Here is a 115,343-nt window from a genome sequence, read left to right as displayed (position 1 = left end):
TTGGATGGCCGGAGGTACGGTCTCTTATTCTGAGCATAATGAGAGTAACTTAAATTTTCTCGTATTGAAAGATATCGAAGGGAAGGGGTATGATTTTAGTGTCAGCCCTTATTTCGGTTATTTTTTCCGGGATAATATTTCTATGGGTGCCCGCTTCTCTTACAAACGGAATTATTTGGATCTGGGTAATTTCGATTTGAATTTGGGAGAAGATTTTAAAATCAGCTTGAAGGATCTTTATTATCTGGAGCATAAGTATGAGGCTTCTTGTTTTATACGGACATATATGCCGATCGGAAAAAGTAAGATTTTTGGGTTGTTTAATGAGGCTCGGTTGACTTATGGATATGGAACAGGTAAAAACTCTACCGGATCGGGTACGGAATATGATGGCTCTTATCAAACCGTGCAGAATATGCAGATTGGTTTCGCACCGGGAATGACTGCCTTTATTACGGATTGGTCTGCTGTAGAGGTTTCGGTTGGCGTGATGGGTTTTGACTTTAAGTGGATTGATCAAGAGACAAACCAAGTGGAGGAAGGACGGCAACGGGTTTCTTCGGGTAATTTTAAGATAAATCTATTCTCTATAAATATAGGTATGACGTTTTATCTGTAAATATTAGGAGATGATGATAAAATTAGGTTGTTATATAAGCTTATTCTTCACGTTGGCCAGTTGTGTTATAGAGGATGATATTCCTTATCCTGTAGTGGATGGAGCGATCCTTTCCATGGAGGTAGAGGGGCAACGGGCTGGAGAGGACGGACAAAGTGCCGAGGCTACGATCAATAATACGGATCGTACGGTAACTTTATTTGTGAATGATTCCGTGGATATCTCTAACTTAAAGATTAAGCGCTTGAAAATAACGGATGGAGCGGTGTTAGTGGGTGATTCTACGGCTTGTGTGGATATTAAGAATTTCCCTACGACAGGCTTTGCCTCGTTGGATAGCATCTCTTCTACCGCTAATACACGAGTAGATTTCACGTCACCGGTTTCTTTTACGATAAGTACGTATCAAGATTATAAATGGAAGGTGACTGTAAAACAAATCATCAATCGGGAAATTGATGTGACCAATCAAGTGGGAAACGCAGTCATCGATGCGTACAACCGGAACGTGATTATTTATGTATCTCCGGAACAATCTTTAAGGGATTTACAAGTGAATAAGATGAATCTTGGTGGTGAATATGGTACGGTAGAGCCGGATCCAACCGCTTCTACCGAGAAAGATTATTCAAGTGGTTCCCGACAATTCTTTGTTGGAAACGCATGGGAAGACGTGATGCAGAAATGGACGGTTTATGTGTATCATAAATCAGGGGAATCGTCAGCTTCCTCGGAGGCTTTCGCTATGGTGACCAAGGCTTCGTTAAGTGGAAAGATACAGAGTGGAAAGACCCCGGTCATTGAGTATAAAAAACAAGGTGACGCCGCTTGGAATACGTTGGCGGCTTCGGCTGTAAAGGTATCCGGAACTTCTTTTACCGCTACGGTGACCGGCTTGAAGGCGCAAACTACGTATCAATACCGCATATCGGTTGATGGAACAGTCGGTGAGGAGAATTCTTTTACGACAGCGGAAGAGATTGCCTTGACCAACGGAAGCTTCGATAACTGGTCGCAAAGTGAGAAAAACGCAAAGCTGTGGCAGCCTTGGGGTAGTGGTGAAAACTCTTTTTGGGATACGGGAAACCAAGGAGCGACAACGGTTGGCGATAGTAACTCGACTCCGGTTACGGAAACGAGCAATGGCTCCGGTATGGCAGCTTCATTGGAATCTAAATATATCGTGATAAAATTCGCCGCGGGTAATATTTTTACGGGTACGTATAAGAAGACAGATGGAACAAATGGGGTCTTGGATTTTGGCCGTCCTTTTACTTCCTTCCCGAGTAAGTTGCGGATTCATTATAAATATAATTGTGCGACGATCGATAAAGTTGGTGATGATACGATGGCGAGTTTGAAGGGGCGCCCGGATTCTTGTCAGATTTATATTGCGTTGACAGATTGGGATGCTCCATTGGAGATACGAACTCGTCCATCCGAGCGTCAATTGTTCGATCCCAACGATTCGCATGTGATTGCCTATGGCGAGTTGACCAAGGGAGAATCCGTAACATCGTACACGCAAGAGGATATTGTTTTGAATTATCGTTATACGAACCGTACACCCAAATATATCGTGATAGTGGCCTCGTCTAGCAAATATGGTGACTACTTCACGGGAGGTGTAGGTAGTAAACTATGGTTGGATGAGTGTGAATTGATCTATGATTAAGGATATGAAGATAAAAAAGATATATACGATGCTGCTGGCATCAATCGCTTTGACCGCCTGTCAGCAAGAAAACTTGTCGGACCCGGTGAAAGGTGCTTTTAGTATATCTTTGACCGAGGCTACTGCCGAGGTGGAGACGAAGGCGACACCCGCTGATTTGGATAAGCCGGTCGCAGAGAAGTTCAATCTACTAATAACCAATAAGACAACCGGAAAGGAACTTTATAAGGGTGCTTTCACGGATCAGACAATTCCTGCGTCTGTTGGAACTTATACGGTAAAGGCTACTTGTAGCCCGAACACATCGTATGAGGAGAATCCAGTGCTTGCTTTAGATGCTCCTTACTACGAGGGAACGGAGGAGGCTACCTTGACGGCAGACAAAACGGTTTCGGTAACGATTCCTTGTCAAGTTGAGAATGCGCTGGCATCTATCCGTTTTGGGAATAATAAGGACAAATTCGAGGATCTATTCTCTAGCTATAGCGTGGAAGTAAAGGTAGGCAATAGTTCTGTGTCTTTACAAGATACTTTACGAAGCGCTTACTATCGGGCAGGTTCAGATGTGAAGTTTTTCTTTAAAGGTAAGTTGAAAGGAAATGGCCAAGATGTCACCAAGGAGCTGACGCATAGTGAGTTCAGTAAAGCAGAGACATTCGTGGCTGGTGCGCATTGCGTTATTAATTTGTCTGTCGAGAAAACTACCTCTGGTGTAATCCTTACGGTAGCTGCCGCCGAGGTGAAGAAGGAGACTATTAACGCTACGATTCCGATGGAGTGGTTGCCTAAGCCTAAAATTGCGGGTTTTGCAAATGGAGAAACCTCTTTGTCTTATGTAGAGACAGCGGATGCTATTCCTGCTAAAATTACTTTTAACGCATCGAGTAAGATTCAAGATGTAGAATTCTCTTTTAATTTTCAAGATGAGCAGTATCTTTCTTTTAACGATAAGACTTATACATTGACAACTCTTTCAGATGAGGATAAAGCCGCATTTACCAAAGCGTCCATAATTATTCCAGTATTAGATGGAAGTGCGGAAGGAAGTATGGACTTTACATCTATGACAGCCAACTTGCAAACAAATGCGGGTGCGGAAACTGTGAACACGATTAAAATGCGCGTTAAAGCTAATAACCGCTGGAGTGATCAAGGTACTTATGAGATACGTACGCAAAAGCCTATATTCCGGGTAAGTGCTTATCCTGGTAATATTTGGACAAAAGAGTTTACGATGAATGCCTTGATGGAGGATCAAGTTGAGACCGGCAATTTTGATAAGTTGAAGGAGTCAATGACTTATCAATATAAATCAACTCAAACTGATTGGGAGACGTTAGGGACTGATCTAAGAAAGACTGGCTTGAAATCAGGTACTACTTATTATATCCGTGGGGTATATAGGGGAGAGGTGCTTGGAGAGGTAGAAAATATTGAGACTTACCCAGAGACACCATTGGACAATGGAGAATTGGAAGGTGCTACAATTACAAGAGGAACTGATAGCCCTGGTTTCTTTGGTGCAGAATATGGTGCTTTATATGAATGGAAAGGTTGGGGTACGACTAATAGAATATCAGCAGGTTCTTGCCCAGCAACGGCTTATTCTTATAACTCGCGTTCTGGAGTACGTCCTACAACGGAGATACCCCAAACTTCTGTTGGCGAAAATGCAGTCCGGATTATAACATTGGCATATGGTTATGGTGGGACAGATGCTAAGCCTTCAAAATTTACTCATAGTGAATTATATTTAGGAACTAGTGCTGATGATTCCGGAAGTAAGACTTATGGAATAAACTATGATTCACATCCTTCTAGTGTGCTTTTCTGGTATAAGTGTATATCCAATGTTGGGAATGATAAATCATATGTGAAAGTTCAAATATGTCATGATGATATGGTATTAGGTGAAAATGAACTAGAGATGGAGGCTGTAACTTCCTATCAAGAGTGTAATTTGCCTATTATTTATGATCAAACAGTTGATAAGACTCCTTTAGTGCCTAATAAACTGATCTTGACTTTTAAGTCAGGAGTAAAAGAAAGTCTTTCTAAGAGTGATTTTAAACAGTTTGGATCTGGACTTTTTGATAAACAAGCAGATGCGATGTGGCGTGGCAATGAACTTTATGTAGATGATGTCAAATTGGTTTATGATAAATAATATGAAATACTTATTATCTATATTACTAATATTGTTTTTTTTCTCTTCTTGCCAGCAAGAGGACTTGCTTCCATCCCAATCCCCCGGTTTCCTTTCCTTGGAGAACGTGACCGTGGCGGCGAGTGATGTCAATGCTGTCCATACGAAAGCCGAGGTTGATGCTCGGTTCATGATAGAGATATGGAAAGGGGGTGCCCTTTATGATAATTGCAAGTATGAGCCGGGAGAAATTCCAAGTAAAATAGAGCTACCTGCAGGTTCTTATCTATTGAAAGCATATACACCTAATTATGCCTCGATGGAAACTGTCTTTGCGGAGGGAAATTTAGGTGAGGCCGTTTATTATAAGGAACAGGCATTTGTGATAGAGGCGGAGAAGGTGACTTACCCGGCTGTATCCGTGCCGATGATAAACTTCGGTATATGTTTGAAGGATGATCTGCCTAGTAGCTTTAATGATTATACGCTGGATGCAACTATCGGTGATCGTACAATCACGCTTAAACCTGCCGAGATTGGGTATTTTCCCATATCTGCAATAGGTAGTACCTTGACGTTTTCCTTGAATGCTATAAATGCGGATGGAGAATCGCTGGATACGAAGGAAACCGCCTCAAATCTTCAAGCGGGTACGATTTACGAGGTCGTCTACTCGATGGCTACGAAAAGTTTGGATTGCGAAACGTTGAATATGTATTAGTTATAGCGAACAGGATGTTTGGGAGAAAATGGAGATATTACGTTGGGTTGCTGGGGCTATTGCTCGGGCTGAATGCTTGTGTGACGGAAGATCTGCGTAATCCCATTGCTGAAGGACAAGGTTACTTACGTTTGGAACTAGCCTCTGTAACTACAGAGCTTTCGTCTTCTTCGCAGACGAAAGCGTCAACGGCATCTATACCTAGCGAAGATATACCGGATGCTTCCGATTTTACGATAGATATCCAAAAAGGGGGAACTAGCGTTGACGGTTTCCCGAAGCTGTATAGCGAAATAAGTAGTAGCTCATTAGTTCTGGCTACGGGTGATTATACGGTTTCGGCTTATTCTGGCGAGAATACCTTGATTCAAGCAACTCCTTATTTCTTCGGTTCCACGGATGTCACAGTCCTTCCAAATCAACAGGTAAAAGCTTCTATCGAAGCCTCCTTAGCGAACGCTTTATTGGTTCCTGTCGTGGATGAGAGTCTGCAAAAGCATTATTCCGCATGGGAATTGACGGTAAAAGTCGGAGAAGAATCTATGCGGTTGGCTTCAAAAGAGAATTCAAATAACCATTTATATGTAAAAGCCGGACAGTCGGTAACGGGCCTATTCAATGGTACGAATCTGGTTGGAAAGGAAACTTCGACAGAATGGACGATGATTTCTGAGACAGCCTCCCGCACGCAATATACCATTCAATGTAATCCGGATTTGTCTGTATTCTCAAACATTCAATTGATGGCAACGGCTACTCATATATACGATAATGGCTCTTTGACTGGGACAGAGGTTATATTGAGTCTTGCGGCTAATGGCGCTCCGGTAGAAGCGGTCGCATCATGGGATATAAAGGTCTTATACAATGGAGAAACGATCCGGACGTATTCAAATACCCCCACTAACGCAACCATGAATGTCTCTGACGGCTGGCCATATGTACCGCAAGGCAGTACGCTATCTGCTTCTATCTCCCTGAAGTCCGGAGATATAGTAGATCTCCCATCCGTCTCTATGGCAACCATCCCCTTACCTACGTTTACGGCAACGGTTTCCGGTAGTACTAGTTACTCTGTTTATAAATCCTCCGGTGCTACTGCCGCAAATGAAAGGGATGGATCGAGTATTTTCGATATATCTTCATCAGTGAATATCTCTTCGAATATATTGGATAACACAAACTACTCAAACTTGCTGAAGGTTACTTATACAACGGATGGAGGAGGTAATTCGGGTGAATTGCCATACGGTTCTGTTGGAACATTATCTGGCCTCGCTTGGCAAAAGCATGCTTTGACGGCTACGGTTATTTTTGATGGTGTAACAGATAAGTCAGTACCTGTAGATTGCCACATTACTGGGTTACCATGTAAAGCGGCGCCACCGACAAATGGAGAGTGGCGTAAAGAAGAAGGAACTGTTGTGTGGAATAGCGATCATGTAAGATTGGGTAATGCAAGTATATCACAACCTCATGCAATAGTCTCAAACGGTTTTCATGTTCCTGAAAATATTGATGTAAAGGTTGAGACGAAATATCAAGTATCAGGGGCTACAGTAGGAACTACTTTTACATTATATTTAGGAACGAATACCTTGTTCGAAACTAAAGTTGGATTTTGGGGTAATCAAACCAAAGAGAGTTCTATTGAATCAACCGTGACATCTTCTAATAATTATATAAAGTGTAATAATAGCTATGGGTCGGGTTCTACTCATTCAAAAGTTTATTATGTGAATGTTATTTATAGATAAAATAATAAATAAAGCAATATGAGAAAGAGTTTATTACTAGGCATAGTCGCCTTAGCATTCGGAGGCTTAACCTCCTGTAGCAATATAATGGAAGAAAGCGGTATAAATCCAACTGCTAAAGCGAAAACAGGTGAACTTGGCATCGCTCTTGAAGCTGATGCCTCTGTTAGTGTTACTACGAAAGCGGGAGCTTCTGATGAAGTTACTTTGTCAGATGAGGAGAAAAAGAAATTTGTAATTACGGGAACGAAAGCAGGAGGTTCCTCCTCCATCCCTTTAGGTACATTCGCGGATTATGCGAATGGAGCCGTTAAAACAGTTGAAGTAGGAACTTATTCGATCACGGCTGCTTATGGCACGATGACGGGTGAGTTGGACTTTGACAAGCCTACTTTTGAAGGGACGGAAAATGATGTGGTGGTTGAGGCCAATAAGACAACTGAGAATGTTAATGTTACAGCAAGCTTGACAAATTCTATTATCTCAATTGATAATACAACATTTACAGATCTCAAAAAATCAGCTACTATTACAGATTTGTTCGCCTACTCGGGTACGGTAGAACCTACGGACACAAATGAGAAATACTCGTTGATATCGGCTACGAATACATTGGATTCTTCTAAGAAGCTATATGTGAAAAAAGGAGCTTCGAATGTTAACATTGTGATAAAAGGAACTCTGAAGGACGACCCTACAAAGTCGTTCACAAATACAAAAAAGATTAAGACATTGATAGGGGAAGGCCAGAATATTGAGGAGGCTAAAAACTATAACATTAAATATACTCTTTCCGGAGATAAGGGCTCTTTAACGTTGACTATTACGGTAAATGGAACCGTTACAAACGTGGATCTTCCTGTGACGGTTAATCCTTACGAATAGTCTATATGTTATATATTTGATTCCATACGTGACATGTCTGTATCTTTTATTTCGCACGTTTCACAGGAATATACTATCTTTGTCTGTGTACATCAAAAAGAAAGGAAGATCTTATGATACCTCAGATAACCATTCCCTATGCCGTGGCTGATTTTGCGGAGATGCGCGAACGTGGCTTTTATTATGTGGATAAAACTCGGTTTATCCCTTATTTGGAGCGTTATAAGGCTCCGGTGTTTCTGCGTCCACGGCGTTTTGGTAAGAGCTTGTTGGTCTCTATGCTCGCCCATTACTACGATCGGAGTAAGTCTCATCGCTTTGAGGAACTTTTTGGGGGAACGTGGGTCGGGACCAATCCTACGCCGGAGCATAACCAATACATGATTATCCGCTACGACTTCTCGAAGATGGTGCTGGAAGAGACAATAGATGGGCTGGAGCGTAACTTTAATATATTGAACTGTTCTCCCGTGGAGATTATGGTGGAGCATAATCGCGATCTCTTTGGCGACTTCGAGTTCTCTACCAAAGGCAATGCCACGCAAATGCTAGAGGAGGCATTGGCTTATGCCCGGGCGCACGATTTGCCCAAGGCATATATCCTTATCGATGAGTACGATAATTTCACAAACCAATTACTTACGGCCTATAAGGATCCGCTTTACGAGTCTGTCACCACTGGCGAGAGCTTTTTGCGTACTTTCTTCAAGGCTATCAAGGCAGGTATCGGCGAGGGAAGTATCCGTACTTGCTTTTGTACGGGTGTGCTGCCTGTTACAATGGATGACTTGACGAGCGGCTATAATATCGCCGAGATTCTTACCTTGAAGCCTGACTTCACGGAGATGTTGGGTTTTAATCATGAGGAGGCTGCCGAGTATCTGCGCTATGTTATTCGTAAATATGGCAATAATGAGGATCGTTTCGACGAGCTGTGGACGCTTATCGTAAACAACTATGATGGCTATCGCTTCCTGCCCAACGCCCGTCCGTTATTTAATTCCACTATATTGACTTATTTTTTCAAGAACTTCGCCGAGCTGTCCGGTGGTGTCCCCGATGAGATGGTGGACGAGAACCTTCGAACGGATGTGAATTGGATCCGCCGCCTTACCATCACCTTGGAGAATGCGAAGGAGATGCTGGATGCCTTGGTGATCGATGGCGAGTTGATCTACTCTCAACCGGATCTGAGGAGTAAGTTCGACAAGCAGAAGTTCTTCGATCCGGAGTTTTATCCCGTCAGTTTATATTACTTGGGCATGACAACGTTGAAAAACCAATTCAAGATGGTGTTGCCTAATTTGACAGCGCATAGTATTTACATGAATTATTACAACGAGTTGAACCGTATAAGTGACGATGCTCGCCGTTTTGTGCCTGCTTATGAGTCTTTCATGGATCATCGGAAGCTGGAGCCGCTGGTGGAAAATTATTTCAAGGAGTACCTTGGCCAGTTCCCGGCGCAAGTATTCGACAAGATCAACGAGAACTTTATTCGTTGCTCTTTCTTCGAAGTGCTGAGTCGTTACTTGAGCAACTGCTATACCTTCGCCGTGGAGCAGAACTTGCCAAGCGGCCGTGCGGATCTGGTATTGACGGGCATACCGGGCACCGCCTTCCACAACGATTGCCGGGTGGTGGAGTTTAAGTATTTCAAGGCGAAAGACGCTACCCGGGTAGATGTCTTGGAGAGTGCTCGTCCGGAGGATGCCGATCAGGTAAGAAGATATGCCGCTGATATTAACCGGCAATTCCCCGCTTACCGTATGCGGGCGTATGTGGTGTATATAGCGGCTGGAAAAGTTTGTAAGACATGGGAAATTATTAATCTCTAACGTAAAAAGGACAAGACATGAGACATTCGTTGATTATTCTATTTTGTTTTTCTTTTCTCTCAATCTTTGTGGCTCAAGGGCAGTCGGAGAATGAGAAATCCAAGGGCGATTCATTCTTGTTCTCCTTTATACCCGGAGAGGCCGATATACAGGCTACCTACGGGAATAATTCCATAGAGATGGAGCGACTGAACCGGAAAATCTGGCCGGTGATGAATCCTTTGATGGATGGGGAGTTTCATGTGTTGGTTGTCTCACATATCTATACAGAGACAGGGGCTGTATCCAAAACCGCCGTCAATACTGCTATGTGGAGAGGAAACACCGTAAGGAAATATCTGAAAAACAAATATGAGCTTGATAATAAACAGATCTCTTTTTATGTGGACCGTAGTGGGGAGTGGGGGAATAGCGTACATGTGTACCTGCTTTATTTCGCTATGCCAGAGTTCGCTAATAAACAGATCTTTTATTCCACGGATCAGTCTATACCCGCTATTTCGTCAAGCCTGAAAAGATATGCGGAGGTTCCTTATATTTATGTGCTCAACGATCCGGATCTTTGCGTGGATGATGAGGTCTTCGCTTATGTTGTCATTGATGGTAAGGCCGATCTTCCCTATGAGGAAGGGGCAATGATTCCCGTAACTCCTCCCGTACAAGAGAAGGTGAGTAAAGCACCGGTAGTCTCTCAACCGGCTCGTACAGAGCCTGAGATTGCTCGGCAGGCAACAGTGTCCGTAACGCTTGAGCCGCAAGTCTCGGAACGGCAGTCTACTGGGTACCAGCCTCGACAAGAGGCGACTCGTTTGGTGCCGAAAGTCTATCCTACTTTCCAGATGACAAACTTGACTGTTAGAACTAACTTACTTCCTTGGTTTACGGTCTCTCCGGGTTTGAGTGTTGGAAAGAATGGAGCGGAACTGAAGACTGGATCGATCATGCCAAACTTGGAATTGGAGTATATGTTTGGAGGTTGGGGGTCTGTTATTCTAGGGGGTACGTATTCGAGGTTTGGCTATAAAGGGAACCCTAATAATTTATGGGGAGTGTCGGCATTATCCTTGGAGCCTCGCTTATGGTTTAACGATGATGGTACTTATCGGGGATTCAATGTAGGCTTGCAATTGAAATATGGTAACTTCAACGTGCGTGATAATGATCCGCTAGGGCATGGTCAGACGGGGCAGTTCTTTGGTATCGGAGTGATGTTGAATTATTCGCAACCTATCTCCGGAAATTTCGCTTTTGAGGCGGGGCTTGGCTTTGGTTCACGGATGATATTTGACGCTTCCACCTATATGCGGGATTATGAAACGCAAGTGAGCGAGACTACGGATAATTTCTCAGCGACCCATTTCATGCTTAATTTCCGGTTGGCGCTGGTGTATAGGTTTGGATTTAAATAAAAGTGAGAGTGAATATTTGTATCTTATACAAAAAATATTAATCCCTATAAATGGCTGAAGTACATACTTTTATAGGTGCTGATATGTCCTTCGCTTACGGCTTATGAAGTGAATAACTAACGGCTTCCCAAGCCGTAAGCTTACCACTAGGGGTAGCCGCTAGTTATTCACTCGACAAGCCGTAAGTTATTCACTTCACAAGCTATAAACAAGGGGGGGTGTCGTTCTTTACATATAATATAAACGTACGTGCGTACATTAAAATATACAGTCTCTCTCTTTAAAGACAAATCCAAAAACATATCCAGTTACTTTTATTCGCAAATTATTCCTTACCTTTTCTTGATAAAAGAAGATTTCTCAGCGAACAGGTGTAAGAATTGGAGATTTTTATCTAAGTTTGTCAGTATACATCAAAAAGAAAGGAAGATCCTATGATACCTCAGATAACCATCCCCTACGCCGTGGCTGATTTTGCGGAGATGCGCGAACGTGGCTTTTATTATGTGGATAAAACTCAGTTTATCCCTTATTTGGAGCGTTATAAGGCTCCGGTATTCTTGCGTCCGCGGCGTTTTGGTAAGAGCTTGTTGGTCTCTATGCTCGCCCATTACTACGATCGCAGTAAGTCTCATCGCTTTGAGGAACTTTTTGGAGGGACTTGGATCGGGACCAATCCTACGCCGGAGCATAACCAATACATGATTATCCGCTACGACTTCTCGAAGATGGTGATGGATAGCACGATGGACGGGTTAGAGCAGAATTTTAATGATCTGAATTGTTCCCCCGTGGAGATCATGGTAGAGCATAACCGTGATCTTTTCGGTGATTTTAAGTTCTCGGTGAGAGGTAATGCCACCAAGATGCTGGAGGAGGCGTTGGCTTATGTCCGTATGCGCGGCTTGCCCAAGGTTTATATCCTTATTGATGAGTACGATAATTTCACCAACCAATTGCTCACGGCCTATAAGGACCCGCTTTACGAGTCTGTCACCACTGGCGAGAGCTTCTTGCGTACCTTCTTCAAGGCTATCAAGGCGGGTATCGGCGAGGGAAGTATCCGTACTTGCTTTTGTACGGGTGTGCTGCCTGTTACGATGGATGACTTGACGAGCGGCTATAATATCGCCGAAATTCTTACCTTGAAGCCTGACTTCACGGAGATGTTGGGTTTCAATCATGAGGAGGCTGCCGAATACCTGCGCTATGTTATTCGTAAATATGGCAATAATGAGGATCGTTTCGACGAGCTGTGGACGCTTATCGTAAACAACTATGATGGCTATCGCTTCCTGCCCAACGCGCGTCCGTTATTTAATTCCACTATATTGACTTATTTTTTCAAGAACTTCGCCGAGCTGTCCGGTGGTGTCCCCGATGAGATGGTGGACGAGAACCTTCGAACGGACGTGAATTGGATCCGCCGCCTTACCATCACCTTGGAGAATGCGAAGGAGATGTTGGATGCCTTGGTGATTGATGGCGAGTTGATCTACTCTCAACCGGATCTGAGGAGTAAGTTCGACAAGCAGAAGTTCTTCGATCCGGATTTTTACCCCGTCAGTCTATATTACTTGGGCATGACAACGTTGAAAGATAATTATGTGATGGTGCTTCCCAACTTGACCGCTCAGAGCATCTACATGAATTATTACAACGAGTTGAATCAGATTAGCGATGACGCTCGCTGTTTTGTTCCCGCTTATCGCCTGTTTATGGATCATCGGAAGCTGGAGCCGCTTGTGGAAAATTATTTCAAGGAGTATCTCGGCCAGTTCCCGGCGCAAGTATTCGACAAGATCAACGAGAACTTTATTCGTTGCTCTTTCTACGAGGTGCTGAGTCGTTACTTGAGCAACTGCTATACCTTCGCCGTGGAGCAGAACTTGCCAAGCGGCCGTGCGGATCTGGTATTGACGGGCATATCGGGCACCGCCTTCCACAACGATTGCCGGGTGGTGGAGTTCAAGTATTTCAAGGCGAAAGACGCTACCATGGTAGAGGCCTTGAAGGTCATTCGTCCCGAAGATGCCGATCAGGTGAGAAGATATGCCGCTGATATCAATCGGCAATTCCCCGCTTACCGCATGCGAGCGTATGTGGTGTATATAGCGGCAGGAAAAGTTTGTAAGACATGGGAAGTTTTAATCTCTAATGTAAAGGACAAGACATGAGAGCTCTCTATGCCAAGGATCGTTATAATACAGATGCAATCTATACGTGGCATGTTTTGTGAGAAATATGTCGTCTATAAGTGGCATATTTTACGGGAAATATGCCACGTATAGAATTTGTTCGTATCTTTACCCTATAGAACCAAAAGGAGGGCTTTGTCATGGAGAAGGACGTTATTAAACAAATTATCTTACGGCAACAGGATTTCATCAGTCAGGTGCGGCTGTTGCCCCGGGAGTTGGAGATAGAAGCGAACGGGAATTATGTGTTCATTGGTATTCGTCGTGCGGGCAAAACTTATTTGCTTTATCAATACATACAAGAGTTGCTTCGTGACGGACATATCAAGCAAGAGATCTTGTTCATTAACTTTGAGGATGAGCGTATCGCTGATATTCGAAAAGATGAGTTGTACCTTCTACTTGAGTGCTATAAGGAGCTCTTCGCCTATGACCCCATTATTTTTTTGGATGAGATACAGAACGTGGAGGGTTGGGAGCATTTCGCCCGTCGGCTGGCTGATGAGAAACGGCGTGTGTTTATCACGGGAAGCAACGCTCGTATGTTAAGCCGCGAGATCGCCTCTACCTTGGGAGGGCGTTATTTGATGAAGGAGGTTTATCCTTTTGATTTTAGCGAATATCTTCGGTATCATCAAGTGCGATTGGAGGAGCATTGGGAGCTATCGCCGACGAGGGCGGATGTGGTGCGCCTCTTTGAGGATTATTTCTATAATGGAGGGTTGCCGGAGAGTTTCGATTATTTGGATAAGCGTACGTGGCTGACCTCGCTTTACCAAAAGATATTGTATTCGGATATCGTAGTCCGCAATAACATCCGTAATGAGCGGAGTCTTCGGTTATTGGTGCGGAAACTGGCGGACTGTGTTTTACAGCCTATGGCGGTGAAGCGTTTGCAAAATATCCTGCAAGGGGATGGATCTCGTATCTCTCGCGAGACGGTCGCGGCCTTTTTGGATTATCTGCATGACGCTTATCTGACTTTTGGAATCAGCAATTTCACGGAAACCGTCTCGCAACGGGAGACTACGAAAAAAACTTATTTCTATGATAATGGCTTGTTGAACTTATTCCTTTTCCGTCCTGAGACAAAATTGCTTGAGAACTTGGTGGCTATCACTCTTTATAAACGGTATGGCGAGGAGCTTTATTATTATAACAAAAGTGTGGAAGTGGATTTCTTCGTGCCGGCGCAAGGCTTGGCCGTGCAAGTCTCCTATGCCTTGCAGGATGAGCAGACAAGACGGCGAGAAGTGGGTGCTTTGATCGCCTTGTCTCGCTTTATGCCATTGAGACGGATACTTATCATCTGCAAGGATCAAGAGGAGGTGCTAGAAGAGGGAAACCTGCGTATTGAGGTAGTACCTGTATGGAAGTGGCTTTTAAAAACCAATCTTTTTCAATAAACCAAATTATTCCGTATCTTTGCCCCTCAAAAAGAGAACACAAGGTATGGAAAAACATTTTAAGAGAACGCTGATTACTACGGCGTTGCCGTATGCGAACGGACCGGTGCATATCGGACACTTGGCCGGGGTGTATGTGCCTGCTGATATTTATGCCCGTTACCTTCGTTTGAAGGGAGAGGAAGTGTTGATGATTGGTGGTTCGGACGAGCATGGGGTACCCATTACGTTGAGAGCGAAGAAAGAGGGGATCACACCGCAGGATGTGGTGGATCGTTACCACGGTATTATCAAGAAATCGTTCGAGGAGTTCGGCATCACGTTTGATATCTATTCACGTACTACTTCCGCTACGCATCATCAGATGGCCTCGGATTTTTTCCGTACATTGTATGATAAAGGCGAATTCATCGAGAAAACAAGCGAGCAATACTACGATGAGGAGGCGAAGCAATTCTTGGCCGACCGTTATATCACGGGTACTTGTCCGCATTGTGGAAACGAGAAGGCATATGGCGACCAGTGCGAGGCTTGCGGTACTTCCCTTAGCCCGACGGATTTGAAAGATCCGAAATCCGCTATCAGTGGCAGCAAGCCGGTGATGCGTGAGACGAAGCATTGGTATCTGCCTTTGGATAAGTGGGAGCCATTCTTGCGTAAATGGATCTTGGAGGATCATAAGGAATGGAAGCCGAACGTCTACGGGCAGTGTAAGAGTTGGCTGGATATGGGTCTGCAACCCCGTGCGGTGAGTCGCGATTTGGATTGGGGTATCCCTGTTCCCGTAGAAGGGGCGGAAGGAAAGGTGCTGTATGTATGGTTCGACGCTCCGATCGGTTATATCTCTAATACGAAGGAGTTGCTGCCGGATAGCTGGGAGACTTGGTGGAAGGATCCGGAGACTAAAATGGTCCATTTCATCGGTAAAGATAATATCGTGTTCCATTGTATCGTGTTCCCTTCCATGCTGAAAGCGGAAGGTTCTTATAACTTGCCGGAGAATGTCCCCGCTAACGAGTTCTTGAACTTGGAGGGCGACAAGATCTCTACTTCCCGCAACTGGGCGGTTTGGTTGAACGAGTATCTGGTGGATATGCCGGGCAAGCAAGACGTGTTGCGCTATGTCTTGACGGCCAATGCGCCAGAGACAAAGGATAATGATTTCACATGGAAAGATTTTCAGGCTCGTAATAATAACGAGTTGGTCGCTATCTTAGGGAACTTCGTGAATCGTGCGTTAGTCCTTACGGATAAGTATTTCGAGGGTAAGGTGCCGGCGGCTGGCGAGTTGACGGATTACGATCGTCAGACCTTGAAGGATTTCGCGGATGTGAAAGAGAACGTGGAACGTCTGTTGGATACCTACCACTTCCGTGACGCTCAGAAAGAGGCGATGAACCTAGCCCGTATCGGAAATAAGTATCTCGCTGATATGGAGCCTTGGAAGTTGGCAAAGACGGATATGCCTCGTGTCGCTACGATCATGAACATCGCTTTGCAGATTACGGCTAATCTGGCGATCGCTTTTGAGCCGTTCTTGCCGTTTAGCATGGAGAAACTGAATAAGATGCTGAATGTAGAGCCGTTGGGATGGAATCGCCTAGGTGCTACGGATCTATTGGAGGCCGGTCATCAATTGGGCAAGGCAGAGTTGTTGTTCGAGAAGATAGAGGATAGCGTGATCGAGGCCCAAGTGCAGAAATTATTGGATACGAAGAAAGCGAATGAGGAAGCGAATTATAAGGCGAAACCGATCCGTGAGAATATTGAGTTCGATGATTTCATGAAACTGGATATCCGTGTGGGTACGGTGCTGGAATGCGTGAAGGTTCCGAAAGCGGATAAGCTGCTTCAGTTCCGTATAGACGATGGCCTGGAGAAACGCACGATCGTATCGGGCATCGCCCAGCATTATAAACCCGAGGAATTGGTAGGCAAGCAAGTTTGCTTTATCGCTAACTTAGCTCCCCGTAAGCTGAAAGGTATTGTTTCCGAGGGCATGATTCTCTCCGCCGAGAATTTCGATGGAAAGCTGGCCGTTATCACCCCGGAGAAAGAGGTGAAACCGGGTAGCGAGGTGAAATAATAAGATAAACGCAATAATGAGGGGGCTATTCCGTTTTAACGACGGGATAGCCCTATTTTTTGAATGGATAAGATGCTTGAGAAACAGATACAGATGGTAGATCTGCGGAAGCAGTATGAACGTTTGCGTAGTGAGATCGATCCTGCCATGCAAACGGTGATAAATGCTTGTGCCTTTATCAATGGCCCTCAGGTGAAGGGATTTTGTAACCATTTATCAGATTATTTAGGTGTTCCTTATGTGATCCCGTGCGGCAACGGTACGGATGCCTTGCAAATCTCCTTGATGGCATTAGACTTACATTCGGGCGATGAGGTGATCGTTCCTGCTTTTACATATATCGCTGCGGCTGAGGTTGCTTTGGCTCTTGGCCTAGTGCCGGTATTAGTGGATGTAGATCCCGGTACATTCAATATAGACCCGGAAAAGATAGAAGATGCCCTGTCTGAAAAGACGAGAGCTATTATCGCGGTTCATCTTTTTGGCCAGTGTTGTGATATGGAATCGATCTTGAGTATCGCTGGCCGCCATAATTTATATGTGATCGAGGATAATGCCCAATCCATCGGTGCTAATTATACCTTCTCGGATGGAACGGTAAAGAAAGCCGGTACGATCGCCTCTATAGGTACGACCTCTTTCTTCCCCTCGAAACCGTTGGCTTGTTATGGAGATGGTGGGGCGATGTTTACTTCCGACGTGCGATTGGCCGAACGCCTGCGAATGATCGCCAATCATGGGCAAAAGATGAAATATCATCATTCTTTGGTGGGCTGCAACTCCCGTTTGGATACCTTGCAGGCCGCTGTCTTAGATGTTAAGCTTCGGTATTTGGATGAATTTGCCGCCGCTCGTTGTAAAGTGGCTGCTAGATACGATGCTGCCTTTTCCGGATTGGATGCTGTACGCAAACCACTAAAATCAGCCTTTTCATCGCATGTTTATCATCAATATACGGTACAGCTAGCTGTAGAAAAGAGGGATCAAGTACAAGCGGCGTTAAAAGAACGAGGCATTCCTTCTATGATTTATTATCCATTGCCTTTGCAGGAGCAAGAGGTGATGAGGGGTCGATGCCGGATTTCCGGGGATTTGAATGTCGCTTCTCGCTTGAGCCGATCCGTATTATCCTTGCCGATTCATACGGAGATGACAGAAGAGGAGCAGGCTTATATTATAGAATCTATAAAGAGTGTTTTATGAATAAGAAGATACGTTTCGCCGTGATCGGCTGTGGTCATATAGGTAAGCGTCATGCCGAGATGATTACCCGGGATGAAGGGGCGGAGTTGGTCGCTTTGTGTGATATCCGTCCGAAAGAGGAGCTGGGGATCGAGGCTTATGCGGTCCCTTTCGCCCGGAATATAGATGAACTATTCCGTTTGGGATTGGATATAGATGTGGTGAATATTTGTACACCCAACGGTTTACATGCCGAGATGGCGATCCAAGCAATAGAAAGCGGACATCATGTGGTCATAGAAAAGCCGATGGCCTTGACCTTGGCGGATGCAGAGAAAGTGGTTTATACCTCGTTGAGATTCCGCAAGCAGGTATTTTGCGTGATGCAAAACCGATATTCCCCGCCTTCGGTCTGGATCAAGGAGATGGTTGAGTCCGGAAAATTAGGCCAGATTTATATGGTGCAGCTGAATTGCTACTGGAACCGTGACGAACGCTACTATAAACCCGGAGGATGGCATGGCGACGCTGCCTTGGATGGTGGTACCTTATTCACCCAATTTTCCCATTTCATCGACATTATGTACTGGCTATTCGGAGATATCTGTAATATCCAGACCCGTTTCGCCGACTTCAACCACGAGAAACTGACCGCCTTTGAGGATTCCGGTTTCGTGAATTTTAATTTCGTGAACGGTGGAATGGGCAGTTTGAGCTACTCTACGGCGGTATGGGACAAGAATCTGGAAAGCAGCATGCTGATCGTGGCCGAGAATGGCAGCGTGAAAATCGGCGGTCAATATATGAATGAGGTAGAATATTGCCATATTAAGGATTATGAGATGCCGGAATTGGCCCCTACCAACCCCGGCAATGATTATGGCCCTTACAAAGGCTCCGCCCAAAACCACAACTTCGTGATCCGTAACGTGGTCAATGTCCTTTCCGGCGCCCCCGGCGAGATCATAACGACCAACGTCTTGGAAGGTATGAAGGTGGTGGATATTATACGGAGGATTTATGCGGGGAAAAGTGTGAAATAGCAGTGAGTAGATATGTGAAATCATTACAATAAGGTGATGATTTTGTGTGTCGCTATAATTATTTGATAATCAGAGCTCCAAAAAGACGTGCATGTTTCTCGGAAAACATGTACGTCTTTTTTTGAAAAGTTGCTCATGTTTTTAAGAAAACACGTACGTGTTTTTCTATGGAAGATAAAGAGGGTTCGAAGGATAAAAAGAATTTTTACAATAACTCTTTGTTCCCACATCATCTGCGGAAGATCGTAAATATACATAAAGCAAAGAAAAGCTTTCATTTTTTTAGTGTTAGCCAAAGGTAAATGCTTATCTTTGCCGCACTTTACCATACGTATCAAATGGCGGAACAATCATTAAAAGATAAGACAGCGAAAGGGCTCTTCTGGGGAGGGGTAAGTAATGGTGTGCAACAGTTGTTGGGGATGTTGTTTGGTATTTATCTGGCACGTACACTTAATGCCGAGGATTATGGATTGGTTGGGATGTTGGCGATATTTAGTGGTATTGCAGGTACGATTATAAATAGCGGATTTACAGTGGCACTAACTAATAAACAAGAAGTTACGCATAAGGAATATAATGCGGTCTTTTGGTTTATGGTTTTTACAGGTTTGCTTTTGTATGTAATTTTATTTTTTAGTGCGCCTTTGATTGCTGGGTTTTATAAACGTCCTGAATTAATAGCATTATCTCGTGTGTTATTTATTAGTTTCTTTTTAGCTGGTATAGCAGGGGTTCCATATACGGTAATGTTTAGAAAACTGATGGTAAAGGAACAAGCTAAAATTGATATTGTTTCTTTATTATTATCAGGAATAGTGGGTGTGTCGTTAGCGGTGAGTGGCTTTGCTTATTGGGCTTTAGCGATTCAGAGTTTGGTATATGTCGGAATGAGCTCTTTGTTGAAATGTTATATATCTCCTTGGAGACCAACTTTTGAGCTAGACTTTAGGCCTCTAAAAGGAATGTTCTCTTTTAGCGTGAAATTGTTTTTGACCAATGTGTTTACTCAAATTAATAATAATATTTTCTCTGTTTTGCTAGGACGATTTTACAGTGCAAATCAAGTGGGATATTATTCTCAAGGTAATAAGTGGATGACGATGGGTGGCTCTGTTATATGCGGTATGATTAATAGTGTTGCACAACCTATTTTTGCTCGATCATCTACAGATAAAGATTACCAAGTTAAAATTTTTAGAAAGATGTTGCGCTTTACGGCATTTGTATCATTCCCTTTGATGTTGGGGTTGGCTTTTATCTCAAAAGAGTTTGTTCTTCTGATACTTGGTGAAAAATGGTCTAATAGTATTTCTATATTGCAGTTATTATGTATTTGGGGAGCTATATCTCCTATTCAAGTCTTATATTCACAAATTGTTATTAGTTGTGGACGTTCTGATTTCTACTTAAATAATCATGTTGTAATAGGATTAATTCAATTTTTCTTGGCTTTTTATATGACAAGGTACGGAATTTTAGCGATGACAGCAGGTTACGTAGGTGTGTATTCTATTATTTGGATGTTAATGTGGCATGTTTATTTGAGTAAATTAGTTCCTATTCGTTTGTCAAGTGTATTATGTGACATTATGCCATATTTAGTATTGACTTTATCCTCAATAAGTATCGTTTTCTTTATCACAAAAAATATGGAGAATCTGTTGCTTCTATTGATCTTAAAGATTATCTTAGTCGCAATATTGTATATATTATTTGTTTGGTTAACAGGTTCTAAGATATTTAAGGAGAGTATTGTTTTTATTAAAGGACTTAAATCGTAACAAGATGGCAAGATATGATGTAGTAATAGTTGGTGCGGGGTTGTTTGGCTCTTTGTCTGCATATAAATATAAAAGCCTCGGTAGAAAGGTTCTTGTAATAGATAAACGCTCTCATGTTGGGGGAAATTTATACTGTGAAAGTATAGAAGGAATCAATGTACATAAGTATGGGGCTCACATATTCCATACTTCTAACAAGAAAGTATGGGATTTTGTAAATTCATTCGTTGAATTCAACAGATTCACAAATTCTCCATTGGCTAATTATAAGAATGTCTTATACAATCTGCCTTTTAATATGAATACTTTTTATCAGCTTTGGGGTACCAAAACTCCTGCGGAAGCAAAAGCTGAAATTGAACGTCAACGCACAGAAGTGCAGATTGATGACCCTAAGAATCTGGAAGAACAAGCACTATCTCTTGTGGGAAAGGATATTTATGAGAAATTGATCAAAGGATATACGGAGAAGCAATGGGGAAAAAGCCCTCGTGATTTACCCGCTTTCATAATAAAACGTATACCTCCTCGATATACTTTTGATAATAATTATTTCTCTGATATTTATCAGGGTATTCCTGCAGGAGGATATAATGGTCTTATATCAAAGCTATTGGAAGGGTGTGAGGTGCTTTGTAATGCTGATTTTTTTAAGGATCGTCCATATTTTGAGGCGTTAGCAAATCAAATAGTGTATACTGGTAGAATTGATGAATATTTTACCTTTAGTGAAGGACATTTGGATTTTCGAAGTTTATATTTTGAACAAGAATTATTAGATATTGATAACTATCAAGGTAATGCAGTCATAAATTATACAGATGCTGATATTCCTTATACAAGGATTATCGAGCATAAACATTTTGAATTTGGGACGCAGCCTAAGACTGTTATTACACGTGAATACCCTATCTCTTGGCAAGAAGGTGCAGATCCTTATTATCCTATTAATGATGAAAGGAATACAACTTTGTTTGAAAAATATAAATATTTGGCAGATCGTGAAAAACATGTTTGTTTTGGGGGACGTTTAGCTGAATACAAATATTATGATATGAACCAGATAGTAGAAAAAGTTGTCATTGTATGATACAGGCTAGAATTTTAAAACATCAGATTTATATTTATTGTCCTGCAAATTTTGTAACAGGTGGGACGGAGTTATTGCATCAATTGGTAGATGTGTTGAGGAATAATGGTGCGGAGGCTTATATCTATTATATAGGTGAACCAGATGCGGCAATCCCGGATGCTTTTAAGAGATATAATATTCAACAGAGTTTGGAAATTGTCGATAGAGAAGACAATATTGTCGTATTGCCAGAAACATTGTTTAAACATCATATAGACATCAAATATGCTCGCATTTACTTATGGTGGTTGAGTGTGGACAATTTTTATAATGGTTGTATGTTTAATTTACCATTAAAAGAGTTGTTTGACTTGAGTAAACGAATGTTTGTAGATCGTTTCATTCTGAATTTTAAGGGATATGCAAGTCCAGAGGATAAGAGAGGTCGGATTTCTTTAAATAGCCTTTCTTCAGAACGGTATGTGTCCCTGTATCAGTCGGAATATGCTCATCATTTTCTTTATACGAAAGGGTTTAAATATGTATTGCCTTTAAAAGATTATATCAATACGGAATTTTATGAGATACCTAAAGTTTCAGGACGTGAGAATATCGTGTTATATAATCCAGCAAAAGGTATGGAATATACTAGGCAATTAATACGTTTGTCTCCTGACTTAGAATGGCGTCCTATACAAGGTCTTAAACGTAAACAGTTAGTAGAGCTTCTAAGGAAAAGTAAATTGTATATAGATTTTGGTAATCATCCGGGGAAAGACCGTTTGCCTCGTGAGGCAGCATTGAATGGTTGTTGTCTTATTACAGGAATTAGGGGAGCTGCTTATTTTTACGAAGATATTCCAATTCCGGATATTTATAAGCTTGATGAGAAGAAAGTTTCTAAGGAAGATGTCATTTCTTTGATAAGAAATGTATTGGCAGATTACGAGAAATGTTTCTCTGACTTTAATTATTATAGGAGTCGGATTTTGATGGAAAAGGCTGAATTTGAGGAAGATGTTAAAAAGCTTTTCTTGGGGGAGTCGGTATGATTAGTATTGTATATGTAAATTATAAAACAGCTTCGTTGGTAATAGATAGTATTAAGTCTGTTAAGGAAAATACAACAGGGGTAGACTATGAAATTATAGTTGTGGATAATGCTTCTGGTGACTATTCCTTGGATTTGATAAGGAAACAATATCCAGAGGTTATTTGTATTCAAGCAGATGATAACTTGGGTTTTGGAAAAGCTAATAATTTGGCTCTTGATCAAGCGAAAGGTGATTGTATCTTGTTTTTGAATCCTGATACACTATTGTTGAATAATGCTCTTTTCGAATTATATTCATTTTTAAGATCCTCGGATAAAATAGGAGCTTGTGGGGGGAATTTGTATGATGAGGATAATAAGCCGACAACCTCGTTTAGCCGTAAATATCCGTCTTTCTTTTGGGAGCTACTATCTATTATGTACATATCGCCAATCTCTTTATCTCATCCTCGATCTATATTTTTCAATGTTTCAAATAAACCCATACGGGTTGCTTCTATTGTTGGTGCAGACCTGATGGTGAGGAAATCTGTTTTATCTCAGGTAGGTGCTTTTGCTCCTGAGTTCTTTATGAACTATGAAGAAACAGAGTTGTGTCATCGGATCCATAAAGCTAAATTTGATATTTATTCTGTCCCCTTAGCAAAGATCACACATTTGGAGGGTCGTGCTTCTTATATAAAGCAATCTCGTCTTTATTTTTTATATGAGGGACAATATATTTATTTTCGGAAGGTTTATGGTATCTTTGGCTGCCGATTGATCTTTGCTATTACTCAGTTGAAAAGTTATATTCGTATTCTTCAATTCTTATTGTTGGGAAATCCGGAAAGACGTTCTTATTGGAAAATGAAGTTGGAGACAAATAGGAAAGTATGGAACTCCGAAAAGATAAAACGCATTTTGAAATGAAAAAGAAACTTGTGGTTTTTCATCCGGCGATAGCTCCTTATCGAATAGATTTTTTTAATTCTTTGAATAAGGAGTTTGATGCTAGTTTTTATTTTGAATTTGAGGATCCGTTGGAGCAGTCTTTTAATAAGGAGAAGATGAGGCGGCGATTGGCTTTTATGCCGATGTTTTTGCAACCGGGTTTTTGTGGTGTGAAAAACTTAAGGTTGGATGTGTGGAAGATATTGAGTCTTAGTCGATTTGATGTTGTGTTGATTTCGGAATATAATCTATTAGGATTATTGGTGCTGTTGCATAAATGGCTGTTTCGAAGACAAGTGAAGATCTATACAATTTGTGATGATAATGTGGATATGGCAAAGTCGGTTGGGATAATCAAGAAGTTGACTAGATTTATACTGCTTAATTTTATTGATGGGATTATTTTGGCAGACAGAAAAGCCTTTGACTGGTATCGGGAACATTTATTTTATAAGGCTAAATATTTATATTTCCCTATTATCCAGTCGGATGAGAATTTCAGGAAGAGTTTAGAGAGAGCTTTGCCTCGTTCTCGCCAGATTTTAAAAGAAAGCTTGCTACAAGATAAAAAGGTAATTCTATTTGTGGGTCGTTTAGTTAAAGTGAAAAATATTTCTTTACTGTTAGACTGTTATGCGCAAATCAGTTTAAAAATGAAGAATGTGGTTTTAATAGTTGTAGGGGAGGGGAACTTGGAAGATGAATTAAGGAGGCAAGCTAAGGAGCTACATATTAGTGACTCTGTTTTTTTTGTTGGAAAAAAAGAAGGAGAAGAATTAATGGCTTTTTATAATTTAGGTGCTATCTTTGTTTTACCGAGTATTTATGAGCCATTTGGCGCAGTTGTGAACGAGGCTTTGCTTGCGGGATGTTATACGTTATGTTCTTCATGTGCCGGAGCTTCTAGCCTCATCCAAGAATATGAAAATGGAAATTGTTTTAGTGTTGACAATCCAGAGGATTTAGTTGCAAGGTTACAGTATGCTCTTTCTGTAGTAGAACCGTTGACTGAGGAACTGATGTTAAAAGAGAATAGCATGGTGTTAAGTTATGAGGAGCAATATCGTCGATTGACATATGAATTATTGAAAGATTAATATGCTATAAGGAAGTAAAGGAAAAATTATGAAATTGTTGGGTGTAGTAGTTTTGTATTATCCCGATGAGGTAGTATGGAAAAATATATTAACATATTTGCCTTACTTGGATGAATTGGTTATTTGGAATAATACTCCTGATAGTAATATATCTATTAATAGTTGTATTGATTTATTGGGGAATAAGAATGTCTTATTGTTGGGCGAGAATAAAAATGTAGGTATAGGAAAAGCTTTGAATGAAGTTGTTAAATATGCGCTTGAGAATGAATATACTCATTTGTTAACTATGGATCAAGACAGTTCTTTCTCTGAAAATATGTTCTTTGAATATAAAAAGCGTGTTGTTGAATATAAGGATCAAGCTTGTTTTGCATATTGTGTAGGGGATGGTGGTGATGGTGCGGTCTATTCAATAGTAACTGGCTTTATAACGTCTGGTACAATTCATCCTCTTTCTGCATTTAAGGAAATAGGATTGTTTCGTGAAGATTTTTTTATTGATGCGGTAGATTGTGAGTTTGCGTGTCGGATTAGAAAAAGAGGGTATAAGATCGTTAAAGTAAACTCCATTAAGATGAATCATCAACTTGGCTATCCTCTTGCCTATAGGCTCTTTGGTAAAGAAAAGGTTACACCCAACTATCCAGCGACTCGTACATATTATTTGACAAGAAATTATTTCCTTCTGTATAGATTGTACTCAAGGGAAGAATATGAAGGTTACATATGGTTCTTGAAGATTTATTGTTTTTGGAGACCTATAGGCATATTAATGGCAGAAACGGATAAGATGAGAAAAATGAAATCATTTATTCTTGGAGTTGTCCATGGTATAATAGGCAGATCTGGGGAATATGTTATTAAATAGATCTGATTCTGGATATAAATATTAACTTTGCCTAAAAATCTTATGAGCTTTACAGCTCAAAATATAGAGATTAAGGGAAGTTGGTGTGTGTTTGGTTGAGGCTTCTAAGATTGTCTAAACATTGTCTTAGTGGGAATAGCTCGGGAAAATTGATTAATTTAGACGTGGTGTATGCAAGAGCATGAAACAGTATCTATCGTGATGTGTACTTATAATGGAGAGAAGTTCTTGATTGAGCAAATAGATTCCATTATAAATCAAACATATCCTATATATGAATTTATTATACAGGATGATCATTCTATTGACAACACATGGGACATCTTGAAAAGTTATCAGCAACGGTATCATTTTGTGAAAATATTCCAGAATAAGCGATCTATTGGCGTGAATGAGAATTTTTTCTCGGCGATAAAACGTGCGACAGGAGATTATATAGCGTTATCCGATCAAGATGATATTTGGGAGCCATATAAGATTGAACGGCAAATCGGAATGATTGGAAATAAGATGTTATCCTCGGGTTTCTCCAAACCCTTTGCTAATGGTGAAGGAATCAAAATTCATTTTGACCAACGTATCCCTAACTTTAATTTGGAAAGGGTTGTTTATGTGAGTTCTTTAGCTGGACATACGATGCTATTTAAGAAAGATTTTATAGCGATGATACCGGATATAAATATCTGGTCTCCTCATTTTATGTATGACCATCTTTTTCAGATCATAGCGGCTGCTTATGATAGCATATCGTTCTGTGATTGTGTTTTAGTTCATCAGCGACGGCATATCTCGGCGGCCACTTATGGAGAGCCTTCCAATTATAGTAAGACATTACTGAATATATTAAGGATGGTCAAGCAAACATATTTTCAATATCGTAGTCTACGCCCCTTCATTCGGTCTTATTTTTCTCAAGTTTATGAATTATTATCGTCTCTTCCTAAAGAAGCGATAGCGAAAGATGATGCCTGCTTGATGGCTTTATATCAGTCTGGCCGGTCTTTTATGTCATTTTTGAGATTAGAATGTATTTGTGTGAGGTTGAGAAATAAAATTGTTTATTCCAAAGAACATAACATGGTGTTCTCATTCTTGCGTGCTCTTTACTTTCCGGTCTCTTGTAGTGAGTATTTTCGTTATATGTTAAATAATGATTGATGTATGGAATTAGGTTTATTTATCGATAGAGTTTATTGGTCGTTGGTGAAGAAAACGAATATTAAAAACAATAAAAAAACATATGATGGTTGGCTGAGTAAGGGTTATAATAATACTCCAAATGTGACTTTTATCATACAGTCTCATAATAAAAGTCGCCAAGTAATACATATTGTGAAGAAGCTGAGAGAGTGGCCCTCCTCTGAGATCATTGTTATAGACGACGGTTCCGACTTTAAACATATGAACGCTTTATCTTTGTTTATGCAGCGGGCTAACGAATTTGTGATTAGGGCAAATGATTTGTACGAAAATGTCATGTATGATAAAGCGATTCGTTTTGCGAATGGGAAATATATTGCGCTTTTGCAAGATGATGATGATTTTGAAGATCTTCATTGGGTAGAAGAAGCGTTATCCTATTTCTCGAAATATCCACGACTTGCTATTTTGGGAGGGAATAATGGTTCTGATTTTGTGATAGATGAGGAGAATAAATTCGGTTTAGGTGCTGTTGTGGAGCGAAAGGATAAAGAATCTTTTTTATTTGTTTCTCATGTGGACAGGGCGCCGATGTGGTTGGATAAGAACTTGTTCATGGAAAAATTGATGCACATTGACTTTTCGTTTGCTCCATTCCAATTTGATGATTGCGAACTTTGTTTGAGGGCTTGGTTGCAAGGTCTTCAAGTTGGGTGGTATGATGCTCGTTTTAAATCATTATCCGCAGGAGGAATGCGTATATGGAATAGTTCTTTTACAGGAGAGCAATGTCGAAGAAACGCAGCTAAACTATACCTTATGTATAAAGATAAGAAGGAGTTATTGGATCAGTTGTTACTTGAGGCGAGAAAGACTAATCTAGTTCCTTGATAGAACGGCTTCAGCTTTTTTATATGAATGGTAATATGTAAAGAGCTTGATTCTCTGGATATAAATATTAACTTTGCCTAAAAATCATATGAATACTGAGTCTCAAAACATAGAGCTTGGGGAAAGTTGGAGTGACGAGTATTCTTATGCGACTAAAAAGAACTTTGTGAAAACATAGCAAACGCAGCGTTAGGTGGAATAAGACATAATCTTGCTCGCTTGCAAGAACTGGAAATCTTAAAACGGATCGGCGGGCGTAAATTAGAACATTGGGAGATCATATGAAAGAAAACCAACATATCGAATTCAAAGAGTCATGGCATGACGAATATACCCGTTATATATCAGCTTTCTGTAATACGGAGGGTGGTGTATTATATATCGGTATCGATGATAAAGGAGAAGTTGTAGGGATAGAGCAGCCAAAGAAGTTGATTGAGAAACTGCCGAACTTTATTGCTCAGAAAACGGGTATTATGCCTCTTATCCATTTGAGGGAGAAGGCCGGTAAAGAATATTTGGAAATAGAAGTCCAACCTTCTGCCATGCCGATTTCCGTGCATGGACGGTATTATACCCGGAGTGGAAGCGTTACTTCCGAGCTACAAGGGAATCAGCTAAATATGTTTTTGGCTGCGAAAATGGGTTTGACATGGGAAAGTGTGATCGAGGAGGATTTCTCATTGGAGGACATAGATGCCGATACGGTAGAACGTTTTAAGCTATTGGCTAAAGACCGGGTTCCTTCCATCGAGCAGGAAACGGATCTGCTGGCTTTGATGGAGCGGTTGAATTTGGTTGTAGGAGGCCGTTTCAAGAGAGCCGCTGTAGTCTTGTTTGGAAAGAATGTGCAGAGATATGTGTTACAAGCTCGTATTAAAATAGGAAAGTTCCTTACCGATACGGAGGTACTGACAACCGATATTATCGAGGGGAATCTGATTCAGCAGGTGGATCGGGCTTTGGATATATTGCGAACGAAATATTTATTAAGTTATATATCGTATGAGGGGATTCATAGGCGTGAGAAACTGGTTTATCCCTACGAGGCTCTGCGGGAAGCCTTATTGAATTCGATTATCCATCGAGAATATTTTGTTTCTTCCGAAATTCAGGTACGTGTTTACGAGGACAAGCTGGTGATAGGGAATGAAGCTCGTTTGCACGATATTACGGTTGAGGACTTGTCTCGTCCTCACCCCTCTAGACCTCATAATAAGTTGATAGCGGATGTTTTTTACAAAGCTGGCTTTATTGAGAGTTGGGGACGGGGAACACAACGTATTATTGACAACTGCTTGGCAGAAGGATTATCCGCTCCTGTATATGAGCATAAGATGGGTTTTTTATACTTGACTTTTTCTCATGAGCGGATAAATGAGCGGATAAATGAGCGGATAAATGAGCGGATAAATGAGCGGATAAATGAATTGTCGGATATGGAACGGGAGGTATATCAGATCTTGCGAGAGGAGCCTACTATCCGTCAAATAGATTTAGCAAATCGTTTGGATTTGACAGAGCAGTATATCCGGAAGCTTATAAAAAAGTTGAAAGAGCATGGTTGGATTGAACGCATTGGAGCTAGGAAAAATGGTTATTGGAAAATAATAGAGAAGTCATGAAGATATTGATATTAAATACCTCTGAATTAACCGGTGGAGCGGCAGTCGCTGCGAACCGACTAGCGAAAGCATTGGGTAAATCTGGTGTAGAGGTTTCTATGTTAGTACGGGATCGGAAAACAGACCATGTAAAAGTTTTCTCTGTAAATAATTCATGGACTTCACATAGGCTTAATTCTTTTCGCTTCATTTGGGAACGACTGATAATCTTTATCTGTAACTTCTTTAGCAAGAAGAACCTCTTTCAAGTTTCCATAGCCAATACAGGCACGGACTTATCGAAGCACCCATTAGTGCAACAGGCGGATGTGATTCATCTGCATTGGGTGAATCAAGGATTTTTGTCTCTTTCTGATATTAAGAAATTAGTAAATACCGGAAAACCTATTGTGTGGACTATGCATGATTTGTGGCCAGCTACGGCTATTTGTCATTATCCGGGAGGATGTGAGAAGTATATATCGAATTGTTATCAGTGCCCGATGCTGAAACGAAATCCGTTTTTTGATTTAGCGGCTTCTGTTTTTAAGGAGAAAGGGAAAATAGGGTTATCTAAGATTACATTTGTCGGTTGTAGCCGATGGATAATGGAAGAGGCCCAAAAAGGCAATTGGTTGAGAACAGCCTGTTTTACCTCGATTCCTAACCCGATTGACGTGACAGCCTTTAAGCGTATGGAAAAGCAGGTGGCCCGTAAACGATTCGGCCTGCCGGAAGATAAGTTCCTTCTTCTTTTTGCCGCCGCTAAGCTTTCAGATACCCGGAAAGGAGCGATTTTTTTGATCGAGGCTTGCGAAAAACTAAAAGAGAAATACCAAGATCGCATAGAAATCGTGTTGATGGGAAATAGCTCGGAAGAATTGATTAGCCAGTTTCCTTTTAAGGTGAATACGCTGGGATATATATCGGATCAAGACTCTATGATTTCCGTTTATGCCTGTGCCGATATGTTCGTTATTCCTTCGTTGGAGGATAACTTACCCAATACGATTATGGAGTCGATGGCATGCGGTACGCCTTGTGTGGGATTTGAGACAGGAGGGATTCCGGAGATGATAGATCATTTGAAGAATGGGTATGTAGCTAAATATAAGGATACAAATGATTTGGCTGTAGGGATTAAGTGGATAATTGACAACCAAGAGACTTTTCGATTTAGTGAGGCTTGCGTCCGCAAGGTGCATGATTGTTATAGGGAATCGGTTATTGCCGAAAAATATATAGCTTTGTATCAGAGCCTGTGTAATAAGAGAAAATAGCGTGAAAGAAGATCAGCATATCGAAGTAAGAATGAATGCTTGTTGGTAGGTGATTGAAAGCAAATGAAAATTGCTACATTTGTGGAAAAATGGAATAAATGGACGATCAGCATAAGCCTGAATGGATTAAGGTGGACGAGTGGGATTTTGTAGAATATGTGGATAGCTTGTTACGTAGTCAAGAGGCTGTCGATTTAGAGTTTAAGACCGCTCGTGCCGGATTCCCAAATAGTGTGTGGGAAACGTATTCTTCATTTGCGAATACAGATGGAGGAACTATCGTTCTGGGAATAAAGGAGAAAAATGGGGCACTATTTGTGGAGGGACTTCTTCCAGAGCAAATTGTGTCTTATCGGCAAATCATTTGTAACCAATTGAATAATCCGGATTGCGTTAATGTTAATTTACTTACTGACAAGAATATTCAAGAGGTAGACTATAGAGGAAAATCTCTTTTGCTGATTTATGTTCCGAGAGCATCTCGTTCACAACGTCCTGTATATTTAACAAGAAATCCCTTGAATGGACATACTTATAAACGAAATAATGAGGGAGATTATAAATGTACGGATACGGAAGTTCGCAGAATGATTGCCGATGCGGATGAGGAACATCCGAGAGATTCTCGTATTTTATGTAATTATTCAATGGAAGATATTGATTTGGACTCACTTAAACAATATCGACTGCTACTTTCTAGTCGTCAGCCAGATCACCCTTGGTTGACACTTGATGATATGGCTTTTTTGAGAAAATTGGGAGGATATCGACAAGATAGGCAAACAGGTCAAGAAGGGTTTACTTTAGCGGGTATATTAATGTTTGGAAGGACAGAAAGTATAACGGATAATGAATGTGCTCCATCTTATTTTCCGGATTATCAGGAAAAAATGTCGGTAGATGAGAATGTTAGATGGACAGATCGCATTTGTATGGATGGAACTTGGGAAGCGAATCTTTTTCAATTTTATCGGCGTGTGTATCCTAAATTATCATCTGTACTGCCTAAGCCATTCCGTTTGGAGAATGGTGTGAGATTGGAAGATACTACCACACATGTCGCTTTACGTGAGGCATTTGTAAATACATTGGTGCATTGTGATTATATGGAGGAAGGAAATATAACGATAGAACAATGGAAAGATCGTTATGTATTTAAAAATCCCGGAACACTGCTAGTGAGTAAGGCCCAGTATTATGCCGGAGGTGAAAGTATATGCCGTAATAAGAGCTTGCAAAAGATGTTTATGCTGATTGGCTTCTCTGAGAAAGCAGGAAGTGGGGTGAATAAGATTTTTATGGGTTGGAAAAATGCGAATTGGAGACCTCCATTTGTAGAGGAGCAAAGTCACCCGGATCGGGTGGTGTTGAATTTACCGATGGAAAGTTTGTATCCAGAGGAAGTCTTAGAAGAACTTAAGCGTCTGTTTGGACGGGAAATTGAAAGAATTCCATATGATCAATTCACGGTTTTGGCTCTTTGTTACTCTGAAAAACAAGTATCTAATGAAAGACTTCAATATATTTTGAACCAACATAGCTCAAATATTACAAAGCTACTGAAAAGTATGTGCAATGCTGGTTTTTTGGAGTCTATAGGAAATGGCCGGGGAACTAGGTACCGTTTGCTGTTTTTGGAGAAGGATGAAAGCAAGCCTCAAAAGGATGAAAGCAAACTGAAGAAGGATGAAAGCAAGCCTCAAAAAGATGAAAGCAAACTGGAGAAGGATGAAAGTAAGAAATATATGCGTTATGAGGATTTGTCGAGGTTAATACTATCTGTTTGTGAGGATTATGTAGCTCTGGAAATAATAGCGGAAGCTGTTCATAGAGAGGCTTCTTATTTAATTAATCGGGTTATACCAAGAATGTTAGAGGATGGGCTACTAGAGAGATTATATCCGTCTTCTCCTAAGCATCCTTTACAAAAATATCGTGTGAGACAAGTCGGAAATTTATAAGAGATAATGGAAATGAATCAGCAACCTACATTTTCGATCATAACGATCACCTATAATGCGGAGCGATGGCTGGAGCGTACGATATTGAGCGTACTTAGCCAGTCGTATCCGAATATTGAGTATATATTGATTGACGGAGCGTCGAAGGATAAGACCGTGGAGATCATCAAGCAATATGAGTCCGGTATCGCTTCTTGGATAAGCGAGCCTGATAAAGGCTTGTATGATGCTATGAATAAGGGATTGAAGCTGGCTACGGGGGACTATGTGTGGTTCTTGAATGCGGGTGATACACTTTATACCGCAGATACCGTGCAAAGAATTGTGGCGTCTTTGAAAAAGAAAGTATCTTTGCCTGACGTGATTTACGGAGAGACCCGGATCGTTGATGCGGAGGGTAGATCGTTAGGGATGCGCAGGTTGAAAGCTCCGGAGAAACTGACTTGGAAGAGTTTCCGGATGGGAATGTTGGTTTGTCACCAGTCGTTTATATCAAAACGGGAGATCGCTCCGTTATATAATATGGAATACCGTTTGACGGCGGATTATGATTGGTGTATCCAATGTCTGAGACGATCGAAAAGAATACATAATACACGTTTGATCCTGTCTAATTTTTTGGAGGAAGGGTTAAGTAGTGTGAACCGGAAAGCTTCCTTAAAGGAGCGATATGAGGTCATGTGTAAGTATTATGGCAAGGTGTCGACGATTCTGTTGCATGGTTGGTTCGCCGTGAGATTCTATTTTGCCAAATGGTTTAAAGGTAGAGTATAAACAATAAATTATAGATAAGTTTTATGCGGAGTATAATGAGTAAATGGGGAAAACATATCGCTGCGATAGCCGTATTCTTGGTATTGACGGTGATTTATTTTTCTCCGGCCGTATTTGAAGGTAAGGTAGTCCGGCAAGGGGATACGGAAAAGGCTATCGGTATGGGGAATAGCCAGATGGATGAATATGAGAAGACGGCCCAACCGGGAGAATTCAGCGCATGGTCCGATGCCATGTTTGGCGGAATGCCTTATGTGTCGGGATATGGCAATCCGGCTCCACGGTTTCCCGGATATCTTTTAGTGGAGAAGCCTTTAAAAGCGTTGGGATATATGGATGCGGGGATGGTGTTTACCGGATTCGTCTGTTTTTATATCTTGATGTGTGTCATGGGCGTAAATTGGTGGTTGGCGATCGCTGGTGCCATCGCTTTCGCTTTAGCGTCTTATAATCTGATCATTATAGAGGCCGGCCATGTCACGAAAGCGTATGTAATCGCTTATATGCCATTAACGTTGGCGGGTATGGCCCTGTTGTTCAAGCGTAAGTATTTATGGGGGGCGGTCGTGTTCTTGTTGGGTGTCGCTTTCTCTATCGCGAATACGCACCTGCAAATCACTTATTATTTATTATTACTTTGCTTCTTCGTTTATTTGGGATATTTGTTCAATAAACTGAAGGAAAAAGCTTATAAAGAACTGGGTACGGTAACCGCTATTATGGCTGGATGCGTGATATTGGCGGTGTTGCCGAATGCCCAGAATATGTATGCTCAATGGGATTTAGGACAGAACTCTATCCGTGGGGCTACGGAATTAACGACAACGACCCCTTCGGGCGAGAAGATCTCTTCCGGCTTGGACAAGGATTATGCGTTCGCTTGGAGCTATGGAAAAGGGGAGTTGTTGACCTTGTTGGTACCGAATGCCTATGGTGGAAGTTCGGGTGGAATGCTAGGCCCGGATTCTGAGTTATATAAGGAATTAAGGGCGAAAGGCGCTCAAGTCGGAAAAGAGGTACAGGCTCCTACCTATTGGGGAGAGAAGACATTTACTTCCGGGCCGGTTTATTTCGGGGCATTGGTCTGCTTCTTGTTTGTTCTGGGAATGTTCGTGATCCGGAATCCGATGAAATGGTGGTTATTCGGAGGTTCTGTCTTTTTGATATTGCTGGCATTGGGACGTAATTTTGATAGCTTCAATGACTTTATGTTCCATTACTTGCCGATGTATAATAAGTTCCGTACCGTAGAGATGGCATTGGTTATTCCGGGTATGGTATTTCCTATTATCGCTATATGGGGATTGAAAGAGGTGTTATCCGAGGCCGTGAGCGATGCCTTGTTGAAGAGAGGATTGATCGCTGCTTTGGCTATCACGGGGGGGCTTTCTTTAATCCTTTGGTTGATGCCGAGTATGCTGTTGGATTTCCGTTCTTCTTTCGACGCTCAATATCAGTTGCCGGATTGGTATTACAACGCCTTGTTAATGGATCGTGCTTCCTTGGCTTCGGCGGATGCGTTGCGCTCTTTGGTCTTTATCTTATTAGGGGCGGCTTTGTTGTTCTGGTTCTATACCTCGAAAGATCGGAAAAAGGTGGCGACATTCGTAGGGATCGGCGTTGCGGTCTTGATGTTGGTTGATTTATGGACGGTGGATAAACGATATTTGAACGATAGTAACTTTATCCGCCAGAAACCTACAGAGGTATATAAAGAGACGGTAGCCGATCAAGAAATCATGAAGGATAAGGACCTTTCTTATCGTGTCTTGAATTTGAATAATCCTTTCTTGGAGACAACGACCTCGTACTATCACCATTCCGTCGGTGGTTATTACGCCGCGAAGCTGAGACGGTACCAAGAACTGATCGACCACCGTCTGCAAGGAGAGCTTAACTCGGTTATCGGGGCTTTCCAGAAAGCGCAGACTGCGGAGGATTTGATGGGGGCGTTCGCTGCTTGCCCGTCCTTGAATATGCTAAATACACGTTATATTATCTATAATCCGGAGCAACCGCCTTTGAGAAATCCGTTCGCTTTCGGCAACGCTTGGTTTGTGGATAAAGTGGAGGTCGTGGAGAATGCGGATGCGGAAATAGCGGCGTTGAATACGATTAATCCGTTAACGACGGCGGTTGTCGATAAACGTTTCGCCAATGAGGTGAAAGGTTTCACGCCTCAATTGGACTCTACCGCTACGATAACATTGGATAGTTATCGTCCCAATAAATTAGTTTATACGACGAAGGCTAATTCTGAGCAATTAGCGGTATTCTCTGAGATCTATTATCAACCGGGATGGGAGGCTACGATTGATGGGAAGCCCGCTCCGCATTTCCGGGCGGATTGGATATTAAGGGCTATGTTAGTTCCTGCGGGAGAGCATCAGATCGTATTTGAGTTTAGACCGCAAGGTTATATTACGGCGGCTTATATTACTTCTTTTAGTTCGTTGATTATCTTGTTGTTATTGATTGGTGCGGTAGGATATTCGGTTTGGAAAGCTAGAAAGCAAAAAGAGATATAAATTCCGGTTGGTTGTAGAGACGGGGTGTGCCCCGTCTCTACAACTAGATGAAACCGCTATTGATAAAATCGAGCAGTTTTCTCGTTAGGGTTTCCCACGAGAGGGCTGCTTTTTCTTTGGATATGTTCGCAGGGATGGTGGCTTGCTGTGAGGGGGTGAAAAGTTCCTCGATACCTTGGGCGAGGGCCGTTGCGGATATCTCAGGCACTACGATGCCTGTACCCGGCTTTTCGATGCTGTTCTTGAAATCGCCTACGGGAGTACTTAACATAGGTAAATCGTAATTGTAGGCTACGGATACGACACCGCTTTGAGTGGCGGAGCGATAGGGGAGTACCAAGGCATCCGCCGCTGAGAAATAAATGGGGATTTCCTCGTCGCTGATATATTCACAGTGGACGAATATACGTTTTTTTGCCGGAGATGCATCGATCAAGGTCTGATACTTCTCGAAACTACCGTAACATTCGCCGGCTATAATGAGATGGTAATCCTCGTTAAGCTGTCCCATCGCTTCTATCAGCAGGTCTAATCCTTTATAATCCCGTATCAGTCCAAAGAATAGAAGATTCTTTTTGGACGGATGGATTCCTAATTTCCGGCACGCCTCGTTCTTGTTGATCTTACTCCCGAAATGATTGTAAAGCGGGTGTGGGTTCTGGATATATTTAGCGCCCGGGTAAAGTTTCCGCAAATCATACCGCACGTTATCGCTCATCACGATAAAGCCATGGCATTGCTTGAAAAGTAACGAAGCTAAAGGCTTGTCGAAGAAACGCGGCTCATGGGGAATCGCATTGTGGATAAGGGTGATTACCTTACAATGCTTTTTCATCCGATTCGCTACGTGGGCGTATCCGGGAACGAAAAAGGACATCCAGTAAGAGATAATCAGTACGTCCGGCGCATAGGAACGAATGGCGTTTACGGTACTGAAATAACTAACCGGGTTGACGCTATCTAATACTCGCACGCTCTCGATTTCGATCGCACGGTCTCCCGCTTCTACGTATTGAGTCTTGCCGGGAAATAAGATATCCGGATAAAGACGTTTGAAGTTGAAAGCCTTTACTTCATGACCTTCTTTTACTAATTCCGTATAGAGCATCCCGCTGAATTGGGCGATACCGCCACGATAGGGATAAATGGGGGAGAGAATAGCGAAACGCATGGTAATTGAAAATTAAGAATTGAAAATTGAAAATTAAGAATCGAGAACTACAGGAGCTCTCCTCCCTTCATTTTCAATTCTCAACTTTCAATTTTCAATTAATTAGTATCTGTAATGATCGGCCTTGTACGGTCCTTCTACCGGTACGCCGATATAATCAGCTTGTTTTTGTGATAATGTAGATAATTTCACGCCGATACGTTCCAAGTGTAGGCGGGCAACTTCCTCATCCAAGCGTTTCGGTAAGCGGTATACACCTACCTCATAAGCCATTTGCCATAAGTCCATTTGGGCAAGCACTTGGTTCGTGAACGAGTTACTCATTACGAATGACGGGTGTCCCGTAGCGCAACCTAAGTTTACCAAGCGTCCCTCTGCCAATAAGAAGATGGAGTTTCCGTTCGGGAACGTATATTTGTCCACTTGAGGTTTGATATTCGTGTGCTTGATATTCGGATAGTTGACAAGCTTGTCCACTTGGATCTCGTTGTCGAAATGACCGATATTACATACGATCGATTGATCTTTCATCTGTGTCATATGCTCGATCGTGATGATATCGCAGTTTCCGGTGGTTGTAACGAAGATGTTACCCTCTTTCACGGCCTCTTCCATGGTCGTGACCTCGAAACCTTCCATAGCGGCTTGCAAGGCGCAGATCGGATCGATCTCAGTCACGAGTACACGGGCCCCGTAAGAGCGCATGGAGTGAGAGCAGCCTTTACCTACGTCACCGTATCCGGCTACGACTACCACCTTGCCGGCGATCATCACGTCCGTAGCCCGCTTGATGCCGTCCGCCAAAGACTCACGGCATCCGTATAAGTTATCGAACTTGGATTTCGTCACGGAGTCATTAACATTGATAGCCGGAACCAGCAACTCACCTTTCTCCATCATCTGATACAGACGGTGAACGCCGGTGGTCGTCTCTTCCGACACACCTTTCATCTCGGCTACCGTACGGTGCCAACGGCTGTTATCTTCTTGAAGGATACGATTTAATGTATCTAGAATTACCTGTTCCTCATGATTCCCGCCTTTGCGGTTGATGGTCTCCGCATCGTTCTCCGCACGATAGCCCATGTGAATCAGCAAGGAAGCGTCACCTCCATCGTCAACAATCATGTGAGGGCCTTTACCTTCCGGGAAACGAAGCGCCATGTCCGTACACCACCAATACTCCTCCAGCGTCTCGCCTTTCCAAGCGAATACCGGTACGCCGTCCGCCGCGATAGCGGCTGCCGCATGGTCCTGTGTGGAGAAGATGTTACAGCTAGCCCAGCGAACGTCCGCTCCCAACGCAACTAATGTTTCGATTAACACTGCCGTCTGAATAGTCATATGCAGTGAGCCGGTGATACGTGCGCCTTTCAAGGGTTTCTGATCGGCGTATTTCTGGCGTAGCGCCATTAATCCCGGCATTTCGTGTTCGGCGATCTCGATCTCTTTGCGACCGAATTCAGCCAAACTCATATCTGCCACTTTATAAGGCAGATTAGTTGGAAATAATTGTGACATAAATTAATACTATAAATGGTTGAGACGCGAAGGTACGAAAAAGCGTTGATAGTAGGTGTTCTTTATCTATGAATTTCCATCTAGGGCAGAGGCTTGCTGAGGGGTACGGTGGGTTCGTTACTGCAACCCGCATTGCAGTAACACTGCAACGCCGTTGCAGTATTGGGTTCTCTGTAGTTTTGCGATTTAATGAATACTGAAGGCTCCATCTACCAATAGCGCATGGCCATCTACGAAGCTCGCTTGCGGGCTGCATAGCCAAAGTACGGCGTTGGCGATCTCTTCCGGTTTACCGAGCCGCCCTGCGGGAATGTCGCGCACCAGCTCCTTCTCCAAGGAAGGGTCACGCCGCATTAAGTCTTCCGCCATCGGCGTACGGATAACGCCCGGACATACGGCATTGATGCGGATGTTCTTTGCCGCATAGTCGATAGCGGCGGTACGTGTCAGTCCGATAACGGCATGCTTACAGGCTATGTAGGCCGCTTGCCCCGGAAATCCCGTGACTCCGCCTTGCGATGAGGTGTTGACGATGGCGCCGCCGCCTTGTTTCAGCATTTGCAGGATCTCATAACGCATGCAGTTCCAGACACCTTTCAAATCCACAGCCACGGTACGGTCGAATTCATCGTCGGTGATTTCCGCCATCGGGCGTTGCGGTGTTTGTATGCCTGCGTTGTTAAGAGCTGCGTCCAGTCTTCCGTAGGTAACTACGATCCAGTCGATCATCTCCTTTACGGCTTGCGTGTTTGATACGTCGCACCGATACGCTACGGCCTTATGTCCCTCGGCTACTAATTTCTCTACCTGTTCTCCCGGCTCACGGATGTCTGCCAATACGGTTATGTATCCAGCCTTGGCGAAGGCTTCAGCGCAAGCGAGTCCGATACCCATCGCTGAACCGGTTACTAAAGCTACTTTCTCTTCCATTGTCTTTGTCATGATCATTTGATTTACATTTTGTTATTATTTATGTCGCGAAGATAAGGAGGGAGTGGTATAGAGGCTTTGTTATGTGGTTCAAATAGCTTTGTTGTGTGGGCCATTATAAATATTATATATCCTCGGTTGGCGGTACGCCATACGCTATCTTATAGATTTTCGAGAAATGGGAAAGGTTCTTGAAGCCTACCTCGAAACAAATCTCCGAGACCTTACGCCCTCCTTTACGTATCAGCCCATGTGCGGCTTCAAGGCGGCGTCGGATGAGCCATTCCCGGGGCGAGAGAGCGCTACATTTCTTGAAATCACGTTTAAATGTGGAGAGACTGCGTCCCGTATAGTTGGCGATTTCTTCCATGGAAATATCGTTCATGTAATTCCGCTCCATAAATTCCAGTATGTCTATCTTCCATGGATCGGTAAAATCGAAGATAGAGGCATATAGATTCTTGTCGGTATTGAGCAACACATAAACGCCCTCGACCATTTTTAGTTGCAGCAATTGCTCTGTCGGTTGGATCTTGGAATTGAAATAAGGGGTCATCGACTCAAACAAGCTTACGATATCGGGACGGTTGGACGGTAGCTTGTAAAGGCTTATCTGATCTCGCTTGGCGTCTTTAGGGAGAGTATTTCGATCTAATTTGCTGTAAAAGTCGCGTAGGAACTTCATGGTGAACATCAAGAAGATCGCCTTGAACTGCTCGCCATTCCATGCTTGTTTCGTCATCTGCACGCTGAAGTCCTTGCGGATGAAAGCGCATTCTCCTTTATGTAACCGGGTGATTTGGCCTTTCTCGTCGATTACCATCTCTCCGGAATATACATACACCAACACATGCGAATGATTCCGGTGCAGGCAGCTCTTTCCGCCATCGAAATACATCGCTAAAAATAAATCCGAGTAACGCAGTGTGTTGATTCCGTCCATCGTTCTTTAGGAAAATGGGCAACACGGGAAGATCGTGCCGCCCATTATGAAGATTTTAAAGTAACTGTCAACTGTTAGCTGTCCACTAAATCGTCAGGCCGGCGTGATACCTTGCTCTTGCAATAGTTTCAGCCCGAGGTCTTTCAACTTGAACTTCTGTATCTTTCCGCTTCCGGTCATCGGGAAGGTATCGACGAAGAAGATGTATTTCGGGATCTTATGCCGGGCGATCTTTCCGCGGCAGAAGTCTTTCACCTCTTCCTCCGTAGCCGTCACACCATCGTGAAGGATGATAAAGGCACCCACTTCCTCTCCATATTTCTTGGAAGGAACAGCGGCTACTTGCACGTCTTTCACGCCGGGGAAATGATAGAGGAACTCCTCCAGCTCACGTGGATAGATATTCTCGCCTCCACGGATAATCATATCCTTGATACGGCCGGTGATACGGAAGTTTCCATTCTCATCACGAACGCCCAAGTCGCCGGAATGCAGGAAGCCATCCTTGTCGATCGCTTCATTGGTAGCGGCTTCGTTTTTATAGTAACCTTTCATGTTATTATAACCGCGGTTACACATCTCGCCTTGTACGCCAACAGGACATTCCTCGCCGGTCTCCGGATCGATAACCCGTACCTCGGTAAATTCGAACTCATGGCCTACGGTATTATAACGCACCTCGGCCGGATCTTCGATACGGGAGTGGGTCATACCCGGTGAGGTCTCTGTCAATCCATACACGCTGGTTACACGCATATGCATCTTCTCGTCCACGGTTTTCATGAGTTCAACCGGGCAAAGAGAACCTGCCATAATACCGGTACGTAACGACGTGAGGTCGAACATCTCGAACATCGGGTGGTTCAGCTCGGCAATGAACATGGTAGGCACGCCGTACACGGCCGTGCAACGCTCTTTATGTATAGAAGCTAATACCAATAGCGGATCGAATTTCTCGACCATCACTTGCGTACATCCATGCGTCAATACGTTCATGGAAGCTAATACCACGCCAAAGCAATGAAAGAGAGGTACACAGCAACAAAGCTTATCGTCGGCGGTGAATTTCATATGCTCACCCGTCAAGAAACCGTTGTTGGCGATGTTGTAGTGAGTCAACATGACCCCTTTCGGGAAGCCGGTCGTACCGGAAGTATATTGCATATTGACAACGTCGTGGCAATTTACTCTCGCTTTGGCAGCCTCTAAGGTCTCATCCTTTATATTTTGTCCGAGGAGCAACATCTCGGGCGTATTGTACATACCCCTGTATTTCTCCTGTCCGATATAGACTACATTTCTCAAGCGTGGGAAACGCTCGCTTTTCAAATACCCCCGTTGAGAGGTCTTCAATTCCGGCAACATGGTATAGACCATGTCTACGTAACTTCCATCAAACACGCCGTCAGTGATACACATCGTATGGATATCGGCGTTCTCTACTAGGTATTCCAGCTCGCTTTGTTTATAGTTCGTATTGATCGTGACCAATACGGCACCGATCTTCGCGCCTGCATATAGGAATGTCAACCAATCCGGTACGTTCGTCGCCCATACGCCGACATGTGTGCCATGGGTGATACCGATCGCCAGCATGCCTTTCGCCATGTCGTCCACACGCTTGTTGAATTCGCTCCAAGTGAAACGTAAGTCACGGTCCGAATAAACGATATACTCCTTATCCGGTGTATTCTCGGCCCAATGTTCCAGCCATTGGCCAAGGGTTCTGTTATGTAATTCCATAAAACGCCGGATTTAATAAGGTGTATAGACAACTCCTAAGATTCGAGCCCTGTTGTCGTCTGCCGCATGTACATGATGCGCCACGATAGAATCATAATAGATGCTATCGCCTTCCTCTAGGATATAGGTGTTTTTTCCGTAATTAATCTCTACGACGCCACTCAATACGTAGATAAACTCTTCTCCCTCATGCGTGGACAGAATGAAATCCTCGCCTTCCTCGGAGGGAGCGATCTCGATCAAGAAGGGCTCCATATGGCGGCCGGACTTATCTTGCGAGAGCGAGTGGTAATCCATATGCTTGTGCCCTTGTGTCGCATTGTTCGTGAACCCGATACCATCGGCCTCGCTATCCTTTTTGCGGCATACGACCGGGCCTAGCTCCGCTTGGTCATCCAAGAATGTACCCAAACGTACCCCTAATACCCGTGCTATTTTGATAAGAGGGGCCAAAGATGGAAAATCCAAGTTACCCTCGATACGTTCTATCTGTTCGATACCTAACCCGGAGCGTTCGGCTACCTCCTCGATAGAGAGTTGTTTCGATTCCCGGATATTTTTAATTTTCGCGCCTATAATTTTGTTGTTTCCCATGTATATGATTTGTTATTTATAATCCTATAATGTTTGATAAATTGATACTAAACGGCGCAAATTTACATTAATATTTTATTATATCTAGGATTAAGGCAAATAAAAAGGGCAATTCCCGATTGGGATTGCCCTTTTTAATATTCTCGCATAAGCTTTTTCTTACTTTCTGATACCAAGTTCTTTGATGATAGCGCGGTATCTCTCGATGTCAGTCTTGATCAGATAGTCCAATAAACGACGACGTTTACCTACCAACATCTTCAATGATCTTTCCGTAGCGTAATCTTTGTGATTCACTTTCAAGTGCTCTGTCAAGTGAGAGATACGGAATGTGAACAATGCGATTTGGCTCTCAGCAGAACCTGTGTTAGTTGCTGATTTGCCATACTTTTCAAATAATTCTTTTTTCTTCGCTGAATCTAAATACATGATTCTTTTTACTTTAATAAATTAATACTATGTTATCTAAGCGGTCGCAAAGGTAGACATTCCTTTTTGATTTGCAATAGATTCTACTATCTTTTTTGTGTTTTGAAGCATGAATGTCATATATATATCGTAAAAATATCGTATTTTTGCAGCCAATAAATTAGTCTTCAATGCAAAAGATCAGAAACATTGCGATTATCGCGCACGTAGACCACGGCAAAACGACGCTCGTGGATAAGATGTTATTAGCCGGTAAGCTTTTCCGTGAAGGACAGGCAGAACCGGATCAGTTCATGGATAACAATGATCTGGAACGGGAACGAGGTATCACGATTCTTGCCAAGAACGTGTCTATCAATTATAAGGGATATAAGATCAATATTATTGACACTCCGGGCCACGCCGACTTTGGTGGCGAGGTGGAGCGTGTCTTGAATATGGCGGATGGTTGTTTGCTATTGGTAGACGCCTTTGAGGGGCCTATGCCGCAGACTCGTTTTGTTTTGCAAAAAGCGATTCAATTGGGTTTGAAGCCGATCGTGGTAATTAATAAGGTGGATAAGCCGAATTGCCGCCCGTCGGAAGTGCAGGAAATGGTATTCGACTTGATGTTTAGTCTGGATGCTACCGAGGAGCAGCTTGACTTCCCTACTATTTATGGTTCCGCCAAGCAGGGCTGGATGTCCGAGGATTGGAAGGAGCCGAAAGAGGATATCACGGCTGTGCTTGATGCGATCATCAAGTATATCCCCGAACCAAAGATGTTGGAGGGTACTCCGCAGATGTTGATTACTTCTTTGGATTATTCTAAGTATGTAGGTCGTATCGCCGTAGGACGTGTACACCGTGGCGAGTTGAAAGAGGGCCAAGATGTCATGCTTTGTAAGCGTGATGGTAGTATGGTGAAATCGAGGATCAAGGAAGTGGATGTATTTGAGGGCTTGGGACGTACGAAAGTTGATTCCGTGCAGTCCGGGGATATTTGCGCTATTATCGGTATCGATGGTTTCGAGATCGGTGAGACAATCGCCGACGTGAACGAGCCGGAGCCATTGCCAACGATCGCTATCGACGAGCCTACGATGTCTATGCTTTTCACGATCAACAATTCTCCGTTCTTTGGTAAGGATGGTAAGTTTGTTACTTCCCGTCATATTTTTGACCGTTTGCAGAAAGAATTGGATAAGAACTTGGCTTTACGCGTAGTTCCTACTGATTCCGCTGATTCTTGGTTGGTATATGGTCGTGGTGTGCTTCACTTGTCTGTATTGATCGAGACGATGCGTCGTGAGGGATACGAGTTGCAGGTAGGTCAGCCTCAGGTTATCATCAAGGAGATCGATGGTGAGAAATGTGAGCCGGTAGAGCAATTGACGGTGAATCTTCCGGAGGAATGCTCTAGCCGTATTATCGATATGGTAACGAAGCGTAAGGGCGAGATGACCATGATGGAAAGCAAGAATGGTCGTATGCACTTAGAGTTCACGATTCCTTCCCGTGGTATTATCGGTTTGAACAACGCCGTATTGACCGCCTCTGCCGGTGAGGCTATCATGGCACACCGTTTCTTGGAATATCAACCGTGGAAGGGTGATATCGAACGACGTATGAATGGTTCGATTATCGCTATGGAGACAGGTCAGGCTTTCGCTTATGCCCTGAATAACTTGCAATCCCGCGGACGTTTCTTCATCGCCCCGGGCGAGGAGGTTTACGCTGGACAGGTGGTCGGAGAGCATACCAAAGACAATGACTTGGTGGTAAATGTCACCAAATCCAAGAAGTTGACGAATATGCGTGCCTCTGGTTCGGACGACAAGGTTTCCTTGGCTCCTCCTATCGTATTCAGCCTAGAGGATGCGCTTGAGTACATCAAGGGCGATGAGTACGTAGAGATCACCCCGAATAATATGCGTATGCGTAAGATCATCTTGGATGAGACAGAGCGCAAGCGCCAAGGTAGATAAATTCTTCTATTGAATAAATATAAAAAACGGCGACCTTTTAAAAAGGCCGCCGTTTTTATGTGTTATAGGATTTTAGAGATCCTTCAATGGGTTCGCGTAACTTCATTCTTTATTTTCCGGATCTTTCTTCTCTTCATCCGAAGTCGTGAATTTTATTACAAGCGATTCATCTTTAGGAGTCTCATACCAATCTCCGTGCGCTTTGCGGTAATCCTGATCAAAATTATAGGCATCGTCAATACTCTTATTCTCTATACACCAATGGAAAGGTTTATTTTCCGAATAAGGGATATCCAACACATATGGGTATAGATCCGTATTCTTTACGTTTTTACTTATCGGTCCCTTCCCGTTATCTATGTAAGGCATGATCAGTTGAGTTGAGCTATATGTTAATGTCTTTGTAATCCCACTTTCCGGTTCCTTGTCGAATTTTCTCACATTGACATATCCATTGACATCGGAGAAAAAGGGAGTTAGTCCATTGGCGTCCTTAAATCCAAATTGGTTGTGGAATGTACAGCCTTTAGCCAGTAACTGAGCATAAACATCTGCGGTACTCTTATCGGTATATGCTGTGATGCTATAATATATGACAGCGTCATTGAAATCGAAATCGCCTTGGTTTGGATAATTATCTTCGAACAAGAGGAATCCTTTCTTGTTCGTTTGCGATTCTATGACGGGAGGGGTTACCGGCTCTGCCGGCTCGATGGCAACGGGATTACTTTCGATTAGACAAAGCATATCGTTGTAGTCTCCATCATAGGCCCTATAGTTTGGGCAGCGATTTTCCATTCCCAGTACATTTCCTTCAAAATCACCTTCTTGAATGTGGTGAATGAAGCCGTTTGCTACGTTTTTCTCTATTTTGAAAGAGGAATTACCATATTTTAAGGTATGGCCTACGTAATTATGGGAGAATGTCCCATTATCTGGTACTTTATTGTTATCCGGCCCATTTAATGCCGGAGTGGAGAACTGTGGACGGTCTGTGCCTCGATATACGAAGCCGACGTTGAGCCCCTTGTCGAATCTTCCTAGGGGGATTCGGGTATATTCTCCTGTCTTAGCCTTTGGCTGTTCCTCTTTGGAGTAAAAGATATAATTCTCGCCTTGGTTGATCATATTGAAGTCAATGACTTGGATGCTGCCATTAGTCTTTCCATAGAAGGTGCAGTCGTCTAAAGTGAGATTCTCCATCTTCTCGAAGGGATATGTATAGAACCAAATTTTACCATACATATTGTCTTTGGACATTCCTCCATCGCTTATATAGGTCAGCCAAATATCCGCTTTCTCAAAGCTACTGGTAAAAACGGTTTCCGTGATTTTTAGATCAGAGCATCTATATAAATCCTCGCTTTTTACATTGTATGCCTTTTCTGGAAAGTATTTGTTATTGATCAAATGAAGGACTTCATCACTGATCGCACTTGTAGCCCGTAAACTACTTTTGGTATCGCTGCCGATCGTGATGTCCTTTACATCGCTCTCAATAAGTTCCCCATCCCCTCTTAGGATATAGAGTTTCTTTACGTGTGTAGGTACTTCCAGAGCCATATGGATCGGAGTTTTACCAATTAAATAAGGATCTTTGACTAAAGAGCCTTCCTCATAAGGATATTCATAATAAATAGAATATAGGGTTCCTTCATGCTGAGAAGATATGTTAACCTGTATGTTCTCGAAATTCTCGAACTGGGCTATGTAATCTTCTTCTTCTTTGGTAGGTTCTTTCGGATCTACCGTGGGGTCTTCTCCTTGAAAAATGTCATGTTTAACGCATGACCCCATTAGAAAGAGCAGACAAAATACCCACACCATTTGTTTCCAGATTTGTGATCTCATAATTTCTTTACCCTATTTGATTAATATTTACAACAACTTTGTTAGATTTTGCAAATCTACGAATTTATTTCATGAAAAATCATTGATAATCAATATTTATTTCAAGCTGTTACGCTTTTATCAAATGTAGGATTGGATGGTGGGATATAAAAAAAGACCCCATCCAAAAGGATGAGGTCTTTTTCTTATTTAGAAAGAATATTTTCTAATTATTTTACTAAAGCTGCGAAGTCAGAGTTAGTCGCGTATTTAGCGAACTCTAAGTCGATAGCAGCTTCCTTAGCCATGTTCTTATCAGCGGCGATAGCAGCCTTCAAGTTGTTGATAACACCGTTAGCGTCGTTCGTACGAGCGGCAACAACAGCCTTCAAATAAGAAGTTACAGCGTCAGGATTAGCGACACCGTTCAAAGTCTGAGAAGCCTTGCTGTAATCCTTAACCAAGATCTGAGCCAAAGCAGCGTTGTTAGTCTTAACAGAACCGAAAGAGTTAACAGCCTTAGCATATTCACCTTGCTCTAAATAAAGAACACCAAGAGCCTCGCTCAATTCGTTTACGCCGGCAGCGTTACCGAACAATTGTTGAGCCTTAGCTTGGTCACCCTTCGTTAATGCGATCAAACCTAAGTTCATGTTAGCGGAAGCGTTATTCTTAACAGAGTTAGACTTGTTGAACATTTGCTCAGCCTTAGCCAAATCACCAGCCTTGAATGCCATCATACCGATGTTGTTCCAAGTACGGTAGCAGTTAGGATACAACTCAGAAGCTTTTGTATAGATAGCCATCTTCTCACCGTCGTTGTTAGTCAATGTAGCGGCGTAAAGGATTTCCTCGATATTCAACTCAGAAGGATTGCTCTTCGCCAAAGCGCTGATCTCGTCGTCAGACTTACCGATGATCTCGATGTTAGCAGTCAAACGAGAACGACGTAATTGCGGAAGGATAGTCTCAGCCAAGTCAGAGTAAACAGCGGAGATATTCTTGATTTCTTTCTCTCTTGTCTCAGGATCTTGGTACATAGAGATCACACGCAATACTAAGTCTTTATCTTGCAAGTTAGAAGCAGAAACTAATTCCTTGAAGCCTTCCCAGTCTTGAGCTGTGTAACGAGCGTCAACCGGAGCGTCAACCTTCATCTTCTTCAATTCCTTGTTCAAATATTTCGTAGTGTTTCCTTCACGATTCTCAGCCAACGTGTTGTTCAATTTGAAACCACCATCAGGAGAAGCGTAAGCGCTGATCTCGATAGCTACATTCTGGTTCGGAGCCTCGTCAGCGTTCTTAACAAGATCTTTCCATTCTTTGATAGCGTCAGAATTCAATTCTTGAGCGCGAAGGTTAGCTTGTTGGATCAAGAACATGATGTTAGCGTCATGAGCCTCTTTGATAATACGTTGGAATTTATCAGCTGCGATAGCTGCTGTAGCAGTAGCTGCGTCTGCCAATTCGGAAGTAGCGATAACGCCTTCACCGATCTTTACGTCCGGCAATTTAACAGTCTTGTTTTTGATCTTCGCGTCGAAAGTCAAATACAATTCTGATTTTTTCATCTCGGGTTTGTAAGTGAAAGAAGACTTCATAGTTACGTTAGCGCCTTCTTTTTGAGGGATTACTTGGTTGTTACCTTTTACTTTCTCACCTTGGTAAGTGTAAGAAGTGCCCCAAGCTTCGCCACCCTGGTAACGCAATACCGGAGTTACAGTTACAACAGCTTTCTTGTTGAACCATTTAGCGGGGAAAGTCGCATTGATCGTTACAGGAACTTTGCCTCCGATAGCCTCTAGCGGCTGCGGCTCTGCTTTAATGTACTGTTCTGCCAACGGTTTCAACTTGTTTGAACAAGAAGAAAGAGTTAAAATGGCTGCCAATACGAAGAATGGCAATAAAAACTTTTTGTTCATAATCTTGATGTAAGTTTAAAATGTTACTATGTTAATATATTCACTTCCAAATTATCCCTTAGCCATTATCGTGCAAAACTAAAGTATTTTTTTGTTATGGATAGCAAAGAAGCGATAAAATCTTTTTAATTAATACTTATTAATGAATCCTAGGCTTGTTTTATACATAAAATATGGGTAGAATTATTGAAAAAATATGGCTGTGTACCTCTTGCCATTCTTTTCAATGGATGGTTTCCCAGAACTCTTATTGTATATTTTTTGATTAAAATATAATCTTTTGTGTATAATGCTCCTCGCCATAGTGCACGGTTAGAAAGTAGACTCCAGATGTTAATTTTAGGAAATGGAGTGTAGCTTGCCTGTCCGTGATCTCTCCGTTTTCCGACACTTTTCCTTGTGCCGAGTGCAATGTATAAGTCGCTTTCTCTATTCCATCCGGCAAAACAAGGTGTACCATGCCTTTCTCCGGACCGAGATGAATGAGTACCTGCTCGTTCGCCTCGAGCTTTTCGTTGCTGACGGGGTTACCGTATTGAATGACGGGATCGATAAACAAGGAGGTGCTAAAACCTGCTTGCGTATATTCGGTAGCTTGTCTCCAGCCGTTTTTATCATGAACCCAAGCCGTATTCCGGGTCGTTTTGCCTTTGGGCAAATTGTAAGCGGAGAAATACGTGTTCTCCGGGACGCTCTTGAGCTTATAGCCGATGTAGAACTTTCCGCTAACGTTTATGGGCTTGGAGAAATGGATATAACTTTCCTGTGACCGATTTAGGGATTTAGCGGTCTCAATAAACGTATCGTCCAATATCGATTTATTGCTGTAGGTGGGTTGGAATGTTTCCGTATATAATAATGTAGAGGGCTTAGAGTCACCGCTGTAAACGGTAACTTCCACTTCCATTTGTTTGTAATTCGCTCCGGCAGGCGGTGTTACAAAATAAGTTCCGTATAAGGTACCCGCTTCGGCTACTTGGTAAGCTTCCGCGTATTCAGTGATATTGGCGGGGTTGTTTCCGAACAAATACGCTTTTTCAGACCCGGGATAGAGCGTACATTCGGCGTTTTCTTGATTACCGGAGTCATAGATGTTGCTCAACCGGAAACAAGGGGTTGATTTATACGGATCAAGTCCCTCGCAAACCTTGGTCTCGTCATCGGACGGGTTTAGCCAATATTTGAGCTGTCTCTCGGGGGTATCGATCGCGTCCCAGGGTTTCTTCAAAGAGAAGAAGTAATCATTCTTCGGGCTATTCTCACTGGACTGCCCGCCGGATAACGCTCCGATAATCTCTCCGTTGGCATTGAATAAAGGAGATCCGGAGGAACCGCTGGCCGTATAACCTACTTCCCAAGTCTTGACATGTAAATGAGCGTTCTCGTAAAAAATCATGTTTGGATCTGTCAAGGTAAAGGGAGCCAGATCCTCATCGGATATACTGATTCGCTTTACCGAGTATTGGGGATGTTGGATGCACGTATAGGGGGCAGGTCCTACCTCTTGTGCGTTCCAGCCCGCGTAATAAGGCCTGTAATAAACCGGAGGTGTGGCGGTAAGTTCCAACAAGGCCATGTCTGCCATTTCATTAACCGCCTTGAAGTAAGAGGATGCGGTAGACATCTCTTCCGTTCCCCTTAGGATCGGGTCGCAGAAAGGGCTGTTGAAGTTGAAAAAGCAGACGATACTTCCGGCTATTTTCTCATAATCGGGGTTTTTCATCGTGAATTGCTTGTTCAGGCAATGGGAGGCGGTGAGTAGATAAGGCTTTCCGTCATTGTCCGTATTATTTATCAGTGTGCCCGTGCACCCTACACTTCCGTCTATGATCAGGAGAACGACGCTTTGCCCCCATTGGGCGTAATCGTTTGTCCCATCTTGATAGCAAGCTAACGGTGGAATTTTACCGATCAGTGAGGTGTTGTCTCCCGGTTCTAACCCCCGCAAGCTCCGGTAGCCATGGTTGACTTCCCCGACGGTCAGTCTTCCTTGAAAAGAGGCGTTGGCCGGTTCTTGATATTCTATGATCAGGCGATCCCCTTGGATAGGAGAGACCGGCAATAGGTTTAACTCCGAGTTGTTTAGGTGATTGAACGAGCCTAATATCTGTGTCTGGTCCTCATTATATAGGAAGAGCTGGGCGCCTTCGGGCAGTTCATATTCCGAGAAGAGCACGTTGATGGAAAGGGCCCCGGGCGAGTAGATCCCGAGTCTCCATACACGTGTCCCATCCGGCCCGGTGAAAGTTACGCCCGAGTTGTACCGATTGTAATCCGTTATGAATTTATAGGCAAAACGGAAACCGCTTCTTAGGTCGCTCTCATTCAGCGAGTCGATACGCAATTCCTCTTGGACGTCGAACGGAGGCATTTCTTTAAACATCTGTCCGTTTGTACTTCGCATGAGCGATAGCGGAAGCGGGCGGCCTCCGTGGCTAACCTGCGCTTTCAGATTTCCTTGAAAACCTAGCATCGTTAGCAGGAATACAATGTATAAAGAGGTCAACTTTTTCATATCGGGCAAATATAGCTATATTTCTTTACCCCATGATCTATATATCAAGTTTTTTCGCTAAGTTTGCCAATCGAAAAGTACGGACAAACTTAAATAAAACCAATATATAATTAAATTCTAAAGATATGGCAACACCTCCGTTTCACTACGAGCCGATGTTCCAAAAGGGACCGGACACAACAGAGTATTATTTGCTTACAAAAGATTATGTTTCCGTTTCTGAGTTTGAAGGAAAACCGATCTTGAAAGTCGCTAAAGAAGGTTTGACCGCTATGGCTAACGCCGCTTTCCGCGACGTATCATTCATGCTTCGCCGTTCTCACAACGAGCAGGTCGCTAAGATCCTAAGCGATCCGGAAGCTACGGACAACGATAAGTACGTGGCCTTGACATTCCTTCGCAACGCCGAGGTAGCGGCTAAAGGCGTACTTCCTTTCTGCCAAGATACCGGTACGGCTATTATCCACGGCGAGAAGGGCCAGCAGGTCTGGACCGGTTACTGCGATGAGGAAGCGCTTTCTTTAGGTGTTTACAAGACCTACACGGAAGAGAACCTTCGTTACTCCCAGAACGCTCCGCTGAATATGTACGATGAGGTAAATACGAAATGTAACTTGCCGGCCCAGATCGATATCGAGGCTACGGAAGGCATGGAGTATGAGTTCCTTTGCGTGACAAAGGGAGGTGGTTCCGCCAATAAGACTTATTTATACCAAGAGACAAAAGCGATCTTGAATCCGGGTACATTGGTTCCCTTCCTCGTAGAGAAGATCAAGACGTTGGGTACGGCCGCTTGTCCTCCGTATCATATCGCGATCGTGATTGGCGGTACTTCCGCTGAGAAGAATTTATTGACGGTGAAGTTGGCTTCTACTCGTTTCTACGATAGCTTGCCTACGACCGGTAGCGAGGGTGGCCGTGCTTTCCGCGACGTGGAGTTGGAGAAAGAGGTATTGGCCGCCGCTCAGAATATTGGCTTGGGCGCTCAATTCGGCGGTAAATATTTGGCTCACGATGTCCGTATCATCCGTTTGCCTCGCCACGGCGCTTCTTGCCCGGTAGGTTTGGGTGTAAGCTGCTCCGCGGACCGTAATATTAAATGTAAGATCAATAAGGAAGGTATCTGGATCGAGAAGTTGGATAGCCATCCCGGCGAATTGATTCCGGAGGAACTTCGTCAAGCGGGTGAGGGCGACGCTGTCAAGATCAACTTGAACCAACCGATGGCAGATATCTTGAAGGAATTGGATAAATATCCGGTATCTACTCGTTTGTCATTGAACGGAACGATCATCGTGGGCCGTGATATCGCTCACGCTAAGTTGAAGGAGCGTCTGGATCGTGGCGAGGATCTTCCCCAATACATCAAGGATCATCCTATTTATTACGCGGGCCCGGCTAAGACTCCGGCAGGTATGGCTTGTGGCTCGATGGGCCCGACGACGGCGGGTCGTATGGACTCATACGTTGACTTGTTCCAGAGCCATGGCGGTAGCATGATCATGTTGGCGAAGGGTAACCGTAGCCAGCAAGTTACGGACGCTTGTAAGAATCACGGCGGTTTCTACCTAGGATCTATCGGTGGCCCTGCGGCTATCTTGGCTCAGAACAATATCAAGAGCATCGAGTGCGTGGAATATCCGGAATTGGGTATGGAAGCGATCTGGAAGATCGAGGTAGAGAACTTCCCCGCGTTTATCTTGGTAGATAACAAGGGTAATGACTTCTTCAAGCAGATCAAGCCTCGTTGCTGATTCTTTGATCGGTAAAGATAAATGAAAAGCGGTATCCGGCGGCAAGCTGGATACCGCTTTTTTTTTAAAAAAAAAGTCGTACGTGTTTTTTTAATAGGTTAATCCCACGATCCACAACGGTAGTTTCTTGCCAGAGGCGAACTCCATATTGTCAGCCAAGATGAAGGAATCGGGGAGATCCGCTATTCTTATGATACGGGTGCTCGTTTGTGCCAGTAATCGTTCTTGTTTAATAAATAGGCTATCCATACGCTGATTGATTGAATGAGAAATATACGATTTGTTTAAGATAGATAGCAAAAAGTACCCAGATCTGTTAAGAGTAGAAAGCAAAACCTGTAAGTATCCGGTCGTAGCGTACTTTGCGTATTGGTTTTCAAAAGTTTGTATAAATATCAATGAAACTATTACACTTTAATTTTTTACCTTTGTTGCGTTTAAGTGATAAAACAGATTTCCAATGCCTCGTATATACATCCTCTTGATGTCGGTCTTGATCTCGGCTTTTTATGCTTGCGATCATCGGGGGAAGCCTTATCCCGCTACCCTGTTGCAGATCGAATCCCTTGCGGATACAAATCCGGAGGAAGCCCCCCCTTTGTTGGATCGATTGCGGGATAGCCTTTCGTCCTTTGATGAGGAACAGCGTATGTATTATGACTTGCTCGACTTGAAGGTCAATGATAAGATGTATGTCCGGCATACTTCCGATTCCCTGATCAAGCGAATCACCGCTTTTTATGAGGTATATGGCGATCGGGATAAATTACTGGAGTCTTATTACTATATGGGACGTGTCTACCGGGATCTGAACGATGCTCCGGAAGCGTTGAAGTATTTCCAAAAGGCATTGGATGTGGCGGGAGATACGAGAAAGTACCGATTATTGTCCAATGTCTATTCGCAGATGGGGATGCTTTATGATTATCAGAATGTATATGAAGAGGCGATCCGTATGTATGAGAAAGCGGCTGAGTATAAATTACTGAAAGGAGATAGTACTAGTTTGTCTCTTGTGCTGAGAGATATTGCCCGGGTATATGATATGGTCGATAAGAATGACAGTGCGCTTCTCTATTTTCAAAAAGCGGCAATTATAGCGAATGAAACAGGAAATAGACATCGATATTCCGGTATATTGACTGAGCAGGGTGATCTTTACCGGGAATTGGGAATGTATGATAAGGCATTGGAATGTTTGTTTGAATCATTAAAAGATTCCGTAGGCCGGAATATGTACCCCACTTATTCTACATTGGGACATATTTATTTAGAGGTGGGAAGATTGGACTCTGCCGACTACTATTTAAGGAGATGCTTGGATAGTCCTGATTTATATGTTAGAGACGCTATTTATGAGTACTTGTCGTTTTTGTATGAGCGTCGGTTGAATTATCGGGAGGCTATTCGCTATGTCCGTCTTGGCCAGCAAGTGCAAGATTCCATCCGCAAGATAACCGATTCGGAGGAAATCCGTAAAATGACCTCTTTATATAATTATCAAAAGCGGGAAACTGAGAATTTACGGCTAAAGGGCGAGAATGACCGGATGCAGATTCGTATTTACCGGATATTATCCTTGTTCGGATTGGGGCTTTCGATAACCTTATTGTTTATATATAGACTGAAACGGCAGAAAGAGCGGTTGGCTAGGCAGTTTGAGGCGCTTCAGCGGGAAAAGCAAGAACAATATGAGAGAAGTTTTCAATATGTAGAAGCGAATAACGTGAAATTGAATGAATTGGGAACCTTACTATCTAAAGACCATGAAGATACAAATTCATTGCTTCATGTGCGAAAAGAACTTTTGCAAGTGACCAATGAACAAATACAGTTGCGGCGTACCGAGCGTGATTTGTTAGAGTCGGATTTAAGGCATTCGGATATCTATATGAAATTCCATTCCACGAATGAGGCAGATCAGATAATCAGGGAAGAAGATTGGAATGCTTTACGGAAGGAGTTAGATAAGACATACAATAATTTTACGAATCGTCTATATCAGTTATATTCGGGAATGTCATTGATAGAACTCCGGATTTGTTACTTGATAAAGATATCAGTCAAGGTAACTGATATGGCAAAAATCTTGGGTCGCTCCAAACCCTCCGTATCCTCATCCCGTAAACGGCTTTATAAAAAAATAAAGGGAGAGGATGGAACCCCGAATGAACTGGATGAATTAATCGCTGGTCTTTAGCCTTATACAACTCTGCGAACAAAAAGCGAACAAAAAGCGAACAGTGTTTTAGCCCCGAATCCAACCTTATCGGATACTTTTGCAGTCAAAAAATGAATGGGATGAAAAGATTTTTATTTTTGACTTTATTGAGTTGTGTATGCTTATGGACACATACGGTGGCTGGAAGAGAGCATAAGAATGAGCGTGATGAGGAAGAGGAGCGCTCTATTTCTCCTAATCCGGTAGAAGTGAAGATTGTAAATGATGGAATCATGTTCTATTTTATGAAGCCATTAGACAATGTGTTTATACAAATTGTTGATGATAGTGGGATGCTCGTATATGAAGAGTCTGTACCTCTTTCTACTTCTCAGAGCTATTGTATTTCCATGCAAGGTCTTTTATTTAAACCTTATTTAATAAGAGTAGAAGGAGACAACATCTATGAAGAGTTTTTTATTCTTTTCTAAAATTGAATGTGAGGATGATTTGTAATATTTAATTTCTTTGATTATTCAATGTTTAATTTATAAATAGTTTTTTGTATGAAAAAGATTCTAATTTTATCATGTTTGTTTTTGTTTTTTGTGTCTTCTTGTTCTAACCAAGAAGAGGTTATCGTAGGAGATGGTCTTGACTATGATAACATGAGTGAAGAAGATTTGAGGAAATGTGCGGAAGCTAATGGTGCAATTACGTGGAATCAGTTTATTGAACTTATGGGTGAATTTATGGAATCAGAACAATCCCCATTAATTGAGACTAAGGCTACGAGTGAGACTTTTAGTGTGACAGGATATGATAACACATTCTTAGTGGAAGAAAATAAAAAAGTTCTTATCAACAAATCACCTACAAATATTCCTACTGGTTATTACTTTTGTGATATCTATATTGTTAGAAAAATGGTGACCCTTCCGGACGGAACCCTGGGAGTAACTAAAGAGTCTCCAAAATGTGGATTTGATCCGAACTCAATTGGTGGGGGACTGCGAGGTTGTGCGGTAGATGGTCAAACAGGTAATAGATTCTATATGAAAACGGCTGCATATCAAGTTAAATATGATATGCTGGGGCGTCAGTGGAATCGATGGGATCCCAGTTTGAATGCTTTGGTTTGGAATTACGCTTATATTTATTAAACGTTACTGTTTGTGCAGGCTAAACGATGATCATGGCCTGGATATAAGGTTTATGGTCGTTTGTTTAGTCTGTACTAGGTTTGCTATCCGGTAATTTTAGTAATAACATAAAAATTAGTGATGAGGATGTTGAGAATTTCTTTGTTTTGTATTGTTATATACTGATTGATATGTCTCTCACTCATGGATTGATTTACAATGTCTGTATATTTGCCTCCTTTTTCAAGGTAACCAATGGAACTTGATAAATAGAAATGTTTTGTTTGTAAATACTCGATATCTAATGATATTTGATAAGTCGTTAACTTATGGGGGTATAAATCTATATTTGCACCTTTGACTCCTTTTGTTTGTAATTTCGAAAAAGCTAAGCCGTTTTCTAATTTAAATACTTGTGCGTTCAGATTAGAGATACATGATAATAGATTAACATACAAGAGCAAACAGTTTCTCCTAGGGAAAACTAAAGTTTCGTAAGCACAAAACTAAGGTTTCCTCATGAGGAAACAAATGTTTCCATAGCGGAAAACTTTTGTTTTATACTAAGAAATGTCTTTTCCTGATTTATCTAGACACTTTTTTTGTTTATAAACGTAATCAGTAGACAGTAGTTATAAAGTAATACTGATATAGTAGTCACTTCTTTTAACTTCATACTGATAACATAGACACATTACCTCTGGGCCGAACAGAGCCCTTCTGAGAGATTAGTTGTTCGGCTTTGCAAAGCTATCGTATCCATCTCTTTCTCGTTACTTTTCACGGGTTTTCTTTTATTCCGCCACATTTTTATTTGCGTTTCCTTCTCCCCGTGCACTATGCCCGGGGTTTTATAACCGACACTCATGTGCGGTCGGCGGTAGTTGTAGAAGTAGATGTAGCGCTCTATCACGCTCGCGGCACGCTCGATGGTCTCGAACAGCCCTTGCCTATAGAGGCGTTCCACTTTAATTATCCCATTGATACGTTCCGCCACGGCATTGTCCGTGGGCTTGTAGTCTTCCGTCATGCTGATGGCAATGCCATGCCGCCGAAGGCGCTCCACGTACGCGTCGCAACAATACTGCACGCCACGGTCAGAGTGGTGTATCAGGCCCTCCAGATTTTCACTCCCTGTCATCTCAACGGCCTGGTCTATGGCCTGCCGCAACGCCTCAAGCGTGGCTGAGGCACGCAAGCTATCAGCCAGTACCCATCCCACTATCTTATGGGAATAAGCATCCGTGACCAGATGCAGGTAACAGACGTCTCCGCCGGCAAGCGGTATATAGGTAATATCGCTAACCCACAGTTGATTGGGAGAGGTTGGGACAAAGCCCTTTATCAAGTTCTTCCACTTATGGTAACGATGGTTGGAATTGGTTGTGCCCCTGGCTTTGCGCGGAGGAAGCATCAGGCGGTGTCGACGAAGCAGCGTGTAGAAGCTGTCGCGACCGGGCATGAACCTCTCTCCGAAGAGGGCGGTGAGCATGATCCACAGCTTGTAACCACCGATACCGGGATCCTCGCCACGTATCTCACGTACGGTATCCAGCATGAGACGTTCATTCTTCACATGGCTCCCTATGTCAGCCTTGGACTGGTAATAGGCTTGACGACAATGGCCAAACAGACGGCAGGCTGGCGCTACTTTCATCTTGCGAAGCCTGACCAGTTCCGTTACTATTTGGCCCCAGGTTTTTTTCTGATGGGAATGTTAAAATACTCTTCCGCACGCGTGATCATTAAATCACGGGCCTCGGTTTCCAACCGGGAGAAGGCAAGGGCCTTCTCCAACTCCTTAACACGCTTCTTGAGTCGCGCGTTTTCATCATGGTAATCCTCTTTGCTTCGATCGCTCATATCCGTAGGGGCTTGACACGGAGCCAAAGATACCTCTTTTACCACTGATTCATACTTCGCCAGCCATTTATTTAACAAAGTTATCCCACTAATACCATGTTGTTTGCAAAAACTGGTTTTGCTCATGCCGGATTGATAATAAGAATGAAGAAGATGCAATTTCTCTTCTTCGCTGTAATGCTCATGTTTTTTGCGCATAATAATTACACATTTTATTGTTATTGAATGTGTCTACCTATATCAGCATAAGACAAAAAACTATAAATATCAATTAATCAGTTTTTTAGATGATATATGAAGCATGATCAAATAGATAGCTTGCCGGCTAAGCAATGTCTCCGTCTTCTGCCGCTTCTTGAAAAAGATAGGACTAATAATGCGGTTGGCGAGTAGGGGACGATGGTGTTTTGTGATTGAAAAGTAGTAAATGGTGGTAGATACGAGCCAATAGTGGTAGATGCTATTTATCTACCACCACTCGATAAATAACTTATGACCAATTGCTTATAGCTATAGTTGTAGGTGTGGTAGATGATTTGATAAAAAAATCCCGGATAGCGTTTAATCTACCCGGGATTATATATAATGTATAAGACCTTATCTTAGTCTCTGTACTCCCTGCGAGGTCCGCGATCACCACGATCTTGACGAGGACCACGGTCTCCACGGTCTGGACGAGGTCCACGCTCACCTCTTTCTGGTCTTGGTGGACGTTCCTCGTAACCTTCCGGTTTCGGAAGCAATACCTTGCGGGAAAGTTTGAACTTGCCTGTCTTCGGATCGATATCAACCAACTTGACAGAAACCGTATCGCCTTCCTTCAAGCCGGCTTGCTCAACGGTCTCCAGACGTTTCCAGTCGATCTCGGAAATGTGAAGCAAACCATCCTTGCCCGGCATGAACTCAACGAACGCACCATAAGGCATGATAGAGGAAATCTTTCCTTCATAAACCTCTCCGATCTCAGGAACAGCCACGATACCTTTGATCGCCTTGACAGCCGCGTCGATCGTAGCCTTATTCGTGCCGGAGATCTCGATCTTTCCTACGCCGTCTACCTCATCGATAGATACCGTAGCTCCCGTCTTCTCTTGGATACCTTGGATGATCTTACCGCCCGGGCCGATTACCGCACCGATGAATTCTTTACCGATAATCATCGTCTCGATACGAGGTGCATGAGGTTTCAAATCCTCGCGAGCTTCCGGTTGAGCCTCCAATATCTTGCCCAAGATATGCATACGACCCTCTTTCGCTTGAGCCAAAGCATTCTCAAGGATCTCGTAAGACAAACCGTCTACCTTGATATCCATCTGGGTAGCCGTGATACCGTCTTTCGTACCCGTTACCTTGAAGTCCATATCACCCAAGTGATCCTCGTCGCCTAAGATATCAGACAAGATGGCGTAGTTCGTACCCTTGTTCTCGGAGATCAATCCCATAGCGATACCGGATACCGGTTTCTTCATCGGAACACCTGCGTCTCTCAACGCCAAGGTACCGGCGCAAACCGTAGCCATAGAAGAAGAACCGTTAGACTCCAAGATATCGGAGATTACACGTACTACATACGGATAGTTGTCCGGGATCATACGTTTCAGCGCACGGTGAGCCAAGTTACCGTGTCCGATCTCACGACGGCCTACACCACGTGTTGCTTTGGCCTCGCCTGTGGAGAACGGGGGGAAGTTATAATGTAAAAGGAAACGCTCGTATCCATGGTTCAATACGTCGTCTATCATTTTCTCATCAGACTTCGTACCTAAAGTTACCGTAGATAAAGACTGAGTCTCTCCACGTGTAAAGATAGCGGAACCGTGAGGACCCGGCAGGCAATCTGTCTCGATCCAGATCGGACGGATCTCGGTAGTCTTACGACCGTCCAAACGCTTGCCCTCATCAAGGATGGCACGGCGCATAGCCTCTTTCTCTACATCGTGATAGTAGCGACCGATCATTTCCAGTTTCTCGTCCGTCAACTCCTCCTCGGAGAATTGAGCCTTGTATTCCTCTACGATTTTCTCGAATGCCTCGCTGCGTTCGTGCTTGCCGCTACCGGATGTGGCTACGGCGTAAGCCTTGGCGTAACATTTGTCGTGTACGTCCTTGCGCAACTCGTCATCGTTTACCTCGTGGCAATATTCGCGTTTTACCAATTTGCCGCAAGCCTCGGATAATTCCAATTGAGCCTTGCATTGTACCTTGATAGCCTCGTGAGCGACCTTGATAGCCTCAAGCATCTCAGATTCCTGAACCTCGTTCATCTCACCCTCAACCATCATGATGTTGTCTATGGTAGCGGCAACCATGATGTCGATATCAGCTTTCTCCAATTCCGCGGAAGTTGGGTTGACGATGTATTTTCCATCCGTACGAGCTACACGAACCTCAGAGATCGGTCCGTTAAAAGGAATATCAGAGACAGCCAAAGCGGCGGAAGCGGCCAAACCTGCTAATGCGTCCGGCAAATCTTCGCCATCCGCGGAGAACAATATAATATTTACATATACCTCAGCGTGGTAGTTGTCCGGGAAAAGAGGACGCAACGCACGGTCTACTAAACGAGATGTGAGGATTTCATAATCAGAAGCTTTTCCTTCTCTTTTTGTAAAACCTCCGGGGAAACGTCCAAAAGCGGAGTATTTCTCTTTGTATTCTACTTGCAACGGCATGAAGTCAACACCCGGGTTCGCATCTTTAGCGGCACAAACAGTGGCGAGCAACACGGTGTTGTTCATACGAACGGTAACCGCTCCGTCCGCCTGTTTGGCCAATTTCCCGGTTTCGATGGTAATGGTTCTTCCATCACCTAACTCGATCGTCTTGTTAATTGGATTAAGCATAATCTTTTTTCTTATTTTTCTATCTGTCAAAAATTGGTGCAAATGTAATGAAAGTTTACCTGTAATTGCATGAAAATGAAAAGAAATAACAGTCTTGAAATACTTTTTTTGAAAAAAGCCTTGAAGAAATACGGAATAATAGTGCCACAATTGTAAAATAATGTATATTTGCACCAGATTAGTAATATAGACAAACTGGAATAATGAAACAAATATCTACGAATTTACTAGCTGTGCTGTGTGTTATGTTGCTTTTGTTCACGGCTTGTAAGAAGAATTCTGATTTTACGGTGGAAGGTGTAGTGTCCGGCGCTGATGGCCAGATGATGTATCTGGAGAATGTAGGTGTGTCGACGGTAGAGTTGATGGACTCCGTAAAACTGACGGCGGCGGGTAAATTCAGCTTTACGAAGCCTCGTCCGGCATTCCCGGATTTTTATCGCTTGCGTCTGAATAACCAATTGATCAACTTCTCGGTAGATTCTACGGAGACGATCTCGTTCGTGGCCGATGCCGGGACTTTCGCTACTTCTTATAGCGTGGAGGGCTCAGAGAATTGCAAGGCGATCAAGAATATTACCTTGGCTCAATTAGACGCGAACCAAGCGATCCATCGTTTACGGAAAGAATCTGAGTCCGGTCTGTTGGCGGATTCCGTATATTCCCGCCAGGTGCTCGAGGCCGCCGAGGCTTATAAAGACGTGGCTCGTAAGTATATTTATTCCGCCCCGATGTCCGCTGCCGCTTACTTTGCCTTGTTCCAGCAAATCGACGGCTTGCTGTTCTTCGATTTGTATGACAAGAACGACTCGAAGGCTTATGGCGCCGTAGCCACCAGCTTCGATCATTATTATCCGGAAAGCCCTCGTGCTAAGCATCTGTATAACTTGGCTCTTCAATCGATAAAGGTGATTCGTAGCCAGCGCCCGATGGACTTGGATAAGGTGGAGAAGAAAGAGGTTAGTTTCTTGGATATCGAGTTGCCGGATGTACATGGGGAAAACACGAAATTGTCTTCTGTCGCTACAGGTAAGGTGGTGTTGATCAACTTCACGGCCTATATGTCCGAATGGTCTCCTGCCTTGAATATGGAATTTGGCGATTTATATACGAGGTACCACGATAAGGGCTTGGAGATTTACCAGATCTCTTTGGATAATGATGTCCACTTCTGGAAGAACGCCGCTTCTAATTTACCTTGGACTTGCGTGCGTGATCCACAGTCTGTTTACTCTCAGACCGCGGCGTTGTATAACGTGAAACAGCTTCCGGCGATCTTTATCTTGGATCGCAAGGGAAACTTGGTTAAACGGGTGGATGACGTGAAGAAACTTGAGGCTGACATCAAGTCCGTATTGTAAATTGTTCATGGTTTAATCATCAGATTTATATGTTATAAAGCACTTTCGTAAACTTGTTCATCTTAGAAAGATAACCTAACTTTGCGGAGTCTTGAAATGATAAAAAAGGGGAGTTCCGGCCATATGACTTGGTCGGGATTCTTTTTTATTATGCGATAATCAATCAATATTAATATAAAGAATAAGGAGGATTTAATATGGCTGTTAGTTATATGACAAAGGACGGCTACGATAAGATTTTAGCTGAAATCAACTATTTGGAGACCGTGAAGCGCCCTGAAATATCAGCCCAGATCGCTGAGGCGAGGGATAAGGGTGACTTATCTGAGAACGCTGAGTACGATGCCGCCAAAGAGGCTCAAGGTATCATGGAGGCTAAGCTTGCGCAGTTAAAAGGTTTGATCTCAAACGCCCGTCTGATCGATGAGAGTCGTGTGAAAACAGATGAGGTTCAGATTTTGAACAAGGTGAAAATTAAGAATACGAAGAATAACGCTGTCATGACCTACACGTTGGTATCGGATTCGGAGGCTAACCTAAAAGAAGGAAAGATCTCCGTAAGCACGCCGATCGCCCAAGGTTTGATGGGAAAGAAGGTAGGGGATGTCGTTGAGATCCGTGTACCTTCCGGCTTGATGACGTTTGAGATTATGGATATTTCAATTTAAAAACAGAAAGACGTATGGCAACTATTTTCAGTAGAATCGTGGCGGGTGAGATCCCTAGCCACAAGGTTGCGGAAGACGATGAGTTTTTTGCTTTCCTCGATATCAATCCGATAGCCTTGGGGCATACCTTGGTAATTCCCAAGAAGGAGGTCGATTATATCTTTGATATCGATGATCCGATGCTGGGACGGATGGTCGCTTTCGCTAAACGGGTAGCTCGTGCCCAAGAGACCGCTATCGAGTGTAAGCGTGTAGGATTGGCTGTCATGGGTTTGGAAGTGCCCCATGCGCATATCCATTTGATTCCTATCACGAAGGAGTCCGATATGTATTTCGGCGGGAAGAAATTGGCTGTAAGTCAAGAAGAATTGGCCGAGATCGCCGCTAAGATTAGAAAAGAATTCAAATAATTGAATATAATTTTTTAATTATAAAAAATTGGTTATATTTGTACCCGCTGTTTTATGCGTGACAATATCATGCAAAGGGGACAGCAAATCATTAATATGATTCATTAGTGGTTTTTACTCATAAATTTGTTAACCTTAGAAGAAAGGCCCCTCTGTGACAGAGCGGCCTTCTTTTTTTAAACACACAATAAACATTATAAACTACTAAATTGATATCTTCATCTTACATCTTCGAATAGGATTAGGGGAGCCAAACGGCATGCCTGTTCCAACCGTGTACACCGTTCCAGTAATCATGCCAGTCATATAGCATACCGGATTGATGGATATATACGCCACATAATACAAGGGAGATAAGCCATAAGGCTAATAATATCCATCTTGCTTGCGTCGGTAAGGGACGTACCTTGAACAATTGGCAGCAAATCGCGTATATCAGGGAGAATATGGGGATGCCGATGAATAAGATCGTCCCTATGCATCCCATGATTGCCATTGACAGCGGTGCTCCGTTTATCAAGTCCGCTCCGAACGGAGAGAGATTATAGATGAATCCGGCTCCACCCATGAGCAAAGCGAATGTTACGACTACCAGAATGAATACGACTAGTACTAGCGGCGGCAACAAGAAGATTCCGGCTAATATGATGAAAAACTTCAAGATGAACCCGATGACCAGAACGAAAACATCCGCCAGCTTTTGGAAGAAGTTCCTCGGCTTATCCGAGCTGATAAAGTCGTTCACGTTATTGCTGACTTTCTCGAATCCATCTGTCACGGTCTTTCCGATATTCTCCACCGTCACGCTTTGTCCGCGCATCTCGAGTTTCTCGGTCGCCGTACGTGCCATCGGTACGATGATCCACAACAAAAAGTAAAGCGGAACCGTGATTCCATAGAAGAACATCAGAAGGAAAAGCACGATACGTACGGCAGTCGGGTCCCAATCCATGTAGGCGGCGAAACCTCCGGCGACACCTCCCAGAATACGGTTATCCGGGTCACGCATCAAGCGTTTCTTGGTCGTCTGGGTATGAGTCTCCTGTTGTTGTGCCCGGTAATTATCCTCGTGGTCGGTGCTTTTCTCTTCCTCCTCGAAAATCTCTTCCGGCTTACCCATCCGTTTGATCACTTCCTCTACCTGCTCGATCGTGATGACCTCGTAGCCTAAGCGGACACGCTCGTTAAGAAGTTCCGAGATACGCATCTCGAAATCATCCATGATCTCATCCGAACCCTCTTCTTTGCGGAAGTGGATGCGCAGGTTAGACAGATATTTGTCTAATAATTGGTATGCGTCTTCGTCAATGTGGAAAACTGTGCCTCCCAGATTAACAGTAAGTGTCTTCTTCATCACTCTTTCGTTTTAATTGTTTCTGATGTGGTTTATTGTATCATTTAGTTCCTGCCATGAAGCCTCCAGCTCGCCGAGGAATAGTTCTCCTTTCTCGGTCAGTTGGTAATACTTGCGTGGCGGTCCTTGCGTAGATTCTATCCACTGATAACTTAATAGCTCGCTATTTTTTAGTCGGGTTAAAAGAGGATATAAAGTGCCTTCCACAACGATCAACTTCGCTTCTTGTAACTTCTGAATGATATCAGAGGTGTAAGCGGGTTCCTTTTTGAGAAGCAGGAGGATGCAATATTCCAGCGTCCCTTTCCTCATTTGTGATTTTACGTTCTCTGCATTCATCTCTTTTAATTTTATGCTACAAATGTATGTATTACATATGTACTATGCAATACATGCTACTATGAATTATTATTATTTAACCGAATACTTGCACAAAAAGAGCAATTATGTGTAAAAAAAGGACTGATGTCGTGTCTTTTAGAAGAGAAAAGCGTACTTTCGCGGTATCAATTCAAAATAAGGAATTATGATTTATTATCATTTCGCCGAGTTAATACACCGTCAGGCAGAGAAATATGGGAACCGTACAGCGTTGAAACATAGAGATAACGCTACGGGGAAATGGTTGAAGATTTCTTGGAGGGAGTTTTCCGATAAAGTTATGCTTACGGCCAAGGCGATGGCTGAGTTCGGGATAAAGGTACAAGAGAATATCGGGGTTTATTCCCAGAATATGCCTCAGTGTTTATATACGGACTTCGGTGCGTATGGTAACCGGGTGGTTTCCATCCCGATGTACGCGACGAATTCTCCGGGACAAATCGAGTACATCATCAATGACGCTAAGATCCGCACGTTGTTCGTGGGTGAGCAATTGCAGTATAATAACGCTTTCAAGGTACAGAAGGACTCTAAGTATCTGGAGCGTCTGGTTGTCTTTGATCCGGCGGTCAAGATGAATCCGGAAGATAAGACGTCCATTTATTTTGATGATTTCTTGCGCTTGGGGGATAACGCGCATGCGGAGAGCACGGTGAAAATACGTATGACGGAAGCCGTTCCGGAGGATCTGGCTACCATTATATATACGTCCGGTACGACAGGTGAGTCGAAAGGCGTAATGCTTCCTCATTCTTGCTATCTGGAGGCGATGCGGATACATGATGTCCGTCTGCCTCTGGTAACCGACAAGGATCTATCCATGAGTTTCTTGCCAATGACTCATATCTTCGAGAAAGCTTGGTGCTATTATTGTCTCCATAAAGGGGTTACGATCGCTATCAACCAAGACCCGAAAATGATCCAGAAGACATTGCCGGAGGTTCATCCTACTTTGATGTGCAATGTGCCTCGTTTCTGGGAGAAGGTGTATGCGGGCGTACACGAGAAGATCAACTCCGCCTCTCCGGCCATGAAGAAGATTTTCTTGGATGCTATCGAGACCGGGCGAAAGTATAATCTGGAGTATAAGAATAAAGGTATTCCGGCCCCGTGTAGTCTGAAGTTGAAGTTCCAATTTTACAATAAAACGGTTTTTACCTTATTGAAGAAGGTATTGGGTATTGAGCGTGGACGGTTTTTCCCGGTGGCGGGCGCTCCGTTATCGGACACGATTAATGAGTTCTTGCAGTCCGTGAATATCCCGATCGCTTATGGTTATGGACTGAGCGAGACGACGGCTACGGTTTGTTTCTACCCGGAGATCGGATTCCAGTTTGGTTCTATTGGTGAGGTAATGCCGGGAGTTCAAGTGAAAATAGATCCGGGGAATAACGAGATCTTGGTGAAAGGCAAGACCGTGATGTCCGGGTATTATAATAAACCGGAGGAAACGAGGAAGGCTTTCACCGAGGATGGTTTCTTCCGTACCGGCGACGCTGGTCGTTTGGAGGGTAATACGTTATTCTTTACGGAACGAATCAAGGATTTGTATAAGACTTCAAACGGAAAATATATCGCCCCGCAAGCGATCGAGATGGTGATGAGCGGTGATAATTATATCGAGCAAATCGCTGTTATCGGCGATCAACGTAAGTTCGTGAGCGCCTTGATCGTGCCGGCTTATCCATTGTTGGAGAAGTATGCCGGGGAAAAAGGCATCTCGTTCGAGAGCCGGGAGGAGTTGGTGAAGAACAAGGATATCATTCGTTTCATCGAGGCTAGGGTAGAGGAGCACCAGAAGAACTTGGCTTCTTACGAGAAGATCAAGCGCTTTACCTTGTTGCCGGAACCCTTCATGATGGGATGCGAGCTGACGGATACGCTAAAGTTGCGCCGTCCGGTCGTATTGCAGAAGTACGCTACCGAGATAGAGGCGATGTACGAGGAATAACGAGTTTGTCGGCTATCAACTATTTCTTATCTTCGCGGTAAATTTAAAAAAGAAAAGAACATATGATCACATCAGACCAACTACATGACGTGTTGGAGCGCGATAAGGCGCTGAGGGGGTATCTTTGACATCGATAGCAAGACCATTCAGTTAGAAGAGGAGGAGCTACGTACGCAAGACCCCGGTTTCTGGGAAGACGCCAAACGCGCGGAAGTCCAGATGAAGAAAGTAAAGGAGCTAAAGAAATGGATCGAGCTTTACGGTGAGGTACATGCGGCGGCTGAGGAGCTAGAGTTGGCTTACGAATATGTAAAGGAAGAGATTATCACCGAGGAAGAGGTGGACGCGGCTTATAAGAAGGCCCTTCATTTACTGGAAGACTTGGAGTTCCGCAATATGCTTCGTGACGAGGCCGATCAAATGAGCTGCGTGCTCAAGATCAACTCGGGTGCCGGTGGTACCGAGAGCCAAGATTGGGCTTCCATGTTGATGCGTATGTATCAGCGTTGGGCTGAGAATAACGGTTATAAGATCTCTATCGCCAACTATCAGGAAGGGGATGAGGCCGGTATCAAGACGGTTACGATCGATATCGAGGGCGATTACGCCTATGGCTATCTAAAGAGCGAGAATGGCGTGCATCGTTTGGTACGTGTATCTCCTTACAACGCCCAAGGTAAACGAATGACCTCTTTCGCCTCCGTATTCGTCACCCCGTTGGTGGATGATACGATCGAGGTAAAGGTAGAGGCGGCGGCTATCTCTTGGGATACGTTCCGTTCGGGCGGCGCCGGAGGACAGAACGTGAACAAGGTGGAATCCGGAGTTCGCTTGCGTTATCAGTTCAAGGACCCGTATACAGGCGAGGAAGAAGAGATCTTGATCGAGAATACCGAGACTCGCGACCAACCCAAGAACCGTGAGAACGCTATGCGTCAATTGCGTTCCATCCTTTACGATAAGGAGTTGCAGCATCGTATGGCCGAGCAGGCCAAGGTGGAGGCCGGAAAGAAAAAGATCGAGTGGGGTTCGCAGATCCGTAGTTACGTATTCGATGACCGTCGCGTAAAAGACCATCGTACGAACTACCAGACTTCCGACGTGAACGGTGTGATGGATGGAAAGATCGACGATTTCATCAAAGCATACTTGATGGAGTTCGCCGGAGAAGAAAGCGCGGAAAAATAAGTTTTTCCCTTTAGCATTTGCATATCTCGATAATAAATCGTAATATTGCACCCGATTTCAGAGCCTAGCTCTGAACAGGTCCTATAGCTCAGTTGGTTAGAGCACCTGACTCATAATCAGGGAGTCCTTGGTTCAAGCCCAAGTGGGACCACGATGGATGATCGCTAAACAACGTAATATCAGCTGTTTAGCGATTTTTATTTTGCTTGATATGTGCGAAATGTGCCCACATTGTGCCCACCTTTTATTGTCCCTTCTAAAGAGCTTATTGTATTTTCCTTCGCTAAAACTCGTGCGAGAGAAGAAATAAGTTAAAAAAAAATTGTTTTGTTTTAGCGGCACCATCGACACCATCGACACCCGAAAGAATGAGTATAGCGACACCATCGGCACCATCGACACTGGGAATATAAAATAAGACATAAAAAAAACCGAATGCTTAAAGCATCCGGTAAAAACAGATCTATGTAAAAAGCAACAACATTTGATTCTTTATTCTAGTTTCTCCATTGAGATCCCCAAAAGTTGCCTAGCCGTGTTGCTCACGCTGGATCGATATTTATTTGCGATTGTTTTAAGGCGTGTATAATCGCTTTCCGATACACGGAAGACAATTATACGCCTTTTACCGCTGCCGTCTTGAATGATTTTTCTACCCATGTCCAATCCGTATAAAAGTTAACGATAAAAGTTGCTTGTCCGTTAATGGCTTGCGTGTATGGATTATATATAATCTCTAACGCACCCCATGAAGCTAGAATGAAATCAGACCAACGACCGTAAATAATGCCGTCGCCTGTCTTCTCCGCTGAACCTTCTCCCGTGGTTATCCTTGGGATCATGTCGGACACAAAATAAGGGCGGTCGCTGCAAAGTCCCCCGGTCACGATCGAAGACCCGTTGCGTTGCGTTGTTTTTAATCGCCTCTCGCAATCTCCATTCATGGCCCAATTCATAGGCATGCCGTTATTCCTTACGGCACCCTCTATAGAAAGAATGTTAGTGTAGGTAGCCTCCATCTGCGTTATATCCTTCCCCGTAAAGAAACCGTCCGGCTTGTTGTCCGAATGAGCCTCGTCCCCGAATACCGCATATTCTATAGCTTCTGCTACGCCTTGCGCTAGGTCGTCGGCCAAGAAAGAGGCGATACCAATGTTTTGCGCCAACTCTAATCGGCTAACGTTAAGATATGCGGTTAACCTGTGCGGGGTAAGCTCAACCTTATTGAACGTTCCTTTCCCGTTTTGCGCACTGTCCGTGTCTCCTGCCCATTTAGCCGTAGATCCTGAATATTCGCATACCCGGCTTGCCCCTACTAAATTCGGTAATTGAGTAATGCCTAACTTGGATAATATGAGGTGATCGTTTAACGCCCGATTGAAAGAGGCTATGAATGTTCCAAGCGGTGCGTTTTGTGCGGTTATCGCTCTAGTCTCATCCGACAGAGGTAGGAAAAATCCGGCCGCAGATGTGGGTACACCGGAACGTACCAATATTTGTTCCGCATCGTTTGATATAAACCGGGTGTTAGGGTCGCTAAACCCCTCGCAACGGGTAAGATCCGCTAGGATAGCGCAAAAACTTTGCGGAGTATATTTAAAACTTGACCTTTTCGAAGGTTCTTTTCGCTCATTTTTATCCTCTTTTTGTTCGATTCTATTCATAAAATCTTGTTCGAACGATCGTTTTTCCAGCTCTAAAAGCCGTCTTCCGGATTCCGATCGCATCATGATTTCCTTTATATCCCTTTTTGGATCATTCCATTTTTCTATCTTTCCCATATTAAATGCCTTTCTCTATGTTTTGATAATGATTCACTAGACGGCCTATCGCTTTATTAAAAGCCATGGCCGGATTTTCGCCTTTATAATCCCGTTCCATCAAGTCAATTGCTTGTTGTAACAATTGATCCCCTTTTACCAAGAATATCCGATTCTCGCTTACCGCTTCCTTTGCTAGCATCGCCAGTTTAAGGTAATTTCTACAAATGTAATCTCTTGCGTTCATAAATTCTATGTTTAAAAGTTTTCTATATATATACCGAATCGGTGTATTACATTTTGTGTAGATATATACGTTTTGCTGTCAATTTGCTTGTTGTCAATGATTTAAAATACCCTCTTCTTTGAAGTATTGTTCTATCGGGGACAATTCTCTTTCTAGGTCTTTCGGTGATTCCTTCCTTGTTATTCTAAAGCTTTTGCAGATCGTTACGACAAGATCGCTGGACTGCTTTAGAACTGCCGTTGCCGGATGTCTTACCGTCTTGTCTCCGCACTTTATACAAACGCCTTCTCTCGCTATCGTGTCACGAGCTTGCAGCATGGTGTCGTAGTTGGCGCAAAGACTCATCAAAAGCCCCTCATCTTCCGGTCGTGGGGTTATGCTCTTAATCACCGCCTTTATAAAGTTTTTGGTACCCGGCTGTACCCAGTCCGGAATCTTGAATATATATTTCTTTGCCATTATCTTATTTTTTTATTACCATTTTGAAAATCTGAAAATCACTGTGCGTGTGAAGTTGTTTGGGACGTGGTTTCAACACTTCCCGCCTCTAAAAAATCATAAGGGGGGGGTATCATTGAATCGATCCCATATCTCCTTGTTGATCTTCCCGGTCTCCTCGTCTTGCAATAGCCGCCGTGCGATCATTAAGGCCGCTCTTATAACCTCTCCTTTGCTTATCTTAAAAGCCTCGCTCATTTCTTCCAAGAATAAAGTCTCGTCCGGTCTTATCCTTGCCGAAATCATATCCAATCTTCCTATCTCTCTGTCTTTTCTCATAATCCATAATTTTTAGCGTAATAAAATAAAGTGCCAATCCCTATATTCCCCCCGGCTCTTAAACAGTCAGAATATTTACTGTCACATTGCCGGTAATTGTAGCTAACCCCTTGTTCGCTGATAGCGTGGAACAAGTTCCTTCCACTCTCCCCGAACTCGGTAGCCAACGCACATCCGATACGGAACCATTGGTCATACCCCCCTGTTATATCCGTGCCGGTTCGCTTGATAGCTTCCACTAAATCCGATACATCCTTGCTTCTCCCGGTTCCGGATAGTTGTTGGATCTTTGGCATAGGTTGTTGTCTCTCATTCGTTAATCGTTTATAGATTAGTGCGCATTCGTTTACGTATGGCGATGAGTCGAAGGAAACGAACCTCTTGCGGCTTACGTCCTTGCATGCCTTATCGATCACCAACCCGCACCGGGCGAAATCCTCTTTAAGCGAATTGAAGTGTCGTTGGTGCTGAGAGGGATCGGATATTCTTATAAGGGCGAAATAACCATGTCCACCGACTGAGCGTCCGCAATAGGCTATGTAAGGCACTTGCGATATAAGCTCCTTCACCTCGTCGAAATCGTCAAGATCGGGATTGTCCTTGCCGTCTATATCGATACAGATGAAACCGCTATGTCGTATAAGGCTATCCGCCTTTGAGCTGGAGAACATCCCGGATGGGGTGAAAAGTGGCAATCGCATCTTGGCCGCTTTATAAGCCTCGTCTCCCTTGTTCGCTTTTAGTAGCCTCGCGTATAAGACATTCTCCCTATATTCGTTGCCGAACAACATATCCCGTAGAACGACATCCGTAGGATTTACGCATGTCACGCCGGAATAAAAGCTAACCTTAATATCGAATATCCCGCTCATATCATTCCCTCCTGTTTCCTGTCTACATACACATATCTCGATCCATGGGATCTTATTAACGTGATCCCGTTGTTTTCGACTCGTTTACTGAATACACGGTTGGAGCATGGCTTATACCCGTTATCCATGCAGAACGATCGATAATCATTGTAGAATGTCTTTAGCTCCGTGCGGTAATCAAGGCTGGATATATATCCCTCTTCCTTGATGAAGCATGTCACACTGTCGCTCTCTATCTTATACGCCTCCAACGCCTCGTTAGCGGTAACGCAATTGGAGAATCTCCGGTTTGTTATTATCCTGTCCAACCCCTCCAGTACCCAGTTGAATATCCCCGATAACTCATTGCGTATGATCCTGTTTGGTAAATCGGGGTCTCGTTCTTCCTGTGGTATTGTCTTGCTGAATGGAACAATAAGGAAACGCCTAAAGTAAGCCTCGTTTTGTTCCTGTGGCACCGGTAGTGAGTTCGCGTTTAGGATCAACTTGGCGTAATCCGTTATCTCGAACGGCTCGCCGTATGGTAATCGTGCCGGTACCGGCTCACCGCTGCAAAGCGACTTGAATATCTCGCCTCCAAAGTCCGTTCCTTTCTCGGGGCTGTAATTCACGATCTTGTTACATAGCTTCGCCCGGTAATAACCGTTATCATCGCATAAGAGGTTCAAGAAATAATTGCTAACGTTCTTATTCCCCAATAAGGCGCATACGATCTCGAAGAATACCCCCTTCCCGTTACCTCCGGAGCCGTACAATACCAGCACCTTCTCCAGCTTTAGCCCCCTCGTGAAGCAATAGCCTAGATATTCAGCCATAACATCTTGCGCCGTCTTGTCCGGTAATACGGTATTTAGGTATTTATGAAATAACGGGCAAACGGCCATAGGATCGTATTTGAACGGTAGTTGGTATTTCAAGAAGTCTTCCCGCCTGTGCTCTCTCAACTCTATTTTCTCCCCGATAACGTAAGTGCCGTTCATTAGGTTTATCTTTATTCCATCCCCCGGATCCGGTAATGACTGAAAACTGCTGCAAAGGAACTGTTTCATCAGGTTCTCTTTCACTTGGAACTGCCGGGCGTCATATCTTTTCACTCCCATCCGCTCGGCTATCTCACCAAGGTAATCGGTCAATAGGTCTTTTTCGATCTCTTCCCAATAGCGCCCATTATAAAGGTAGACGAACGCACCGTTCTTGGCCAGCCCGTAGTTGTTGGCCTCGGCCAGTCGTAGAAGCTCATCGACGATAACGACATATTTCTGCCGCTCCGTGACTTTCAGCTTTGCGAGCCTCTTTTTTAATGTGTCCCTTTCCGCATCGTCCGTTACGGATCCCATACGCTCTTTTATGCTCCCGGCCTCCGGATGTACTAAAGAGACAAAATCTACCCTTAGTACTAGATCCCGTAATTCGGCCATGATCGCTCGTGCGTCCTTCGGCCTTTCTTCCGGCTTGTCGAATTTAGAAAAGTCGGTTCTCATGGTTTTCCTCCTTGTTTCCTTTTAGCTTTTATCAACCTCGGTTTATCGCATAAGGCTTTCTCCACCTCCTCACTAAGGAATAGGGTACGCCCCCCGATTTTGCGGGGGACGATGGTCCCTGTCTTCGCCCATCTATGAACCGTTTGCTTGGAAACATGATATTCCCTACAAATGTCCGTGACCGTACAGAACTTCGGATTACATAATTCGATCATCTCTTTCAACTTCTCTTCCAGCCTCAGATTTACACGAGCGTCAATCATCGCATTTAACTCTGTCCTTGTGAAAAGAATATGTTCCTCTATTTTCATAAATAAAACATTTTATACAAATGGCTTCATTGCCATTTATGTATATACCGAATTGATGTAATACATGAATGTATTAAATTGTTTGTCAGTGTATTATGCGGTTATTGTTGTATATGTCGATGCCCTCTTTCTCGATACTCCTCAAAAAGTCCCTGATACAAAACATCGCTCTTATTTTGTTTAGCGTGTCTTTTGCGTCATCATCATTCTCGAAACTATTAAGTATCAAGTGATCCATCATGTTGTTTATATCACATGAGTACTTATATTGAGACACGATTTTTAACTCCTCGATCATTTCCGGCGTCATGGTAAAGCTGCCGATCTTTAAAGCGGAAACATCGTTTATCTTTATCTCTTTATCGCCGGATTTAACGACGATCTCTTCTATCGAATCTTTCATTTTGCTTGTAGTTATTAAAATATGGATTTATTAAGTAATTTGAAAACACTCTTTCTCTGGAAAAATATGCGACTCTTTACTGTATCATTTCTCACCTCCTTCCGTCTCTATAGGCTTGATAGACGCAAGCATGTCGAAAACAAACCTTAATGTTGATATGTCCGCTATAAATTCATGGATATTTTTATCCTCTATCAATTTGGCATAATTTAAGAGAAGATAGAATAAGCCCTCTTTCAATTCACTCAAAGACTTGTTATGTAACATATTGTCTACCTCCTTGAAATCGTAGGATAGCCCTATATTGCTCATAGCGCACCTCCTTCCAGCCCGGCCAAAACGAATGCGGACATCAATAAGATTAGCACCTTGACGTAACCGATAACGTCGTTCCTGTTATCGCACTCGAGCAAGCCGAATGACAATACGGTTAATAACTTGGCGATAGTGCGCCACGAGAAGATCTTTCCGGCTCTTACGGACACGGGTACGGGTGTACCGGTGGCTTGGATTGATTGTTTCATCTGGAATGTCGCTGTTAGATGAATTAAACAAAAAAGCAGTCCTATATAATCCAAAGTTGCGACACTCCATATACATCATAGATATATATAACGGATTATGATAGAACTGCAAATGCTTTCTACTATCTATTGGCCTACTCGCTTGTAGTACCTGTATATGAAATGTCGCACCGCAAAGATAGGCATATTTCAGACATAGCGAATAGAAAAAAGTGATTTGTTTGGTAATCGTAAATTACATGATGGTTAATTGGTTGTATATTATGTTGTTATGTATAAATGCGTAATCAGTTAAATAATGCTAATTGGTTATTTTTGCGGAAATGGTATTGTGTAATAAGCTGATAATTATGTATTTAATGCGGAATTGTAAAAAGAACTAAAAATAAAAAAGTCATGCCTAACCTACTAGACACGACCTTTTTTATAAAGAATCCCATCGTATCAATGAGACACCTTCGTTTCATTATGAAGCTGCACCATACCCCATACCCCTATACACAAGGCTATGATCCCGACTATTGACAAAAATATGATTAGTCCCATGCTTTTATTTTTTTGATAGCGTTAATAATATAAGTCCTGATACGAAACAGATAACGACAGCCATACCACCGATACCATACAACAATGTTGAGTTCACGCTCTCATACTTCATGATGCCCGCGAGAATGACCCCACCAAACACCAGCTTGGCTATATCGACAAGGAATTTCCCCGTCTCGGATAATATCGTCTTTTTCCGTTCTTCTCTCATGTTCACAAATATAGATGAATATATTTCCTTGTACAACTTTTATCCGAAAAATTTAGACGTAGACACCAATAGTGCGTTCTCCTCCTCGCCGACACGAATATATTTCTTGAACTCTTTTTCCGTCTTGTGGCCGGTTATCTTCATCACGCTTAACGTGTCCATTCCTTCCAGGTACATGAGCGTAGCTCCCGTGCGCCGTGCGGTGTGAGTGGTAATGAGCTTGTGTTTCTCGATCCGCTCGGTAATGATCCTCGCTCCCCTTGCGCTAGTGTGTTCTACCTTTTGTGTTATTCCGGCAATCCGACAAATGACCTTTATACTCTCGTTCATGATCTGAGAGTATGTCTTCGGTAGGTTGTACTTGTATTTTTTTAGTAGTGTGTCCAGTTTCCCGGTTAATGGGATAACCACTTTCGCCCCTGTTTTTTGTTGGGTGAGCTTTATCGCATTGATACCATTCCCTAGCGTTATTATGTTCGTCTTGTTTATACGGTGGTAATCGCTATATCTTTGCGCCGTGTAAACCCCGACAAGAAAGACATCCCTGCACAATGATAGCTCCTTGTGCTTGTCTCCCGATAGATCCAGATTCTCGATCGCCGTGATCTCTTGCCGGGTTAGGTAAACCGTATCAGCATCGGCCGATAGTATCTTGAATGATCTCATGGAGCTTTGCGTATTCTCGTGTAATCCTTCTGTGAACGCCGCCGCCATGATCTCCTTTAGGCTCTTGATATGTTTCCCGGTGGTATTTGGGCTATACTCCTTATCATTGAAGAAATCTATGAAATCATTGTAGAAATCCATGGTTATATCATCATAGTTATATCTATGGCCGGTATATTCTTGGAACTTATTGAACTCGCTTTGGAACGATACCTTGTTCTTTATCGTACCCGGTGAATATAACATTCCCTTGTTGTTTTTCCTTGTCCCGTTTCGCATTTCATCTATGTATTTTTGTATGTAGGCGTTAAGATCCATCATTCGTGCGGCTTTTTCCTCCTCTGCTCTTATCCGTTCTTTTTCCGTCTCTTCCGCTATTTCCTCGGCATATACAATTTCGTTGATCCGCTCTGAGGCTATATCATTGTTGATCGTCCCGTTTTCTAATAATAGATTCAACGTTCGTTCTATTTTGTCCAACTTGTCAAATGTGGCCTTCTCCCTTATACGGAATCTTTTTAATGACTCTATATCACGATGTCCTTTCTCCCATGCGGAAGCGTCAATATACAAGCGGGTCGTGATTCTTATATCCATTCCGTATTTCCTGCTGCGGATCCTTGCGAATATAGCGCAAAGACCGCTCTTCCCTCGAAGAAAAAAATTCACTGCCATATACCTATACTCATTCTTTCGGGTGTCGATGGTGTCGATGGTGCCGCTAAAACAAAACAATTTTTTTTTAACTTATTTCTTCTCTCGCACGAGTTTTAGCGAAGGAAAGAAAAGATCGACAAATGTAACCGCTTCCCGTTATTGTTATTTTCGCAAAGGTATTATTTCTCATGAAATGTGCCCACATTGTGCCCACCTTTTTGTTACCTATTGATACTCCTTGATACATGCTGTAATTTATAAACTATTGAAAATCAGCAAATGATGAAATAAAGGGAGTATCAATAGGTATCAATAAGTAACATAAAATAGGTACAAGTGGGACCACGATGGATGATCGCTAAATAACGTAATATTAGTTATTTAGCGATTTTTTATTGTACCTGCATGAACTAAAAAAGAATATGAGTGTTTGAGGTCACAATTTGTGATCTCTTTAGAGAAACGCCGCCGCCCTCGTGAATATGGAATGAAAGGCTTGGTTGATCAGGCCCGGATCGATACGGGAGTGTGTCGGGAAGGGGATTTGATGGGAGTAAGCGAACGGGAAATCCAGCTCTTCCAATATCTTGCCGGACGCTTTTCCTAAAGCCTTGATCACCCCGCCAGTAGGCATAACGATATCTTTTTTCAATGAGATCGCCCGAATACGATCGCAAGCCCGTTGGAAGAACGACTCCCGGTAATCTCGTAACACATCCTCACGTACCATGGCCTTAAAGGCTTGCTCCAGAAAATCATTCTTGAACGAGGTGGGAAGCGTACGGTTCTCCAAGAAATCATGCCGGAAGTAATGGCGTACCTTGGCGAACGCCTCCTTGTCCATGATATCACGGGCGTTGCCATCCATCTCACTGAAGATGGAGCCACCGCAAAACATGAATAAACGGGTGTCCGTAAACATCTTGTCCGGATTCGCTAATAACAAGACCTGCGAGAGTAACGCGCCGATGGAATAAGCGAATAAGTTGATGGACGTATCTTCCTTGAACAAAGGATGCTCGCCGTTCTTGATCTCATGAACCAATTGCCACATATTATAAACGGATTCTCTGCCCGAGGCGTAAAAGCGTAACGGGTTTTGGGATAGCCGGCTGCTGAGGGCTACGTTGGCGAAGGTGGAGTTCGTCACGTTCGCTATCTCCTCCTTGCGTTTGCTTACCCAAGGGAGGATCGCACGGGGATTGGCCCATAATCCCGGGGTACGGTTCATATGGAAAGCGATCGGGAACAGGATGACCGGTTTACCGGTCGTATGGGTGAGGTATTCCGCCCATGTGAGGTATTTTTCCCAAGTTCGCTCGTTCAGGCCATGCAACAGGATAATCGCCTCATTATTCTTTTTACGTCCCGAGGGCGTGAATATGGCATACGAGAAAGATTTGTTCTCTTGGATACGATCGTCTGTCATCGGACAGAATCCGGTGGGGGTAAGTCCCTTCTGGAACTCGTCGATCTCGCTGGCGCCACGGGTCTGGGTGAAGCGAAACGGGATGATCTCCAGATGGCTCTCTTCCAATTCAGTCTTTTTGTCATAAGAGAAAAGACTGTTCAGTTGCTTAGTACGAAGTGAAATATCCATAATCCTCTGATTTTTTACTGCAAACAAACAATAGAAAAACATCTCTTCAAAATAAATGGTTTAAACGGGCTTTGTTGGGGACATAAAGTGTTATTTAGGGGTGAAATCTTTTATAGAGGGGTGAATTTCGTCTGGGAAAATGATTACATTTGTTCCAAAATAGAGGCAAAAAGATGGGAATGTGGGATCAAAAAATACCAAGTTACATATACGGTAAGCAGAATATCGTGAGGCTGATCCTGTGGACGGCCTTGTTCGCGTTGGTGTTTATCAACATCTACAAGCCGTTTAGCTCCACCTCTTGGTACAAGGTCTCGGAGTTTAAGTTCTTCGTATTCTCTAGCTTGATTATCTTGACGGGAGTATTGGTGGTTGTCTTGAGCCGTATTATTCTGTTCCATTGGGGGAAGCGGCATGCTATCACGGTCCGGACCTATGCGATCTGGATCGTGCTGGAGATATTCTTCATGTCGCTTTTCTATACGATTTATACGTTGGTACTGAATCCGGAACGAGAATATATGGAAGTTTTTAACGATTCGGCGGTGAATACCAGTCTGGTTTTATTGCTCCCTTATTCCGTGCTGCACCTGTATTTCTCTTATAAAGAGAAAGAGCGGCAATTGCGATTGTTGGAGGAGAACCAGACAGAAGCGGCGGTTCGGCAAAGCGTTTTCTCTTTCTATGACGAGAAGAACGAGTTGCGCCTTTCCGTGAAGCGAAGTAACCTGCTGTATCTTGAATCGGCGGATAATTACGTTTGTATCTGGTATCTGAATAAGGGGCAGCTCACGAAGTTTATGCTTCGCAACTCCTTGAAGGCGATCGAAGAGAACCTCGCTGATACGAATGTACTCCGTTGCCATCGTTCTTTCATGGTAAATTTCGACCAAGTGAAGGTGATCCGCAGGGAGAAGGAGGGCGTTTATCTGGAGCTGGGGATCGAGAAAGTACCCGATATCCCGATCTCCAAGACGTATAGCGAGAAGGTAACCCGCTGGTTCCAGACCTATTCTTCCTAGCGGGCTATTTCAATTCGATATTATTTTCTTTCGCGTATTGCGAGGGGCTCATGTTGAATTGCTTGGAGAAGGCCCGGCTGAAATAGGATTGCGAGTTGAAACCAACCGCCTCGGCGATCTCGTAAATTCTCATATCGCCTTGAAGGATCAACTCGGCGGCTTTCTTTAGCCGGCTGATCTTGATCAACTCGTTGGGCGTTACGTTCGATAGGCCGTTGATTTTACGGTAAAGGGTCGGACGGCTTAGATTCATCAAGTCCGCTATCATGTCCACGTCTAGGTTCACGTCGTTTATATGGCTGTCGATGATATCGTTCAGTTTCTTCAAGAACTTCTCGTCCGCCTTCGTGTAAGCCATGGATTTGATATTGGCAATCGGCGAGTTGAAATAATAGGCACGCATATTGCTCCGGTTGTTCAGCAGGTTCGTCACTTGGGTAAGCAATAGATCCATGGAGAAAGGTTTGTCGATGTAAGCGTCCGCCCCCAGCTCAAGCCCTTCCATGCGAGATTGTAAGGTGTTCTTAGCCGTCAGGAGGATGATCGGGATATGGCTGAACTCCAGATTAGTCTTTATCTTTTTCAATAAGGTGAAACCATCCATGACAGGCATCATGATATCGCTGATGATTAATTGGATGCCATATTCCTGAAGACGGGCAATCGCCTCCTCGCCATTACCGGAGGTGACAACATTGTAATGGACATTGATCTCTTGACCGATGAAATGGAGCATTTCGGTGTTATCTTCCACCACGAGAACCGTCGGGCGGGATTCTTGGGTGACATATTTCCGCTCGCTGGCAGGGTTGGTCAGGACCTCTGCTTTCTCTTCCTCTAGTTTTAATGAGTTCGGTTGGTTCACCGGCAAACGTAATCTAAAGATGATAAGCCCGGCCGGAGATTCCTCCAACGTCAACGATCCCTCGTGCATCTCCGCTAAAGAACGGGCCAAGGGTAGTCCGAGCCCGGTCCCGGATTTATGGATAGAGGAGTCATCCCGGTAGAAAGGCTCGAAGATCTTTTCTTTTATCTCCTCCGAGATGGGCTTTCCGTCGTTCATGATATCGATCGTGAATCGCTCGCCATCTTGCGCCTCGAACCGGACGATGATCTTGCTTCTTGCGTATTTAATAGCGTTCGATAGGAGGTTGCTGAGTATCTTCGTGCAAGCCTCCTTATCGATAAAGGCGTAGAAAGATTTCACGTTACACTCGATAATCATTTGCAATGCCTCCTGCTCCGCCGTGTCGTGGAAACGCTCAAAGGTCTCTTGCATCAATGCGATGATGTCCGTATGTATGAAGTTCAGTTTATATCCCTCGATTTCCGTCTTCCTGAAATCCAGTAGTTGATTCACCAGATCCAGTAGCCGGTTCGCGTTTTTATCCACAATTGTCAGATAATTCTTTGCGCTGGGAGATAGCTTGATGTCCCGTGTTACTTTCTCCAGAGGACTTTTAATTAAAGTCAGGGGCGTACGTATCTCATGAGCGATATTGATGAAGAAATCAATCTTAGCTTGATAAAGCTCCTTCTCCTTTTCATTCTCGAACTCCTGTATTTTCTGCTGTATATTGGCCTTATTATGCCGGGAAATGATAAAGATCAGCAACACTACGCATCCGATAGCGATAATCTCATATAGGATTAACGCCTTGGTAGAGAGCCACCATGGGGGAAGGATCGTAATCTGGAACATCGCCGGCTCATCATTCCAAATACCGGACAGGTTCGCCGCCTTCACCTTGAACGTATAATTACCGGGCGGTAGTTTCGTGAAATAAACCCGGTTCTCGCCCACCACATGATACCATTTGGAACTTAACCCTTCCATGCAATAGGCGTATTGGGTGAGGTTGGGAGCTTGGTAGCTTAATGATGTGTAGTCGATGTAGAATGTGGACTGATTATGTTCTAAGGTGATCCCTTTTTTAAAAGTGATGTCTTTTTGCCTCAATAGATTATGGTCGGGGTCCGAATAATTGATTTGTGTCATATAAATCTTCGGTTGGATAGAGAACTGTTGGATATTATCGGGGTGGAACCGGACCAAGCCTTTCAAGGTTCCGAAATATAATTTGCCGTCTTTAGCTTTTAAAGAAGAGTTATAGTTGAATTGATTGGACAGGAGCCCATGTTCTTTTTTGAACACCTTGATCTCTTGATTGACCGGGTTAAGTACGGCTAGGCCATTTGTGGTACTGATCCACATGTGGCCTTTAGGGTCTTCCTCGATCCGGTAAATGACGTTACTGGGTAGGCCGTCTTGAGTCGTGTATTTTGTCGTACTCTTTAAATTCCGGTCGTACATTTTCACTCCGTTTCCGGTAGCGAACCATAGATTGTTTTTAGTATCCTCATGGATGTGATTGATCGTCCGGTTGGCGTTCGTGTTTATGGAATCCAATTTAAATTCGCCGTGTTTTTGCCGGATTGGGTCGAAATAATATAATCCGGTATTGAATGTTCCTGCCCATATAACCCCTTCGTGATCCTCGAAGATCGTTTGTATCCTGCAATTACCGGGGAATTGATCGAGAGGCTCGAAAATATCTTTCTCCGGATTATATTGATACATGCCGGATGCCGTAGCTATGAGCAAGTTATTTTTCCGGGTTTTATAGAGATATACGATGATATCGTTTTGGGAGGCGTAAGGATTCGGGGCGATCGTATAATGCTTGATGATTTTCTCCGTACGGATATCCATCACGTCTACCCCGTTAGCGTGTGTCCCGATCCATAGATAGTCTCCAATCACGGTAAGCCCGTGGATACAGCTTTGGGAAAGACCGTCTTTATCTTGGAAGTTCTTATAGGTTTGCGTACGGATGTCGAGTTTATTGAGACCAGCATCTTCGGTTCCTATCCATATATTATGGTTAGCGTCTTGGCAAATATCATGGATAATATCACCGTTAATTGTTTTTTGCCCGGGTATATTGTAGTCTTTCTTGAATTTGAGATAAGGGGGAAGGTAATTAATGCCCCCATTATCCGTACAGATCCATAAGCCACCTTCCCGGTCCTTGCAAAACTGTTTGATAGCGTTATTAGATAGTGAATATGGATCGCATTTGTCTTGTTCTATGTGAAAGGTCTTGTTTGAGGGGATTTGGTAGATATAGATACCGTTGTAGGTGGCGATCCATACCTCGTCGTTTGTCACTTGGAAAATATCCCGGGTATAGAGGGGGCTGTTCTTTTGCTGGGTAAGAACATTTCGGCAAACACCTGTTTGTATATTGACTTGTTTGACTCCGTTATCGCTTGTACCTATCAGTAATGTATTATCGGACGGGGATGCCCATAGAGTCGTCATATTATCTATATGTAAGGTGTCGTTACCGTTATGGATATTTAGAGGGATGAATTTGTTATCGGTCGGGTCTAAGAGGACGACATTGCCGTTTAACGTGGTGGCCCAGATCTGATCTTGGGGGGTGATATAGAAAGAGGTGATCGGATCACTATCCTTATACAGGTAGTTTTGGTGTAGCTCGGATTGCTCATTATATTTAATAAGGGAAAAGCCGGATAACAGCATCCACAGATTCCCTTGGTGATCAAATTCCAGATAGGTACAGCCGATTCCTTTCGTGAACTTTATCAAGGAAAAAGTATCGGTTTGGTAATCGTATTTTTGTACTCCCATATTAGTACCCACCCAGAGTTCACCGGAAGGGCTTATCGCCAAGTCGGTAATCCAGCTACTTATTAAAGTTCCTCTCTGTTTGGTTTGATTTTTTATGATATGGAATTTGTTCCCGTCAAATCGATTGAGCCCGTCCCGTGTTCCAAACCACATAAAGCCATAATGATCTTGGACACAACATGTCACGTTATTATTGCTTAATCCATCTTCTACCTCATAGGATTTAAAGTAGTATGACCGGGCGTTGAGCTCTATTGCGGTTACTACAAATAATAGGACGTATAAATAATTCATCAAGTTTTTTTTCATAGATCTCCCTTGTATTTCATGCGCAATATAAAGCCTTTTCCTAGACTTTCCATAGCAGTATCGTATCATTGTTTTTCATTTTGTTTCAATGTCCAGACTTCGGTTTTTGGCTTTAAAAGCCGTTCCTTGTAAGACTGTTTGTTGAGACGATAGGTAATAATTTTGAGAGAAAAGTGCAATACTGTTTGACTCAAGGGGCTTTAATTTTGGCAAAAACAGTGTGAATCTTTAAAAGATAGAATATGAATCAAAAAGTAAAAGTAGGTATAATAGGCTTTGGTCGCATGGGTGGATTTTATTTGGAGGAGATGCGGAAGAGCGATCAATGGGAGGTACTTTACATCTGCGATACGGACCCAGAGGCACGAGATTTGGCAAGGAGGAAGTCGCCGACATCCCGAATCGTAGCGGATGAGCAAGTTGTATTCGAGGACCCGGAAGTACAAGTGGTCGGTTTATTTACATTGGCGGATTCCCGGTTGAGGCAAATTAAGAAGGCAATGGCATTTGGCAAACATGTCATCTCAGAGAAACCGGTCGCAGATACGATCGAGCATGAATGGGAGGTCGTGAAATGCGTGGAAAACTCAAGTTTGTTCTCGACCGTTAATTTGTATTTGCGTAATTCTTGGTACCATAATACGATTAAAGAATTTATCCGGAGAGGAGAGATCGGAGATTTGGCGATCATTCGCATTTGCCATATGACTCCGGGGTTGGCTCCGGGTGAAGGTCATGAATATGAAGGTCCGTCTTTTCATGATTGCGGAATGCATTATGTGGACATTTCCCGGTGGTATGCCGGATGCGAGTATAAGACATGGCATGCGCAGGCGATCCGGATGTGGGATTATCCCGAACCTTGGTGGTTGCAATGTCACGGGACATTTGAGAACGGGGTGGTATTTGATATAACACAAGGGCATGTGTATGGACAATTATCGAAAGACCAAACGCATAACTCTTACGTAGATGTAATAGGAACGAAAGGAATCGCCCGGATGAGTCATGATTTTAAGACTGCGGTCGTGGAGTTGAGAGGTGTTAATGAAACACACCGGATCGAGAAGCCCTATGGAGGGAAAAATATAAGTACGCTATGTGATTTGTTCGCAGATTCCGTACGGACCGGAGTTTTTCATTCCCGCCTACCACTGATGCGTGATTCCGCTATCGCTTCCGAGTATGCGTGGAAATTCTTGGATAACGCTAGACGAAATGAGATGCCTTCTATCGGGAATTTACAAACCTTGGAAGAAATCCGGGAGAGAAGACGGAATATGACGGAAGGGTATGGCTTACTTCGCCATGTAAAATTGTCTCATTCTTGATACGATTTTCTCAATGACCGGGGGGGACAGGCTGGAACTTGTATTATGCGACAATCGGAAACGATTTTGATAAAATAGAAAAAGAGGATTCTTCATATCCGTGATACATTTGCTACTGCTTGTTCATAGAGCGAAAACAGAAACATTAATTTAATACTATGTAGCATGAAAAAAATGATTGTTCTTATCAGTCTTTTATGTGGAGCGTTTTTTATGAGTGCCCAACAAAGTAATCAACAACAAAGACCACCGGAAAGATGGAAACCTGAGAGTACTGAATGGTATTATCCGGTTCCTCCTAAGGTAAAGCCGGGTGTCGGAACTGGTGCTCCTTCCGATGCGATCATCCTGTTTGATGGAAAAGATCTTTCTATGTGGGAATCTGCGGGAAAAGATGGAGGTCCCGCTAAATGGACCGTAAAGGATGGGGCGATGATTGTGGCTTCCGGGACCGGATCGATCCGGACAAAAGATTATTTTGGAGATTGCCAGTTACATATCGAGTTCAAGACCCCTACACCGGGAAAGGATAATACATTACAGATGAAAGGAAATAGTGGCATTATGTTACAAAGCCGTTATGAGGTGCAGGTTTTGGATTGTGAGGATAATCCTACGTATGTGAATGGCTGGGTCGGCAGTATTTATAAGCAAAGCGCACCGTTGGTAAATGCTTTCACGAAGACAAATGAGTGGCAGGTTTATGATATTTATTGGAAAGCTCCCCGTTTCGGGACAAACGATGAATTGGAATCTCCCGCTATGATTACTGTGGTATTGAACGGTATCGTAGTACAGAATAATTATGTACTGAAAGGAACGACCCCATATACCGGTTTACCTAAATATGTAGCGCATGGCCGTCTGCCATTAAGCTTACAGGATCATGGAGTGGAAGTGGCTTTCCGTAATATATGGATTCGTAATTTATAAATTGTATAACCTTAAAATAATGATTTATGACTACACGTAGGAATTTTTTAAAGAACTCGACGATGTTGGCCGCCGGCTTAGGTATCTCACCTCTTTTGGCATCGGCAGCTCCTACCGTCTCTCATAAGGAAGAGACTATAAATGGGCGGGTGAATATCGCAGTAATAGGTGTCGGTATGGGATGCCGTGATTTGCAAGGGGCTTTGACTGATAATCCGTGGGTACATTGTGTGGGCATGTGCGACGTGAACAAAGTGAGACTTGATGAGCAGATCGCACGTTTCAAAAAAGACTTTCCAAACCAAACGACTTCGATCAAGGCATATAGTGACTTCCGGGAAGTCTTGGCAAATAAGGATATCGACGGGGTCATTATCGCAACACCGGATCATTGGCATCCTTACATCTTCGCTGAGGCTTTAAAAGCGGGCAAGGCGATTTATGTGGAAAAGCCGGTTGGTAATTCGATTCCGGAGTGCCATTCGATGATGGATTTCCAAAAGAAATATAAAGGGGTGGTAACAACTGGCTTATGGCAGACTAGTCAACGATATTTCTTGGCGGCTAATGAGATATTGAAATCCGGTGTGTTGGGGGATGTTTATAAAGTTCAGCTATGGCTTTGCCAATCGACGGACCCACGTCCGGCCGTAGCGGATTCTCCGGTTCCTTCTACATTAGATTACAATATGTGGTTGGGCCCGGCTCCCGAGCGTCCATTTAATAATTACCGTTTTCGTGGATGGCGTGGTTTTTGGGATTATGGAGGCGGCCAGCAAACCGACTGGGGAGTGCATTGGATAGACTCTGCGTTCGATGGATTGAAAGCGTTAGGATTGTGTGACCGTGAATATCCGGAGGCGGTATTCTCTACGGCTTATAAAGATCCTACCTCTTTTAATGAGACTCCCAGTTGCCAGACAACGATCTTCCAATATAAGAATTTCCATATAGAATGGGCACAACAAGTCGCTCACCTGTATAATCGGAATCAAGGGGTAGCTTGGGTAGGAAGTAAAGCTACCTTAGTATGTAATCGTGAAGGTTATGAATTGATTCCAGAGAAGAACCGGGAGGGTGAGTTATTAACCGACCGTTCCCAGCTTGTCGGGAAGTTCGAGGATGGCGGTATTGAGGCCCATGCGACGAATTGGTGTAAGTGTATATTAAATAAATCTATTGAGACGAACAGCCCGATCGAGAAAGGGGCTTTCGCGACGATCCTAGCCCATATGGCTAATATCTCATATTTGACGGGAACTCGTGTTGTGTATGATCCGCAAGCTCGTAAGTTTGTGGATAATCCGAAAGCGGACGCGTATTTGAAGCGGAGCTATAGAAGCCCGTGGCAATTCCCGAAAGTTTAATGCGATTGAATGCTTAAAAACAACGACCGGTGGATTTTAATACTCTATTATATATAACCATTACCATACGAATTGAATTACAGCACATTGAGATCTCCGGTCGTTTTTTGTAAAAACAATGTCAACTTTAAATGAATGAGTTATGGAAAATCAAAAAAAGAAAGTATGGCTTCGAAAGGCCCTGTTTTTGATCGTTAGTTTGGCGTTATTCTTTCCCATGATGGCGCAAACGATTACAGTAAAAGGAGTTGTAAAGGAATCTATGACAGGCGAACCGATCATTGGTGCTAATGTAGCGGTGAAAGGAACGACTAACGGTACGATTTCTGATATAAGCGGTATGTATCAGATCTCGAATGTATCATCAAATGCCGTATTGATTGTTTCTTATATTGGATATAAGACCGCAGAGATTCCGGTAAATGGAAAGAACACGATAAATGTGAGCTTGGAGGAAGAAAGTATTGGACTTCAAGAAGTGGTAGCCGTGGGATATGGCTCTCAGAAAAAGAAAGAATTGACCGGCTCTGTTGCAGGCTTGAAGGAGGGAGACTTGATTAAGGGCGTACAGTCTGACCCAATGGGTATGTTGCAAGGTAAAGTGGCAGGTTTGAATATATCCAAACCAAATGCCGGCGACCCGAATGGAGAGTATAAGTTCCAATTACGTGGAACTTCATCCTTAACCGGTAATACTTCTCCGTTGATCGTCATTGATGGTATTCCTCAAGGGGATTTATCCGCTATTCCACAAGATGATATTGAAAGTATCGATGTATTGAAGGATGGTTCAGCGGCGGCGATATATGGAACCCGTGGAACGAATGGCGTTATCTTGGTTACGACAAAACGAGGTTCTGCCGGGAAGATGAGCGTTACCTACAATGGATATATGTCTATCTCTTCCATAGCCAATCAATTGGAAGTCATGGATCGTGACCAGTTTTTGGCAAATGGGGGAAACGACCGGGGATATGATACGAATTGGATGGATGAGATTACCCGAACTCCGTTCTCCCATTCGCATAACTTGGCATTGACAGGAGGTACGACCGATTTTAATTACCGGGCTTCTGTATCTTATCGAAATAATCAAGGTATCGCTCTTAAGTCAGGGTTCAATGAGATGATCGCTCGTTTTTCCGCTAATCAGAATTTATTCGATAAAAAGATTCAAATAGCATACGACGCTACTTATCGTCGTTTTGACCGGGAAGGTGAGAATTCCAGCTATGATGATTATTCCGCTTTTAAGCATGCGTATTATTATAATCCTACGGCACCCGTATACGACGAGACGGGAACGATAGATGCCGGAGGGTATTATGCGCTGGATATTCAGGGATATTCAAATCCGGTGGCTTATATTATGCAGCGTGACCGTCGTACAAAAGGCGGACTTTTCCAAGGGTCTGCTCGTGTAACTTGGAACATTTTGGAAGGACTTCGTGCGCAAGCTTTTGGCTCATTGAAATACTCTGATATAAATAAGGGTACTTATACCTCACGAGAGGTATTTAACACTTCTAGTTTCGGGTCAGCGTCTCGGAGTTTTAATACTCGTTTTAATAAAACACTGGAGACGACGATCGACTATGTAAAATCTTTTGGAGAACATCATTTAGTGGTATTAGGTGGATATACCTATGAGCATAATTATCGGGAGTCATTTGGCATGAACAACTCGAATTTTGATTCGGATGTATATTCTTACTATAATTTGGGTGCGGGTAGTAACTTGATTAATAACCCTAGCCAAAGCATGATGGATGGTTCGGTTTCTCAAGATAATTTGGTTTCGTTCTTCGGCCGTGTAAATTATAACTGGGGAAATCGTTACTTGTTATCAGCGTCTGTACGACGTGAGGGCTCTACTCGTTTAGGTGCGGATTATAAATGGGGAACTTTCCCTGCGGTAAGTGTCGGTTGGTCTATCGGTAATGAGGCTTTTATGGAAAGCGCTAGCTGGATTAACGATTTGAAATTGCGCTTGGGATATGGCGTGACAGGAAATATGCCTTCAGATAATTATTTGTCTTTGTCAATGATGGGAGTGGTAGGCCGTTTTTATGATCATACTTCTAAACAATGGATCAATGCTTATGGGCCGACACAGAACCAGAATCCGGATTTGAAATGGGAGCGGAAAGGCGAATGGAATCTAGGTGTTGATTTTGCAGCGTTGAATAACCGCTTGAACGTGACCGTTGATTTGTATACCCGTAAGGTTTCAGATTTGTTGTATAAATATAAGGTTCCGACTCCTCCTTATCAATATTCTTCTATGTTGGCGAATGTTGGCGACGCTACAAGTAAAGGTCTGGAATTCTCTGTTTCCGGAACCCCGGTGCAGAATAAGAACTTCTCATGGACTAGTTCTATTAACTTCTCATTTAACACGAATAAATTGGACAAATTAAGTAATGAGACTTTCCAGACTGACTGGATTGAGACCGGTTATTTGTCGGATGGTGATTTAGGAGGTATGAACTCGACTCCATTGATTCGTTTGGTCCCGGGTGGCAAGGTCGGTGATTTTTATTTGCCGGTATTCGAGGGATTTACGGAAGATGGTAAATGGAAATTCAAGGATGTCGATGGTAGTGGTGACTTTACATATAATGAGGATCGTGAGATCGTAGGTAATGCGCAACCTGATTTTATTGCAGGATGGACTAACGAGTTTAAATATCGTGACTTCGATTTATCGTTTACATTCCGTGCTGTCGTAGGCAATGATGTATATAATGTAAGCCGTATGGCATTGGAGAATCGGAATGTGGCTGGAAAGGAGAAGAATATGTTGGCTTCGGTAATGGATATCCCTTTGCAAGATGCGGCTCAAGCCTCTAGTTATTATTTGGAGGATGGTTCTTTTGTGAAGTTGGACAATATCACATTGGGTTATAATGTGCCGGTGAAGAAATTAGGTTTCATGCAAAACTTACGTTTGTACTTGACTGGTCAGAACTTGTTTACGATCACAGGCTATAAGGGTATCGACCCGGAGGTTGATATGGTAGGATTAGATAATATGGGTATTGAGAGGACTCGTTATTATCCGGCTAGTCGTTCTTTTATTCTTGGTTTGAATGTTACGTTTTAATGGATACTCTAAATATCGAAGGTTATGAAAAAATATAGTTTAATATATATAGTGTCAATGATTTGTTTCTTGGTTATCGCTCCTTCTTGTACGGATATGGATGAAGATACGACGGGACAAATGGTCTCAAATGACTTTTATGCGGATCCTTCTTTGATTCCGCAAGCGGTAGGTGCTGCCTATGCGGAATTGCAGGCTTATCAGAATCACTGGGGAGTATGGGGGTTGCAGACTGTTTCCTCGGATGAATGTGTTGTTCCGACTCGTGCGCCGGGTAATGACTGGTATGACGGAGGGGTATGGCAGGATTTCCATCGTCATCAATGGCAATACAATCTGGATGCATTGAATAATGTGTGGATTTCCGTATTTTCTGGAATAACGACATGTAACCGTGTGGTTTACGACTTGGATACATATAAAGAGGAGATGGATGTCGATATCTATAATAAATATCGTGCGGAGACTGTCATCTTGAGATGTTTCTATTATTCTATCTTACTGGATTTATTCGGGAATGTTCCTTATATCGATACATATGAGAGTGAAATCACGGCTTCTCCTCAGACAAGCCGTCCTGAGCTTTATCAGAAAGTCGTAGATTGTATCTTAGATAATATGGAATATTTGGATGACGCTCCGTCTGCCGAGAATTATGGAAGATGTACGAAATCGATGGCTTATACGATGTTGGCAAAACTATATTTGAACGCAAAGGTGTTCAAAGGGGCCTCTTCTTACGATAAGGACGATATGAATAAAGTGATAGAGTATTGCGATAAAGTGATTAACTCTGGATATTATGAGGTCGTATCTGATTTCTCCGCTCCATTTAAAGTGGCGAATGAGTCTTGTAAAGAAAATATTTTCGTGGTACCGATGCAAAATGGTATCAATTCAAATGGAGACTACGAGTTTCATTTCCATAAATTCTCCGGACATCCCAAGTCTCGCCAGATGTGGGGTATAAATGTGGGCGGTTGGAATGGAGGTTGCGCTACTCCGGACTTCCTTGCTTTATATAAAGATGACGATACCCGGAAAAAGGCGACTTTTATTTACGGTTTGATTTATGATAAGGTCACGGGAGAGCCTGTTGAGGATGGTGATAATCCGGGAAAACAATTGGAATTGACTATTGATGTATCTTCTATTAATGCCGCTTATCGTTGGGAAGGTGCTCGTATTCAGAAGTATGAATATGAGTTGGGTATGACTGGTAATATGAACAATGATTTTGTTTTATATCGTTTAGCCGATATCTATTATATGAAGGCTGAAGCTATTTTGAGAGGTGGTAATGCCGCTACTTTATCAGCTTTGTGTGCGGAACCTGCATTCCAGTTAATACGTGAAAGGGCAAATCAGCCCGTGTATACTCCGGAAACATTAACGTTGGATGAGTTGATCAATGAACGTGGCCGTGAATTTGCGTGGGAAGGTTGGCGTCGTCAAGACTTGGTTCGTTGGGATAAGTTCGCTAAAGGTAGCTGGACATTTAAGGAAGCCTTGAATAATAATTCGCGTGATTTATTCCCGATACCATACGATCAGATTACGAAAAACCAATCTTGGAAACAGAATCCGGGATATTAATAGTTGTGTTTTTATGCATATGGATAGACGAGAATTCGTGAAAAACCTAGGACTGGGCACAGCCTCTTTAAGCATGGGAAGCTTGGTAACGGCTTCCTCATGTGCCCCGTCCGGGGATTCCTCCCTTAAACAAAACGTCAAGGAAGGAGAGGATGGACAGTTTTTATTTATCGGTGACGATATCGCCATTGCCCAGACAGAGTATGGGAAGGTGCAGGGATATCTGCTGAATCATGTATATACGTTCTTGGGAGTTCCTTATGGGGCTGATACGTCGGGAAAAAATCGCTTTATGCCTCCCCAAAAGCCAGAGCCGTGGACAGATGTGAGACCAGCGGTTTTTTATGGGAATACGGCGCCGCAACGTATGGAGAACCGGTGGCCCAATAATTACGGAACTTTTGCCGATCATTGGAACTACTGGGATGTGAGTGAGGATTGCTTATATTTAAATGTATGGACACCGGGTATCGCGGATGGAAAGAGACGTCCCGTATTGGTGTGGCTGCATGGCGGCGGTTTTACAAATGGTAGTGGGATCGAGCAGGATGGATATCATGGAGAGAATATAAGCCGGGAAGGAGATATCGTATTCTGTTCCATTAATCATCGGTTGGGGCCGATTGGCTTCTCTGACTTATCTGGTGTTGGTGGAGAAGCGTATAAGGATTCCGGAAACGTGGGGATGTTAGATATTATTGCCGCCTTGCGATGGGTACATGATAATATCGCCAATTTCGGTGGAGATCCCGGGAACGTAACGGTTATGGGACAATCCGGAGGAGGTTCTAAGGTCTGTACGGTAGCCGCTATGCCGGCGGCAAAAGGTTTGATCCATAGAGCCGTGGCTTTAAGTGGATCTACGGTAGGAGCTTCCGATCAGGTGATGACCCGGAAGGTGGGAGAATATATTTTGAGAGAAGCGGGGCTGACCGCTTCCCAACTGGATAAATTGCAAAGAATACCTTGGCGGGAATATTTGGATATAGCGGATAGGGCTTGTAAAAAGTGCTGGGAAGATCAAGGGATTAGCATGAGACGGACTTTTGGCCCTGTTGCTGATGACCGGAATATTCCGGCCGGTGTATTCTACTCCGGTGAGAGCCATTTGGAGTCTCCTGTCGTCCCGATGATATTCTGTACGACTTTCCATGAATGGAACCCGAACAGGGTGGATGCGGCCTTGGAAAAAATCACTCAAGACGGTGTGATCGAGAAACTGAGAAGTCAATATGGTGATAAAGCGGAATCGATCGTGAAGGCTTTCGCCAAGAATTTCCCGGATAAGACTCCGATGGAGCTTTGGGCGATGATTTTGTCTTCCCGTCAACGAGTGGTTGAGGCGGCTAACGCAAAATTAAAGCAAGGCCAGCCTGTGTATGTAGCTTGGTTTGGCTGGTGTCCGCCCTTGTTTAATAACCGTATGCGTGCGTTCCATTGCTCGGATATCTGTTTCTGGTTTAAAAATACGGATCGGATGTTTACCCATACGGGTGGAGGTAAGGTACCTCGTGCGTTGTCAGATAAGATGTCTGGCGCTTTGTTGAATTTCATGCGGACAGGAGATCCGAACGGAGGAGAGTTACCCGCTTGGCCGAAATACACGGAAGAAAATGGAGAGGTGATGATCTTGAATAATACGTGTGAGGCTCGGAATGATCCGGACCGGGAGGCCCGTAAATCTTTGGAGGTTTAATTTAAAACGAGAGTGTTATGCTTGAGAAAAAGATTTCAAGACGTAATATGCTTCGGACTACCGGTCTGGCGGTTTTGGGCAGTACGTTCGCAGGCTTGGCTTCTTGCGCTCCGAAGAAAAAAGAGGAGCCATCACCCGAAGCATCCTCTTCGAAACGTCCTTTCCGTGTCTGTCTCAATGTCTCTACGATAGCGGGTTATAAACTTCCTGTTCAAAAACAGATTGATTTATGTGCCGAGGCTGGTTTTGAGGGAATTGAGTTATGGACCCGTGATGTGGATGCGTTCATAAAGCAAGGGGGAACTTATGAGACACTCAGGCGTCAGCTGGAAGGCTCCGGACTTTTATTGGAGAATATGATCGGTTTTGCCTCGTGGTTTGCCGATGATCCTTCGAAACGGAAGGAAGGGCTAAACCAAATGCGGCATGATATGGAGATGGTAGCGGGATTGGGCGGTAAATTTATCGCCGCTCCTGCTCAAGGAGTTACTCAATTGGATCGTACACGGTTGCCGGAGTATTCCGAACGCTATCGGGCGATACTGGATTTAGGGGATGAGATGGGTGTCACTCCGATATTGGAACTATGGGGAGCCGGGGTTCTGAATCAATTATCGGATACCATGGCGATAGCGATCGCCTCCGGGCATTCGCGGGCTTCTGTCTTATTGGATTTCTACCATTTGTACAGAGGAGGAAATAGTTTTGATAGTTTACGCTTGATAAATGGGAAGATCCTTCCGGTTTTTCATATCAACGATTATCCGGAGTTGCCTCCTCGTACGGAGTTGAGAGATTCGGATCGGGTGTTTCCGGGAGATGGTATTTGCCCGTTTAATAAGGTACTTCCTTTGCTATACGACTCCGGTTTCCGGGGTGGGTTATCCGTAGAGCTTTTTAATAAGGGATATTGGGAAACCATGGATGTAAAGGAGGTCTTAAAGAAGAGTTTTGAGAAAACCACGCAGGTAATCAATAGTTCGATGGGATAAAAGTTTGTTGGGATTTAGGAAAGGGACTGCTTCGAGGTGTTTTACCTTCGAGGCGGTCCCTTCTGTTTTTATAGTATCTTCTCTTAAAAATCAATTATTTTATAATCCGCTGTGATATAAAATGTAGTATATTTGCGTACTCTGTTTTGGGGTACGCAAAAGCTTTGTTCACAAGAATGAATAGGCATTATCCTAAATAAATCGTTGTTTTGCGGAGAGGTCTAGGGGTTGTTATCATCGGGAAAGCCGATAATAAAAGATATACATTATAATGAACTTACTTCTGAGATATGTGGGTCATGGTATAACTATAAGTTTGTTAGTATTTATAATGCTGGCGTTTCATTTGTCTGCGTTAGCACGGACAAGTGAAAAACGTGTGCTCCGGGTTGCCTTTCCGCAGGTGGTAGGCATGAGTTGGACGGCGGAGGACGGTAGTCATCATGGTATGCTCGTGGACTATCTCAATGAGATTGCCAAATATACCGGTTGGGAATACGAGTACATTGATACGAATAGGCAAACCGTGTTGAATGAATTTGTCGCAGGTCAGTATGAATTGATGGGTGGAAACTATTATATACCCGGTTTAGAGAAATATTATGCTTATCCGGATTACAATATGGGATATAGCCGTTCTTTGTTGCTTGCTCGTTCTGACGATCGTACTATCCATAGCTATAATTTGGAGAGTATGAACGGGAAAATCATCGGTGTATATGAGAATGCGAAAGAAAATATTCGCCGCCTCAAGGAGTTTTTGGCTATCAACGGATTAGACTGTAAGTTCCAATATTACAGCTTGAAAGATATGCAGAAGAACGACGAGGGATTATATTTTTATTTAATGAATGGAGAGATAGACTTGCTGTTGAGTGGCATTATTTACAATCACGATTCTGTACGGGTGATCGCTACATATAATTCTCAACCCTATTATATCGTAACCAATCCGGGTAATAAGGAAGTATTGGATGGTTTGAATATGGCTTTGGAACGGATCTTGGATGCCAATCCAAATTTCGCGGCAGAGCGTTATGCCGCTAACTTTCCTGCCCGACTTGTAAATATCCAATTTAGTGACCGGGATCTGGAATATGTCAAGAAAAGGAAAACGATCACGGTAGCCGTTCCGGAGAATTGGTATCCTTTTTATTGTAAAGAAACCTCCCAGAAGAACCATGTCGGTATCATGGTGGATGTATTGGATGAGATCAAGGACTTTACGGGTTTGGATTTTTCGTATGTGTATGCGAAGAATTATAGTGATGCGGTCCATCTGGTACAACGAGGGAAAGCTGATATCTTAGGCTTTTTCTTGGGAGATGAGAACGATGCGGCCCAGCTAGGGCTTGCGCTTTCAGCCTCTTATGTGAGTGCGAACAATATCATAGTACGCAATAAAGCCTGTAGTTATCCCGCTCCGGGTTTGGTTGGTGCTTTGGTGGAAAGTCAGCGATTTCCAAGTGGCATATCTGCGGAGAAGATTCGGTCCTATCCGGGCATTAAGGAGGCATTAGCCGCTGTCAATAGCGGAGAGGCTGATTTTATCTATGGATTGTCCTCTAAAATGGAACAGGATATTTCGCGTTATCATTTCACCAATCTTGCTCCTGTGACATTGGTCAATGATCAGAGTGCGATAAGTTTTGCGTTACCTACCCCGGTTGACCCGGATTTATTAACCGTACTCAACAAGGCGATCAATAATCTTTCTGAGTCCGAGAGGACTGTTATACGCAATCGGAATCTGGAATCTATCGGCGTCAATGAATTCTCTCTTACGGACTTTATATATGCGAATCCCTTACAATTTATGTTTATCGTGATGTTTGTCCTGTCGGTGCTATTTACGGCATTACTGCTGGCTATAGGGGCCCGGATGAAAGCGACCGTGATACAGGGCAACCTGAAACGGGCTGAGGCGGCTAACTTGGCGAAGAGCGAGTTTCTTTCCCGGATGAGTCATGAGATCCGTACGCCGATGAACGGAATTGTAGGTATGAGTACTATCGCCATGCAAAATATAGATAATACCGATAAGATAAAGGACTGTCTTGAGAAAGTAATCATGTCTTCCAAGCATCTTCTCGCTCTCATTAACGACGTGCTGGATATGTCGAAGATAGAAAGCGGAAAAGTGGAACTTCGACATGAGAGCTTTAATTTCCGGGCATTCTTGCAGGACTTTGAAAATCTGTATGGCGAGCAGGCCAAGAGTAAAGGGATCAGCTATGAGACGATATTGGCTAGTGATCTGGAAGTACAGATTATAGGAGACTCCTTGCGCTTGAATCAAGTTCTCTCCAACCTGTTATCGAATGCGCTGAAATTTACGCCGGCCAAGGGAATGATTAAACTTCGGGTATCTAAAACAGGTGAGGATCAAGAGAATGTTTACCTTCGTTTCGAGGTAATCGATACGGGATGTGGTATAGCCGAGGAGAATTATGATAAAATCTTCGAATCGTTCGAACAGGAAAATGTGGATGTTACTTATAAATATGGAGGTACAGGATTAGGGCTTTCTATCGTTAAGCGTTTCACAGGGTTGATGGGTGGTGGCATACATGTGACGAGCGTGCAGGGGAGTGGCAGTACATTCACCGTTGATCTGCCTTTCGGCAAAATAAAGGAATCGGGTAAGCCCACTCGTTTTTCCGATATTAATGGGAGGAATGACCTTGCGAAGGATTGTTATGCTGTTGATTATGACTTCAAAGGTAAACGGATCTTATTGGTTGAGGACAATGAGCTTAACCGGGAGATAGCGGAGGAATTGATCGGAGTTACCGGTGCGTCGGTGGAGAGTGCTGAGGACGGGGTACAGGCCGTAGAGATGTTTAAGGAGTCTGCCGAAGGGTATTATGATTTGATATTGATGGATGTGCAGATGCCTCATATGGATGGCTATGAGGCTACCCGATGTATTCGTGCATTAGGGCGTTCTGATGCTCAAAAGGTTCCTATCTTCGCTATGACAGCCAACGCATTCGCTGAGGATGTGCAGAAAAGTAGGGAGGCCGGTATGAACGCTCATATATCTAAACCATTAAATATACGTGCCGTGTATAAGCAAATGAACCGGTACCTTCAAGGATAAATAAAAGATTGATAAATAATTAAAAGGGGCCGCCTCTGGAAATTAAACTTTCGAGGCGGTCCCTTCTGCTTTTATTAGATATTCTTTATTTTTCCGTAATTACCGAGAATTCACCGATACCCGCTTGCTTTTTATTATCTACGATACGGGTTGCGACCAAACGGATTTGGTTACCTTTCGTTATCGGGAAATGTACGACTTGCTCGATCGGGTTAGCCTTGATATTGGAGAATTCGCCTTCGGCCACCTTCTTTCCATTAATATATAATTGATAGTTGGAGATATGACCGCTTGCGTCACGTCCTTGGTTCGGGGTGTAGCGGAATCCGGATATAGGCATTTCTTTCGCTAATTGTACGACTAACTCTTGTTTCCCTTGTGGCAAATAGTAGGTTGTGTAGCCGTTTCCGTCTAGGATCAGGCTGGTTTTCTCATCTTTCGGTGATACGATCGTGTAATCACAAGCAGGAATATCGAACGTTTGCGCGGAAACCGGACTGACTGTATCGAAAGTCGGATCATAGGCAATCGCCTTGACAGTTCCTTTTTGAGCGAAAGCGAATGGCGCCTGATAAAGCGGTGAGTCCTTGGTCGGATCTGAACCGTCGGTGGTATAATGAACCTCGGAGCCTTTATCCCCGGCCTGTATGGTTACCTCGTCATTGATATTACGGGCAATCGTTGGCTCGGTCACCAAGGCGGGGGCAAGGTATGCCTCCACGTTATTGATACAAAGCGGCCCGCGGGCGTCCGTGAAGTTGATGCGTATCTTCTCCGCTTTCTCGGTCAGGAAACGGACAATTCGTTTATAGCCGACAGTTGTCGTAGAATCCACGGTCTGTGCCGGAATCCATTTACCCCCTTGCTCGAGTTCGATATTGAACGAGCGTACTCGTTGTCCTAATGGGATATATTCTTGTATTACCAAGCGGTTTACATCGGTAGGATGGGTTAACGTGAAAGTCAATGAACCACTGGTTACTCCATCGTCCGTAGCCCAATAGGTATCCCAATCCCCATCTACTGCCTTATTGGGACTAAAATTACGTCCTCTTTTATTGCTCGCTTGTACGTAACACCCTTTCAAAAGATTCTCCTTAAAGTCATTTTGGATGGTTTGATACCATTGTACGGCACGGGCGGAGTCTACCGGACTTATTTTTCCGTTCAACGCTACGGGGAAGTTCAATAGAAAATTGGCGTTATGCCCGACGCTTCGGTAATAAAGATCGACTAATTTTGCCAGAGATTTGACTTGGTGATCTTCCCGGGAGTGATAGAACCATCCCGGACGGATAGATACATCGCATTCTCCACCTAGCCACATCGGTCCGTTCTCATCTCCCCATACACTCTGTTGGAAAGTAGGCATGGAGGGTTCCGGGGCGAAGATGCTCCATTGGGTATCACCGGCCCAACCTTCCTCGTTACCGATCCAGCGGATATCGGGTACTGTCCCTCCGAAAACCATGATGTCCGGGTGGTGCGCCTTGATCGTGTCTCGTGCCCGCTCATATTGATAATAGGTCTTGGCGTCTATAGCACGGGTTTCATTCGTGCCGCCATACCAGCCATTGCCACCGTTTGCCCCATCAAACCAGTATTCGAACAACGGGCCATAGTTGGAGACTAATTCATGTAATTGGGCATGGAATTTCTCTACATATCCCGGTTGTCCGTAATTCTCACTGTTTCTGTCCCAAGGGGAGAGATAGACACCGAATTTCAGCCCGTGTTTCTTACAAGCGTCGGATAGTTCTTTTACCATATCCCCTTTGCCATCTTTCCAAGGAGAATTCTTTACGCTATATTCGGTTGTGGCGGTAGGCCATAGACAGAAACCGTCGTGATGCTTGGTGGTTAAGATTACGCCTTTCAATCCGGCGGCTTTGATTGTTTGCGCCCATTGATCGCAATCCAGATCCGTTGGATTGAATGTGGAGGCGGGAGTATTTCCGTAACCCCATTCCAGATCATTGAACGTATTTAATCCGAAATGGACAAAGGCGTATGTTTCCATCTTATGCCATTCAACTTGTGCCGGCGTGGGAACGGGCAGGATAGGGGCGGGCGCTGTCGCTTCTTTACAGGAGAAGAAGGAAAACAACCCAAGCCCCAATAAAATAGAGGAACTCAAGTGCTTCATTATTTGTTTATATTTAGATGAGACCTCAAATATATGAAAAAAAACGGCAGATTTTTATTCTGTCTTTAGATATCTAGATAAAAGATAAAGTCCCCTGTCTTTTAGATGTCTCCTCTGGGGAAATTTTTATGCTAGCATATGATTGTTTATCAATTGTTTGCAGTGCCAGTTTATTTATCGCCTTTGGCACGGTCGTGCCATCACAGTGGCAACGCTGTGCCATCCGTGTGGCAGGGCCGTGCCATCGTAGTGGCACAGTATTGCCGCTATGATGGCAAGGGTACCGGCTATATCGTTTCCGTGAGCAGTCGGTATTTTTGCGTGTGCTATATTATAATGTACCCGATCCCCTCGTTGAGAAAAAACTTGCAAAATAATGCCCGATAAATTTGGATTGTATGTTTTATAGCATTACTTTTGCACCCGCATTCGAGAGAGAACGGCGCTTCAGAAATGATGGAAACGTGGAGGTATCCTTGGGTAGGGGATGAGGTTGGCTGGGCCAAGCGATAATTTCCAACCGCCCGGAGATCGACGAGAGAAAATAAATCGAGAATTTTTCACCGAAAAATTTGGAGATTAAAAAAAGTCCTTACCTTTGCAGCCGCAATCGAGAAACGATAGCGACAAGAGTTCTTTGAGAGATTTACATAATTCAACAAGTAGTACAAGTATAGGAAAATTAATTTTCCGGATTGATACCGTCAAGAAGTATGACTTTGGACTACAATAACGGATTCCGGAGCGAGGATAATAAAACAATTTAAACAACGAAGAGTTTGATCCTGGCTCAGGATGAACGCTAGCGACAGGCTTAACACATGCAAGTCGAGGGGCAGCGGGGGTAGCGATACCCGCCGGCGACCGGCGCACGGGTGAGTAACGCGTATGCAACTTGCCTATCAGAGGGGGATAACCCGGCGAAAGTCGGACTAATACCGCATAAAGCAGGGGCCCCGCATGGGGATATTTGCTAAAGATTCATCGCTGATAGATAGGCATGCGTTCCATTAGGCAGTTGGCGGGGTAACGGCCCACCAAACCGACGATGGATAGGGGTTCTGAGAGGAAGGTCCCCCACATTGGTACTGAGACACGGACCAAACTCCTACGGGAGGCAGCAGTGAGGAATATTGGTCAATGGGCGCGAGCCTGAACCAGCCAAGTCGCGTGAGGGATGAAGGTTCTATGGATCGTAAACCTCTTTTATAAGGGAATAAAGTGCGGGACGTGTCCTGTTTTGTATGTACCTTATGAATAAGGATCGGCTAACTCCGTGCCAGCAGCCGCGGTAATACGGAGGATCCGAGCGTTATCCGGATTTATTGGGTTTAAAGGGTGCGTAGGCGGCCTTTTAAGTCAGCGGTGAAAGTCTGTGGCTCAACCATAGAATTGCCGTTGAAACTGGGGGGCTTGAGTATGTTTGAGGCAGGCGGAATGCGTGGTGTAGCGGTGAAATGCTTAGATATCACGCAGAACCCCGATTGCGAAGGCAGCCTGCCAAGCCATGACTGACGCTGATGCACGAAAGCGTGGGGATCAAACAGGATTAGATACCCTGGTAGTCCACGCAGTAAACGATGATCACTAGCTGTTTGCGATACACTGTAAGCGGCACAGCGAAAGCGTTAAGTGATCCACCTGGGGAGTACGCCGGCAACGGTGAAACTCAAAGGAATTGACGGGGGCCCGCACAAGCGGAGGAACATGTGGTTTAATTCGATGATACGCGAGGAACCTTACCCGGGTTTGAACGCATTTCGACCGCTCTGGAAACAGAGCCTCTAGCAATAGCGATTTGCGAGGTGCTGCATGGTTGTCGTCAGCTCGTGCCGTGAGGTGTCGGCTTAAGTGCCATAACGAGCGCAACCCTTGCCACTAGTTACTAACAGGTTAGGCTGAGGACTCTGGTGGGACTGCCAGCGTAAGCTGCGAGGAAGGCGGGGATGACGTCAAATCAGCACGGCCCTTACATCCGGGGCGACACACGTGTTACAATGGCGTGGACAAAGGGAAGCCACCTGGCGACAGGGAGCGAATCCCCAAACCACGTCTCAGTTCGGATCGGAGTCTGCAACCCGACTCCGTGAAGCTGGATTCGCTAGTAATCGCGCATCAGCCATGGCGCGGTGAATACGTTCCCGGGCCTTGTACACACCGCCCGTCAAGCCATGGGAGCCGGGGGTACCTGAAGTCCGTAACCGAAAGGATCGGCCTAGGGTAAAACTGGTGACTGGGGCTAAGTCGTAACAAGGTAGCCGTACCGGAAGGTGCGGCTGGAACACCTCCTTTCTGGAGCTTTAGGATTCCGTACCGAGGTCATACGAGGTATCGATCGCCTTGTGCTGCTGTTGAGATTATGTTTATTATATAGATCAATGACCGGAAGGCCGGTCGGAGAGAGAAAGATGACGCTGGGACGTAAGTCTTGGCAAAGTTGACAGTCCTATAGCTCAGTTGGTTAGAGCGCTACACTGATAATGTAGAGGTCGGCAGTTCAACTCTGCCTGGGACTACTCCGAATGAGGGGGATTAGCTCAGCTGGCTAGAGCATCTGCCTTGCACGCAGAGGGTCAACGGTTCGAATCCGTTATTCTCCACGCATCCCGCGAGGGAAAGAGGATCTTTGACATATTGGACATCAAAAAGAAGAAACAAGTAGAGCGAGCTTAAGATATATCAACCCGTACGTATGTACGAGGTGAGAGAAAGTAAGCAAGGGCAGACGGTGGATGCCTTGGCTCTCGGAGGCGACGAAGGACGTGATAAGCTGCGAAAAGCCCGGGGGAGGCGCAAATAGCCCTTGATCCCGGGATATCCGAATGGGGCAACCCGGCAGGCTGAAGGCCTGCCATCCCGTAAGGGAGGCGAACGTGGGGAACTGAAACATCTAAGTACCCATAGGAGGAGAAAATAAACAATGATTCCGTAAGTAGTGGCGAGCGAACACGGAAGAGCCCAAACCCATGTCGTCTAGGCGACACGGGGGTTGTAGGACCACGACGTGGCAAGATAGAGTCAAGTGGAACGCCTTGGAAAAGGCGGTCATAGAGGGTGAAAACCCCGTACACGACTGACGATTGAAGCCTAGTGGCATCCTGAGTAGCGCGGGGCACGAGAAATCTTGCGTGAAACAGCGGGGCCCATCCCGTAAGGCTAAATACTCCCGAGAGACCGATAGCGAACCAGTACCGTGAGGGAAAGGTGAAAAGAACCCCGAGCAGGGGAGTGAAATAGACCCTGAACCCGTCTGCCTACAAGCGGTCGGAGCATAGCAATATGTGACGGCGTGCCTTTTGCATAATGAACCTACGAGTTACCTTCCCCGGCAAGGTTAAGTACCTAAGGTACGGAGCCGAAGCGAAAGCGAGTCTGAAGAGGGCGGCCAGTCGGGGGGGGTAGACGCGAAACCGAGTGATCTACCCTTGGCCAGGTTGAAGGTTGGGTAACACCAACTGGAGGACCGGATGGGTAAGCGTTGAAAAGCTTTCCAATGAGCTGAGGGTAGGGGTGAAAGGCTAATCAAACTCGGAGATAGCTCGTACTCCCCGAAATGCATTTAGGTGCAGCCTCTTTATAGTATATCGTGAGGTAGAGCGACTGATTGGATGCGAGGGCTTCACCGCCTATCAAGTCCAGATAAACTCCGAATGCGCGATATATATTTACAGGGAGTGAGGGCGCGGGTGCTAAGGTCCGTGTCCGAGAGGAGAAGAATCCAGACCACCGGCTAAGGCCCCCAAATGATCGTTGAGTTGAACTAACGAGGTCGGATCGCAGAGACAGCTAGGATGTTGGCTTGGAAGCAGCCATTCATTTAAAGAGTGCGTAACAGCTCACTAGTCGAGCGATCTGGCGTGGATAATAATCGGGCATAAACGATCTGCCGAAGCCGTGGATGTCGTAAGACATGGTAGGGGAGCATTCCATGCGGCGTCGAAGATGAGGGATGACCCTTGTTGGAGCGCATGGAAAAGCAAATGTAGGTATGAGTAACGATAAGGGGGGCGAGAAACCCCCCCGCCGAAAGACCAAGGTTTCCTGATCAACGCTAATCGGATCAGGGTGAGTCGGGACCTAAGGCAAAGCCGAACGGCGACGCCGATGGAAGAATGGGTTAATATTCCCATACTGCCTCATGGAGTGACGTGGAGACGGAGAAGTGACAGTCCTGCCGGCTGACGGAATAGCCGGTTGAAGGGTGTAGATATTGATTCCCGTAGGCAAATCCGCGGGGAGAGTCGAACCTGAGAGTATACGGAGCGCTTGCGCAACGTAATATGGACGTAACCATGCTCCCAAGAAAATCCGCTAAACTTATCCATGCGGCACCCGTACCGTAAACGGACACACGTGGTCGGGTTGAGAATACTGAGGCGCTCGAGTGACTCACGGTTAAGGAACTAGGCAAATTGACCCTGTAACTTCGGGATAAAGGGTCCTCGTCGTAAGGCGAGGCGCAGAGAATAGGTCCAGGCAACTGTTTAACAAAAACACATGGCTGTGCTAAATGGAAACATGACGTATACAGCCTGACACCTGCCCGGTGCTGGAAGGTTAAGAGGAGATGTCATCGCGAGAGAAGCGTTGAATTGAAGCCCCAGTAAACGGCGGCCGTAACTATAACGGTCCTAAGGTAGCGAAATTCCTTGTCGGGTAAGTTCCGACCTGCACGAATGGTGTAATGATCTGGACACTGTCTCAACCGTGAGCTCGGTGAAATTGTAGTATCGGTGAAGATGCCGATTACCCGCGATGGGACGAAAAGACCCCGTGAACCTTTACTATAGCTTTACATTGAATTTGGGCAGACGATGTGTAGGATAGGCCGGAGGCTTTGAAGGGGGTACGCCAGTATCCTTGGAGCCGCCGTTGAAATACGGCCCTTCGGTTGTTTGAGTTCTAACTCCTAGGCAGGAGGACACTGTATGGTGGGTAGTTTGACTGGGGTGGTCGCCTCCAAAAGCGTAACGGAGGCTTCTAAAGGTGCCCTCAGACCGATTGGTAACCGGTCGCAGAGTGTAATGGCATAAGGGCGCTTGACTGGGAGAGATACAACTCGATCAGGTAGGAAACTAGAGCATAGTGATCCGGTGGTTCCGCATGGAAGGGCCATCGCTCAAAGGATAAAAGGTACTCCGGGGATAACAGGCTGATCATTCCCAAGAGCTCATATCGACGGAATGGTTTGGCACCTCGATGTCGGCTCGTCACATCCTGGGGCTGGAGAAGGTCCCAAGGGTTGGGCTGTTCGCCCATTAAAGTGGCACGCGAGCTGGGTTCAGAACGTCGTGAGACAGTTCGGTCTCTATCTATCGTGGGCGCAGGAGATTTGAGGGGCTCTGACACTAGTACGAGAGGACCGTGTCGGACGTACCACTGGTTTACCGGTTGTCCCGCCAGGGGCACCGCCGGGTATCTAAGTACGGATCGGATAAGTGCTGAAAGCATCTAAGTACGAAGCCGGCCTCAAGATTAGATCTCCCTGAAGGGTGGTTATAGACGATGACCTTGATAGGCCACAGGTGTAAGGGCGGCGACGTCCGAGCCGAGTGGTACTAATAGCCCGGGACTTTCCTCACGTGAGGGTTGATATATTTTAAGACGATAAGGCGAAGCTGGTCTCTTCGGATTGATGTCCGGTCAAAATCTTGATAATGAAATTAAGGTGGCTATAGCACGAGGGATCCACCTCTTCCCATTCCGAACAGAGAAGTTAAGCCTCGTCACGCCGATGGTACTGCGTAACAGTGGAAGAGTAGGTAGCCGCCGTCTTGAGAAAGGCGAAAGCCGGAAGAGAGAGGAGTCAGTCCGAAAGGGTTGACTCCTTTTTTTGTTATATACACCAGCCGTTTAATTTTCAATGATGTCTGCCTCTTATTGCTAGCTTCCATTTACAACAGTCATTTAGATGTAACATGACATGTCTGGTAGGAGGCATTAATAAAATACCAGCTATATCTTTTTTAGCCCAGAAATCAAGCAACCAAATCGAATCTTCATGATTTGTGATACCACCTTCTTCTAATATCCGGCTTATCCTTTGAGTTGGGATTTTGCGACGTATATCATCGGGAGATAAGGTTCGGATGATTTCTCTGCTTTTTCGTCCTACTTCATTCCTGTATTCTAAGAGTTCTTGAATACGTAGACTTTTGCTTAGCTGAATAATCTGGTTATCAGATAAGGCATTTCCTGTGTCTCTGATAGGGGAATTCATTCGGGTTTGCCAGTCTTCATTGAAGATCTGCTTTTCCCCGTTAACTAATATATTCATGGTCAGATCCTCAATTCTGCTGATATGCCATAATACCCAAGCGATGGTTTCATCTTTCGCTGTAGGCATAATGGCATATTCATCCTCTCTTAAATCTCCGACTAGCTCATCGACCTCGTTTCTCTCATTACCAGACACCACAGAGAGGTGTAATTTTCCATGAATCTCAAGAAAGAGCTCCTTGGTTTGCTCTATTAATTCCGGTTTACGGATAATGCGGTTTAGTTCTTTATGTGATTCGCTTAATCCGGCTCCAAAGTATTTCATTTTGGGGATTATTGGTAGCGTACGGCTGTCCCGGCGGCGGTAACCATCAGCATGCTTCCGCTTCCTCCTACGGTCTCATAATCTAGATCTACGGCGATTACAGCGTTTGCGCCCATTCGTGCCGCATGATCGCTCATTTCTTTCAAGGCCGTTTCTTTCGCTTCGCGTAAGACACTCTCGTAAGAACCTGCACGTCCTCCGACAATATCCCGGATGCCTGCGAAGAAATCTTTGAATACATTCGCTCCGATGATCGTTTCACCGGATACGATTCCGAAGTACTGGGTAATTTCTTTTCCTTCGATCGTGTTAGTTGTTGTGAGTAACATAGCTTTTCAATTTAATCGTTTGAGGGCAAATATAAGATAAAGGGCGAACCTGTGTACTGATTCGCCCTTTGTTTTTATGTTTCTTTATATGAATTTATTTTACCGGTTGATCGGTCATGATAAACTCAAGCTTACCTCCATTTATGATATCGGAGTGGCTGATGAAAGGAGTCTCTAGGACTTTACCGTTTAGCTTGACTTCTTTAACGTATTTATTGGCGGGACTATTGTTGGTCGCCACGATCTCGAAAATACCGCCTTTTACGTGCATAGAAGCCTTATTTACCATCGGACGGCCCAATGTGTAAACCGGAATACCCGGACTTACCTGATAGAAACCTAGGGCGCTCATGACATACCAAGCAGACATCTGTCCGCAATCCTCATTACCGATGATACCATCCGGTTCATTCGTGTAGAAATTCTGCATGATATAATCTAAATACCCTTGCCCTTTCCATGGAGAATCTGTCCAGTTATAAAGATAGGCCATATGGTGGCTCGGCTCGTTTCCATGAGCGTATTGGCCGATCAATCCGGTAATATCTCCGGAGGCTTCCGCCCCGTCAATCTGGGAAGAGGTGGTGAACAGGGTGTCTAAACGTATTTCCAGCTCTTTCTTGCCACCGATAGCGGCGATGAAGTTATCCATATCATGTGGTGCGAAGAAACTCCATTGAAAGGCATTCCCTTCGGTATAGTCGCTTTTCATATGCGAAGAATAGCGAGGGTTGAATGGAGTACGGAAAGAACCGTCGCCCATTACCGGACGCATCATTTTCGTCTCGGGATCTAAATAGCGTTTGTAGTATTCGGCTTTCTTGGCATACTCATTCGCCAACTCTATATTACCTGCCTTCTTGGCGATTTGGGAGATACACCAATCCTCGTATGCCATCTCCAATCCCCACGATACGGATTCAGGAACAGAGTCGGCGGGGACGAAACCATATTTCTCCTTATAGTAAGGATGCATCGTGATCAGATCCAGCTCACGGGTTCCTTTGAACTTCTCGGCAAGATCCTCACGGTAAACGGAAGAACGTACGCCGGCTTCCGTCCACGTGCTCATATCACCTTCCGCTAAATCTTTCGCTACAAGGTCGGCGAGGACCGAGACGGCCGGATATCCTACCATACAACCTGTATAACTAGAGGCTAAAGGCCATTTGGGTAATATTCCACCTTCTTTATAACCTTGCACGAGTACCTTACCCCAATCAGTCGCTAAGTCCGGATTAATGATTGTCATTAACGGATGAAGCGCACGGAACGTATCCCATAAGGAGAATACGGAATAATTTACGTAACCCGGTTCGGCGGTATGCACTTTCTTGTCCATGCCCAGATAACGCCCGTCCACGTCTTGATAAGCGAAGGGGGCGATCATGGTATGGTAGAGCGCCGTATAGAAATTGACCATGACTTTCGGATCTGCCTCGATCTGGATCAAGTTTAACGCCTCGTTCCAAATATGCGTTGATTCCTCACGGGTCTTATCGAAATCCCATCCGGGCAATTCTGCCTCGAGATTCTTCTCGGCGCCTTCCGGATCGACTACGGATAAGGCTACTTTTACATAAAGCGGTTGTGCCTTTTCTGCGAATTTGTAATGGAACTTCAAATCTTCTGCCGTATTTAGGCGTAAGAACAAGGAGTCTTTACGTAATTTCCCTCCGATGTATTGGTATACGGTCTCGATCGGTTCCGAGAAAGTAATCCGATATGACATAGAATGGAAATGCGCCCAACCTTGTGTCTTCACGGTTCCTTCCACCGTGGAGTCGTTTACAAGTAAATATTGGTTACCGATCAGCTTATGTCCCCAGTTCGGTTGAAGGATATGCCCTAAGTCAAGCAGGACACGACGTTCTTTGGGATTGTCGTATGTATATTTGTGGAAACCTACACGATCCGTAGAAGTCAATTCCACGTTGATGCCAAAGTTATCCAAGCGTACGGCATAATACCCCGGTGTCGCTTTCTCAGTGTCTTTCTTGAAGGTAGCTACCGGTTTGATGGAATCTCCACCGGAGAAAGGTAATAAAGCTACGTCACCCAGATCACCGATACCCGTACCAGAAAGATGCGTGTGGCTGAACCCGTAGATATGGTCATCATCATAATGGTAACCGCTGCTCGCGTCCCATCCCAAGATATGGGTATCCGGGCTTAGTTGTACCATCGCGTACGGACGGGTAGCTCCGGGGAATGTGTGTCCATGGAACCCGGTTCCGATGAATGGGTCTACATACCTCACCTCATCTTGTAGTCGCGGCGACTCCGGCGCTTGCTTGCATCCTACCAGCAGGCAGGCAAGAGCGGCCTGAAAAAATAAGATCGTTCTTTTCACTGTTATTATTGATTTAGTTTGTAATAAGCGAATTATCAATCATCTGTCACAAAGATAATGGCTTTGGGGGAATATTGGAAATTTCCTTTTAAAATCTGCAACCTTTTTCGGGCTTGGCTCGTCTTATAGATAAAAAAGTATGGGAACAAACGAATTTACGACAAAGATATTGCCGCTGAAGAATAACCTTTTCCGGGTTGTTTTCCGGATTACCGGAGACGTGGAGAAGTCTGAGCAGATCGTTCAGGAAGCCCTGCTTAAGGTTTGGGAAGACCGGGATAGCTGGATTGTCATTGAGAACTTACCTTCCTATTGCATGATGGTAGCGCGTAATCTGGCATTGAGGGAAACGTATTCCGGAAATAAGGAAAGGATGGAGCGGTATGCGGTAAGGTAATCTGTTTATGGATCGTGTATGGACTATCAACGAATAAATAAGTTGCTGGATAAATATTGGGAATGCGCCACATCCGTGGAGGAAGAGCGGGAATTACGCCAGTTTTTCTCCTCAGCGGTGGTACCTCCCGACTTATTACCCTATAAGGCTTGGTTCGTATCTCATGAGGCCGAGGCATTACCCCCTTTGGGGAAAGAATTTGATGCTCGTATATTAGAACATATCTCGGAAGATCGAAAATTAATCACTACATTTGGAACGTTATTTAAATCTATTACTCATTTAATTCATAAGATTATGGGAACGAACATGAAGAAAGCCTTTACCACCCTTTTATGCCTTTTGTTTTGTATCACGATCTCGGCACAGGATAAAGCCGCAGATCTCAGTAAGCTCGTAGGCGATTGGTCCTTCTCTGCCCCCGACGCTCCGTATGGATATCAAGATGGAAGTTTTCAGATAAAGCAAGAGAACGGCAAGTTGACCGCTAAAGTGAATATACAAGGTAGTACCTTGGAGATAAATGATATCAAGGCGAAAGGAGATACCTATACCAGCTCTTTTTATGTGGATGGAACGCCTGTAGACTTAACTATGACCCAGAAAGGAAATAAGTTAGAGGGAATGGCCGACGCCGGAGGTATGCAGATTCCCGTGAAATTCAAGAAAACGAAGAAGTAACCGCTTTGTGGTACTGTGAGTTTCTGTTAACTTCGCGGCAAAAACTACAAAAGGATGTTTACAGTAATCGGAATCATGTTCTGCGGCATTGCCGTCGGGTATTTCTTTCGTAAAGTAGAATTGCTGCAAAAGATCGGTAAGCCTATTTCTTATACGATTCTTCTTCTTTTGTTCCTGCTGGGAATTTCGGTAGGGGCTAATGAGTCTATCGTGAATAATCTTACGACGTTGGGCGGGCAAGCCTTGTTGATTGCTTCGGCCGGTACGTTGGGTAGCGTCTTGGCGGCGTGGGGAGTTTATCATTTCTTTTTTAAGGAAAGGAGCCGGGGATGAAAGGGAGTTTGATCGTCGTGGGCTTCTTTGCCTTGGGGTGCTTGCTGGGATGGAGCGGTTATCTGCCCGGGGTCATTATCGAGAATGATATAACGGTTTATGTACTTTACCTCTTGATGTTTCAAGTAGGGATTAGCATAGGAAGCGATAAGAAACTGAAAGATATTTTATCGAGTATACGGCCGAAACTCTTATTGGTGCCTCTGGCTACTATTATCGGGACGTTGAGCTTCTCGGCCCTGATCAGCCTTGCTCTTACCAAATGGAGTGTGTTCGATTGTTTGGCGGTCGGAAGCGGTTTCGCCTATTATTCATTATCCTCCATCTTGATAACAGAGCTAAAAGAACCGACGCTGGGGGCGCAATTGGCGGCGGAGTTAGGAACGATCGCCTTGATCGCTAATATTATCCGTGAGATATTCGCCTTGCTGGGCGCTCCGTTGTTCGTTAGATATTTCGGAAGGCTATCTCCGATCTGCGCGGGAGGAGCTACTACGATGGATACGACATTGCCGATCATCACCCGTTATTGCGGAAAGGATTTGGTCTTTGTCTCTATCTTTCACGGGATCTTGGTGGACTTCACGGTTCCGTTTTTCGTATCTTTCTTCTGTTCGATGTGAGTGAAAGAGGCTTCCGAGATCTCGGAAACCACCTTGCAAGGTTGAAAAGTCATTTCCGAGGCCTCGGAAGGCATTTTACAAGGTTGAAAAGTCGTTTCTGAGGCCTCGGAAGGCATTTTACAAGGTTGAAAGGTCATTTCTAGGCCTCGGAAAGCATTTTACAAGGTTGAAAAGTCATTTCCGAGGCCTCGGAAGGCATTTTACAAGGTTGAAAAGTCATTTCCGAGGCCTAGAAAAGCTATTTTACAGTTTGCAGCATCACTTCTACCGCTCTTTTTAATTGCGTGTCCTCGCCGGAGAGCTGCGCCTCGGGAGTATTGTACACCTCGACATCCGGTTGCAATTGTTGGTTTTCCAGATAATTGCCTTGCATATCTTTCACGCCTACTTGCGGGATACCGAACACCAAGGTCGGATCGATTTGCGTTTCCCACCATACGGCTGTCATGGTTCCCGGAACCGGGGCGCCGATCAGCTTGCCGATACCTAAGGTCTTATAAACCCAAGGGAAACCATGAGCGTTCGAATAATTATCCTCGCACATCAAGACACAGGACGGTTTGGTCCACTTATTGTAAGGATCGCTACCGATGTATTGTCCGCGAGGCTCGAAGCGCTGATACTCCTTGCCGCTCAATAAGGTAGCCAGATCATCATGCAACCAGCCACCTCCGTTATGGCGGGTATCCACGATCACGGCTTTCTTATTCCGGCAACGGCCTAATAAGGCGGAATAGACCTCGCGGAAACTCTCGCTGTTCATACCTCTTACATGTACATATCCGATTTGCCCGTTCGATAATTTATCTACGGTTTCTTGGCAATTCTCGATCCATCTTTTATAAAGGAGGTTCGATTGCTCTCCGTTACTGATCGCTTTTACCTGTTCCTCGAAACGCTGTTTGCTGGTAGGATCATAGACAGAAAGCATTACTTTCTTACCGACTTTACCGCTTAGCAGTGGATAATAATCGGCGTCTTTCTTTATCGGTGTTCCGTCTATCTTCTCGATGATACAGCCTTTCTTTATCTGGCTGTCGGCCAATGTCAGCGGGCCCTTGGCGATGATTTCCTCGATCTTCAATCCGTCGCCCGTGTATGCGTTATCGAAGAAAGCGCCTAGGCTGGCGGTTTCCGGCCCGGTTAGTCCCGGATTGTAACGAGCGCCCGTATGGGAGCCGTTCAACTCGCCCAATAGCTCGGAAAGCATCTCTTGGAAATCAAAATTGTTGTTGATATGCGGAAGGAAACGGGCGTAAGCGGTCTCATACCCTTTCCAATCCATGCCCCGGAGTGTCGGATCATAGAACTTATCCAAGACTTGACGCCAAGCGTGGTGGAAGATATAAGCACGCTCCTCTGCCGGACGATAAGCGAACTCGGCCTTGAAAGCGATCGGTTTTTCCTTGCTATCCTTCAACTCTATCTTTTTCAGTTTACCGCCGGCGGTAAGATAAAGGTTCTCTACTTTCTTATCGGCGAATAGAGTGCCTCGACCGACATTCTTGAGCAGTAATTTAGTGGACTTTTCCTTCAAGTCGTGTTCCCATAAATCAAAGCCTTTCTCGAAAGCGGCGCAATAATATAGTTTATCTCCTTTCGGGGCGAGTACGGCGTCTCCCAATGAGGATGAATTAGCGGTCAGGCGAATAATCCGGTCCTTGCGGTTCTCCAAATCAAACTTCAAGGGGACTACAGGCTTATCCTTATCCTCTTTTTTCTTATCGGAATCTTTATCGGATGTCTTATCCTCGTCCTTATCTTTGTTTTCATCCGCTTCTACCAAGGCCAGTTCTTCTTTACTGAGGCGGAATTTATCGTAAGCCTCACCGTCGAAGAACATGATGTACACATCCCGCTCAGCACCCCAGCTACCGTGGCTGCGGAAACCGGCACGGTCGGAGGACCAGATCATGGCCTTACCGTCTAATACCCATTTCGCGTCGCCATCCGAATAACCGCTTTCCGTCAGGTTCGTTACCTCGCCGCTACCGTCCGCTTTCACGAGGGCGATATCCGTGTTGTTCCATCCTCCGACGGAGATGTAATCTACCAAGAACCATTTGCTGTCTGGCGACCATTGAAAATGCTGGTCTCCATCGCTATACGAATAGAGGTATTTCCCGTCCAATACGGTGCGGACCTGCTTGGTCTTTCGGTTGATAACACGTAAGGTGGTGCGGTTCTCAAGGAAAGCCACCTCGTTACCATCCGGAGAGTATAAGGGTTGGAACGAGGTTTGTCCGGAGACGACAAGAGGCTCCTCTTTCAATTCCGGGGCGTACGTGAATTGCTTATCTTCGTCACGTGTAAGTTTACTTTCGTAGATCCCCCATGTTCCTTCCCGTTCGGCGGAATATACCAATGAACGTCCGTCGGGGCTGAAATCTATATTGCGCTCTTGTTGCGGCGTGTTCGTGATTTGACGAGTCGTCTCGTATTCAATAGAAGTTACGTAAACATCGCCACGAGTGATAAACGCTACCTCTTTTCCATTCGGGGAGACGGCGATATCCGTAGCTCCATCGGTCAGAAGACGATGGATCACGTCGTTCTCGATCTTATCCGCGACGATCTGGATATTCACCTTGGCAGGTTTCTGGCCTTCCTTAACGGTATAGATCTCGCCGTCGTAACTATAGCATAGAGTCCCGGAATTATCGGAGGTAAGGAAACGCACGGGGTGGGTGGTATGCGTCGTGATTTGTTTCTCGTTGTTGCCTGCCAAATCCTTCTTGAAGATGTTAAAGCTTCCTTTCTCCTCGCTTAGGTAATAGAAAGACGCCCCATCCGCGGCCCATACAGGATTACGATCCTCACCGCCAAAAGTGGTTACTTTCTGGAAAGAGCGATCTTTTCCAAGCGTACATAACCAGATATCACGGGTGATAGAAGATTGATGATGCTTGCGCCAAGGGTCCTCGTAACCTTTGTAGTCATTGTATAATAATTTACTGCCATCTTTGCTGAGGGCTATATTTTCCATGTATAACGAAGAATATAAATCCGGCCTTCCTCCGTCCGTGCTTATCTCATAGACTTGCATAAAGCGGGTGCCGGGGAATTGGATATCCTTGGCGTCTTGCAATACGTTGGCCAGATACAAGATGTGTCCGTTATCTTTAAAGGTAGTGGGATATTCGTTTGTGGAGTGGGTGCTGAGCCGCTTGGGTTCCCCTCCCTCCTTGTTCATGAGAAATACATCGAAGTTGCCGCTACGGTTGGAGGCGAAGGCTATTCTCTGTCCGTCGGGCGACCAGACCGGACGGGTATCATGCGCCGGATGTGTTGTCAACTGCCGGGCTTTTCCTCCGGAAGAAGGGACCGTGTAGATATCCCCTTGGTAAGAAAACGCGATCGTCTGCCCGTCCGGGGAGATCGCACAGTAACGCATCCATAACGGACTGTCGTCTGCTTGCGCCGCCGCCGATAAAAATAACGCCAGCGCAGGAATCATCAAGTTTTTCATGTGTACTCTATTTTAGATTTACAAATGTAATCGATTTTCGATATTTATTAGGAGAAATAATTGCGTAGATTAAATTTTTAAATATTTTTGCATATGAACTTTAAAACCGCCAAGATGATGACGAAATATAGGGTGTGTATGACTTTTATGTCCATTTTATTATTGCTATTTCATTTTGTGTTTCTGTTTTCTTGTGGAAAGCTACCGGAAAAAACATTTGCTTTTTCTGATAACCTGCGGATTGACTCTTTGGAACATATGGCTATGGATTCGATTTACCGGAATCCTCGATATGCTCATTCCGCATTGGATGAAGCTTTAAGTCTAACTAAAGATAGCGATAAATATTATAAATTACTTGCGGTTAAAAGCCAGATTTATTTTGCAAATAGTGTATATGATTCCGGGTTTGTTTTACATCGGTCAATTATAGATTATTGCGACCGTGTACCGATGTCTCCCAAGATACATGGACTCTTAGGGACGTTGAAAAATACGGTTGGCAATTATTATTCATTTTTGGATAAAACGGATTCGGCCCTCCTTTGCTATTCCGAGGCGTATCAAGAGATCCGGCAGAGTGAGATGGAGCATAAAATCCCGGATATTTATATCAATATAGCGGATATATATACCCGGAAAGGAGCTTACGATCAGCGAGCCCGCTACTTTCGCCAAGCTCTTTTCGTGAGTGATTCATTGGGT

85 protein-coding genes, 3 tRNA genes and 3 rRNA genes (2 of these 91 cut by a window edge) are annotated in these 115,343 nt (G+C 44.1%); 56 read left to right on the top strand and 35 right to left on the bottom strand.

The features are described 5' to 3' along the window. The 26 genes from ACYIA1_RS15030 to ACYIA1_RS14905 all read left to right on the top strand — a co-directional run. Positions 1-619: the 3' portion of a hypothetical protein gene (locus tag ACYIA1_RS15030; protein WP_196008971.1), read on the top strand. The gene continues 131 nt to the left of window position 1, outside the view; only the last 619 of its 750 coding nucleotides appear in the window; its start codon lies off the left edge, out of view; its stop codon occupies positions 617-619. Positions 620-629: 10 nt separating this feature from the next. Then, entirely contained in the window at positions 630-2,294 is a 1,665-nt protein-coding gene (locus tag ACYIA1_RS15025) for a PCMD domain-containing protein (RefSeq protein ID WP_480335709.1), read from the top strand. A gap of 4 nt (positions 2,295-2,298) precedes the next feature. Next, positions 2,299-4,461: a DUF4493 domain-containing protein gene (locus ACYIA1_RS15020; protein WP_480335707.1), complete on the top strand. Its 2,163-nt coding sequence runs from the start codon at positions 2,299-2,301 to the stop codon at positions 4,459-4,461. Between the two features lies 1 nt (position 4,462). Then, entirely contained in the window at positions 4,463-5,161 is a 699-nt protein-coding gene (locus ACYIA1_RS15015) for a DUF4493 domain-containing protein (RefSeq protein ID WP_480335705.1), read from the top strand. Positions 5,162-5,175: 14 nt separating this feature from the next. Then, a complete protein-coding gene (locus tag ACYIA1_RS15010; RefSeq protein WP_480335704.1) occupies positions 5,176-6,918 on the top strand; it encodes a DUF4493 domain-containing protein in 1,743 nt (580 codons plus the stop codon). Between the two features lie 18 nt (positions 6,919-6,936). Next, positions 6,937-7,803: a DUF4493 domain-containing protein gene (locus tag ACYIA1_RS15005; RefSeq protein ID WP_480335702.1), complete on the top strand. Its 867-nt coding sequence runs from the start codon at positions 6,937-6,939 to the stop codon at positions 7,801-7,803. 113 nt (positions 7,804-7,916) lie between these two features. Beyond that, positions 7,917-9,641 (top strand): ATP-binding protein, encoded by a 1,725-nt coding sequence (locus ACYIA1_RS15000; protein ID WP_480335700.1) that lies wholly within the window; start codon positions 7,917-7,919, stop codon positions 9,639-9,641. Between the two features lie 17 nt (positions 9,642-9,658). Next, positions 9,659-11,050, top strand: coding sequence for a DUF3575 domain-containing protein (locus ACYIA1_RS14995; protein ID WP_480335698.1), 1,392 nt, complete (start codon positions 9,659-9,661; stop codon positions 11,048-11,050). 434 nt (positions 11,051-11,484) lie between these two features. Then, positions 11,485-13,227, top strand: coding sequence for an ATP-binding protein (locus tag ACYIA1_RS14990; RefSeq protein WP_196009370.1), 1,743 nt, complete (start codon positions 11,485-11,487; stop codon positions 13,225-13,227). Between the two features lie 161 nt (positions 13,228-13,388). Continuing rightward, positions 13,389-14,654, top strand: coding sequence for an ATP-binding protein (locus tag ACYIA1_RS14985; RefSeq protein ID WP_196009371.1), 1,266 nt, complete (start codon positions 13,389-13,391; stop codon positions 14,652-14,654). Between the two features lie 46 nt (positions 14,655-14,700). Next, positions 14,701-16,740, top strand: coding sequence for a methionine--tRNA ligase (gene metG, locus ACYIA1_RS14980; protein ID WP_005864084.1), 2,040 nt, complete (start codon positions 14,701-14,703; stop codon positions 16,738-16,740). 72 nt (positions 16,741-16,812) lie between these two features. After that, positions 16,813-17,943 carry a DegT/DnrJ/EryC1/StrS family aminotransferase gene (locus ACYIA1_RS14975; protein ID WP_480336321.1) on the top strand — a complete coding sequence of 377 codons (1,131 nt, stop codon included), beginning with the start codon at positions 16,813-16,815 and terminating at the stop codon, positions 17,941-17,943. Continuing rightward, positions 17,940-18,965: a Gfo/Idh/MocA family protein gene (locus ACYIA1_RS14970; RefSeq protein WP_128577689.1), complete on the top strand. Its 1,026-nt coding sequence runs from the start codon at positions 17,940-17,942 to the stop codon at positions 18,963-18,965. The genes ACYIA1_RS14975 and ACYIA1_RS14970 overlap by 4 nt, the downstream gene beginning before the upstream one ends. A 338-nt stretch (positions 18,966-19,303) precedes the next feature. Next, positions 19,304-20,749 (top strand): lipopolysaccharide biosynthesis protein, encoded by a 1,446-nt coding sequence (locus tag ACYIA1_RS14965; RefSeq protein ID WP_057319945.1) that lies wholly within the window; start codon positions 19,304-19,306, stop codon positions 20,747-20,749. Positions 20,750-20,753: 4 nt separating this feature from the next. Beyond that, a complete protein-coding gene (glf, locus tag ACYIA1_RS14960) occupies positions 20,754-21,839 on the top strand; it encodes a UDP-galactopyranose mutase (RefSeq protein WP_480335694.1) in 1,086 nt (361 codons plus the stop codon). Beyond that, the gene (locus ACYIA1_RS14955) at positions 21,836-22,873 is read left to right on the top strand and encodes a hypothetical protein (protein ID WP_480335692.1); all 1,038 of its coding nucleotides are present in this window, start codon (positions 21,836-21,838) and stop codon (positions 22,871-22,873) included. The genes glf and ACYIA1_RS14955 overlap by 4 nt, the downstream gene beginning before the upstream one ends. Further along, on the top strand, positions 22,870-23,787 hold the full coding sequence (locus ACYIA1_RS14950; protein WP_008774355.1) for a glycosyltransferase family 2 protein: 918 nt from the start codon (positions 22,870-22,872) through the stop codon (positions 23,785-23,787). Before ACYIA1_RS14955 ends, ACYIA1_RS14950 begins: the two co-directional genes overlap by 4 nt. Beyond that, positions 23,784-24,905 (top strand): glycosyltransferase, encoded by a 1,122-nt coding sequence (locus ACYIA1_RS14945; RefSeq protein ID WP_480335690.1) that lies wholly within the window; start codon positions 23,784-23,786, stop codon positions 24,903-24,905. Before ACYIA1_RS14950 ends, ACYIA1_RS14945 begins: the two co-directional genes overlap by 4 nt. A gap of 28 nt (positions 24,906-24,933) precedes the next feature. Continuing rightward, on the top strand, positions 24,934-25,776 hold the full coding sequence (locus ACYIA1_RS14940; protein ID WP_480335688.1) for a glycosyltransferase family protein: 843 nt from the start codon (positions 24,934-24,936) through the stop codon (positions 25,774-25,776). Positions 25,777-25,947: 171 nt separating this feature from the next. After that, positions 25,948-26,934, top strand: a complete 987-nt coding sequence (locus ACYIA1_RS14935) for a glycosyltransferase (RefSeq protein ID WP_480335686.1) — start codon at positions 25,948-25,950, stop codon at positions 26,932-26,934. A 3-nt stretch (positions 26,935-26,937) separates the two neighbouring features. After that, on the top strand, positions 26,938-27,807 hold the full coding sequence (locus ACYIA1_RS14930) for a glycosyltransferase (protein ID WP_480335684.1): 870 nt from the start codon (positions 26,938-26,940) through the stop codon (positions 27,805-27,807). A gap of 281 nt (positions 27,808-28,088) precedes the next feature. Next, on the top strand, positions 28,089-29,432 hold the full coding sequence (locus ACYIA1_RS14925; protein ID WP_480335682.1) for an ATP-binding protein: 1,344 nt from the start codon (positions 28,089-28,091) through the stop codon (positions 29,430-29,432). Next, positions 29,429-30,691, top strand: coding sequence for a glycosyltransferase family 4 protein (locus ACYIA1_RS14920; RefSeq protein ID WP_480335681.1), 1,263 nt, complete (start codon positions 29,429-29,431; stop codon positions 30,689-30,691). Before ACYIA1_RS14925 ends, ACYIA1_RS14920 begins: the two co-directional genes overlap by 4 nt. 98 nt (positions 30,692-30,789) lie before the next feature. Continuing rightward, entirely contained in the window at positions 30,790-32,652 is a 1,863-nt protein-coding gene (locus tag ACYIA1_RS14915; protein ID WP_008774360.1) for an RNA-binding domain-containing protein, read from the top strand. Positions 32,653-32,664: 12 nt separating this feature from the next. Then, positions 32,665-33,426, top strand: coding sequence for a glycosyltransferase family 2 protein (locus ACYIA1_RS14910; protein ID WP_122382925.1), 762 nt, complete (start codon positions 32,665-32,667; stop codon positions 33,424-33,426). Between the two features lie 23 nt (positions 33,427-33,449). Then, positions 33,450-35,954, top strand: a complete 2,505-nt coding sequence (locus ACYIA1_RS14905; RefSeq protein ID WP_480335678.1) for a YfhO family protein — start codon at positions 33,450-33,452, stop codon at positions 35,952-35,954. 43 nt (positions 35,955-35,997) lie between these two features. Here ACYIA1_RS14905 and ACYIA1_RS14900 read toward each other — a convergent pair whose 3' ends face one another. The 7 genes from ACYIA1_RS14900 to rpsO form a co-directional block, all read right to left on the bottom strand. Further along, on the bottom strand, positions 35,998-37,125 hold the full coding sequence (locus ACYIA1_RS14900) for a glycosyltransferase (RefSeq protein ID WP_005860788.1): 1,128 nt from the start codon (positions 37,123-37,125) through the stop codon (positions 35,998-36,000). A gap of 102 nt (positions 37,126-37,227) precedes the next feature. Then, positions 37,228-38,646 carry an adenosylhomocysteinase gene (gene ahcY / locus ACYIA1_RS14895; RefSeq protein WP_011966979.1) on the bottom strand — a complete coding sequence of 473 codons (1,419 nt, stop codon included), beginning with the start codon at positions 38,644-38,646 and terminating at the stop codon, positions 37,228-37,230. 186 nt (positions 38,647-38,832) lie between these two features. Next, positions 38,833-39,588, bottom strand: a complete 756-nt coding sequence (locus tag ACYIA1_RS14890; RefSeq protein WP_258919293.1) for a glucose 1-dehydrogenase — start codon at positions 39,586-39,588, stop codon at positions 38,833-38,835. Positions 39,589-39,700: 112 nt separating this feature from the next. After that, positions 39,701-40,519 carry a helix-turn-helix domain-containing protein gene (locus ACYIA1_RS14885; RefSeq protein WP_258919292.1) on the bottom strand — a complete coding sequence of 273 codons (819 nt, stop codon included), beginning with the start codon at positions 40,517-40,519 and terminating at the stop codon, positions 39,701-39,703. A gap of 93 nt (positions 40,520-40,612) precedes the next feature. Beyond that, positions 40,613-42,262: an AMP-binding protein gene (locus ACYIA1_RS14880; protein ID WP_005864131.1), complete on the bottom strand. Its 1,650-nt coding sequence runs from the start codon at positions 42,260-42,262 to the stop codon at positions 40,613-40,615. Between the two features lie 12 nt (positions 42,263-42,274). Then, complete coding sequence (locus ACYIA1_RS14875; RefSeq protein WP_480335675.1) at positions 42,275-42,856, bottom strand: helix-turn-helix domain-containing protein; 582 nt, start codon at positions 42,854-42,856, stop codon at positions 42,275-42,277. A 159-nt stretch (positions 42,857-43,015) separates the two neighbouring features. Beyond that, entirely contained in the window at positions 43,016-43,285 is a 270-nt protein-coding gene (rpsO, locus tag ACYIA1_RS14870) for a 30S ribosomal protein S15 (RefSeq protein ID WP_005864132.1), read from the bottom strand. A 170-nt stretch (positions 43,286-43,455) separates the two neighbouring features. On the opposite strand from rpsO, the gene typA reads away from it, so the two are divergent. Continuing rightward, a complete protein-coding gene (gene typA / locus ACYIA1_RS14865; protein ID WP_005864133.1) occupies positions 43,456-45,252 on the top strand; it encodes a translational GTPase TypA in 1,797 nt (598 codons plus the stop codon). Between the two features lie 102 nt (positions 45,253-45,354). On the opposite strand, the gene ACYIA1_RS14860 is transcribed toward typA, so the two are convergent. The 3 genes from ACYIA1_RS14860 to ACYIA1_RS14850 all read right to left on the bottom strand — a co-directional run bounded on the left by ACYIA1_RS14860 (position 45,355) and on the right by ACYIA1_RS14850 (position 51,519). Next, positions 45,355-47,103: an LruC domain-containing protein gene (locus ACYIA1_RS14860; RefSeq protein ID WP_196010000.1), complete on the bottom strand. Its 1,749-nt coding sequence runs from the start codon at positions 47,101-47,103 to the stop codon at positions 45,355-45,357. A 209-nt stretch (positions 47,104-47,312) separates the two neighbouring features. Beyond that, a complete protein-coding gene (locus tag ACYIA1_RS14855) occupies positions 47,313-49,004 on the bottom strand; it encodes a tetratricopeptide repeat protein (protein WP_196009999.1) in 1,692 nt (563 codons plus the stop codon). A gap of 265 nt (positions 49,005-49,269) precedes the next feature. Beyond that, a complete protein-coding gene (locus ACYIA1_RS14850; protein ID WP_480335672.1) occupies positions 49,270-51,519 on the bottom strand; it encodes a trypsin-like peptidase domain-containing protein in 2,250 nt (749 codons plus the stop codon). A gap of 125 nt (positions 51,520-51,644) precedes the next feature. Here ACYIA1_RS14850 and ACYIA1_RS14845 point away from each other — a divergent pair, with 125 nt between their 5' ends. Beyond that, positions 51,645-53,273, top strand: a complete 1,629-nt coding sequence (locus ACYIA1_RS14845; RefSeq protein ID WP_005860810.1) for a fumarate hydratase — start codon at positions 51,645-51,647, stop codon at positions 53,271-53,273. Between the two features lie 90 nt (positions 53,274-53,363). Here the strand turns inward: ACYIA1_RS14845 and ACYIA1_RS14840 are convergent, their stop codons facing one another. Beyond that, positions 53,364-53,522 (bottom strand): hypothetical protein, encoded by a 159-nt coding sequence (locus tag ACYIA1_RS14840; protein ID WP_008778786.1) that lies wholly within the window; start codon positions 53,520-53,522, stop codon positions 53,364-53,366. A gap of 211 nt (positions 53,523-53,733) precedes the next feature. On the opposite strand from ACYIA1_RS14840, the gene ACYIA1_RS14835 reads away from it, so the two are divergent. From ACYIA1_RS14835 to ACYIA1_RS14825, 3 genes are all read left to right on the top strand, one after another. Further along, entirely contained in the window at positions 53,734-55,473 is a 1,740-nt protein-coding gene (locus tag ACYIA1_RS14835; protein WP_005864137.1) for a tetratricopeptide repeat protein, read from the top strand. Between the two features lie 101 nt (positions 55,474-55,574). After that, a complete protein-coding gene (locus ACYIA1_RS14830; RefSeq protein WP_005864139.1) occupies positions 55,575-55,925 on the top strand; it encodes a DUF3244 domain-containing protein in 351 nt (116 codons plus the stop codon). Positions 55,926-56,000: 75 nt separating this feature from the next. Continuing rightward, positions 56,001-56,597, top strand: a complete 597-nt coding sequence (locus ACYIA1_RS14825; RefSeq protein ID WP_005864140.1) for a hypothetical protein — start codon at positions 56,001-56,003, stop codon at positions 56,595-56,597. Between the two features lie 673 nt (positions 56,598-57,270). Here the strand turns inward: ACYIA1_RS14825 and ACYIA1_RS14820 are convergent. The 3 genes from ACYIA1_RS14820 to pnp form a co-directional block, all read right to left on the bottom strand. Further along, positions 57,271-58,233, bottom strand: coding sequence for an IS3 family transposase (locus tag ACYIA1_RS14820; RefSeq protein ID WP_009018803.1), 963 nt, complete (start codon positions 58,231-58,233; stop codon positions 57,271-57,273). Positions 58,234-58,259: 26 nt separating this feature from the next. Further along, positions 58,260-58,637: a transposase gene (locus tag ACYIA1_RS14815; protein ID WP_005862367.1), complete on the bottom strand. Its 378-nt coding sequence runs from the start codon at positions 58,635-58,637 to the stop codon at positions 58,260-58,262. Between the two features lie 404 nt (positions 58,638-59,041). Then, positions 59,042-61,282, bottom strand: coding sequence for a polyribonucleotide nucleotidyltransferase (pnp, locus tag ACYIA1_RS14810; RefSeq protein ID WP_005864142.1), 2,241 nt, complete (start codon positions 61,280-61,282; stop codon positions 59,042-59,044). A gap of 203 nt (positions 61,283-61,485) precedes the next feature. On the opposite strand from pnp, the gene ACYIA1_RS14805 reads away from it, so the two are divergent. From ACYIA1_RS14805 to ACYIA1_RS14795, 3 genes are all read left to right on the top strand, one after another. Next, positions 61,486-62,643, top strand: a complete 1,158-nt coding sequence (locus ACYIA1_RS14805; protein WP_005864144.1) for a TlpA disulfide reductase family protein — start codon at positions 61,486-61,488, stop codon at positions 62,641-62,643. A 197-nt stretch (positions 62,644-62,840) separates the two neighbouring features. Continuing rightward, positions 62,841-63,311: a transcription elongation factor GreA gene (greA, locus tag ACYIA1_RS14800; RefSeq protein WP_005860822.1), complete on the top strand. Its 471-nt coding sequence runs from the start codon at positions 62,841-62,843 to the stop codon at positions 63,309-63,311. A gap of 14 nt (positions 63,312-63,325) precedes the next feature. Next, complete coding sequence (locus tag ACYIA1_RS14795; RefSeq protein WP_480335668.1) at positions 63,326-63,721, top strand: HIT family protein; 396 nt, start codon at positions 63,326-63,328, stop codon at positions 63,719-63,721. A 241-nt stretch (positions 63,722-63,962) separates the two neighbouring features. On the opposite strand, the gene ACYIA1_RS14790 is transcribed toward ACYIA1_RS14795, so the two are convergent. Together ACYIA1_RS14790 and ACYIA1_RS14785 are read right to left on the bottom strand one after the other, a co-directional pair. Continuing rightward, entirely contained in the window at positions 63,963-65,075 is a 1,113-nt protein-coding gene (locus tag ACYIA1_RS14790; RefSeq protein WP_044546543.1) for a PspC domain-containing protein, read from the bottom strand. A 12-nt stretch (positions 65,076-65,087) separates the two neighbouring features. Further along, positions 65,088-65,414 carry a PadR family transcriptional regulator gene (locus ACYIA1_RS14785; protein WP_005860828.1) on the bottom strand — a complete coding sequence of 109 codons (327 nt, stop codon included), beginning with the start codon at positions 65,412-65,414 and terminating at the stop codon, positions 65,088-65,090. 187 nt (positions 65,415-65,601) lie between these two features. On the opposite strand from ACYIA1_RS14785, the gene ACYIA1_RS14780 reads away from it, so the two are divergent. The 3 genes from ACYIA1_RS14780 (at position 65,602) to ACYIA1_RS14770 (ending at position 68,746) form a co-directional block, all read left to right on the top strand. Beyond that, positions 65,602-67,407 carry an AMP-dependent synthetase/ligase gene (locus tag ACYIA1_RS14780; protein ID WP_048928503.1) on the top strand — a complete coding sequence of 602 codons (1,806 nt, stop codon included), beginning with the start codon at positions 65,602-65,604 and terminating at the stop codon, positions 67,405-67,407. A gap of 62 nt (positions 67,408-67,469) precedes the next feature. After that, a protein-coding gene (prfB, locus tag ACYIA1_RS14775; protein ID WP_121963098.1) for a peptide chain release factor 2 occupies positions 67,470-68,595 on the top strand; the annotation gives its coding sequence in 2 pieces (ribosomal slippage) (positions 67,470-67,532 and positions 67,534-68,595; 1,125 coding nt in all). A 77-nt stretch (positions 68,596-68,672) separates the two neighbouring features. Continuing rightward, positions 68,673-68,746, top strand: a tRNA-Ile gene (locus ACYIA1_RS14770). Positions 68,747-69,209: 463 nt separating this feature from the next. On the opposite strand, the gene ACYIA1_RS14765 is transcribed toward ACYIA1_RS14770, so the two are convergent. The 13 genes from ACYIA1_RS14765 to ACYIA1_RS14705 all read right to left on the bottom strand — a co-directional run bounded on the left by ACYIA1_RS14765 (position 69,210) and on the right by ACYIA1_RS14705 (position 78,650). Continuing rightward, a complete protein-coding gene (locus ACYIA1_RS14765) occupies positions 69,210-70,376 on the bottom strand; it encodes a phage major capsid protein (RefSeq protein WP_122377495.1) in 1,167 nt (388 codons plus the stop codon). 1 nt (position 70,377) lies between these two features. After that, positions 70,378-70,602, bottom strand: a complete 225-nt coding sequence (locus tag ACYIA1_RS14760; RefSeq protein WP_048928694.1) for a hypothetical protein — start codon at positions 70,600-70,602, stop codon at positions 70,378-70,380. Between the two features lie 93 nt (positions 70,603-70,695). Further along, a complete protein-coding gene (locus ACYIA1_RS14755; RefSeq protein WP_048928693.1) occupies positions 70,696-71,061 on the bottom strand; it encodes a P27 family phage terminase small subunit in 366 nt (121 codons plus the stop codon). Positions 71,062-71,157: 96 nt separating this feature from the next. Continuing rightward, positions 71,158-71,379 (bottom strand): hypothetical protein, encoded by a 222-nt coding sequence (locus tag ACYIA1_RS14750; protein WP_048928692.1) that lies wholly within the window; start codon positions 71,377-71,379, stop codon positions 71,158-71,160. Further along, positions 71,376-72,251 (bottom strand): PriCT-2 domain-containing protein, encoded by an 876-nt coding sequence (locus ACYIA1_RS14745; RefSeq protein WP_122377493.1) that lies wholly within the window; start codon positions 72,249-72,251, stop codon positions 71,376-71,378. Before ACYIA1_RS14745 ends, ACYIA1_RS14750 begins: the two co-directional genes overlap by 4 nt. Next, complete coding sequence (locus ACYIA1_RS14740) at positions 72,248-73,732, bottom strand: DNA primase family protein (RefSeq protein ID WP_217773547.1); 1,485 nt, start codon at positions 73,730-73,732, stop codon at positions 72,248-72,250. The genes ACYIA1_RS14745 and ACYIA1_RS14740 overlap by 4 nt, the downstream gene beginning before the upstream one ends. After that, positions 73,729-74,043: a helix-turn-helix domain-containing protein gene (locus ACYIA1_RS14735; protein ID WP_048928761.1), complete on the bottom strand. Its 315-nt coding sequence runs from the start codon at positions 74,041-74,043 to the stop codon at positions 73,729-73,731. Before ACYIA1_RS14735 ends, ACYIA1_RS14740 begins: the two co-directional genes overlap by 4 nt. 85 nt (positions 74,044-74,128) lie before the next feature. Beyond that, complete coding sequence (locus ACYIA1_RS14730; protein WP_480335662.1) at positions 74,129-74,446, bottom strand: hypothetical protein; 318 nt, start codon at positions 74,444-74,446, stop codon at positions 74,129-74,131. An 84-nt stretch (positions 74,447-74,530) separates the two neighbouring features. Beyond that, complete coding sequence (locus tag ACYIA1_RS14725; RefSeq protein WP_122377490.1) at positions 74,531-74,758, bottom strand: hypothetical protein; 228 nt, start codon at positions 74,756-74,758, stop codon at positions 74,531-74,533. Beyond that, entirely contained in the window at positions 74,755-74,970 is a 216-nt protein-coding gene (locus ACYIA1_RS14720) for a hypothetical protein (RefSeq protein WP_048928690.1), read from the bottom strand. Before ACYIA1_RS14720 ends, ACYIA1_RS14725 begins: the two co-directional genes overlap by 4 nt. Before the next feature lie 550 nt (positions 74,971-75,520). Then, positions 75,521-75,727, bottom strand: coding sequence for a DUF6722 family protein (locus ACYIA1_RS14715; protein ID WP_048928689.1), 207 nt, complete (start codon positions 75,725-75,727; stop codon positions 75,521-75,523). 39 nt (positions 75,728-75,766) lie between these two features. Beyond that, positions 75,767-77,068, bottom strand: a complete 1,302-nt coding sequence (locus tag ACYIA1_RS14710; RefSeq protein WP_053093260.1) for a phage integrase SAM-like domain-containing protein — start codon at positions 77,066-77,068, stop codon at positions 75,767-75,769. A gap of 436 nt (positions 77,069-77,504) precedes the next feature. Beyond that, positions 77,505-78,650: a DUF6051 family protein gene (locus tag ACYIA1_RS14705; RefSeq protein ID WP_022192278.1), complete on the bottom strand. Its 1,146-nt coding sequence runs from the start codon at positions 78,648-78,650 to the stop codon at positions 77,505-77,507. A gap of 179 nt (positions 78,651-78,829) precedes the next feature. Here ACYIA1_RS14705 and ACYIA1_RS14700 point away from each other — a divergent pair, with 179 nt between their 5' ends. Continuing rightward, positions 78,830-79,672, top strand: coding sequence for a LytR/AlgR family response regulator transcription factor (locus ACYIA1_RS14700; RefSeq protein WP_022192277.1), 843 nt, complete (start codon positions 78,830-78,832; stop codon positions 79,670-79,672). Positions 79,673-79,676: 4 nt separating this feature from the next. On the opposite strand, the gene ACYIA1_RS14695 is transcribed toward ACYIA1_RS14700, so the two are convergent. Continuing rightward, positions 79,677-83,624: a two-component regulator propeller domain-containing protein gene (locus ACYIA1_RS14695; protein ID WP_480336320.1), complete on the bottom strand. Its 3,948-nt coding sequence runs from the start codon at positions 83,622-83,624 to the stop codon at positions 79,677-79,679. A gap of 257 nt (positions 83,625-83,881) precedes the next feature. On the opposite strand from ACYIA1_RS14695, the gene ACYIA1_RS14690 reads away from it, so the two are divergent. The 8 genes from ACYIA1_RS14690 (at position 83,882) to ACYIA1_RS14655 (ending at position 97,763) form a co-directional block, all read left to right on the top strand. Further along, complete coding sequence (locus ACYIA1_RS14690; RefSeq protein ID WP_480335658.1) at positions 83,882-84,970, top strand: Gfo/Idh/MocA family protein; 1,089 nt, start codon at positions 83,882-83,884, stop codon at positions 84,968-84,970. Positions 84,971-85,135: 165 nt separating this feature from the next. After that, the gene (locus ACYIA1_RS14685) at positions 85,136-85,903 is read left to right on the top strand and encodes a 3-keto-disaccharide hydrolase (protein WP_005860843.1); all 768 of its coding nucleotides are present in this window, start codon (positions 85,136-85,138) and stop codon (positions 85,901-85,903) included. A gap of 26 nt (positions 85,904-85,929) precedes the next feature. Next, positions 85,930-87,270 carry a Gfo/Idh/MocA family oxidoreductase gene (locus ACYIA1_RS14680; RefSeq protein WP_057326718.1) on the top strand — a complete coding sequence of 447 codons (1,341 nt, stop codon included), beginning with the start codon at positions 85,930-85,932 and terminating at the stop codon, positions 87,268-87,270. 142 nt (positions 87,271-87,412) lie between these two features. Then, positions 87,413-90,376: a SusC/RagA family TonB-linked outer membrane protein gene (locus tag ACYIA1_RS14675; RefSeq protein WP_121773572.1), complete on the top strand. Its 2,964-nt coding sequence runs from the start codon at positions 87,413-87,415 to the stop codon at positions 90,374-90,376. A gap of 24 nt (positions 90,377-90,400) precedes the next feature. Continuing rightward, on the top strand, positions 90,401-91,972 hold the full coding sequence (locus ACYIA1_RS14670) for a RagB/SusD family nutrient uptake outer membrane protein (protein WP_008774386.1): 1,572 nt from the start codon (positions 90,401-90,403) through the stop codon (positions 91,970-91,972). A 13-nt stretch (positions 91,973-91,985) separates the two neighbouring features. Continuing rightward, on the top strand, positions 91,986-93,668 hold the full coding sequence (locus ACYIA1_RS14665; protein ID WP_480335655.1) for a carboxylesterase/lipase family protein: 1,683 nt from the start codon (positions 91,986-91,988) through the stop codon (positions 93,666-93,668). Between the two features lie 17 nt (positions 93,669-93,685). After that, a complete protein-coding gene (locus ACYIA1_RS14660) occupies positions 93,686-94,660 on the top strand; it encodes a sugar phosphate isomerase/epimerase family protein (protein ID WP_259012238.1) in 975 nt (324 codons plus the stop codon). Positions 94,661-94,931: 271 nt separating this feature from the next. After that, positions 94,932-97,763 carry an ATP-binding protein gene (locus ACYIA1_RS14655; RefSeq protein WP_309595759.1) on the top strand — a complete coding sequence of 944 codons (2,832 nt, stop codon included), beginning with the start codon at positions 94,932-94,934 and terminating at the stop codon, positions 97,761-97,763. An 85-nt stretch (positions 97,764-97,848) separates the two neighbouring features. On the opposite strand, the gene ACYIA1_RS14650 is transcribed toward ACYIA1_RS14655, so the two are convergent. Then, entirely contained in the window at positions 97,849-99,909 is a 2,061-nt protein-coding gene (locus ACYIA1_RS14650; RefSeq protein ID WP_258885200.1) for an alpha-L-fucosidase, read from the bottom strand. Positions 99,910-100,676: 767 nt separating this feature from the next. On the opposite strand from ACYIA1_RS14650, the gene ACYIA1_RS14645 reads away from it, so the two are divergent. The 5 genes from ACYIA1_RS14645 to rrf all read left to right on the top strand — a co-directional run bounded on the left by ACYIA1_RS14645 (position 100,677) and on the right by rrf (position 105,684). Next, positions 100,677-102,201: ribosomal RNA gene (locus tag ACYIA1_RS14645) — 16S ribosomal RNA — on the top strand. A gap of 150 nt (positions 102,202-102,351) precedes the next feature. Further along, positions 102,352-102,425 (top strand) — tRNA-Ile (locus ACYIA1_RS14640). A gap of 10 nt (positions 102,426-102,435) precedes the next feature. Continuing rightward, positions 102,436-102,509 (top strand) — tRNA-Ala (locus ACYIA1_RS14635). A 105-nt stretch (positions 102,510-102,614) separates the two neighbouring features. Next, positions 102,615-105,490 (top strand): 23S ribosomal RNA (locus tag ACYIA1_RS14630). An 83-nt stretch (positions 105,491-105,573) separates the two neighbouring features. Next, positions 105,574-105,684: ribosomal RNA gene (gene rrf, locus ACYIA1_RS14625) — 5S ribosomal RNA — on the top strand. The 16S, 23S and 5S rRNA genes sit together here with 2 tRNA genes alongside, the layout of an rRNA operon. Positions 105,685-105,769: 85 nt before the next feature. Here the strand turns inward: rrf and ACYIA1_RS14620 are convergent. The 3 genes from ACYIA1_RS14620 to ACYIA1_RS14610 all read right to left on the bottom strand — a co-directional run bounded on the left by ACYIA1_RS14620 (position 105,770) and on the right by ACYIA1_RS14610 (position 109,135). Beyond that, the gene (locus ACYIA1_RS14620; protein ID WP_005866506.1) at positions 105,770-106,453 is read right to left on the bottom strand and encodes a DinB family protein; all 684 of its coding nucleotides are present in this window, start codon (positions 106,451-106,453) and stop codon (positions 105,770-105,772) included. An 8-nt stretch (positions 106,454-106,461) separates the two neighbouring features. Then, positions 106,462-106,782, bottom strand: coding sequence for a YbjQ family protein (locus ACYIA1_RS14615; RefSeq protein ID WP_005860908.1), 321 nt, complete (start codon positions 106,780-106,782; stop codon positions 106,462-106,464). 94 nt (positions 106,783-106,876) lie between these two features. Then, a complete protein-coding gene (locus ACYIA1_RS14610) occupies positions 106,877-109,135 on the bottom strand; it encodes a GH92 family glycosyl hydrolase (protein WP_217775724.1) in 2,259 nt (752 codons plus the stop codon). A gap of 139 nt (positions 109,136-109,274) precedes the next feature. Between ACYIA1_RS14610 and ACYIA1_RS14605 the strand changes: the two genes are divergently transcribed. The 4 genes from ACYIA1_RS14605 to ACYIA1_RS14590 are packed head-to-tail and all read left to right on the top strand — an operon-like array spanning position 109,275 to position 111,169. Further along, complete coding sequence (locus ACYIA1_RS14605; RefSeq protein ID WP_044546140.1) at positions 109,275-109,532, top strand: RNA polymerase sigma factor; 258 nt, start codon at positions 109,275-109,277, stop codon at positions 109,530-109,532. Between the two features lie 18 nt (positions 109,533-109,550). Then, complete coding sequence (locus ACYIA1_RS14600) at positions 109,551-110,213, top strand: hypothetical protein (protein WP_034532144.1); 663 nt, start codon at positions 109,551-109,553, stop codon at positions 110,211-110,213. A 54-nt stretch (positions 110,214-110,267) separates the two neighbouring features. Further along, positions 110,268-110,546 (top strand): LysO family transporter, encoded by a 279-nt coding sequence (locus tag ACYIA1_RS14595; protein WP_005860915.1) that lies wholly within the window; start codon positions 110,268-110,270, stop codon positions 110,544-110,546. Continuing rightward, a complete protein-coding gene (locus ACYIA1_RS14590) occupies positions 110,543-111,169 on the top strand; it encodes a LysO family transporter (RefSeq protein WP_005866516.1) in 627 nt (208 codons plus the stop codon). The genes ACYIA1_RS14595 and ACYIA1_RS14590 overlap by 4 nt, the downstream gene beginning before the upstream one ends. Positions 111,170-111,407: 238 nt before the next feature. Here ACYIA1_RS14590 and ACYIA1_RS14585 read toward each other — a convergent pair whose 3' ends face one another. After that, positions 111,408-114,638: a S41 family peptidase gene (locus ACYIA1_RS14585; RefSeq protein WP_480335650.1), complete on the bottom strand. Its 3,231-nt coding sequence runs from the start codon at positions 114,636-114,638 to the stop codon at positions 111,408-111,410. Between the two features lie 93 nt (positions 114,639-114,731). On the opposite strand from ACYIA1_RS14585, the gene ACYIA1_RS14580 reads away from it, so the two are divergent. Continuing rightward, positions 114,732-115,343 carry the beginning of a histidine kinase gene (locus tag ACYIA1_RS14580; protein WP_211738537.1) on the top strand. It continues 1,455 nt past the right edge of the window, so only the first 612 of its 2,067 coding nucleotides appear in the window; the start codon lies at positions 114,732-114,734; the stop codon falls past the right edge of the window.

Source organism: Parabacteroides sp. KHUB-02 (genome assembly GCF_056640955.1).
The sequence above is the reverse complement of the archived record's forward strand: the minus strand, read 5'-3'. Positions and strand labels throughout refer to the sequence as shown.

What these genes read in the sequence shown, in the direction of transcription:
- ACYIA1_RS14915 (WP_008774360.1), top strand. Translation starts at nt 30,790, where the DNA reads ATGGACGATCAGCATAAGCCTGAATGGATTAAGGTGGACGAGTGGGAT.
- ACYIA1_RS14825 (WP_005864140.1), top strand. Translation starts at nt 56,001, where the DNA reads ATGAAAAAGATTCTAATTTTATCATGTTTGTTTTTGTTTTTTGTGTCT.
- ACYIA1_RS14875 (WP_480335675.1), bottom strand. Translation starts at nt 42,856, where the DNA reads ATGGGAAACAACAAAATTATAGGCGCGAAAATTAAAAATATCCGGGAA.
- ACYIA1_RS14950 (WP_008774355.1), top strand. Translation starts at nt 22,870, where the DNA reads ATGATTAGTATTGTATATGTAAATTATAAAACAGCTTCGTTGGTAATA.
- ACYIA1_RS14900 (WP_005860788.1), bottom strand. Translation starts at nt 37,125, where the DNA reads ATGCGTTTCGCTATTCTCTCCCCCATTTATCCCTATCGTGGCGGTATC.
- ACYIA1_RS14850 (WP_480335672.1), bottom strand. Translation starts at nt 51,519, where the DNA reads ATGAAAAAGTTGACCTCTTTATACATTGTATTCCTGCTAACGATGCTA.
- ACYIA1_RS14650 (WP_258885200.1), bottom strand. Translation starts at nt 99,909, where the DNA reads ATGAAGCACTTGAGTTCCTCTATTTTATTGGGGCTTGGGTTGTTTTCC.
- ACYIA1_RS14725 (WP_122377490.1), bottom strand. Translation starts at nt 74,758, where the DNA reads ATGAGCAATATAGGGCTATCCTACGATTTCAAGGAGGTAGACAATATG.
- ACYIA1_RS14885 (WP_258919292.1), bottom strand. Translation starts at nt 40,519, where the DNA reads ATGGACGGAATCAACACACTGCGTTACTCGGATTTATTTTTAGCGATG.
- ACYIA1_RS14680 (WP_057326718.1), top strand. Translation starts at nt 85,930, where the DNA reads ATGACTACACGTAGGAATTTTTTAAAGAACTCGACGATGTTGGCCGCC.
- glf (WP_480335694.1), top strand. Translation starts at nt 20,754, where the DNA reads ATGGCAAGATATGATGTAGTAATAGTTGGTGCGGGGTTGTTTGGCTCT.
- rpsO (WP_005864132.1), bottom strand. Translation starts at nt 43,285, where the DNA reads ATGTATTTAGATTCAGCGAAGAAAAAAGAATTATTTGAAAAGTATGGC.
- ACYIA1_RS14940 (WP_480335688.1), top strand. Translation starts at nt 24,934, where the DNA reads ATGAAATTGTTGGGTGTAGTAGTTTTGTATTATCCCGATGAGGTAGTA.
- ACYIA1_RS14930 (WP_480335684.1), top strand. Translation starts at nt 26,938, where the DNA reads ATGGAATTAGGTTTATTTATCGATAGAGTTTATTGGTCGTTGGTGAAG.
- ACYIA1_RS14730 (WP_480335662.1), bottom strand. Translation starts at nt 74,446, where the DNA reads ATGAAAGATTCGATAGAAGAGATCGTCGTTAAATCCGGCGATAAAGAG.
- ACYIA1_RS14880 (WP_005864131.1), bottom strand. Translation starts at nt 42,262, where the DNA reads ATGGAATTACATAACAGAACCCTTGGCCAATGGCTGGAACATTGGGCC.
- ACYIA1_RS14815 (WP_005862367.1), bottom strand. Translation starts at nt 58,637, where the DNA reads ATGCGCAAAAAACATGAGCATTACAGCGAAGAAGAGAAATTGCATCTT.
- ACYIA1_RS14860 (WP_196010000.1), bottom strand. Translation starts at nt 47,103, where the DNA reads ATGAGATCACAAATCTGGAAACAAATGGTGTGGGTATTTTGTCTGCTC.
- ACYIA1_RS14620 (WP_005866506.1), bottom strand. Translation starts at nt 106,453, where the DNA reads ATGAAATACTTTGGAGCCGGATTAAGCGAATCACATAAAGAACTAAAC.
- ACYIA1_RS15025 (WP_480335709.1), top strand. Translation starts at nt 630, where the DNA reads ATGATGATAAAATTAGGTTGTTATATAAGCTTATTCTTCACGTTGGCC.
- ACYIA1_RS14745 (WP_122377493.1), bottom strand. Translation starts at nt 72,251, where the DNA reads ATGAGCGGGATATTCGATATTAAGGTTAGCTTTTATTCCGGCGTGACA.
- ACYIA1_RS14805 (WP_005864144.1), top strand. Translation starts at nt 61,486, where the DNA reads ATGAAACAAATATCTACGAATTTACTAGCTGTGCTGTGTGTTATGTTG.
- ACYIA1_RS14740 (WP_217773547.1), bottom strand. Translation starts at nt 73,732, where the DNA reads ATGAGAACCGACTTTTCTAAATTCGACAAGCCGGAAGAAAGGCCGAAG.
- ACYIA1_RS14975 (WP_480336321.1), top strand. Translation starts at nt 16,813, where the DNA reads ATGCTTGAGAAACAGATACAGATGGTAGATCTGCGGAAGCAGTATGAA.
- ACYIA1_RS14660 (WP_259012238.1), top strand. Translation starts at nt 93,686, where the DNA reads ATGCTTGAGAAAAAGATTTCAAGACGTAATATGCTTCGGACTACCGGT.
- ACYIA1_RS14585 (WP_480335650.1), bottom strand. Translation starts at nt 114,638, where the DNA reads ATGAAAAACTTGATGATTCCTGCGCTGGCGTTATTTTTATCGGCGGCG.
- ACYIA1_RS14970 (WP_128577689.1), top strand. Translation starts at nt 17,940, where the DNA reads ATGAATAAGAAGATACGTTTCGCCGTGATCGGCTGTGGTCATATAGGT.
- ACYIA1_RS14705 (WP_022192278.1), bottom strand. Translation starts at nt 78,650, where the DNA reads ATGGATATTTCACTTCGTACTAAGCAACTGAACAGTCTTTTCTCTTAT.
- ACYIA1_RS15020 (WP_480335707.1), top strand. Translation starts at nt 2,299, where the DNA reads ATGAAGATAAAAAAGATATATACGATGCTGCTGGCATCAATCGCTTTG.
- ACYIA1_RS14985 (WP_196009371.1), top strand. Translation starts at nt 13,389, where the DNA reads ATGGAGAAGGACGTTATTAAACAAATTATCTTACGGCAACAGGATTTC.
- ACYIA1_RS14905 (WP_480335678.1), top strand. Translation starts at nt 33,450, where the DNA reads ATGCGGAGTATAATGAGTAAATGGGGAAAACATATCGCTGCGATAGCC.
- ACYIA1_RS14910 (WP_122382925.1), top strand. Translation starts at nt 32,665, where the DNA reads ATGAATCAGCAACCTACATTTTCGATCATAACGATCACCTATAATGCG.
- ACYIA1_RS14925 (WP_480335682.1), top strand. Translation starts at nt 28,089, where the DNA reads ATGAAAGAAAACCAACATATCGAATTCAAAGAGTCATGGCATGACGAA.
- ACYIA1_RS14890 (WP_258919293.1), bottom strand. Translation starts at nt 39,588, where the DNA reads ATGACAAAGACAATGGAAGAGAAAGTAGCTTTAGTAACCGGTTCAGCG.
- ACYIA1_RS14720 (WP_048928690.1), bottom strand. Translation starts at nt 74,970, where the DNA reads ATGAAACAATCAATCCAAGCCACCGGTACACCCGTACCCGTGTCCGTA.
- ACYIA1_RS14780 (WP_048928503.1), top strand. Translation starts at nt 65,602, where the DNA reads ATGATTTATTATCATTTCGCCGAGTTAATACACCGTCAGGCAGAGAAA.
- typA (WP_005864133.1), top strand. Translation starts at nt 43,456, where the DNA reads ATGCAAAAGATCAGAAACATTGCGATTATCGCGCACGTAGACCACGGC.
- metG (WP_005864084.1), top strand. Translation starts at nt 14,701, where the DNA reads ATGGAAAAACATTTTAAGAGAACGCTGATTACTACGGCGTTGCCGTAT.
- ACYIA1_RS15005 (WP_480335702.1), top strand. Translation starts at nt 6,937, where the DNA reads ATGAGAAAGAGTTTATTACTAGGCATAGTCGCCTTAGCATTCGGAGGC.
- ACYIA1_RS14935 (WP_480335686.1), top strand. Translation starts at nt 25,948, where the DNA reads ATGCAAGAGCATGAAACAGTATCTATCGTGATGTGTACTTATAATGGA.
- pnp (WP_005864142.1), bottom strand. Translation starts at nt 61,282, where the DNA reads ATGCTTAATCCAATTAACAAGACGATCGAGTTAGGTGATGGAAGAACC.
- ACYIA1_RS14795 (WP_480335668.1), top strand. Translation starts at nt 63,326, where the DNA reads ATGGCAACTATTTTCAGTAGAATCGTGGCGGGTGAGATCCCTAGCCAC.
- ACYIA1_RS15015 (WP_480335705.1), top strand. Translation starts at nt 4,463, where the DNA reads ATGAAATACTTATTATCTATATTACTAATATTGTTTTTTTTCTCTTCT.
- ACYIA1_RS14765 (WP_122377495.1), bottom strand. Translation starts at nt 70,376, where the DNA reads ATGGGAAAGATAGAAAAATGGAATGATCCAAAAAGGGATATAAAGGAA.
- ACYIA1_RS14595 (WP_005860915.1), top strand. Translation starts at nt 110,268, where the DNA reads ATGTTTACAGTAATCGGAATCATGTTCTGCGGCATTGCCGTCGGGTAT.
- ACYIA1_RS14615 (WP_005860908.1), bottom strand. Translation starts at nt 106,782, where the DNA reads ATGTTACTCACAACAACTAACACGATCGAAGGAAAAGAAATTACCCAG.
- ACYIA1_RS14785 (WP_005860828.1), bottom strand. Translation starts at nt 65,414, where the DNA reads ATGAATGCAGAGAACGTAAAATCACAAATGAGGAAAGGGACGCTGGAA.
- ACYIA1_RS14965 (WP_057319945.1), top strand. Translation starts at nt 19,304, where the DNA reads ATGGCGGAACAATCATTAAAAGATAAGACAGCGAAAGGGCTCTTCTGG.
- greA (WP_005860822.1), top strand. Translation starts at nt 62,841, where the DNA reads ATGGCTGTTAGTTATATGACAAAGGACGGCTACGATAAGATTTTAGCT.
- ACYIA1_RS14790 (WP_044546543.1), bottom strand. Translation starts at nt 65,075, where the DNA reads ATGAAGAAGACACTTACTGTTAATCTGGGAGGCACAGTTTTCCACATT.
- ACYIA1_RS14760 (WP_048928694.1), bottom strand. Translation starts at nt 70,602, where the DNA reads ATGAACGCAAGAGATTACATTTGTAGAAATTACCTTAAACTGGCGATG.
- ACYIA1_RS14600 (WP_034532144.1), top strand. Translation starts at nt 109,551, where the DNA reads ATGGACTATCAACGAATAAATAAGTTGCTGGATAAATATTGGGAATGC.
- ACYIA1_RS14715 (WP_048928689.1), bottom strand. Translation starts at nt 75,727, where the DNA reads ATGAGAGAAGAACGGAAAAAGACGATATTATCCGAGACGGGGAAATTC.
- ACYIA1_RS14590 (WP_005866516.1), top strand. Translation starts at nt 110,543, where the DNA reads ATGAAAGGGAGTTTGATCGTCGTGGGCTTCTTTGCCTTGGGGTGCTTG.
- ACYIA1_RS14945 (WP_480335690.1), top strand. Translation starts at nt 23,784, where the DNA reads ATGAAAAAGAAACTTGTGGTTTTTCATCCGGCGATAGCTCCTTATCGA.
- ACYIA1_RS14675 (WP_121773572.1), top strand. Translation starts at nt 87,413, where the DNA reads ATGGAAAATCAAAAAAAGAAAGTATGGCTTCGAAAGGCCCTGTTTTTG.
- ACYIA1_RS14750 (WP_048928692.1), bottom strand. Translation starts at nt 71,379, where the DNA reads ATGAGAAAAGACAGAGAGATAGGAAGATTGGATATGATTTCGGCAAGG.
- ACYIA1_RS14700 (WP_022192277.1), top strand. Translation starts at nt 78,830, where the DNA reads ATGTGGGATCAAAAAATACCAAGTTACATATACGGTAAGCAGAATATC.
- ACYIA1_RS14695 (WP_480336320.1), bottom strand. Translation starts at nt 83,624, where the DNA reads ATGAATTATTTATACGTCCTATTATTTGTAGTAACCGCAATAGAGCTC.
- ahcY (WP_011966979.1), bottom strand. Translation starts at nt 38,646, where the DNA reads ATGTCACAATTATTTCCAACTAATCTGCCTTATAAAGTGGCAGATATG.
- ACYIA1_RS14995 (WP_480335698.1), top strand. Translation starts at nt 9,659, where the DNA reads ATGAGACATTCGTTGATTATTCTATTTTGTTTTTCTTTTCTCTCAATC.
- ACYIA1_RS14690 (WP_480335658.1), top strand. Translation starts at nt 83,882, where the DNA reads ATGAATCAAAAAGTAAAAGTAGGTATAATAGGCTTTGGTCGCATGGGT.
- ACYIA1_RS15010 (WP_480335704.1), top strand. Translation starts at nt 5,176, where the DNA reads ATGTTTGGGAGAAAATGGAGATATTACGTTGGGTTGCTGGGGCTATTG.
- ACYIA1_RS14955 (WP_480335692.1), top strand. Translation starts at nt 21,836, where the DNA reads ATGATACAGGCTAGAATTTTAAAACATCAGATTTATATTTATTGTCCT.
- ACYIA1_RS14990 (WP_196009370.1), top strand. Translation starts at nt 11,485, where the DNA reads ATGATACCTCAGATAACCATCCCCTACGCCGTGGCTGATTTTGCGGAG.
- ACYIA1_RS14855 (WP_196009999.1), bottom strand. Translation starts at nt 49,004, where the DNA reads ATGAACAAAAAGTTTTTATTGCCATTCTTCGTATTGGCAGCCATTTTA.
- ACYIA1_RS14755 (WP_048928693.1), bottom strand. Translation starts at nt 71,061, where the DNA reads ATGGCAAAGAAATATATATTCAAGATTCCGGACTGGGTACAGCCGGGT.
- ACYIA1_RS15000 (WP_480335700.1), top strand. Translation starts at nt 7,917, where the DNA reads ATGATACCTCAGATAACCATTCCCTATGCCGTGGCTGATTTTGCGGAG.
- ACYIA1_RS14835 (WP_005864137.1), top strand. Translation starts at nt 53,734, where the DNA reads ATGCCTCGTATATACATCCTCTTGATGTCGGTCTTGATCTCGGCTTTT.
- ACYIA1_RS14670 (WP_008774386.1), top strand. Translation starts at nt 90,401, where the DNA reads ATGAAAAAATATAGTTTAATATATATAGTGTCAATGATTTGTTTCTTG.
- ACYIA1_RS14710 (WP_053093260.1), bottom strand. Translation starts at nt 77,068, where the DNA reads ATGGCAGTGAATTTTTTTCTTCGAGGGAAGAGCGGTCTTTGCGCTATA.
- ACYIA1_RS14840 (WP_008778786.1), bottom strand. Translation starts at nt 53,522, where the DNA reads ATGGATAGCCTATTTATTAAACAAGAACGATTACTGGCACAAACGAGC.
- ACYIA1_RS14920 (WP_480335681.1), top strand. Translation starts at nt 29,429, where the DNA reads ATGAAGATATTGATATTAAATACCTCTGAATTAACCGGTGGAGCGGCA.
- ACYIA1_RS14845 (WP_005860810.1), top strand. Translation starts at nt 51,645, where the DNA reads ATGGCAACACCTCCGTTTCACTACGAGCCGATGTTCCAAAAGGGACCG.
- ACYIA1_RS14830 (WP_005864139.1), top strand. Translation starts at nt 55,575, where the DNA reads ATGAAAAGATTTTTATTTTTGACTTTATTGAGTTGTGTATGCTTATGG.
- ACYIA1_RS14665 (WP_480335655.1), top strand. Translation starts at nt 91,986, where the DNA reads ATGCATATGGATAGACGAGAATTCGTGAAAAACCTAGGACTGGGCACA.
- ACYIA1_RS14685 (WP_005860843.1), top strand. Translation starts at nt 85,136, where the DNA reads ATGAAAAAAATGATTGTTCTTATCAGTCTTTTATGTGGAGCGTTTTTT.
- ACYIA1_RS14735 (WP_048928761.1), bottom strand. Translation starts at nt 74,043, where the DNA reads ATGAAAATAGAGGAACATATTCTTTTCACAAGGACAGAGTTAAATGCG.
- ACYIA1_RS14655 (WP_309595759.1), top strand. Translation starts at nt 94,932, where the DNA reads ATGAACTTACTTCTGAGATATGTGGGTCATGGTATAACTATAAGTTTG.
- ACYIA1_RS14605 (WP_044546140.1), top strand. Translation starts at nt 109,275, where the DNA reads ATGGGAACAAACGAATTTACGACAAAGATATTGCCGCTGAAGAATAAC.
- ACYIA1_RS14820 (WP_009018803.1), bottom strand. Translation starts at nt 58,233, where the DNA reads ATGAAAGTAGCGCCAGCCTGCCGTCTGTTTGGCCATTGTCGTCAAGCC.